Genomic DNA, 115,343 nt, shown 5'->3' on the forward strand with positions numbered 1-115,343 from the left:
ACACTTGGGACACGCGCAGCCGGAGTCACGGCTGCCGAAGAGCTTGTCGCACGAGATCAGTTCGGAGGTTATCTCACGTGTGTACGCCTCTATCTCCTTGCGGAAGGTGTCGTCGGACAGTTCCCCGCGCTCGATACGCGCCAGCTCCTTTTCCCATTCGCCCGTCATGGCAACATCGGCGATGCGCATCGTCTTGACGACGGAATTGAGGGCAAGTCCTTTTTCGGTGGGAACAAGCGACTTCTTGCAGCGTTCCATGTAACCGCGCTTGAAAAGCGTTTCGATGATGGAGGCGCGTGTGGCGGGAGTACCGATGCCACAGTCCTTCATCGCCTGCCGCAGTGCGTCGTCCTCAATTTCCTTGCCCGCCGTTTCCATTGCCGAGAGCAGGGTGGCTTCGGTATGCAGCGGCTTGGGTTTGGTCTTTCCTTCGGTAATGGACGAGCCTTTCGGTGTCAGCGTGTCGCCTTCCTGCCAGCCGGGGATGGTAATTTCCTCTTTTTCCTCGCCATAGACGGCACGCCATCCGGTTTGCTTCACGACGCTGCCTTTTACGGTAAACTCCACTCCGGCACATTCCGCCGTGACAGTGGTCACATCCTTGACGCATTTCTCAGAGAATGCCTCGACCATGCGCCCGGCAATCATCTGATAGATGGTATTGTCCTCTTTGGAGAGGAAGAGCGGTTTCTCACCCGTGACGAGCAGGGCATGGTGGTCTGTCACCTTGCCGTCGTCCACGCTGCGGCGTGTCGGGGCGGCTTTTGCCCGCACCTTGTCTTTCCATTCGGGCTGTGTGCCGATGAAAGCGAGCAGTTTGGGAATTTCGGCAAACACGTCTTCGGGGATGTAGCGGCTTCCCGTTCTCGGATAGGTTATCAACTTCTTTTCGTAGAGTTTCTGCGCGATTTCAAGCGTCTGTTCCGCCGTGAAGCCGTGCTTGGCGTTGGCTTCTTTCTGGAGCGTGGTCAGGTCGTAGAGCAAGGGAGTTTCCTCCGTCTTCTCCTTGCGCTCGGCTTTCGTGACAGTGGCGCAACCTGCCGCCTTTACCTTATTATATAGTTCCATCGCCGGTTCTTTCTCTTTCCATTTCTCGGAGGATGAGAATTTCACGACTTCGCCGTCGCAACCGTCCGTTGCGATATGGAGCTGCCAGAATGCTTCGGACGTAAAGCGGCGGTTCTCCCAGTAGCGTTCACATACCATAGCCAACGTTGGTGTCTGCACCCGCCCCACGGAATACGTGCCGTGTCCGGCGGCGATGGATAACGCCTGTGTGCCGTTGATGCCCACGAGCCAGTCGGATTCGCTCCGCGCTTTGGCGGCGAGGTAGAGGTTGTCGTATTTGCTGCCGTCTTCGAGTTTCCGCAGTCCCTCGCGGATAGCTTTGTCGGTGAGAGAGCTGATCCACAGGCGCACGAAAGGAGTGGTGCAACCCGTATAGTGGTAGAGGTAGCGGAAGATAAGCTCTCCCTCGCGTCCGGCATCGGTCGCCACGATGATATGTTCGCTTGTGTCGAACAGTCTTTTGATGACTTTTATCTGCGACACCACGCCGCTGTCGGGCTTGTAACCTTTCTCCGTCCTGACCTGACGGGGGACGAGCGTGAATGTGTCGGGAATAATCGGGAGGTTGTCACGGACAAATCCGCGCACGCCGTAGCCGTCGGGCATGGCAAGCTGAACGAGGTGTCCGAATGCCCATGTCACGGCATAACCGCCTCCCTCGAAATATCCTTCCTCTCTCTTTGTCGCGCCCACGATGCGGGCGATTTCACGTGCCACGGAGGGCTTTTCTGCAATGATTGTCTTCATGTCTTCTTCTTTTTTGTTGATACTTTGGATTTTATTTTGGATTCAGTGGCGGACACGGGATTACATTTTCATGCCCTTGCCCGTTTTCTTCTGCGGCTTCTCCTGCTGCTGTTGCTGGCGGGCGTCCTTCGGGTTGGTCTGACCTTTCTGCAACGGCTCTCTCAGATTCTTTGTAGCCTCGTTGGNATTGCCGAGAGCAGGGTGGCTTCGGTATGCAGCGGCTTGGGTTTGGTCTTTCCTTCGGTAATGGACGAGCCTTTCGGTGTCAGCGTGTCGCCTTCCTGCCAGCCGGGGATGGTAATTTCCTCTTTTTCCTCGCCATAGACGGCACGCCATCCGGTTTGCTTCACGACGCTGCCTTTTACGGTAAACTCCACTCCGGCACATTCCGCCGTGACAGTGGTCACATCCTTGACGCATTTCTCAGAGAATGCCTCGACCATGCGCCCGGCAATCATCTGATAGATGGTATTGTCCTCTTTGGAGAGGAAGAGCGGTTTCTCACCCGTGACGAGCAGGGCATGGTGGTCTGTCACCTTGCCGTCGTCCACGCTGCGGCGTGTCGGGGCGGCTTTTGCCCGCACCTTGTCTTTCCATTCGGGCTGTGTGCCGATGAAAGCGAGCAGTTTGGGAATTTCGGCAAACACGTCTTCGGGGATGTAGCGGCTTCCCGTTCTCGGATAGGTTATCAACTTCTTTTCGTAGAGTTTCTGCGCGATTTCAAGCGTCTGTTCCGCCGTGAAGCCGTGCTTGGCGTTGGCTTCTTTCTGGAGCGTGGTCAGGTCGTAGAGCAAGGGAGTTTCCTCCGTCTTCTCCTTGCGCTCGGCTTTCGTGACAGTGGCGCAACCTGCCGCCTTTACCTTATTATATAGTTCCATCGCCGGTTCTTTCTCTTTCCATTTCTCGGAGGATGAGAATTTCACGACTTCGCCGTCGCAACCGTCCGTTGCGATATGGAGCTGCCAGAATGCTTCGGACGTAAAGCGGCGGTTCTCCCAGTAGCGTTCACATACCATAGCCAACGTTGGTGTCTGCACCCGCCCCACGGAATACGTGCCGTGTCCGGCGGCGATGGATAACGCCTGTGTGCCGTTGATGCCCACGAGCCAGTCGGATTCGCTCCGCGCTTTGGCGGCGAGGTAGAGGTTGTCGTATTTGCTGCCGTCTTCGAGTTTCCGCAGTCCCTCGCGGATAGCTTTGTCGGTGAGAGAGCTGATCCACAGGCGCACGAAAGGAGTGGTGCAACCCGTATAGTGGTAGAGGTAGCGGAAGATAAGCTCTCCCTCGCGTCCGGCATCGGTCGCCACGATGATATGTTCGCTTGTGTCGAACAGTCTTTTGATGACTTTTATCTGCGACACCACGCCGCTGTCGGGCTTGTAACCTTTCTCCGTCCTGACCTGACGGGGGACGAGCGTGAATGTGTCGGGAATAATCGGGAGGTTGTCACGGACAAATCCGCGCACGCCGTAGCCGTCGGGCATGGCAAGCTGAACGAGGTGTCCGAATGCCCATGTCACGGCATAACCGCCTCCCTCGAAATATCCTTCCTCTCTCTTTGTCGCGCCCACGATGCGGGCGATTTCACGTGCCACGGAGGGCTTTTCTGCAATGATTGTCTTCATGTCTTCTTCTTTTTTGTTGATACTTTGGATTTTATTTTGGATTCAGTGGCGGACACGGGATTACATTTTCATGCCCTTGCCCGTTTTCTTCTGCGGCTTCTCCTGCTGCTGTTGCTGGCGGGCGTCCTTCGGGTTGGTCTGACCTTTCTGCAACGGCTCTCTCAGATTCTTTGTAGCCTCGTTGGTCTTGCCATCGTTGTTCACCGCCACCTGCGTGCGGCTCTCGTTGGACGGAGCAACCTGCTGTGCATTGTCAGGGTTCGTGTCGTAGCGGTACGGGCGTCCCTTCTCCGGGTTGAACTTGATATACATCGTGGCATGGAAGCCCTGCTTGTCGGTCACGTTCTCCAGCTTCACGGCTTTACCCGCCACATAGTCGGCTTTCTGCTGGTCGGTGAAGCTCACGCCGCTCCATTTGCTGATGGGGCGGATGCTGCCGTCCTCGTTCGTCCACGTGTTGCGGCGTTGCTCCTTCTTGGTCTGTGCGGCATTTTCCCCGCCCTGCGCCTGACTTTTCGATGTGTCGCCTTTGGTTTCCTGTGTCTGTGCGGTACGGGGCGACTTGCCGGTTCCCGGCACGAACTCCACGCCGCGCTGCTCCACGTTCACTTGCAGGGTGGTGACGAACTTTCTGCCGTCGTTGCGCTCGATGAGCTTGTCGCGTACGGGCAGTCCGGCGCGGAGCATGTCCCGCTCCTGCGTGGTGATTTCCGTCTTGCCGATGCGCTCCGGGATGCGCACCCTGCTTGCCGGAATGTCCGTGATTTCATTCGTCTTGCGGTCGATGCTGATGTAGGAGGGGATGATCTCGCCCGTTTCCCTGTCCACAATGTCCACGACCCTACCGAGATTGCCCGTTTCGCGGAGGTTCTTCCGGTCATTGTCGGAGAATTTGTGTTCCTTGTACTCATCCAGCTTCTGCTCCTTGCGGATGAAGTGCGGCACGAGGCTGATGTTTCCCTCACCGTCCTTCTTGAAGGAGAGGCGGGCGTCCAGCTCGAATGATTCGCCGCCGAAGGTCGGTTTGACCTTTACCAAGTCGGACTTGCCATAGTTGAGCATCTTCGTAAGGTCGCCGGACTTTTCAAGGTTGTCCCGCTTTACGCCCCATCTGTCCTCCAGCTCCTGCCAGTTGATTTTACTCTCGTCGATGGGCTGGTAGCCACGTTTGCCCTGCATCTGTTCGGATTTGTCCTGTTGCTGTTCTTTCCGTTGTTCCATGTTCTCCTGTTTTTGAGGTTCTTGTTTCTCTGTCTGTTGTGCTGCCATCTCTTCCTGCACCTTCTTCTCATAGTCGGAGGTGTCCACCTTGTGAGGGGCGAGCAGCTCCTTGTTCGCTTCGGGGTCTTTCAGCAGTTGCTTCATCACCTCTAAGAGATTTTCAGCTTGGTCTGCCGCAATGCGGTAGAAACCGAAGCGGCTGGGTTCCTTGCACTGCCGGAAGAAGTTCTTGAAGAAGTTGTCCAGCACGTCGCCATGTCGGTCGAATTGCAGGAAACTCTGCGCGTTCTCCGCTTTTGCGGGGGTGCGCTTGGGTGTGCCGTCCGCGTTCAGCCCGGCTACCACGCTGATCTCGCCTGTCTTCTCGTCACGGACTACCAGCACGTCCTTTTCGTCTTTTTTCTTTGCCATCTGAAAAATGTTTTAATGGGTTATTTATGAAAGAAATTATGGATACGAGCCTTGTAGAAGGCTATATCTTCCTTTTTGAAGTCCTTGATATGGTTGGAAAGGAATGTCAGCACGTCCTCCTCGCTGTAATAGGTCTTCTTGCCCAGCGTCTTGTAGGGCAATGCGCCTACGCTGCGGTAGCGTTGGAGGGTGCGTTTGCTTATCTGGAGCAACATGCACAAATCCTGATTGTCGAAAAGGCGGATGCTTTCCGTGATAGTGGGCTGTTTCCCCTCAGCCTTCATCGCCAGCAGCAGTTCGTCCTGACGGTCGAGCCGTTCCATCAGCTTCTGCATCCAGCCCTCGAAGTTGTTTCGTGTGAGCAGTTCCATGACCTATGTCCTCCTTCCTTTTGGTTTGCCGCCCGTGCGCAGCGTGTGGTTGTGGAACAGGGTGTCTATTGTCCCTTCCTCGTTCCTTACTGTGTTGTCCTCCAATAGCCGCAGTATCTCGGAAAGGCGGTAGCGGCAGCTTCCGCGTACCACCACATACTCGATACGGTGGTCGGTGCGCATACGCTGCATGGTGCGCTTGCTCACGTTGAGCATCTTCGCCGCCTGTGCCGTGTCAAGCAGCTTGTCTTCGGTTTCCCGCTTCCGTTTCTTCTCGTCCCTTGCCTCGCGGATGTACCCTGCGATGTTCGCAATCTGCGCCATCATCTCCTTGTAGGCGGAACTTTCCATTGTTATCACTTTCATGTTCAGTCCTTTCTTTTTGTTTCTGCGACAAAATTCGGCAATAAACAAAAGGGGCTTTAACAACTCACTACGTGACTCACGTAAGATTTTTGCGGAAGATGGCTCCGTAACCCGGTCAAACGGCGCAACAGGCAGCCTTTCAGCGGAAAACGATACGTCTTGTATGCCGTTTCGTTACCTTTGCGGCAAACTCTAAATGACATGAATATGGAAATAGTATCTATCGAGAAAAAGACTTTCGAGATGATGGTGGCGGCATTCGGCGCACTCTCGGAGAAGGTCGCCGCCCTGAGGCGCAAAAGCGACACGGGGCGCATGGAAAGATGGCTCACGGGCGAGGAGGTCTGCGGGCAGTTGAGAATAAGCCCGCGCACGTTGCAGACGCTGCGTGACAGGCGGCTTATCGGCTACTCGCAGATAAACCGCAGGTTCTATTACAAGCCAGAGGAGGTGAAGCGGCTGATACCGCTTGTCGGCACGCTCTATCCGCACGGCAGATGATTTGATTTATTCACCCACTGAATCCGAAGTTATGATGAACGAGAACAACGATGTTTTTACGATGGAAGACGAGCCGATAGCCTCTGTGGTGCAGGATATGCGCAAAGGCTCGAAATGGCTGTCCGCATTTCTGGAAAGCTACCGTCCTCCGCTGGACGGGGAACGTTACCTGACGGACGGCGAGGTGTCGGAACTGCTCCGTGTGAGCCGGCGCACCTTGCAGGAATACCGCAACAACCGCGTGTTGCCCTTCATACTTTTGGGAGGGAAGGTGCTTTACCCGGAAACGGGGCTGCGCGGGGTACTGGAAGCGAACTACCGCAAGCCGCTGGAGTGAGGCGGTTTCATGAAAAAGTAAACGGGTGACACCTTTTGTGGTGCTACCCGTTTACTTGTCTTATGGGGTATGTGCAATCAGCAATACCCGGCTTTTCCGTTCTGTATGAACATCACGTATGTCTGCCGTTTCTCTTGTGAGAGTGCCTTTCCCACCAGCCATGTGCGGAACAGGTGGGTGTTGTAGGTATTCACCCTGAAAGCGACCGGGATGATGATTTCAAGGGCGTACACGTCCGCGTGCAGCCCGTTTTCAAGCTGCATGTAGCGGCACACCTCGTAGTCGTTCAGCACGTCCGACTTGCGGACGGCTCTGATGGCGGCGTTCACTGCCGGGACGGTCGTATGGAACAATCCGGCTATTTCGGTGGCGGTCATCCACACGTCGTTACCGGTTACGCTGACTGCCTTGTCCTCGATGATGATTGTGTCACGTTTCATGGCTTTTCTTTTTAGATGGTGCAACCTGCAAATTCCTCGACGCCGTTCAATCTTGCGGCAAGGTTCTCCATGTCCTGATTGAGCTTCTCTTTGGTTATCTTTGCGTAAATCTGCGTCGTCTTTATGCTCTTGTGTCCGAGCATGGAGCTGACCGTTTCGATGGGAACACCGTTGGAGAGGAATATCGTCGTGGCTGCCGTGTGGCGGCTCTGATGGAATATACACGGCAAAGCAAGCAACAGCGAACAGGTATAGATTAAACGTAAACCGTTAGGAATAAGCGATATTTCGGTATTTTGCGAAGTTGAAAAAATGCAAACGACAACGGAATATTGAGGTTGTTCAGTTACCAAACCGTTAGCCGGGCAGTTACCGAAACGGGAACAGGTAACGGAAAGCGATGAAAAGAAATCCCCACCGTTTTGTTTGCGTTAATACACAGTGTTTTGCGCATCAAGGGACGCTTATATGGCAAGTAAATTTGCACTTAAAAATATAAGCGTATGAAAGTAGAAAAATTCAAGGTGCTGCTCTACCTCAAAAAGAGCGGACTGGACAAGTCGGGCAAGGCTCCCATCATGGGACGCATTACCGTCAACCGCACGATGGCGCAGTTCGGATGCAAGCTGTCATGCCCTCCCGAACTGTGGAATCCCTGTGAAAGCCGTCTGAATGGCAAGAGCAAGGAGGCGGTGGAAACCAACACCAAGATTGAGAAACTGTTGTTGGCGGTAAACAACGCCTTTGACAACCTTGTGAGCCGTAAAATGGATTTCGATGCCACCGATGTGAAGAATCATTTTCAAGGAAGTATGGAAACGCAGATGACACTCATGCGAATGACTGATGTTGTCTGTGACGACCTCAAAGCCCGTATTGGTATTGACCGTGCGAAAACTTCTTACTCGACTTATCATTATATGCGTCTGACACTTGGTGAGTTCATTGGGCATCAGTACAAGGTCAAGGATTTAGCATTTGGGCAGCTTACGGAACAGTTCATCCATGACTATCAGGTTTTCGCTATGGAGAATAAGGGTTATGCAATAGATACTGTCCGACATCACCTTGCCATACTGAAAAAAATATGCCGTCTGGCTTATAAGGAAGGCTATGCAGACAAAATCCATTTCCAGCATTTCACCCTGCCCAAGCAGTCGGATAAAACCCCACGGGCATTGAGCCGTGAATCGTTCGAGAAAATCCGTGATGTGGAAATTGAACCGCATCGTAAATCTCACATACTGGCAAGGGATATGTTTCTCTTCGGGTGTTATACCGGGGTCTCGTATGCGGATGTGATATCCATTACCGATGAGAACTTGTACACGGACGATAACGGAGCGTTGTGGCTGAAATACCGCAGGAAGAAGAACGAACATCGGGCAAGCGTGAAGTTGCTTCCCGAAGCGATTGCACTGATTGAAAAGTATCACAGTGAGGACAGGGACACATTGTTCCCTTTACTACGCTGGCCTAATCTTAGAAGACACATGAAGGCGTTGGCGGCATTGGCTGGCATCAAGGATGATTTGTGCTATCATCAGGCGAGGCATAGTTTCGCCTCGCTGATAACGCTCGAAGCGGGTGTGCCGATTGAGACCATCAGCCGGATGCTGGGACATTCCGACATTTCCACCACTCAAGTATATGCCCGTGTCAGTCCGAAAAAACTCTTCGAGGATATGGACAAGTTCATAGAGGCGACACAAGATTTCAAACTAACCCTATAAATCCAACAACAATATGCGAAGCACATTTTCATTATTGCCATATATTAACCGCAGCAAGGTGAGGGCTGACGGTACGACCGCCGTACTCTGCCGTATAACCATTGACGGCAAGCAGACCGCCATAAGCACAGGTATCTATTGCCGCCCCGAAGACTGGAACGGCAGGAAGAATGAGATAAAGACCGTCAGGGAGAACAACCGCTTACGGGAATACCTGCGTCTGACTGAGGAAGCCTATACCGAGATACTTAAATCGCAAGGAGTGGTCAGTGCGGAAATGTTGAAGAACCATATTTCCCTGAATAATATCCATCCGACTACCTTATTGCAAATGGGTGAATGGGAACGGGAGCGGTTGAAGAAACATTCCGAGGAAATAGATTCCACTTCTTCCTACCGTCACTCCATGTATTATCAGAAATACCTGACGGACTTTATAGCGTCAATCGGGAAAAAGGAAATTCCTCTTGAAGAAGTGACGGAGGATTTTGGCAAGTCCTATAAAGCTTTCCTGAAGAAGTGCAAGAATTTCAGCTCTTCCCAAACCAACAAATGTATGTGCTGGCTTAATCGTTTATTGTATTTGGCAGTCGATAAGGAGATTATCCGTGTGAACCCCTGCGAGGACTTGGAGTATGAACCGAAGCCGGAGGCAAGGCACAGGTACATCAGCCGCGATGAGTTCAAAAAGATACTTTCCACCCCGATGTATGACAAGCGTATGGAACTGGCAAGACGGGCTTTCATCTTCTCGACCCTGACGGGACTGGCGTATGTGGACATCAAACTTCTTCATCCCCATCATATCGGGACGAATGCGGAGGGCAGACGGTATATCCGCATCAACCGCAAGAAGACAAAGGTGGAGGCTTTCATACCCTTACATCCCATAGCGGAACAGATATTGTCGTTGTACAACACAACCGATGATGAGAAGCCCGTGTTTCCTCTCCCAAGCCGTGATTCACTTTGGTTTGACATCCACGAGATGGGTGTTGCCATAGGCAAGGAGGAAAATCTGAGCTATCACCAAAGTCGGCACAGCTTCGGAACTTTCCTGATTTCAGCGGATATACCGATTGAGAGCATCGCCAAGATGATGGGACATTCCAACATCAGAACTACTCAGGGGTATGCACGGATAACCGATGATAAAATCTCCAAAGACATGGACAAACTGATGGAGCGAAGAAAGAAAATATCGGCTGGCGAAAAGAAAGAAAACAGTATATAATCATCATAAAATAAAGGGATTATGAGCAGAGAAATAATAACAATCAGTAAAATGGGAGCGGTCACCGTACCGACAGCCCCAGTGTGGATGACCCAGTTCGAGATAGCCGACCTGTTCGGGGTGTTCTCTTGCAATATCCGCAAGATGATACAGGCAATTTACAAGAACAAAGAGTTGAACGAAACTGATACGATGAAGTATATCAAGCAAACTGACGGCATCAGTTATGATGTGTATAATTTTGAAATGATTATAGCCATCGCTTTCAGAATATGTAGCAAAGAGACCCTTTTGTTCAGGCGGTTCGTAATAAATGAAATCTGCACCACCAAGAAAGGAATCCCGGTTACATTGTTTGTTTCCTATGGTAAGAATGGCAACCTATGGTATAGTCGAGGTTCTTCCCGTCAGCCACCTGTTCCCGATGCACGGATGCAAAGGTAGCGTGTGGCTCTGACAGCATTGGCAAGGTCGGGCGGCATAGCCGTTTCGGGCAGAATCTTCCTCAACGGGGTTGAGCGTATTCAGCCCGAAAACCTTGCCCCTGCCAACCACACGCATTTTGGGCATCCGGCAACGGAAACAAGCGACTGACGGGAAATCAGAAGAAAGAGAAGGAACGGCTTACAGACGAAGCTAAACATTGATGCTTCATCCGTAAGCCGTTCCTTTTTTATTGTACCATTGCTGTCGCAAACATAGGGCAGACGGCAAACTGCGCTCTTTCAAGAAAATCAGATAGCCGTCTGTCGGTAGGCGGTACGGTAGCTGTCAGTCAGCATCCTTTCGATGTCGGACTCTCGGTAGAGGATTTTGCCGCCCAACTGAATGTAGGCTATCCGCCCTTCGTTGCGGTAATCCTGAAGTGTTCGGCGGCTCACTTTCAACCGTGCCGACACCTCCTTGTCCGTGAAGAAACGCTCCCCGTTCAGTGTCGGGCGGTAGCTGGCAGTCAGATGCTCTACGTTGTCCAGCAGACGGTCAAGACTGCCCATGAAGTGGATTATCCACTCGTTGTCTTTGTTAATCAGTTCGTTCATATTACTCTGGATTTAGTGGAATTATTGTCATTACTCTATTCGGTTATCAGATTGTCCTGCCTTTGAACTTTGCTTCCTTCCGTCTGTCCTCCACGATGGAGACGATACGTTGCACATCTTCGGGACGGTAATAGGTCTTGTGGTTGATTTGGCTGTATGCCAAAGTCCCATTGTCCCGAAGCGTCTGCAAGGTTCGTGGGCTGATATTGAGCATCCGGCATACGTCCTGATTATCCATCCACTCGCTCATTTTCTTTTCGCCGTGCCGATGGCAGATGGCATCCATACGGCAGACGAAGCGGTCGAACTTGGCGACCAGCTCCTCAAAGGTCTTTCTTTCGATTGATACGATTTCCATATTGTCTTTTTTTAGTTGTTACTGTTTCTTATGCCGCAAAGGAATGTATAATCCGTTACTTGACAATGGGTTTCCCGGAAGTGGTAGCATGTTGCGCTGATACGGTAGTCATTGTCCGTGATACCGACTTTTCCTTTGGCGGCTATCATTCCTTCTCCCGCAAAGAAATACATAATCCGGCATCCGGCAATGGATTCAATTTGGTCTGGCAGCAAGTGGCACAGGGTGGTAGAGGTTGGCACAGGCATGGTTCACCGATTGCCCAATCCGCCCAGTCCTTAGCCCTTAATTCCTATATTTAATAAGGACACCACAGCCCAAATAAGAGCTTAATTCAAAATCACCCGTAACTAAACCTTTTTCCCTTTCGGTTATATACATCCGGCAAAACGGTGAAGTCTGCACCGTTATTTCTATCACCATAAAGCAAAACCATACAAAATTGCCTAAGAGAACCCAAGTGCTTGACAGACTGCACTGAAGCATCTTACTTTGCTCCCGATAATCGGTCGAGGTGCTTACCAAGACCACAGTTAATAACTTAATCAATTTGTTTTTTACAATGAAGAGAGAACCAAGCATTACAGAGCAGCAGGCTCGTGAAATCGTGGAAAAGATGGGACGCAGGGAATCCTACACTCCCAAGTCGATGAATGACATCTACAGGCGTATCGGCCTGGAGCCGGATGAGCCGGAACAGCCCGGCAAGACCGTCACGGAAGAAACGGAGACCGCTATGGCGGATGAACCGTCAAGTGAGGCGGTCGGGGAAACAGCAATGCCGCAGAAGCGTGTCAGCAGCAAGCAGCGCAGGCTGTCGCTGGAGGAGTACCGCGCCACCTATCTCCAAGTCCCCAAGATTATCAACCGCAAGCCCGTGTTTGTCAGCGAGACGGTGCGTGACGAACTGGACAGGGTTGTCCGCTTCCTCGGAGGAAAGGGTATGAGCGCATCGGGGCTGATTGAAAACCTCGTCCGCCTGCACCTCGACACCTATCGGAACGACATCGAGCAGTGGCGCAAGCTCTGACGGGATTACAGAAAGTCGGTTAGGCTGGTGAATACACTTCATCGGCTTAACCGATACCCAAGATGAGTGATTACACTCGGAAAACAATCCGACAAGCGGAGGATTGTTATGTCTTCAAAGACATAGCAAGATATATTTTCAGTTACCCGAATAATTCTAAGTAACTGAAAACACCTTCACCGCCGTGGGCAGAATTATCCTCCGCAGTCGGATAATTTCGGGGTTCATTAATCAAAGATTAAACAATGGACAAGCCATAAAATTGAAAAAATAAGAAGTATGAAAAAGAAGAGCAAGTACGGGAGAAATCCCAAGTTGAACCCGAAGACGCACTGCGTGATGGTGCGCTTCGATGATGTGGAATGGAACAGATTCCTGACGATGTACGAGGAATCTAACGTGTACGCGAAAGCCGTCTTTCTCAAGGCGCACTTCTTCGGACAGAAGTTCAAGGTGCTGAAAGTGGACAAGACGCTGGTGGACTACTACACCAAGCTGTCGGATTTCCATGCCCAGTTCCGTGGCATAGGCACGAACTACAATCAGGTCGTCAAGGAGCTGCGCATCCACTTCTCGGAGAAGAAGGCGATGGCGTTGCTCTACAAGCTGGAGGAGTGCACCATCGACCTTGTGAAGCTGAGCCGGGAGATAATGGAGCTTTCAAGAGAAATGGAGGCTAAGTGGCAACAAAGACGGGATGATTCTATGGTATAGCTGGATGTCCCTTTGGTTCGCAGTTCGGCAAGTGAACGAAGTCCGACGGGTAACTTCATTGCCGACCATGTCATTGTCGGACATCTGTTAAGAATAAGAACTAACTGAAAGGGATGAAAATATAGTAGAATCAAGTATCTGGCTTTCTAACTGATAAATAGAAATCTAGATACTTGATTTACAAACTAAATATATTTGATACTCTTTTTGCAAGAATAGTCTACCTGTCAATCCATTCTTTAAGCCTCTGCGCCTTTTCCTTGCTCACTTGTATTTCCGTCTTCGGATAACCTTTCAAACGGACAATCAACTTTCCTCCAAAATAATTACCGAGGAACAAAACGTGCTCTACATTGATGATATATTGGCGGTTTGCCCGGAAGAAATAGTCCGGGTTCAGTTGGTGTTCAAGTTCATCCATTGACACATTGACCACTTCGGAAGTGCCATTGTTGAGACGAAGATGTACAATCTTGTTTTCTGTTTCGATATGGTTGATGTCCGAAACTCGCACGGTCTTATATCCGTCACGATAAGGAAGCAGGAAACGCTCCCTATAACGGAACTTGCTCTTCTGTAAGGCGTCAAAAAGCTGTTGCAAGTTTTCGTCGGTATAATTCTTTCCGGCTTTGACTGCCTTGTCAATGGCCGCTTCAAGTTCATCCGGATCCAGCGGTTTCAGAAGATAGTCAAAACTGTTGAACTTGAATGCCTGTACTGCATATTCATCGTATGCGGTGGTAAATATGATGGGAACGGTTGCCTGGGCATGTTTAAGAGCCTCGAAACTCAAACCGTCAGTTAGCCGGATATCAGCAAGGATGAGGTCTGTGGTTTTGCCAGATTGAAAGAATTCGACTGTTTCTTTGATGCTGGCAAGCGGACCTTCAACAATAAATGTTCTGTCAATATCGTTCAGCAGCCTTATGAGGCGTTTGGCATTGCGCTGTTCGTCTTCAAGAATCAGTATTTTCATAAGGGTTGATGTTTTTTATGATGGGCAGACTTACCGAATAGAAGTTTTCGGCATTCTCTATCTTGACCTTTTTATCACAAAGTAAAGCATATCGTTCTATGATATTTTTAAGTCCTAAACCGGTTGATTCGATTGGGGACATCAAAGGTCGTTTCAGGTTGCAGACGGTTATGTAATCATCGGACAACTTTATGTTGATAACCAACGGATGTTCAGATGAAAAGCTGTTGTGTTTTATTGCGTTTTCTACAAGAAGCTGCAATACAGCCGGAGGAAGAAAACCTTTGCATTGTCTGACGCCCGGACTTACTTTTGCAATGACCCCTTCGTTGTGGCGTACTTTCATCAAATACAAGTATGAATCAAGAAACTTGATTTCGTCGGCAACGGGTATCAGATTGCGGTCCAGATTGGTGATGATGTATCGGTACACTTTCGATAGGTTACTCAGGAATTTTCCGGCAAGCTCGGTATCTTCCTCAATCAGTTCCAGCAGGTTGTTGAAGTTGTTGAACATGAAGTGCGGGTTGATTTGCAGTTTCAGCGAGTTGAGTTGCGACTGCAAGGCGATCTTTTTTTCCTTCATCAGCGCCATTTCGAGTGCTTGTTTCTCGTCGCGCGCCTTGATGTAAGACTGAAGGTAGAAGGAGTTGGCATAGACGCTTGACAGGAAGGTAGATATCATGGCAAAGGTGTATGCGCCTTTCATGTTGAGGAGTTCGTCGAGAAGCCCGTTGTCGGTTTCGTCCCATAGGAAATTGAACAAGGTTATCATACCGAACGCAACGATATTGTTCAGTGCCATTAGGCAGGATGCATAGACCATTCCCCACACGTAGGATGTCCTGAACGGCAATACCCTGAAGACCAGAAAACAGAATCCTAAGGATATGTAGGTAAAAAGCATACACAGCAGAAAATCGACCATGTAATCAGCGATTGTCATTCCCGGCAATTGGTCGATGGTCTTGTCATCGAGTATAAACCACATGACAAGGTAGAATACATAGGAGACGGCAGATAGCAACAGGCCGTTCTTCCAACTCATTATTTTCATTTTCACTTGGGTCATATCGGGTGCAAAGTTACTCTTGATTCGGCAAAGATAAGGCTTTACTCCTTTGGTTGATAGGATAAACAGGCTGAAACGGATAAAATTACTATCGAAACGATAATAACTATTGGTGAAATACACATTGTATTTGTTAAAACCGATCTGCACTTGAAAGATTATCCTTTTTTCGGTCTTAACTGTCAGTTTGGATAGTTCGGACTTTAATTTATCCGCTTCGATACTCTTTGAATTGCAAGAACTTTTATAGGGGTATAATTTTGCATCTCAAAAAAAAGTGTATGAAAATTGAAACAGAACGTCTTGTAATCAGAGACTTTCAAAAGAGAGACGTTGTTGGACTTTTGGAATATCTTTCAAATCCTCGTGTGAATTGCTTTGCCGCCGACCGCCTTTGTTCTGAAGAGGCGGCATTCGTATATATGCAGTATTCCCAAAAAGATATGCAACGCTATGCAGTGAGTTTGAAAAAGGAGGACTTTATAATCGGTGATGTTTTCGTTTTGCGTGAAAATGAAGATACTTACAATGTGGGCTGGCATTTCAACAAACGTTTTGAGGGCAAAGGATTAGCTCGTGAAGCGGTTATCGGATTGTTGGATTATCTTTTTCGGGAGGCGGGTGCACGGCGTATCTATGGATTTGTGGAAGATGACAATATTCGCTCCAAACGCTTATGCGAACGCCTTGGTATGCGCCGCGAAGGATGCTTCAAGGAATTTGTGACATTTATAAACAATCCTAACGGCACCCCGAAATATGAAGATACCCGTGTTTATTCCATTCTAAAAAAAGAATGGAATTCAATCAGTGCTAAATCAATTACGAATAATTAAGAACAAGAAAAGAATATGAACAAGCGATTCATTATCATTAATTTCGCCGCATTTGCCGTCATGCTGTTTCTGTCGACTGGATGCAAGCAGGACGGTAAGCAGGATGCGGTACCGAGTTATCGGGTCATAACAGTATCGTCCATGCCGGTGGAAATATCCGAATCTTATTCCGCCACTATCCGCGGGCGACAAGATGTGGATATCATGCCGCAAATATCCGGCCGCATCACGCGTCTATGCGTGAAGGAGGGCACACGGGTGACGACAGGGCAAGTACTGGCAGTGATAGACCAAACACCCTATCTGGCAGCCTTACGCACAGCTTTGGCTAATGTCAGCGCAGCACGGGCAAAAGCGGAAACGGCACGAATCGAACTGCAAGGTAAGCAAGCCTTGTTTGATGAGAAGGTAATATCCGAATACGACCTTTCTCTTGCCCGAAACCAACTAGCTGTGGCACTTGCCGAACTCCAACAGGCCGAGGCGCAGGAAGCGGATGCACGAAACAACCTCTCTTATACTGAAATCAAAAGTCCGAGTAACGGCGTGGTAGGCACATTGCCCTACCGCATCGGTGCGCTTGTCAGTCCCAACATGGAGCAGCCTTTCACGGTCGTGTCCGACAATGCGGAGATGTATGCCTACTTCTCCGTGTCGGAAAACATGCTGCGACACCTATCCACTCGCTACGGCTCGATTGACAGCCTGATAGCCAAGATGCCGGAAGTGAGCCTGCAACTCAACGACGGTAGTCTGTACAAAGCGAAGGGACGCATCGAGACCGTAAGCGGTGTGGTGGACCCTGCGACCGGAGCGGTGCAGATCAAAGCCCTGTTCCCCAATCCCGAACGCGAACTGCTGAGCGGCAGCATCGGCAACATCGTCCTTCGGAACCCCCAAACGGATGCCATCACCATTCCCATGACCGCCACCGTGGAACTGCAAGACAAAATCATCGCCTACCGACTGAAAAACGGACGGGCGGAAGCTGCCTATCTCACGGTGGACCGCCTGAACGATGGCAACCGGTTTATCGTAAAAGAAGGTCTCTCGGTCGGCGACACCCTCATCGCCGAAGGCGTGGGACTGGTGAGAGAAGGCATGAGCATAACCCCTAAAGACGAAACGAAATGAAGCTACGATTTTTTATAGACCGCCCGGTGTTCTCGGGCGTTATCTCGGTGGTGATTGTGCTGTTGGGCGTCATCGCCATGTTCTCCCTGCCGGTGGAGCAATATCCCGACATCGCCCCGCCCACCATCAATGTATGGGCATCCTATCCCGGAGCCAACGCCGAAACCGTGCAGAAAGCCGTGATAGTGCCGCTGGAAGAAGCCATCAACGGCGTGGAAGACATGACCTATATGACCTCCACGGCATCGAACACGGGAGACGCCTCCATCAACATCTACTTCAAGCAAGGAGCCAATGCCGACATGGCAGCCGTGAACGTGCAGAACCGTGTGAACGCCGCATTGAGCCAGCTTCCGGCAGAAGCCACCAAGACCGGTGTCACCACCGAAAAGCAGCAGAATGCCGAGCTGCTGACCTTTGCCCTCTACTCGCCCGATGACCGCTTCGACCAGACGTTTCTGAACAACTACATGAAAATCAATGTCGAACCGCGACTGAAGCGCATCAGCGGCGTGGGAAAGGCGCAACTGTTCGGCTCCAATTACAGCATGCGCCTCTGGCTGAAGCCCGACCGTATGGCGCAATACGGGCTCATACCCGACGACATATCCGCCGTACTCGCGCGGCAGAACATCGAAGCCGCCACCGGCTCCTTCGGTGCCAATCACCCCACGGCCAACGAATACACAATGAAGTACCGCGGACGCTTGTCCGGTGCCGATGAGTTTGGCGAACTGGTAGTCAAGTCCTTGCCGGGTGGCAACGTGCTTCGGCTGAAAGAGGTTGCCGATGTGGAGCTGGGCGATGAATACTACAACTACTCCTCCCAAGTGAACGGCCATCCGGCAGCCATGATGATGATAAACCAGAAGGCAGGGTCCAATGCGTCGAGCACCATCAACGAGATTCACGAAGTGCTCCACGAACTGGACCGTGACCTGCCCGAAGGAGCGGAATTCGTAGTGCTTACCGACACCAACAAGTTTCTGTATGCCTCCATCCGCTCGGTCATCCGCACCTTGCTGGAGGCGATACTGCTGGTTATCGTAGTGGTATATGTATTCTTGCAGGACATCAAGTCAACGCTTATTCCTGCCATATCCATCTTCGTTTCCATCATCGGCACGTTCGCCGTGATGTCCATGATAGGCTTTTCCATCAACCTGCTCACCCTGTTTGCGCTTGTGCTTGCCATCGGCACCGTGGTCGACGATGCCATCGTGGTGGTGGAAGCGGTGCAGGCGAAGTTTGATGAGGGCTACCAGTCGGCGGTGCTTGCGGCCGATGATGCCATGAAAGACGTTTCATCGGCCATTCTGACCTCTACCATCATCTTTATGGCAGTGTTCTTTCCCGTTGCCATGATGGGCGGCACTTCGGGAGCCTTCTATGCGCAGTTCGGCATCACGATGGCGGTTGCCGTGGGCATCTCGGCCATCAATGCCTTCACCCTCTCACCGGCACTTTGCGCCCTGTTGCTGAAGCCCTATATCGACGAGCACGGCAATACAAAGGACAACTTTGCAGCCCGTTTCCGAAAGGCGTTCAATGCCGTTTTCTACCGTCTGAGCCGACGCTATGTGCGTGGAGTGATGTTCATCCTCCACCGCCGGTGGCTGATGTGGAGCTCTATAGCAGTGTCCTTTGTATTGCTGGTGCTGCTGGTCAACGCCACCAAGACGGGCCTTATCCCCGAAGAAGACACCGGAACGGTCATGGTGAGCATGAATACGAAGCCCGGCACGTCAATGGCGCAGACCGTCAAGGTGATGGAGCGCATCAACAGCCGCCTCGACAGTATCGGCGAGATAGAATACAACGGTGCGGTTGCCGGCTTCTCTTTCAGCGGTTCCGGTCCGTCGCAGGCCATGTATTTCGTGACACTCAAAGACTGGGAACAGCGTGAGGGAGAGGGGCAGTCGGTCAACGACGTCATCGGAAAAATCTATGCCGCCACCTCCGACATCCCTGATGCCACGGTGTTTGCCATGTCGCCCCCAATGATAGCCGGATATGGCATGGGGAACGGCTTTGAGCTCTACTTGCAGGACAAGGCAGGCGGAGACATTACCGCTTTCAAGAAAGAGGCGGACAAGTTTGTCGAGGCCTTGTCGCAGCGGCCCGAAATAGGCGAAGTCTATTCCTCCTTTGCCACAGACTATCCGCAATACTGGGTGGATATCGACGCCGCCAAATGCGAGCAGTCGGGAGTGTCGCCCGCAGAGGTGCTTTCCACCCTGTCGGGCTATTATACCGGACAATATGTTTCCGACTTCAATCGCTTCTCCAAGCTCTACCACGTCACCATGCAGGCTCCGGCGGAATACCGTGTGAATGCAGAGTCCATTCATCATATCTATGTACGCACCTCTGATGGCGGCATGGCACCGTTGAGCCGGTTCGTGCGTCTGACCAAGACCAACGGTCCGTCAGACCTCACCCGCTTCAACCTGTTCAATGCCATCTCCATCAATGGGTCTCCGGCCCGGGGTTACAGTTCGGGGCAGGTGCTCGAAGCCATCAGTGAGACGGCACGCAAGGTTCTCCCGGCAAATTACACCTACGAGTTTGGCGGCATCTCGCGCGAGGAGAGCAAGACAACCAACAATGCCACGCTGATATTCCTGCTCTGTATGGTCCTGGTCTATATGATTCTGTGTGCCTTGTACGAAAGCGTGTTTATTCCCTTTGCGGTTCTGCTGGCAGTGCCTTGCGGGTTGATGGGCAGTTTCCTGTTCGCATGGCTCTTCGGTCTGGAGAACAACATCTACATGCAGACCGGTCTGATTATGATTATCGGCCTGCTTGCCAAGACCGCCATCCTGCTTACCGAATATGCAGGCAAGCGGCGGTCGGAAGGCATGACACTGGCACAAGCGGCATACAGTGCGGCAAAAGTCCGTCTGCGCCCCATCCTGATGACCGTGTTGTCTATGGTGTTCGGCCTTATCCCGCTGATGCTGGCTCACGGAGTGGGTGCCAACGGTAGCCGTTCGCTTGCCACAGGTGTAATCGGCGGAATGATTGTAGGTACATTGGCTCTGTTGTTCCTCGTGCCTTCATTGTTCATCGTCTTCCAATATATCCAAGAACGTATTAAGCATAATTAAATGAAAAAGACAGCAATATATATCATATTGTCAGGATGGATGCTTACCGGCTGTGGCACGTACAGCCGGTATCATCGCCCCGACCTCTCGATGGAGAATCTGTATAGCACCCTTCCGGCAGACGCCGATACCACCACTCTGGCCTCCCTGTCGTGGCGGGAAATGTTTACCGACCCTAAACTTCAGTCCTTGATTGAAACAGGACTTGACCGAAACACAGACCTCAATGTGGCACGGCTACGGGTGGAAGCGGCAGCCTCCGCCTTGCTGACAGCTAAACTCTCCTATCTACCCTCACTCGGACTGAATGCCGAAGGTAATGCCGGCAAGCACGATGGAGCAACGGCAAAGACATATAATGCAGGAGCGACAGCAAGCTGGGAACTGGACATCTTCGGCAACCTCACAGCTGCAAAACGTGGTGCCGCTGCCGCCTTGCAAGGAAGCCGTGATTACCGGCAAGCCGTACAGACTCAGCTTGTCGCCACTATTGCCGACAGTTACTATACCCTTGCCATGCTCGACGCGCAAATGGCAATAAGCCACCGCACCCTTGAAAACTGGCAGACTACCGTGCGCACTCTCGAAGCATTGAAAAAAGCCGGACAGTCAAACGAAGCCGGTGTATTGCAGGCAAAAGCGAACGTGATGCAGCTCGAATCGTCCCTATTATCCATCCGCAAGAGCATCTCCGAAACAGAAAACGCCTTGTTTGCAATACTTGCCATGCCGTCACACTCAATAGCACGAAGTAATCTGGTCGAAGCAGCTTTCCCCGATACCGTCTCTATCGGAGTCCCCTTGCAGTTACTTTCCAACCGTCCCGATGTGCGTCAGGCAGAAATGGAACTGGCGCAGGCGTTCTACACAACCAATGCGGCACGTGCCGCATTCTACCCCCATATCACCCTTTCGGGAACACTTGGATGGACCAATAACGGTGGCGGTATAATCACCAATCCCGGACAATGGTTGCTCAATGCCATCGGTTCCCTGACACAGCCCTTGTTCAATCGAGGCGCAAACATCGCCAACCTGAAGACTGCCCAAATCCGCCAGGAAGAAGCGAAGTTACTGTTCCAACACTCTTTGTTGAACGCAGGCAAAGAGGTAAACGATGCTTTGACCGCATGGCAGACTGCGAAATCGCAACTTGAAATCAATGCTCGGCAGGTGGAAACATTATGCGATGCCGTGCGGAAAACAGAATCACTGATGCGTCATTCCAATATTACCTATCTGGAAGTATTGACCGCCCAGCAATCTCTCCTTGAAGCGGAAGTGCAACAGCTGCAAACTCGTTTTGAACGCATACAAAGTGTAATCAAACTTTATCACGCGTTGGGAGGAGGACGATTTTAATTCGTAAGAGAATAGATGGAATTTGTACGTAAGGCAATAGCATTAAGTCACACTTTCATAATTCTAATAGTAGTAGCCATTGCATTTACTTGTCATAATGAATGGCAGGAAGTGGAAGCATTGGAGGTTGGCAACCGGCATATAGATGAATTCAGGAAGGTATTCATATCCAACTGATAGAGTTTTCGCTATTAGGAGAAACTGCATTGGATTGGGACGAAACGGATTTGGAGAATTACCATGCCCAACGCATTGCATTGGACAGCACATTGTGCCTGTTCAATGAAACTCATGTAATTGGACGTATTGACAGTGTGCGCAGTCTTTTGGAAGATAAGGAACGGCAGATGTTTCAGATTGTTCGGTTAATAGACGAACAACAATCCATCAACAAGAAGATTGCCAGTCAAGTACCTCTCATTGTTCAGACAAGTATGCAGGAACAGCCCAAGAAACCGAAACGAAAAGGGTTCTTGGGCATATTCGGCAAAAAAGAGGAAACGAAGCCGCCGACAACAACAACTACGCTTCGTTCACCCAATAGAAGCATGGTCAGTGAACAGAAAGAGCAAAGCCGTCGATTGTCGGAACAAGCCGACAGTCTTGCCGCCCGCAATGCAGATCTTAACAGGCAGTTGAAGGGGCTAATCTGTCAAATAGAAAATAAGGTACAAGCCGACCTGCAAGGGCGGGAAGACGAAATAGTTGCCATGCGTGGAAAGTCATTTATGCAGGTAGGCGGTTTAATGGGATTCGTCCTTCTGCTGTTGTTAATTTCCTACATCATCATACACCGTGATGCAAAGAGTATCAAACAATACAAGCGCAAGACAACGGATTTGATAGGGCAACTGGAACAATCCGTACAACGGAACGAGGCACTGATAGCATCAAGGAAGAAAGCGGTACATACCATCACCCACGAACTGCGCACACCACTAACGGCAATAACAGGTTATACTGAGCTGTTACAGAAAGAGTGCAGCAAGGAGAACAATGTGAATTTTCTTCAAAGCATACAACAATCTTCCGACCGTATGCGGGATATGCTTAACACCCTGCTGGACTTCTTCCGCTTGGACAACGGCAAGGAGCAGCCCAAACTGTTGCCCTGCCGCATCTCCACAATCACGCATACCCTTGAAACGGAGTTCATGCCCGTCGCCATGAACAAGGGGCTTTCCTTGACCGTAAAGAACGGAAACGATGCGGTTGTACTGACCGACAAGGAGCGAATCATCCAAATTGGAAACAATCTGCTGTCAAATGCCATCAAGTTCACGGAGAAAGGCGGTGTGTCGCTGACTATCGATTATACCAACGGAGTGCTGACACTGATTTTCGAGGATACAGGCACAGGCATGACAGAAGATGAACAGCAACGTGTATTTGGGGCATTTGAACGCCTCTCAAACGCCGCCGCAAAAGACGGTTTCGGACTTGGACTTGCCATCGTGCATAACATAGTGGCGATGCTTGACGGCAAAATCCATTTGGAAAGCGAGAAAGGGAAAGGAAGTCGTTTCACAGTGGAAATACCCATGCAGAAAGCCGAAGAAATACCGGAAAAAGAGATACAGACTTATATCCACCGGGAGGAGAGAAACCTCAATGTTGTCGCCATCGACAATGATGAGGTGCTGCTCCTGATGTTGAAAGAGATGTATGCACAGGAGGGAATACATTGCGACACTTGCACCGATGCGGCGGAACTGATGGAAATGATACGCCGAAAAGAATACAACTTGTTGCTGACGGACTTGAATATGCCCGGCATAAACGGCTTCGAGCTGCTGGAACTGCTCCGATCGTCCAATGTTGGCAATTCACAGACAATCCCCGTGGTCGTGGCAACCGCTTCGGGCAGTTGCGATGCGGAGGAACTTTTGGAACGAGGCTTTGCCGGATGCCTGTTCAAACCATTCTCCATATCGGAACTGCTGGAAATTTCCGACAAGTGCGCCATTAAAGCGACACAGGACGGTAAACCGGATTTTTCCGCCTTGTTGTCCTACGGCAATGAAGTTGTCATGCTGGAAAAACTGATAACGGAAACCGAGAAAGAAATGCAGGCGGTACGGGATGCGGCAATGCGAAACGATCTGCAAGAACTTGATGCCTTGACACACCACTTACGCAGTTCGTGGGAGATACTCCGTGCCGACCAGCCGCTGAAGGTGCTTTATGGTGTGCTTCATGGAAAGGATAAGTCCGATAACGAGGCGTTAAGTAATTCCGTGACCACCGTGTTGGATAAAGGAGCGGAGATTATACAGTTGGCAAAGGAGGAAAGGAGAAAATACGAAAATGGATAAGACAAGAATAATCGTGGTGGAGGATAACATCGTGTATTGCGAATATGTCTGCAATCTGCTGGCACGGGAGGGATACAGTACCGTGAAGGCTTACCACCTGTCAACAGCGAAGAAACATCTGCAACAGGCAACGGATGATGATATAGTAGTTTCTGACCTGCGCCTAAACGATGGCAACGGAATAGACCTGCTGCGCTGGATGCGCAAGGAGGGAAAGATGCAGCCGTTCATCATAATGACCGACTACGCCGAAGTGCATACGGCAGTCGAAAGCATGAAACTCGGTTCGATAGACTATATTCCGAAGAAACTGATAGAGGACAAACTCGTCCCCCTTATCCGCTCCATACAGAAAGAGCGTCAGTCGAGACACAGCCGGATGCCCGTTTTCGCCCGTGAAGGTTCCGCCTTTCAGAAAATCATGCACAGGATAAAGTTGGTAGCCGTCACCGACATGAGCGTGATGATATTCGGAGAGAACGGCACAGGCAAGGAGCATATCGCCCACCATCTGCACGACAAGAGCAAACGGGCTGGCAAGCCCTTCGTGGCGGTGGACTGCGGTTCGCTATCCAGAGAACTTGCGCCGTCGGCTTTCTTCGGACACGTCAAAGGCGCGTTCACGGGTGCGGACAGCACCAAGAAAGGATATTTCCATGAGGCGGAAGGAGGCACGCTGTTTCTTGACGAGGTGGGCAACCTTGCGTTGGAGACCCAGCAGATGTTGCTCCGTGCCATACAGGAGAGGCGGTATCGCCCGGTCGGTGACAAATCGGACAAGAGTTTCAACGTCCGCATCATCGCCGCCACCAACGAGGATCTGGAGGCGGCAGTGAGCGAAAAGCGTTTCCGGCAGGATTTACTCTACCGTCTGCAAGACTTCGTGATAACCGTGCCGCCCTTGCGTGACTGTCAGGAGGACATCATGCCGTTGGCGGAGTTCTTCCGCGAGATAGCCAACAAGGAACTGGAGTGCAATGTGAGCGGTTTCAGTTCCGAAGCCCGTAAAGCGTTGCTGACCCACGCATGGCCGGGCAACGTGCGGGAGCTTCGGCAGAAAATCATGGGAGCCGTGTTGCAGGCTCAGGAAGGTGTGGTCACGAAAGAGCATCTTGAACTTGCCGTGACGAAACCGACCTCACCTGTCAGCTTCGCCCTGCGCAATGATGCGGAGGATAAGGAGCGGATAATGCGTGCGTTAAAGCAGACAAACGGCAACCGGAGTGCCGCCGCCGAACTGTTGGGAATAAGCAGAGCTACACTATACAGTAAACTTGAAGAGTATGGACTTAAATATAAATTCAAGCAATCATAACTGATAATCAGACACTGTTTCACTGAGTGTGCCTGAGCAAAAGCTCTAAAAGAAACAGTATCTTATTCGGTTAATGAAAGAGAAAGTCTGATTCTGATTATATATCGACCAAGAACCCAAAGAATACTTTCGGCATTTAAGCTCCTTTATTGTGGTCACCGGAAGTTTAGTCATAAATATACCGTTTTATCATATTTTCAAAATTTCTTTTAAACTCTTGTACTTCGATAGGAATCGAACGTAAAAAGGGATTAAAAACCTTATTACCATTTCGTCCCCAATATTCCAACTGACCATTAAACCATTTTTTTGCATCTTGACGCCCCAACTCACCTCCTGCATTTATTTGTTCCATAGTATAGTCTCGGAAACATAATTGTTTGGTATATCCATTTGCTATATTGCCCCATAATGGATCTGCATCAGAGAGATTATACAAATAGGATGCCAGCAGTCTTTCAGGAGAGTTGTTCCCTGGCAATATTAAAATGTTATCTGCATTTTTTATTTTCTTAAGATACGCCCTATTCATCCTAACATCTCCATCCAATATGATGATAGAATATGGGTGTTTAAATGCAGGTATGTTTTTATTTACAAGTTCAGTTAAGGTTGAACACGGCAGAGTTACATCTACAAAATCTAATATAGATGCTTTAGTCTTTAAAATAGCTTTAACGAATAATATATTTTCATTATCCTCTGTATATACAGTAATTTTGTTTTTCTTACGTTTTTTTCCTTCTGCAACAACATTCAAATCCAATTTAATACCTTTAAAATCTACATTTTGTTTGATTGTTATCTTGTCATCGACTTTCTTTAGATAAAGAATCTTTACCTACTTAGCTGTTTCTTCTTGTTTACTTACTTCTTGAACTAAATCGTCCATAACCTTAAGAAGAGACATTGAATGAGTAGTAAATAAAATTTGCAAATTAAGTTTAGACGCATATTTGCGCAAAATCTTTAATAGCTCAACTTGAGACGCTGGATACATTGTAGCATCCATCTCATCAATGGCAAGAATTCCACCTTTATATTGTTGGGGATATTTGTCATGCAATCTTTTAAAAGAAAATAATGCCAAGATAATTTTGCCCAGATTATCTTGTCCCATAGAGTTTTGATTCCAATCGTATAATTCAGTGGATACGCCTATAGATTGCTTATTTTTTGAGGTTATTGTTGTTGCAGAAGAAATGGGAGTTTGTACTATTAGAATTTTATTGTGTAATTGTTTAAACTCACTTAGTTCCTCTGGAGTTAATAATGTGTCATCAGTTATAATCTTGGCCTCCTCTGCCATAGGAACTAACCGCTTTAAACTTAAAAAGATTGTGGGAAAGGAGATATATCCATCCCCTTCTTGCCTTGCTCCTTTCTTCCAAAATCGCACATTAGGGTCTCCAGTACGTTTGATGCTTTCGACAGTAAAGTCATCTACTCCTATATCAAAAGAAATGGTCCATTCATGACCTTTAGGTCTATCAAAAATGGGCGATAATCTAAACTTATCTTTGAATGCAGAAATATAGCTACCACCACACAAAGGTTTTTCCGCTCTCATTGGATCCTCAGGCTTAAGAGTGAAGGTTTGTGTTACAATACCCAGTAATGTTGACTTTTGAGTTCCGTTTTGTCCTGCAATTGCTGTTAATTGAGAGCCTACTTCAAAGTCTTCATTTTGGAAGCCTCGAAACCTTTCGATATGAATGTGAGTTATTTTCACTTTGTTGAATGATTAAATAATTTGTGTTTGGGAATAACTATATCGTCACAAAATATCATTATTTCTTCACCTTTTCCTGAGTTACTCGCACTATAATTCAATTCAAAACATTGTTGCCTATATTTTGAATATAGGTTGGTTATGAATGGCACATTATCATAAGAGACAATCCACTTACAATTTACTATTGCACCTATAGCATTTGCGATGTTTTGATGGTCTGTGTCATTATAGTAGTTCAGATAAAGCCCTTTTCCTTTTATATAGTATGGCGGGTCTAAATATAATAGAGTATTGTAAGGTAATTCATCTTTTAATCGTTGCACTAAAGTAACAGCATCGTCATTTGTTAGATGAATTCTCTCCGCGTAGTCTGCTATACGTTGAATCCTTTTTATCAAATCTTCTTTGTTAAACCTCGCATCAATCTTGTAATTTCCAGTTTGGTCGTATCCACCTATGATTCCAGCTTTTAAAATTCCTGAACGATTTGTTCTATTTAGGAAGAAAGTGGAAAACCCTAAATTTAATAAATCAACATTTCTATTTTCTTTATTCTGCTGAAACTCTTTTTGCTTAAACCATGTTTCGACATTTATGGGAGTATCCTTAATTAATTGGCAAAGAGCATCCGTGTTATTAAGAACACTATACCAAAAGGCATAAATAGATATGTCTTTATCGTTTATATATATATCACTAACATATTCATTAAAGAGCAAGGATAAAGCAACAGAACCACCTCCTACATATGGCTCAACATAAGTACCATCAAGCAATGCATTTTCTTTGATTAAACACTGTACGAAATCAGCGACTTTTGCCTTTCCACCGGGATATCTTAAAGGTGATAAAAACTCCATAATGTCATTCTTTATTTATAGATTCCCATAATTGGATAAAAAAACTTTCTATGTTGTCCCATCCTATAATCAAATTGTCTGCTTTAGGATAGAAAAACTCATTATGAACATATGCATTCAAGGATTCAATGGATAGGACTGAATTTTTATCATTTATTTCAGACCTTATACCTTTAGATAAATCATTACTCATTGTTCCTAATTGGGTCATATGATTTAATACTTTACAAACTTTCCCGTTCAAATCCTCTTTGGAAGAACACGCAGTTATAGCATTGTTTTTTACCAAATCATATCTTTCCAAATAAGCATCAACTGACAATTCTAAAAACACTCTCAGCAGTACAGAAGATGCATTAGGACATGTTTTAACTTGGATATGTTTTAACTCCTCAAAAATTTTATTGATTTTGGGGTTGTTGATATGCAAAATCAAAGTCTTGGGCACTAAGCCAGCTCTGTTTCTAGCTTTCTGATTATTAGCCTTTTTTATTTCTCTGCGTTCACTATTTATTAATACCTGCCCTTTATTGTCTACAATATCTTGAACACTCCATTGTTCAGACGCTTCATTAGATAGGTCTGGCTTTTGGTTCGTGTCAAAATTGTCAATATATTGCTTCCTTTTTTCTCTATTATAGATTTCTGAAACTTTGAATTCTGGATTAAGAATATCCGTAACAACTTTTATAAGCCCCTTGACGACTTCTGACACTTCAACCTTTGAAACTAAAGTTCCATTGTTAATTCCCAAACCAAGGTGTTCTCTAACATAAGGGTCTGACATCAAACGTTGCAGGTTGGTAATATTTAGTTTGGATAACGAATCCTTAATCGTATCAGAAACATTATCTTGTGATTTCAATAAAGTGATAATTTGCAATGGAATCGATGATTTTCCTTCTGTCTTCTCCTCGAATCTTTGCTTTTGTTGAGCATTCCAAGTAACTGTACCGATACCATTCAGCTCTCCCGAGTGTTTACGTTTTATCCAAATATCAGCTTCCGTTGGGTTTTCAAAAACAGCGCAAGCAATATTCTTCAATTCAGAAATAGCATTAGGATTTTCTTTTTGCAATTTCTGAAATTTTTTCCTTAAAGAAATGTACTTGTCATCAATTAATGTTGGATTGTTTAATAATTTTAATGATGTTATTCTCCTATTACCTTCGAGTACTATATATTTGTTGTTATCTTCGTTAGGCGTTACAATGATTAAATCGACTGGACTAAGACCATTAGTTACAATATCGTCTACAAGAGAATATAATTTATCCCCTTGGTCCTCTACCATCTTGTCTATCGCTTCCTTTTGTGAAGACAGAGGCTCAAATCTATAATTTTCAGTATTGACAAATAGTGATGTCAATTTTATTGTTTTTACAACCATGGTAACACTCATACTTATTAAAGTACAAAATTACTCATTTTTAGTGAAGTTAGCAGTAATTGAGCAATAAAAATATATGGAATTCACTTTTTGTAGGCTAAAACCTATTATAATCCAATTATAATGCCTATCTTTGTAATGCTAAAAGGCGTTCTTTTGAATTACTGCAAAACGAAGTGGAATACAGATTTTCGCTGGTTTCTAAATCGTTACCTGTCAAACTGGGATATTTTGTAAGCTATTGATTTTTAAGAAAAAAGAAAATACACTATGGCTTGCCACATGCCACGTGATATGCTTGGTGATGCCGCAACGCTTGGCGACGGCACGGATACCGGCAAGGCACGTGTTATAATGCGGAACGGGAAATATCCTGCCGTCCCCGCACAGTCCCCGGTATTTGCCGATTATGCGGTTGGCGATGTCGAGCAGGCGGATGTTGGACACCACGCCCGTTTTCTGGCGGTTGATGTTTATCCACTCGTGTTCGTCGAAGTAGGTGCGGATATTCTCTTCCGTAAGGTTGCGCATATCCGCGAACGACAGCCCCGTGAAGGCGCAGAACAGGTAGAGGTCGCGGTACAATTCCTGTTTGGCGTTTTTCAGTTTCCCCTCCATCAGCAGGCGGATCTCATCTTTGGTCAGGAAACTGCGTGTTGTTTCCTCCTTCTTGATTTCATACTCGCGGAACGGGTCGCGCGTCAGCCACTCGTTGTTGATGGCGATGAATACCATCGTCCGTAACGGGCAGACGTACAGCCACACGGTATTGGTGCAGCAGTGCTTGTCCGTGCGCAGGAACATCTCGAAGTCGGAGATGAAAGCCGGGGTAAGCTCTTTTAGGGCGATGTCCTTCACATGGTAGCGGATGTCGAGGAACTCTTGCATGTGCTTGTAAACGGTGCGGTACTTCAGCAGCGTGCCTTTGGCTTTCATGCCTGCCTCCACCTGCTTCTCGTAGTCCTCGTTGTGCTGGCGGAACACCTGCATCAGCGTGTGGTAGCGGTGTTCCAGTCCGAGAAAGGCGTTCTTCACCTTCTCCGCCGTGACGAAGTTGTCACGCTCCATGATTTCCTGATAATGCCTGTTGATGCGTACCCGCATCTTGTCAAGCATACGGTTCGTTTCGAGTGCCGCCGTGCTTCTGCCCGTGACACGTCCACCTTTGGTGTCCCACAGTTTCGGATCGACAGTCAGTTTGCAGCTGAACTGTGTCTGGCTGCCGTCCACCGTGATGCGTCCCATGACGGGAACTGTCCCGTCCTTTTTCACTACCTGACGCTTGAGGTAGTAGATTACTGAAAATGTACTCTTCATTGTCCTTAATTTTTGGGTTTCAAAATTAGTTGGTGAAGAGTCCGGTGTTGGTACGCAAAACGGGGAGGAACGGCGCAATCTTTTTCCGTAACCTGATTTTTCGCATGAGTTATGGATAACTCACTATTCCTTAGAGCCTTGTTTCGCTATTCGTACCCGTTTGTCGCATTTTCGGGCATGGTTACGAACAAGTAACGTAGCGGCGTCAGGATTTGGCTTCGGCAGGGATTGTAATGGCTTCACGGATTATCGCCACTTCAACCAAAACCCTTGTAACTCAATTCTATCACTATATCTTTCCGCATTTCACTTTTTTGTAGTAACTTTGCGCTGCAAAGGTAATGTTTATTTTTATATAAGAATCTTGACAGCTAAGGAACATTCTCAGGTGTTCCATTTTATTTCATCCCGGTGGAACAAAAGTTTCATGCCGGTGAAACAAAAGTTCCAAGCCGATGGAACAAGTGTTTCATGCTGGTGGAACAAATGTTTCAAGCTGATGGAACAAGTGTTTCATGCCGGTGGAACAAACACAATAACTTTCCCTGGTGAAAAAATTATAACTTAGGTAGTTTTAAAACAAAGCGGATTAATGAAACAAATACTTTTCCGTATTTGTCTTGCTTGCTTTCCCCTACACCGCGTATCTCGCTGAATTCTTCCATGGTGACCGGTTTCTTTTTAACCATATCATCCAAAGTGTCATCGGAAAAAATAATGTAAGCCGGTATTTGTTCTCTTTCCGAAATCTGTTTACGTAGCTGGTTGAGGGCGTCAAGCAAGGTTTCTTCGATAGAATCGGCGCTGATAGGACGGATAGGACGGGCCTTAAACGGACGTCTTTTCACAATAGTTAAATCGTCCGGTTTCTTATAAAGAGCCAGCTGGGCAGTCATATCTCCATACAATACTTTAGAGCCCATCGGGGTAACTTTTAGAATGTTCCCTCTTGTGTAATCTACTTCCAGATAGCCAAGCTGAATCATTTGATAAAGGTATTCTTTCCATTCCTTATAACTGAGGTCTTTCCCTGCCCCGTATGTTTTCAATTGATCATACCCTTTTTCTGTGACTTCTGTCCGGTCGGAACCTCGTAATATATTAATCGTCATTTTCATATTGATGTGTTCTTCCGCCCGTACAATCGCGCTTAATGCTTTTTGCACTAAAACACTTCCGTCAAAACGTTCCGGTGGGTTCTTACACACGTCGCAATTGCCGCAATCATGATCTGTTTCTTCACCGAAATAACTTAATAAAACACGGCGGCGGCAGACGTCGGCCCCGCAATAACGTATCATACGATGTAGTTTCTCCATGTTCACTTCCTTCTGTCCGCTCTCCTCGGCGAAGCGACGCAATATAATCTGGTCTACCAACGAGTAGAAAAGAAGCGTATCGCTTTTCATGCCATCTCGTCCGGCACGTCCTATTTCCTGATAATAGTTTTCGATGCTGGCAGGCATATTATAATGTATAACCCACCGGACATTGCTTTTGTCAATTCCCATACCGAAGGCCAACGTGGCACAAACTACGTCTACGCGATCATTGATGAAATCATCCTGCGCTTTTTCCCTTTGGGAAGAAGGAAGACCTGCATGGTAGGCCGTAGCCTTTATATTGTAAGTGGCCAGTTCTTTAACAAGTTGGACGGTGTCGTTCCGTTTCATGCAATATATAATTCCACATTGTTTTTTATGGTCATAAATGAAATGAATGATGGTGGCTAACTTATCTTTTTTGCTCAAGTCACGTTTTATCGTAAGTGATAGATTGGGGCGGTCGAAGGAAGAAGTAAATATTTGAGGATTACGTAATTTTAATTGCTGAACAATGTCCGTCCGTGTTATTTTGTCGGCAGTTGCCGTAAGGGCTACTATCGGTACATTGGGAAAACGTTCCTTTAGTATCGACAGTTGGGTATATTCCGGTCTGAAATCGTGCCCCCAATGAGAGATACAATGTGCTTCGTCTATGGCGATTAATGAAATATCCAAACGAGGCAACAACCAGTCTATTTCGCTCTTTAGTTTTTCCGGTGAAATATAAAGTAGCTTAACTTTGCCCTGCATACAGAATTGTTTGACATGTTGCCTCTCGTCTTCCTGCATCATACTGTTAAGGGCAACGGCAGGAATACCATTGGCAATAAGCGCGCCTACCTGGTCTTTCATCAATGCAATAAGAGGCGAGATGACAATGGCCGTGCCCGGCAGGTATATGGCCGGGAGTTGGTAGCAAATAGATTTTCCTCCTCCTGTTGGCATGAGTACTAAGGAATCCTCTTTGTTTAATATGCGTTGTATAACTTCAGCCTGTAAAGGACGAAAAGATGTATATCCGAAAAACTTTTTCAGTAGTTGCAGTAATTCATTCATAAGAGACGAAGACGATTGTTCTTGTTTGAATTGGCAAAGATAGGACTTTTATCGAACCTTTTATTTTTATACCGACGAACATTTAGTAGTAAACAGGTAATCAAAAAACCAAAATATTTAGGTAAGTTTGCATCAGATAATTTTATAGATACTGTTAAGGGCCTGTGTTTGTTGTAAGAGAAGATATAATTATTTCCATTAATAGAGGAGATGCCAAAGCGTTTGAACAGCTATACTCAACTTATTATGTATATCTGTGTGCTGTGGCAACTAAGTATGTCTATCGAACAGATGCTGCCCAGGAGATCGTAAATGATGTATTCTTAAATGTTTGGAATAATCATGAAACCTTAACTCATCCGGTGAATGCTTATCTGATTCGTTCTGTGCAAAACCGTTGTTTAAACTATCTTCGCCAACAACGTATACAGGAAGTTCCTTTATCAGAAGTACAAGAAAGTTTATTGAATATCCGGGAATCACAGGTAGAGATAGAATCCCAACCCTTAGCAAAATTGGAAAATAAAGAATTTGAAGAAAAAATCTATGTTGCGGTAAATAAACTTCCTCCTAAATGCCGGGATATATTTACTCAGTATCTTTATTATGATAAATCTTATGATGAAATAGCCAAAGCAAATAATATTACTACCAGTACAGTGCGCGTGCAGATTAAGATAGGCTTGTCGAAACTAAAAGAACTCTTAGAAGATATTTACCCTTTATTTCTCCTCGTGTTTAATTTTATACAAAAATAAATGTATTTCCTTTAAACGGATACTGCAATTCTGGTGTATTATATATGAACCGGAATAAAAAAGAGGTTGCAGAGTGATATGAAAAAGGAAAATGAATATATAGAAGATATTCTATTCGGATATTTTACCGGAGATTTGTCGGAGGCTCAGGAGAAGGAATTATTGCAATGGCTGGAAGCTGATGAATCTAACAAGGAAATTCTTTCTAAGATGGCGGATTGGTGGGCTATGGCACATGTTCCCCTTTTTGTGTCTGATATGAAACCGGATTTTGAAAAACACTTTGGGAACTTAAAGAAAACTTCCTCCCTTACTGTTTATCGCCAAAAAATAAATCTATTGGGTAAAATTGTAGCTTCGGTATTGTTATTGATTGCCGTTGGGTCATTATCTTATTTTATCGGAAAGTATGATGTAAACAACAATAACAAGATTGCTTATTTTGAAACGGTTGTTCCAATGGGCTCTTGCTCAAAAGTGATATTGCCGGACCAGTCGGTAGTTTGGCTTAATGCCGGCTCTTCATTGAAATATAGTGGGGCTTTTAATAAAGCGAATCGCGAAATCTTTTTGAATGGCGAGGCTTATTTTGAAGTAAAACGAGATTCATTGAAGCCGTTTGTCGTAAAATCAGAAGTGTTGGATATTCAGGTTTTAGGGACTTGTTTTAATGTAAAAGCATATCAAAATGAACCGGTAACGGATGTTGCATTAGTTTCGGGAAAAGTGAATATCCATTTAAATAGGAAATTTTCAACGTCCGGAGAAGTGGTTCTTTCTCCAAATCGCATGCTGAGTTTTAATAAAAAAACGAACCGGGCAAAGGTAATGGAAATAAAAGGCGAAGATGCTTATACCTGGAAAGATGGTATCCTGAAATTTACAGAACAGCCCTTCGATAGAATAGCAAGAGATTTGGAACGTAAATACGATGTGTCTATCCATATAAATAGCGAATCTTTGAAAAAGGAGGTATTCTCCGGTAGTTTTTCTTCGGACTATAGTTTGAGTGAAATACTGAATGAAGTGGATATGGATAAGAAATATACATGGAAACGTAATGGTCACGAAATTATGATATATGACAAATAGTATTATTAACTAATCTAAACACCCGTATGACAGTATAGTAATTATGGAGAAACTAAATTTTCCACAAGGAAGTATTTAACTTATTGACAGAAAACAGAAATTATTTACAAATCTAACTTTTCATGGAAATGAACTATTTTAAAAAAACCGGTAGGCTAGTGGTGGCTGCTTGTCTTTTAGCAGGAACTCCATTTGTATCTGGAACAGTTTCCGCTTCTGAGTTGCAAACTCAGTACATGTCTGTTCAGGCGGAGAGCACAACATTGAAGGAACTTTTTGATTTAATCGAAGCAAAGTTCAATTATTCTTTTTTAATCAGGAATAATGACATTGATTTGAATGAACGTATCACATTGGATATGTCGAATCGTTCTGTGGAAGAAATCTTGAGAAACGCCCTGAAAAATCAGCATGCTGATTTTGTAGTAAACGATAACCGGATTATCGTTTACAAAGCCTTGTCTAAACAAGAAAAGGATGCTCAGACTTCTTTGGAAAAACAAATTGCCCAGCAAACTCAAAAAGTAGTAGGAACTGTTGTTGATGCAGTTACAGGCGAACCTGTTATTGGAGCAAACATTGTCGTTAAAGGTACTTCAACAGGAACAAGTACGGATTTTGACGGACAGTTTACATTAGATGTTCCGGCAGGCGCTACTTTGGTTATTTCTTATATCGGATATGTTGACCATGAAGTTAAAGCTACCAATGGCAACATGACAATCCGTATTAAGGAAGATACTCAAAATTTGGAAGAAGTCGTAGTAGTAGGTTATGGTGTACAGAAAAAGGAAAGTCTGACAGGCGCTATGCAGGTGGTTGGTAGTGAAAAGCTGACAGATGCAACAACTCCTTCCGTAGAAAACCTTTTGTCTGGAAAAGCTCCCGGTGTATATGTAACAGCCGGTGGTGGTCAACCTGGTGCTGCCGGTAAGGTAGTAATTCGTGGTAAATCAACTGTCAACGGTAGTACAGACCCTCTTTGGATTATTGATGGTGTTATTGTAGGTAGCAGTGCCGGAAGTTTGAATCCTGCTGATATTGAATCTATGTCAATTTTGAAGGATGCCGCTTCTACAGCAATATATGGTTCTCAGGGTGCTAATGGCGTAATTATCGTTACTACGAAAAAAGGTAAAACTGGTAAAGCGTCTATCAGTGTTTCTGCTAAAATGGGTATCAGCCAGTTGAATAAAGGGAACTTCGAGATGATGACCCGCGACGAATTATATGGCTATTACAAATCATTCGCTAACCAGGAGGTTATACCTGATGATGTTTGGAATAAAATTAATAAAGGAAATAATTATAACTGGTGGGATGAAGGAACTAAAACCGGTTTTGCTCAGGATTATAATATTTCTATTTCCGGTGGTTCGGATAAGATAAAGACCTATACATCCATTGGTATTTACGATGAAAACGGAGCTGTTAAGGATTATGACTATACTCGTTATAATTTCCGTTTTAATGTAGACTATCAGGCTACCGATTGGTTAACCATTAAGCCGAAAGTATGGGCTACACGCAGTGATATCATGGATACACAAGCACCTTTAAATGCTTTGTATGAAAATATGCCGTGGGACTCTCCGTATGATGATAACGGTGATTTGATCCAGACTTTAAGACCTAATTCATGGGTGAGTTCAGACCATGACAACTATTTGTTCGATTCGCAGTGGAATTACAAGAAGACGACGAAATATGAATTTATGGGTAACTTTGATTTTGATATCAAGTTTACCGACTGGTTGACTTTTTCTTCTGTAAATAACTATAAATATGGAAATATAGCTTTAAAGGACTATTCGGATCCGCGTTCATCAACCGGTCAGTCCGATGAAGGTAAATTAGAAGACAAGACTACTACTACTTATCGTATATATAGCAACCAGTTGCTTCGTTTTAACAAAGTGTTTGACAAGCATTCTATCAATGCTATTTTAGCTTATGAATGGAATACTTTTACCGAAAAGATAACAGACCAGATAGCAAGCGGTTTTGCTCCGGGTTTTTCTGTTGCCGATGCTGCGATTGTACCGAAGAAGGCGAAAGGTAGCCAAGAAGAGTGGGCTGTTCAGTCTTACCTGTTTAACGCTAACTATGCGTATGATAATCGTTATTTGTTATCTTTCTCTTTCCGTCGTGACGGTGCTTCCAATTTCGGAACGGATGCGAAATATGGTAACTTCTTCTCTATTAGTGGTGGTTGGAATATCCATCAGGAAGAATTTTTCCATGCAGATTGGGTGCAGCAGTTAAAGTTGCGTGCCAGTTATGGTTCTGTAGGTAACCGTCCTACGGAGTTATATCCTCAGTATGCTTTATATAGCATGGGTACCGGTTATAATGGACTTCCGGGCGCAATTATTTCACAGGTAGAGAATAAAGATTTGACATGGGAGAAAACATATACGGCAGGTGTTGGTATTGATGCTATTTTATTTGATCGTGTAACGATTAATTTAGACTATTATAACAAGAAAACAACAGATTTGCTTTATCCGGTTCCTCTGCCGGGCGTAACAGGCGTAATAAGCGTGTTCCGTAATGTGGGTTCTGTAAAGAATAACGGTTTGGAAGCAAGTGTGGCTGTTGATATTTTAAAAGGAGGTGACTGGAATTGGAATGTGGCGGCTAATATCGGATTGAACCGTAATAAGGTAACAGACCTTTATGGTGATAAGGCTGAAATTGTGGTATCTAATGCAAAAGCAGGAATTATTGGCCCTATTGATAAAGTATTGAAACAGGGAGAAGATGTTGATACCTGGTATGGTACGGAATGGGCCGGCGTTGATCCTGAAACAGGTTCTCCGCTTTGGTACACAACCAATGAGGCTGGCGAACGCGTAACAACTTCCGATTATAGCGATGCCTCCAAACATCAGGTAATCGTTGGTAAACAAACTCCTAATTTCTATGGCGGTTTCTCTACCGATTTATCATGGAAGAATTTTGATCTATCCGCTGTATTCGGATATTCGGTAGGTGGTAAAATCTTTAATTATGACCGTACGGTTTATGACTCAGATGGTGCTTATACTTCATATAATCAACAAAAACTGTTGAGCGATTGGAACCGTTGGGAGAAACCGGGTGATATTGCTACACATCCAAAGGCTGAATACGGTAACAAATCACAGTCATGTAAAACGTCTTCACGTTATTTGGAAAGCGCAAGTTACTTGCGTCTGCGTAACTTGACAATCGGTTATAATGTGCCGTTAAAGTTGAACTTTGTTTCTAACTGCCGTGTGTTTGCTTCTGGCGAAAACTTATTTGTGATTTCCGGATTCTCCGGGATAGACCCTGAATTACCGGCAAATACTGATGCAGGAAAAGCCGGTGTGGCTTCTTCTCCATATCCTCAAACTCGTAAGTTCATGTTTGGATTGAATGTTACATTTTAATTAAAGGAAAGACAAATGAAAAAATTAGCAATATTGGCACTTGCTGCCGCCACATTAATGACAGGGTGCGATTTAGACCGTTTCCCTTATGACAAATATTCAAAAGATAAAATCGACGGTGATAAGGAAGCCGCATTCGATATTTTATTGAACGGATGCTATGCGAAATTGAAAAGCGCTTCGGATGTATTCCATCGTACGGGAGAATATCCCGGTGATAATATCAGTAAAGATAAACCCACCACTAACCCGTTTGGTACCTATATTACTTACCAGCATACGGTAAATAACTCGCAGCTTTCGTCTACGTGGAATAATGCATATAACATTATTTCGCAGACCAGCGATTTGATGAAGATGGCCAATGAAGGAGAATCTTCCGAGATTGACCAAAAGTTGGGTGAAGCATATTATATGAGAGGTTTGATGTATTTCTACCTTTGCCGTGTATTCGGCCGGCCGTATTATCAAGAACCGGAAAAGAATTTAGGAGTACCTATCGTAAATGGTATGCCGGACGATATTGCAAACTTGAATTTACCGGATCGTTCTACTGTAAAAGAAACATATGAACAGGCTCTTTCAGATTTGAAGAAAGCGGAAGCATTGATGTCCGGAGATAATTTCAGGTCTGCGGCTTATGTTTCCAAATATGCTGCGCAAGCTATGTTGGCTAAAGTTTATATGTACATGAGCGGTACTTTCGAGAATCCGAATACGGAATATGCTAAGGCTTCTTTGGAATATGCAACTAAAGTAATTGACAGTAATAGATTTCACTTGCTGAGCCGTTCTAATTTTATGAGAAACAATGAAATGGCTCCGGATGATGCTTCACAAACCGAAACGATTTTTGCCGTGAAGTTTATGGATGCGGATATCACGAATTATGCTCAACAGATAGGTAGTATGTATTCTACGATTGATGAAGTTGGTTGGGGCGAAATTTATGCCAGTGCAAAATATCTGGATATTTTGTATGAAACAGGTCGCGGTAATGATGCCCGTGAAGGATTTATTCATCCTGACTATACATTGGATGATAAAGGAGGCAAGACTCGTTGTTTCCGTTTTGTTGCCAATGTTTATAAAGACGGACAGATTACCGGATATACCTATAAACAATGTGAGGTGAAAGCCGGTAGCGACGGAAAATTAGTTGCTGCGATTTTGGATAAAAAAGAATATCCGTTGACTTTGATGAATGAAGCAAGCCGTAAATATTCTATTAATTATGAAGGTGCTACTTATCATGGATATGATGATTACTTCATGAATACAAGTCAGGGACATCCTAAGTTCTTCAATTATAAATGCTCTCTGCAAGAAGGTTATACTCAGTTATACTCTCCGATTATTTCCCGTTTGGCAGAAGTTTATCTGATTCGTTCTGAAGCGAATGCCAAGTTGGGTAAATATTCGGACGCATTGAAGGATTTGAATACGGTACGTGAACGTTCTATTGTTGGAGGAGGCTACCAATCATTAGATGCTTCCAATGCTCATCAGTTGATTATGAAAGAACGCCAGTTGGAATTGGCATTCGAAGCCGACCGTGGTTTTGATGTCTATCGTGTTGGTGAAACTATGACCCGCCATTATCCGGGTTATCATGACGGGACACAGGAATTCCCGGCAACAAGTTTGTTGGTTGTTCAGTATATTCCTCAAACTGAAATTAATGCATATCCTGGAACATTAACACAAAATCCATAATAAATGAATTCCTATTCATCTATTTTAAGTATACTGGCAGGGGTGACCCTGCCGGTTTCTTTGATAGCCCAAACTCAATCTAAGCAACCTAATATCGTTATCATTGTTGCCGATGATCTGGGATATGGCGATTTAAGTTGTTACGGCGCCCACCGGATAAAAACTCCCGGAATGGACCGTGTAGCGAATGAAGGTATACGTTTTACCCAAGGTTATTGTACGGCGGCAACTTCTACACCAAGCCGTTATTCTCTTTTAACAGGATTGTATCCATGGACGAATAGAGATGCAAAGATTTTGCCGGGCAATGCTGCCATGATCATTAATACGCAACAGGTAACGTTGCCTAAAGTAATGAAACAGGCTGGTTATGTGACAGGTTCGGTTGGAAAATGGCATTTGGGGCTGGGTGATGGTGCGGTAGACTGGAATAAAACAGTTTATCCGGGAGCCAAAGAGATAGGGTATGATTATTCCTTTATCCAAGCCGCGACGAACGACCGGGTTCCATGTATCTTTATAGAAAATGGAAAGGGTGTGAACCTTGATCCGAATGATCCGCTTTATGTAAGTTATAAGGAAAATTTCCCGGGTGAACCTACCGGTAAAGACAATCCTGAATTGTTGCGTATGCATCCCAGTGTGGGGCATGCCGGATCTATAGTGAATGGTGTACCTCGTATCGGTTTCCAAAAAGGTGGTAAAGCTGCCCAGTGGAAAGATGAGGATATGGCCGAATTGTTTTTGGAGAAGGCCAAAGGCTTTATGAGAGATAATAAAGATAAGCCGTTTTTCCTGTATTATGGTTTGCATCAACCGCATGTTCCCCGCGTTCCTAACGCGAAGTTTGCCGGCAAATCGGGTATGGGGCCTCGTGGTGATGTAATACTGGAAGCTGATTGGTGTGTGACGGAGTTCCTGAACGAAATGGATAAACTGGGATTGACGGAAAATACGCTGGTTATCTTTACAAGCGATAACGGTCCAGTGCTTGACGATGGTTATCAGGATCAGGCTGTAGAGTTGGTAGGAGATCATAAAATGGCCGGTCCTCTTCGTGGAGGCAAGACCAGTTTGTATGACGGTGGAACATGTATCCCGTTTATGCTGCGTTGGCCGGCAGTTGTGAAGCCCGGTGTATCTGATGCTTTGATCTGTCAGATGGATTTACTTGCTTCATTGGCTGCTCTGACGGGACAGACTTATTCTGATAAGGTAGATAGCCAGAACACATTACCTGTATTTTTGGGACAGAGCAATAATGGCCGCAAAGAGTTGGTAACGGAAGGCTATTTTAATTATGCCCTGCATGATGGCGATTGGGTGATGATTCCTCCTTATCCTGCTTATCAGAAGGACCCGGAAGGAGAGGGTTTTAGTGGTCAGGCTAATTGTTATCAGCTATATAATGTAAAAGAAGATCCGGGACAGCAAGTCAATTTGGCAGAAAAGGATCCCAGACGTCTTCGTCAGATGATGATGCTCTTTGAAAAACTAAAGAGAGAAACCGGAAAGATAACAAACTTCTGATTGTATGATGACGGGTTTTAGTTTTGATTACTGAATATAAAAACTTAAATTTGTCAACTTAAAAAATAACTAACTAAAAGATTCGAACATGGAAAACACTCGTCGTTCATTCTTAAAACAAATGTCGGTAGCCGGCTTAGGCGCTGCCGGTATGGCAATGGCTGGTAAAGCATCAGCAGCAACGGTAATGTCGCCGGAGACAAAAGATAAAAAGAAACCGGCAGGTAAAGATGACGGTAAACTTCGTTTCGGCTTTATCGGAACAGGTTCAAGATGTCATGAACATATCAATAATGTATTGGCTATTCCGGGTAACAAAATTGTTGCCATCTGTGATATCCAGCAAGGACCAATCGAGGCAACATTGAAACATATCGCTAAATTTAATGTTCCGGCTCCGAAAGTGTATACCGGAAGTGAACGTGAATTTGAGAAAATGTTGAATAATGAAGAATTCGACTGTGTAATTATTGCCAGCCCGTGGGAATGGCACGTACCAATGTCTGTTGCCGCCATGAAAGCGGGCGTTCCTTATGTAGGTGTTGAAGTTTCCGCTGCCAATACTTTGGAAGAATGCTGGGATTTGGTAAATGTTTCCGAAGCTACAGGCAGTCATTTGAACATCATGGAAAATGTTTGTTATCGTCGCGACTGTATGGCAGCGCTGAGAATGGTTCGCGAAGGATTGTTCGGTGAATTGCTGCATGCCACCTGCGGTTATGAACATGATTTGCGTGAAGTAAAGTTCAATGACGGTAAACATTATACTTACCAACCGGGTAGTGGTGATCTTCGTATGGGACCGACTGCTTTTTCAGAAGCACAATGGCGTACGAATCACTCTGTTCATCGTAATGGCGATATATATCCTACACACGGTATCGGACCGGTTGCTAATTGTTTAAACATAAATCGCGGTAACCGCTTCCTTTCTTTGTCGGCTATGGCTACACAGTCCCGGGGATTACATAAATATATTGTAGATAATGGTGGCGAGAATCACCCGTTGGCAAAAGTACGGTTCAACTTAGGCGATATTGTTACATCAATGATCAAATGTGCTAACGGACAGACTGTCATTGTTACTCACGATACCAATTCTCCCCGTCCATATTCACTGGGTTTCCGCATTCAGGGAACAGAAGGATTGTGGATGAATGATGGCGACCACGTATATGTTCAGGGTAAATCCAAACCTCACCGTTGGGACGACTCGGAAGAATGGTTTAAACAATATGACCATAACTTGTGGGCCAAACATTCCGCCGAAGCTGCCGAAGCCGGACATGGCGGTATGGACTATATTATGATGTACGATTTAATAAATGCTATTCGCAATAAGAAACCTACGCCGATGGATTGTTACGATGCTGCTGCATGGAGCGCTATTTCCGGCTTGTCGGAAATGTCTATTGCTCGTGGCGGAGCATTAGTTGACTTCCCGGACTTCACACGCGGACAGTGGATTCACCGTGAACCCGCATTTGCATTATAAAGACATATAAATTCCTAAAAAGAAAGGTCTGTCTCGACTTATTTGTCGGACAGACCTTTTTATTTATCAATGATTTTCTTCCTTTCATTAGGTCTTGACCCGTAACCTCTAACTAAGGTGTGGTAAGGAGGTTTAATGTTTACCGGTCTATTTGATGGTCAGATCGATGCTTTTCAGGTCCTGATCGGCGGACGAACTTCCGTATAGTATCTGATAGTTACCCGGACGGACTTCCATCGTTTGGGTTTGATCGTTGAACGACGCGAACGTCTCCGGTTCCAACCGGATATCGATTTGTTTTGTTTCACCGGCTTTTATGTTTACGCGTTTGAAGGCCTTTAGCGTCTTTATAGGGCCTTCCGGATCGTTCGGGTTTTTAATGTAGACTTGCGCTACCTCGTCTCCGTCCATCTTTCCGGTGTTCGTGATGTGGAAAGAAAGAGTAACGGGCTGGTCAATTCCTATCTTCTGATTCGATAACCGTGCGTTCCGGTATTCAAAAGAAGTATAGCTCAATCCGTAGCCAAACGGATAAAGAGGCTTTTGCGTCATATACCGGTAGGTACGTCCCTGCATGTGGTAATCTTGAAAATCGGGCAGTTGGGAAACGGAGGTGTAGAAGGTGACAGGCAGACGCCCCGCCGGGTTATAATCGCCAAACAGAACGTCGGCAACGGCTGTTCCTGCCTCTTGTCCGCCATACCACGCGTTTACAATGGCATCAATGTTTTCGTTTTCCCAGTTCAAGGCTAACGCGCTGCCTGTGCATACTACGTAGACAACCGGTTTTTGTGTTGCTTTCAGTGCTTTTATCATTTCTTTCTGGATAGCGGGGAGTTCCAGGTCTGTGCGGTCTCCTTTGTGGAAGCCAGCTTCGTCAACAGGCATTTCTTCTCCTTCCAGACGGGGGGATATGCCTCCTGCGTATATAATAATATCGGCTTCTTTCACTCTGTCGGCTGTTACCCGGCAATCTACAAGTACGGAATCTGAACCGGCTACGCTTTTTATGTATTTACCGGTGTGATTGCATCCTAATTCATAGATTATTTCAGCTTCGGGCATTTTGTTGCGGATACCGTCAAGTATGGTAACAGTGCGGGTTGGGAATCCGTTATAATTGGCCCATAGCATGGTTGAGTCGGCAGCATTAGGACCTACAACGGCTATCTTCTTTATCTTTTTGCTTAATGGCAGCAGGTCGTTTTTGTTCTTTAGCAGTACAATGCTTTTACGAGCCATATCCAGAGCCTGTGCAATATGCTGGGGTGATTCTACCACACTGTACGGAATTTTTGCGTAAGGGACGCGTTCGTCGGGATCGAACATTCCCAGTTCAAAACGGCCTTTTAGAAGACGGCGGAGAGATACGTCCAGGTCTTTTTCCATTATTTTCCCGTCTTTCAACGCCTGAATAAGTGACTGGTAGCTGTCGCCACATTCCAAATCCGTTCCGCTACGAACTGCATCGCTGGATGCGCTTTCGGCATCGGGGTGTGTTTCGTGTCGCGGGGTGTTCGGGTCTTTTTCCCAGAAGTCATTGATAGCGCCGCAGTCCGACAGGATAATGTTTTGATACCCCCAATCGTTGCGGAGGATGTCTATTAATAGCTTGTCGCTGTTGCAGCAAGGCTTTCCTTCAAAACGATTGTATGCGCACATCACTTCCTGCACATTCGCTTCTTCCACCAAAGCCTTGAATGCGGGAAGATAGGTAAGGTACAGGTCTCTGGGTGTTGCCACAGCGTTGAATTCATGCCTGCTCCATTCCGGTCCGCTATGAACGGCGTAATGTTTGGCGCATGCATGTGTTTTAAAATAGTCGGGATTGTTTCCCTGCAGGCCTTTTACTACTGCCACTCCCATGCGGGCAGTTAGGTAAGGGTCTTCCCCGTAGGTTTCCATTCCGCGTCCCCAACGAGGATCACGGAATATGTTAATGTTCGGAGTCCAGAAAGTTAATCCTTTGTAACGGTCGTATTCTTTGTTTTTCTGGTATTGGTGATACTTGGCACGGGCTTCATCGCTCACCATGTCGAAAGTAGTATATACGGCATTTTCGTCGAATGTTGCCGCCAGAGCGATGGCTTGTGGAAATACGGTGGCTCGTCCTGCGCGGGCTACACCGTGAAGGGCTTCGTTCCACCAATCGTAAGGAGGAATACCCAGACGTTCTATAGCAGGAGTCTGATTCATCATTTGTCCCACTTTTTCTTCCGGTGTAAGCCGGCCCAGCAGGTCGTCTATTCGTTCGTCGATGGGAAGGTCCGGATTCAGGAAGGGATATGTGTACTGTTGTTTGTTGCAGGAGGTAATAAAAAGCAGTATGATACTTGCGATTACTACTGATTTCATTTTCATATTATTAAATTTAAGTTTTATCTCTCTGATCTTATGATTGTCTGTAAACAGATTGTTGTCAGGTACTTGGTAAATGGTCTAATTGGTACAAAACTATACTTTTTGAGGTATTTATTCAAACTTAAATACTTAAATATGGTTACATCGACCGTTATTCTTTTAAATATTCTATTTTTGTACGATTGAATGATTAATTCTAAACAGCAATGAAAAAGTATCTATTCTTATTATTTGCAGGAATTGCCGGTTTGATTTCTTGTGGTGATGACGATAAACCATCTCTTCCGGAATTGAATAAGCTAACCAAAGTAACTTGTTATAAAAACAATAGCCTGTCACCGGAGTTTGTGCTGGATATAACTTATACAAGCGAAGGACAGATTGCGTATATGACGGAAAACAATACGGAGAAAAAACAATTCCTGTATGCTGGCAATACTATTTTGGTAGCAGGTTTAAGTGCGGAAGATGTTACTTCTACGGAATATACATTGAGCAATAAAACGATTGTCAGGAAAAAGGTATCCGATAAAAACTCGTATAAGGGAAACGAAATATATGTGCGTGATGACTACAAGTATGGTTACCGGAACGGAAATCTGGTACAAACATCATGGACTGCTCTAATCCCGAAATCCGATGGAAAGTATGAAACCAAACAATATAACGAGGCCGAATTATATACTTGGGAAAACGGCAATGCCGTTCGTTTTACGGAATATACCCGTGAGATGGTTTATGAATACGGCACAGGCAATATCCGTCCGCTAAACTTCCCCTTCCGTGTAATAGCTTCTTTCACTCCTACGGGAATGGAGCAATTTACTCCGCTTAACCTGCAGTACGGAACTCTGAATAAAAACCTTCCTTCGAGGGCTTACTGGTATAATGTACCTGATACAAGTGTGAAGCAGGCAGAATATACCTATAGCTTTTCTATGATAGGAGATTATATTACGGGTATGACGATCATGGAACAAATTTATTCCGTAGACGGCAAAGCAGGTGAAACCAATACTTATAGTTACACCTTTGAATATGCTGTTTGATACCGTTCGGCGTAAACAGCCGACTCGTTCCCGGTTATTTCAATAAGTCGGGGCGAAGGCGGGCTGTACGTTCCTGAGCCTGTTGTAAACGCCATTCATCAATTTTACGTTGATGTCCGGATAATAAAACATCAGGAACTTTCCATCCATTATAATCGGCCGGACGAGTATAAACGGGAGGAGCCAGCAAGTCGTCCTGAAAGGAGTCGGAGAGGGCGCTTTGTTCGTCTCCTATAGCTCCGGGAATCAAGCGGACTACGGCATCGGTAATGATGGCGGCTGCCAATTCGCCTCCGGTGAGTACATAATCGCCTACCGAAATTTCTTTGGTAATGAGGTGTTCGCGAATGCGGTAATCAATGCCTTTATAATGCCCGCAAAGGATTATCAGATTATTCAGTAATGACATGTTATTAGCCATCGGCTGATTAAATGTTTCGCCATCCGGTGAAGTATAAATAACCTCATCGTATTCGCGTTCGTTTTTCAAAGTGGAGATCGCGCGATCTATCGGCTCTATCTGCATCACCATACCCGCTTCACCACCGAAAGGATAATCATCCACCCGACGCCATTTGTTTGTAGTGTAATCGCGAAGGTTGTGCAAATGAATTTCGGCCAAGCCTTTATCCTGTGCTCTTTTTACGATGGAACAATTAATCATTCCTTCAATCATCTCAGGAAGTACGGTAAGTATATCTATGCGCATAGGTATCTGTTTGTTTATGGTACAAAAATACGGCATTATTTTATAGTTATCAACATTCAGTTGATTCATAATATCTTTTTACTAATTTTGTACCATAAGTGAAACAGTATAAAGATCAATGTTTTTTTTAAGAAGGAATTGAATATTAAATTATGAAAAAAACACAGCGCATAGGGCTTTTTGCAATATTACCGATCTTTGTGATAGTTCTTCTTGCAATGATTATAGAATACCTTAATGTTGATAAAGGGACAATAATCTTCGTTGATGAGGATGAAAGCAAAGATACGGAACTGATTTCTCAATCCGATGAATTGAATTTGCAGAATTCTAACGAATATAAAAGCTGGAAGAGTACGCTGGATACTACTTTCAGAAGCTTGTATAATGGTAACCAGGCGGAAGACCTTTTGGCTCTGCGTCCTAACATGGTTATTTTATGGGCCGGTACCGCTTTCTCCAAAAGCTACTTCTCCCCGAGAGGACATATGTATGCTATTGATGATGTTCACCGTAGTTTGCGGACAGGAGCTCCCCGAAAGACGAATAAAGGTTCGCAACCTGCTTCCTGCTGGGCCTGTAAGAGTATTGATGTTCCTCGATTGGTAGAGAGTGTTGGCTGGTCGGGTTTCTACGGAAAGAAATGGTATGATTGGGGAGCGGAAGTGGTGAATCCTATAGGCTGTGCCGATTGTCATGATCCTGAAAGTATGGATTTGCAAATTCCACGCCAGTTTCTGACGGATGCTTTAAAGCGGATAAACAATCCGGTTGAGAATGCTTCTGATCAGAATATGCGTTCGCTGGTCTGTGCCCAATGCCACTCCGAATATTATCTGAGGGAAGAAAGTCAAGAGATTGTTTTACCGTGGGATTCGGGATATACAGTTGAAGCGATTGAAAACTATTACGACAAGATCGGCTTTACGGATTATGTTCATAAGTTAAGCAGAGCGCCGATGCTGAAAGCCCAGCATCCGGATTATGAATTAGCTCAGATGGGAATACATGCCCGTAGAGGGATTTCTTGCGGAGAATGCCATATGCCTTATGTGGAAGAAGAAGAGATGAACGGATATAATAATCATCATATACAAAGTCCTTTGGCCATGATTGAAAAAACATGTCAGGCTTGTCACCGTGAAAGTGCGGATGTTCTTCGTCAGGATGTATATAGTCAGCAGAATAAGGTGATGGAAACCCGGGATCATTTGGAAAAAGAATTGACGAAGGCGCATATAGAAGCTAAATTCGCATGGGATCAGGGAGCAACGGAAAAGCAAATGGAACCTGTTCTTAAACTTCTTCGTCAAGCCCAATGGCGTTGGGACTTTGGAGTGGCTTCGCATGGCGCTGCGTTTCATGCGTCTCAAGAAGTGCAACGTATATTGGGTGATGGTCTTTATAAAACGATGCAAGCTCGTATGGCGATAAAAGAGGCATTGAATAAATATGGTTATAACAAAGATGTCCCTATGCCGGATATATCGACAAAGGAGAAAGCACAAAAATATATAGGACTGGACATACCGGCCGAAACTGTTTCCAAAGAAGAGTTTTTGAAAACAGTTGTAACGGAATGGATTGAAGAAGCTAAAGCGAATAAACGTTTTATTGAGGAGTAGAGTAAGGTAATGAAATAGTAAATTTACTTCCTTTTCCTTCTTCTGAATCCAAAAGGATTGTTCCTTTAAATGTTTTTATAATGCTTAGGCTGATAGCTAACCCCAGACCGGTTCCTTTTGCAAACTCATCCAATTTATGGAATCGCTCAAACACTTGGTCTATTTTGTCTTTGGGTATTCCTTTCCCTGTATCTTCTACTGAAAGTAAGACGCGCCGGTTATCACTGTCGTATTCGTATTTGATCTTGATATAACCTTTTTCTGTAAATTTGGTGGCATTATTGATGAAATTTGTAATGACCTGGGTTAATCTGAAGCGGTCTGTATAAATAACGACCGGAGTTTCGGGAACCTCTTTTAGTAATTCTACATTTTGAGGCATAAGCAGCCGGTGTGTATTATAAATATCTTCAATCAGCTGGTTCAAGTCGCAGTCCGCATAAGTAAAAGATATTTGCCCTGATTCAATACGCGACAAATCTAAAATGTCATTAATGAGTTTAAGAAGCAAATCGTTGTTTGTGTTTATCAGGTTGATAAACTCATTCTTTTCTTCTTGCTCTAGCTCCATACCCGAACTTAGTAATTGGGAAAATCCTACAATTGCGTTAAGAGGCGTACGTATTTCGTGGCTCATATTGGCAAGGAACGCAGATTTCATCTTGTCGGATTCTTCCGCTTTTTTCAACGCATTGGTCAGATCGATTTCCGTTTCTTTGATTTGCTGGATATTAAGACAAAGACCGTTTACCTCAATAGAATGATCGTTGGTTGATGTTGGTTTTCTGTTTGTGTTTTGTGTATATCGAAATTCCCACCATTGATAGCCTTTGTTATTGAAATCGTATCTTCTTCTGGTAATTTGCCGCGTAGGAAAACCGTGGTCTAATTTATATCTGTTCAGCTTGAAATTCGCTTGTTCATCCGGATGGATGGCATTGCAGAAACGCTCTGCCGTAATTGGTTCTTCCGGCATATCAAGATAATGATAAAACTCTTTATCGAAATTGAATATACCATCTTTATAGCTGAACGTAAATATATTCCCGCTTTCCAATGCAAAAGAAAGGAACTCTTTTTCCCGTTTAAGATTTTCCTGCGCTTCTTTTTTACGAAGGCTTTCTCTCTTATACAGTAAACGTTGGTAAATAATGATTATCGTTGATATAATTCCTAATATAACAGCAGCACATATAATAAATGATTTGTGTTGCACGAAAAAAGGAATATTCAGTATTTCACTATCTACAGGTAATTTGTTGGAACTTATGCTCCATTGATCGAGAATTTTATAATCAAAAACGTATTTCTTGTTTGTTTCTGTTATTTGTGGAAAGCTGTTAACCGGTGCTCCGTTCAGTATGTCGGCAATACGGTTGACAGCCTGGATTGTCAGTTCTTTTTGTGGCGTAACATATCCTCCGACTACTCCATTGTTGTAACCGATCATCTCGTAGATGACGGAAAAACCCGGGAAAGAACTGAAACGTCCCAAAGAAAGTGTCAGATAGTCTCTTTTGATAGCTATATAGGCCTTATTATAATAGTTTTCTCCCAATCCTTTAATCAGTGACCGGGTAGATTTCCCGTTTACCGTACTTATATACATCGCGTCGGGCATGATTTTTTTTCCGTTAGGGAGTGAGGTACCCCGTTTACCGGAGATCCTTATTCTTTCAGTAGAAAAAAGATTGTTTGCTTTACAGATGTCTTTTATTTGTTGGTTCATATCCGTTAGTCTTACTTGATCCGCGTATGGATCATCGGTAACCCGTACAATGATACATTTCCCGATAAGTTGCTCTATCAGTTCTATGTTTGTTTTATAATCGGGTTTGTCACGAAACCCCGTTATGTTAGGTCGCCTTTGGATAAATGATTCATTCGGATAATTTGCCCCGGTAAAAACAATTGGCGTTGTTTTAATAGATGGATGATCGCAAGTAAATAAGGAGTTTAAGGCCTGATCGTCACAAGCCAGAATTATATCCGGTTTCCATGAGGATAATGTGTTTAATTTGTCATATATGATCAACTTTTGTCTTTTCTCGGTCTTATTTGTGCAATCCAGATAAAGGGAATGAACTTCCGCCTGTATGTTTCTTTTTTGTAGTTGATCGGCGAATACCTTTTTAAACTCTTTGTATGCAGGAAAACCTGCTTCGTAAGACTGGATAATTAGTATATGTTTTTGTGGTGCGGTACGATTACATGAACTGTACAGGATGCAAAGTAAAGAAATTGAGAATATGTATAGTGCCGATAATGTTTTATTTAACATGCAACCGTAATTGTATAAATGTTTTATATTTAAATACGCTTCAAAATTAGATTGAATTTTTATATTGAACAAAGATTTTGGAAATGAAATATTACGATAGTCGTTGATATATAAGTTTTTTTTGATGTCATAAGAATAAAGTAGGCATACACGTTGAATAATTATTCTATTATTTGTACTTTTGCAAGTCAAATTAATAGGCCTTTATAATTGATACGGTCTGTTTCTTACTGAATAAATTTTATAGCAATGAATATATCTTACAACTGGCTGAAAGAGTATCTTGATTTCGATTTACAGCCCGAGGAAGTTGCGGCAGCATTAACATCTATAGGTTTGGAAACCGGTGGAGTGGAAGAAGTTCAAACGATTAAAGGTGGACTGGAAGGATTAGTTATCGGCGAAGTATTGACTTGCGAAGAACATCCTAATTCTGATCATTTACATATAACAACCGTAAATGTAGGTGGAGAAGCTCCTTTACAAATCGTATGCGGCGCTCCGAATGTAGCTGCCGGACAAAAGGTGGTGGTGGCCGTAAATGGAACCAAGCTGTACGATGGTGATGAATGCTTTACTATTAAGCGTTCAAAGATTCGCGGTGTAGAATCGAATGGTATGATTTGTGCAGAGGATGAAATTGGCATCGGGACAGATCATGCCGGTATCATAGTACTTCCTGCCGATGCTGTTGTAGGAACACCAGCTAAAGAATATTATAATGTAAAGAGCGACTATGTGCTGGAGGTGGATATTACGCCGAACAGGGTAGATGCTACTTCTCATTTTGGTGTTGCCCGCGATTTGGCTGCTTATTTAAAGCAGGCAGGTAAGCCGGCAGAACTGAAACGTCCTTCGGTAGACTCTTTTAAGATTGATGATGAAACACCGGCTATTGAAGTAATAGTTGAAAATACAGAAGCATGTCCTCGCTATTCCGGCGTAACTATTAAGGGCGTAACCGTTAAGGATAGCCCGGAATGGTTACAGAATCGCCTGAAAGTAATAGGCTTGCGTCCTATTAATAATGTGGTAGACGTAACTAATTTCATTTTGCATGAATTAGGACAACCTTTACACTCGTTCGATGCCGGCAAAGTAAAAGGCAATAAAGTAATTGTTAAGACACAACCGGAAGGTACGAAATTTGTCACTTTAGATGGTGTGGAACGTACGTTGACTGATAAAGACCTGATGATTTGCAACGCCGAAGAGGCTATGTGTATCGGTGGTGTATTTGGTGGTCTGGATTCCGGAGTTACGGAACAGACAACAGATGTGTTTTTGGAATCGGCCTGTTTCCATCCGACGTGGATTCGTAAAACAGCGCGTCGTTTCGGTTTGAATACGGATGCTTCTTTCCGTTTTGAACGTGGTTTGGACCCTAATAATACAATTTATGTATTGAAGCGTGCCGCTTTGCTGATTCAGGAATTGGCAGGAGGTAAGATTACAGGTGCTATTCAGGATGTGTATCCGGTAGCGGCAAAACCATATGTTGTAGAGATTACATATAATAAAATCAATACTCTGATAGGTAAGGAAATCCCGGCAGAAACCGTAAAAAGCATCCTTTCCAGTCTGGAAATGGATATTGTTTCGGAAACGGCAGAAGGCTTGACTTTGCATGTTCCGGTATATCGTATAGATGTACAGCGTGATGTGGATGTTATTGAAGATATTCTTCGTATATACGGATATAATAATGTGGAATTTAGCGATAGTGTTAAGTCTAACCTAAGCTACAAAACACCAACAGACCGTAGCTATCAGCTACAGAACCTGATCTCCGAACAACTTTGTGGCTGTGGTTTCAATGAGATTATGAATAACTCATTAACCCGTTCGGCTTATTATGATGAGTTTTCTACTTATCCGGTAGCTCATTGTGTAATGTTGATGAATCCATTGAGCGCCGATCTGAATTGTATGCGCCAGACGTTGTTGTTTGGCGGTCTTGAAAGCATCGAGTATAATACAAAACGTAAAAATGGCAATATCCGCTTTTTCGAGTTCGGTAATTGTTACGACTATAATATAGACAAGAAGAAAGAAGATGAAACGCTTGCCCAGTTCAGCGAAGATTATCGTCTGGGTCTGTGGGTATGCGGTAACCGGGTAGATAATAACTGGACGCATCCGAATGAAAAGTCTTCTGTTTATGAATTGAAAGCGTATGTGGAGAACATCCTGGTCCGTTTAGGCGTAGATATGAAGAAAGTTATATTCGGAAATTTGACGAATGACATTTATTCGGCAGGTCTGACTATTACGACAGCTTCCGGACGTCAATTGGGAACTATGGGTATTGTAAATAAAAAAGTCTGCAAATCTTTGGATATCGACTTTGACGTTTATTATGCAGAACTGTCATGGACCTTGCTTATGAAGGAAGTTAAGAAAAGCAAAGTCACATTCAGCGAGATTTCAAAATTCCCTGCTGTGAAACGAGACTTGGCTTTACTGATTGATAAAAATGTTCAGTTTGCGGATATTGAAAAGATTGCTTCGGAAAGTGAGCGTAAGCTATTGAAGGAAGTTTCATTGTTTGATGTTTATGAAGGCAAGAATCTTCCGGCAGGCAAGAAATCATATGCGGTTAGTTTCTATTTGCAGGATGAAAGCAAGACTTTGAATGATAAACAGATTGATGCTATCATGAAGAAAATCCAAACAAATATGGAGCAGAAACTTGGTGCACAGCTAAGATGAATTAAAGAATAGTTAGTTGCTGGTCGTTGGAAGTTAGTAGAAATACGATGTTATACTTCCGGTTACTACTGTTAATTATCAACTATAAACTACAAATAAATAACTAATATGGGAAGAGCGTTTGAGTTTCGTAAAGCAAGAAAGTTTAAGCGTTGGGGCAATATGGCCCGTGTGTTTACAAAGCTAGGTAAGGAGATTACAATTGCGGCAAAGGCTGGCGGACCGGATCCTGAAAACAATCCTCATTTACGTGCATTGATGCAGAATGCAAAGAAAGAGAATATGCCGAAGGAAAATGTGGAACGTGCAATCAAGCGTGCTGTAGAAAAAGACTTTTCCGGTTATAAAGAGATGAATTATGAAGGCTACGGCCCTCATGGAATTGCAATCTTTGTAGAAACGGCAACCGATAATACAACACGTACAGTTGCAAATGTGCGTAGTTATTTCAATAAACACGGAGGTTCACTGGGTACAAGCGGAAGTCTTGAGTTCTTGTTTGATCATAAGTGTGTATTCCATATTGTGATGAAAGACGGCGTTTCTTTAGAAGATCTGGAGTTGGAATTGATTGATTATGGAGTTGACGAATTGGATGCAGACGAAGAAAGTAATGAAATCGTTATTTACGGTGAATTTGCTCAAAACTCGGCTATCCAGAAATACCTGGAAGAAAACGGTTTTGAAATCACAAGCAGCGAATTTGTACGTATTCCGAATGATTTAAAAGAAGTTTCTGCAGAGCAACGTGAGGCAATCGATAAATTGATTGAGAAGTTGGAAGAAGATGATGACGTTCAAAACGTCTTCCACAATATGAAGGAAGATGAAAGCGATAGCGAAGAATAGTATTTTGTAGCTAAATGTAAAATGGAAGCAGTAATAGAAATTAAATTTTTATTACTGCTTGTTTTTTTGAATCTTTTTATATTATTTTGACAAACAAATAACTCGTAGAATACTACTAATATGGAAAAATTTAAACAAACTTTACTTTGGAGTTTCGTAGCATTTGCATGTGTTATAAGCAACTCTGCCTTGGCTCAGAAAGAACTGGGCTTATTTAACTCAGTAGCTGTAGGCGTTAGTGCCAGTACTGCCGGTATTGGTGTAGACGTTGCAACCCCTGTTACTCCTCACTTTGCTTTACGCGGAGGCGTATCTTTTATGCCGAAGATAAAGATTAATACAGATGTTGATGTAGAGATTGAAGAAGCTGCAGAGGCTGGAATTAACCCTAACACAACACTGGATTTGGAAGGAAGTATTGGCCGTGCCAGTGGAGAATTGTTGGTTAATTACTATCCCTTTAATAAAGGAACGTTCTTTGTTACAGCAGGTGCTTATTTTGGAGGTTCTAAACTGGTGAAGATAAAAGGACACAGCGATGAATTGGCTGAATATATTAGTCAGGCGGGAAGTGCCGGTATTGTTATAGGTGATTATACTATTCCTGTTGATAAAAACGGTGATGTGTCCGGCGGTCTTAAAGTTGCAGGATTCCGTCCTTATGTAGGATTAGGTTTTGGACGGGCTGTTCCTAAGAACAGAATAGGCTTTTCGTTTGAATTGGGAGTCCAGTTCCATGGAACTCCGAAAGTGTACACTGATTACGGATCTCTTGGTGATGCCTGGGAAGATGCGGATGATAGCTTTACAAAAATCATTGACCATTTAACGGTTTATCCGGTTATGAAATTCCGTCTATGCGGTCGTTTGCTTTAATGACAATAGTTTAAGCTTTTAATTTAACGATAAATAATACAGGGCTTTTCTCGTTCGCATGTTCGGGAAAAGCCTTATTTATTTCTTCTCCGGATTTACAAAAACAATAAGAACGATTATATAAATCCATTGCTTCTAATCTGGCAACTTGCCCTGTTTGATAGAAATTATCGTAAAAGCCGCCTTGTACTTGCCACGACCGGTTGGTCTGTATGTCGTAACAAAATGTATAACTTGAATCTTCATCCTTTTTGTTGTAATAGGAAGAAATCCAGAAACGACTGCCGAAACGTACCGGATATAATAAAATATCGTCTGAGCAAAGAGCTTGTTCTCCGTTCTCTTTCTGTTCTTTTAGAAATAATGTATCGCGCAATAATTTGCCGGGTTCGGAGGTTGGAGAATAGGCATAAACAACGCCAGTGTCTTCCGCAACACCAAGAACAGGTGCTTGGCATGATATGCCGTAATTAGTTCTTCCTAAATCGGCCTGTACTAATTTATGCGTTTCAAGTTTCTGAAAAGAAGAATCATATTCTATTACTTGCTTTTCCATATAAGAAACATGGTTGGCCGAATCTTCCTTCAAACATTCTTCTGTTGTCCAGATGTGATTTTTGTACATGGCAATAGAAGACATACGATGTTCCGGTAAATCGCTTTTCAGTTTTTTCTTTTCAATCAAACGTCCTTCATAAGAATAATAATGAATGTCGTCTATATTGCCTAAAACAATTAACTGTTGGCTTACGGGATTCACCACATAACCGGCTACCTTAATAACTTCCGGATCCGTAATGCGACAAATAAATTCTCCTTTGCGATTGAACCTGTATAGTGTCTCTTCGCTCAGTAGAAACAGGTTGTCACCTTCTTTACGGATATTCTTTGCGTCGTTAATAGTATATTGTTCCGTCGTTTTCAAAGGAATAGCAACAACCTCGTCGGCAATATCCGATAGAGAGCCGCTTGTAAGGTTTTCCAAATAATTGTTTTCGGTCATCAATTTGTATCCTTGTTGAATACAAACAAAGGCTGTAACGGCGAGTAATATTAAGAAGGTCCGCTTCATTCTGTGGATAATTTGATAACACTATTAATAACGGAAACCGGCTTGTTTTATTATTCCTGAAGGAACACCCATTTGTCATTTTCACTCATATCTTCTTTATATGAGAAACCTTCCCACGAAAAAGATTTTATTTCTTCGGGGTTGCTAATCCTGTTTTTGATGATGAAGCGGCTCATTTGTCCTCTGGCCATCTTTGCATATATGACAATCGTATTCGCTTTCCCGTTTTTCCACACTTTAAACTCCGGTGTTATAACGCGGGACGACTTCTCCACTTCTTTCCACTCGAAAGAAGGTTGTACATCCATGCTTGCCAGATTAATAAGCAATCCTCCTGCTTTTTGAATATCATTGATAAGAAGTTCGGTTTGCCTGGACCGCCAGTATGCGTACATATTTCCGTCTCCAAACTCCGGTAGTTTGACATCATATTCCATACGATAAGGTTTTATCAGGTCGAGAGGTCGCAACAGTCCGTAACATATAGATACAAAACGCATATGCTCTTGTGCGAATAAAAAATCTTCCTTGTTGAAATCTTTGGGATTTATATTCTTGAAAACTACGCCGGTATATGCTAAAATGGCTTGTAGAGGTTTGTTCTCTTCCGAATGGAACTCCTGAAAACGCATATAGCTTTCGGTTGCCAGCTTTGGACTGAGTTTTAATATACGGCTCAGTTCTTCTTTCGGGAACTGGGTCATCTGTAACGCTATTTCGTTTGCTTCCCGGATGAAATGAGGGTCTGATCCCTCCGGAGCTTTTATTTTGGACATTCCGGTCATCGTTTTAGCCGGCGATAAAAGGATAAGCATAATGATCTATTTTATTTGTTCCGTAGGTGAAGATATGGCAAATCCGTTTAACAAGCAACAACCATCGCTACTTTTATCTTAAAATACAGGAGAATCTAATTTTTTTGATCCGTATATTTATTCTTTTGACCTAGGGCAAAATCAATTTTGAGCCTGGTCAAAATCAATTACGACATAGGTCAAAATTAATTTCGAGCCAGGTCAAAAGAATAAAAATACGTGATCTTCATATTAAAAAGTCGGTAGGAAAATTATAAAAAGTAGTATGGTTTTCAAGTGTTAGATATATGTAATGAATTATGAGTCGTTGTAGCGTAGAAGTTTGGGGCGGATATTATAAGGTTCGAAAAATATAAATATGGTTTACTTGTTAGTATGTGTAAATGAAAATCACTAACTTTGCAGTTTTGAAAAGCAAAAATGCTAACAATAAGACAACTAAAATATTACTAACGTGGCAGATACAAAGTACATTTTCGTTACGGGCGGCGTAGTCTCTTCATTAGGGAAGGGGATTATTTCCGCATCATTGGGCAAACTGCTTCAGGCAAGAGGTTACAAGGTTACTATCCAGAAGTTTGACCCGTACATTAATATTGATCCGGGTACTCTGAACCCGTATGAACATGGGGAATGTTATGTAACCGTTGACGGACATGAAGCGGATTTGGATTTAGGTCATTATGAACGTTTTCTGAATGTTCCAACTACACGTGCGAATAATATTACAACCGGACGTATTTATCAGAGCGTAATTAATAAAGAACGTAAAGGTGATTATTTAGGTAAGACCGTACAGGTAGTGCCTCATATTACAGATGAAATAAAACGTAATGTGAAATTGTTGGGAACAAAATATAAGTTCGACTTTGTAATTACGGAAATTGGCGGAACGGTAGGCGATATAGAATCTCTTCCTTTTATTGAAAGCGTACGTCAGTTGAAGTGGGAGTTGGGTAAAAATTGTATCTGTGTTCATCTTACTTATGTACCTTATATAGCTGCTGCAAAAGAGTATAAAACAAAGCCTACGCAGCATTCCGTAAAGCAATTGCAGGAATTGGGTATCCAACCGGACGTCCTGGTTTTACGTACGGAACGCGAATTGAAAACAGATTTGTTACGTAAAGTCGCTTTGTTCTGCAATGTAGCCGAAAATGCAGTAATACAGTCTATCGACGTGCCTACTATTTATGAAGTGCCTTTAGTATTGCAACGTCAGAAGATGGATGAAATAATTCTGCAAAAAGTAGGTCTGGAAGTTGGCCCTACACCTGAACTAAAGCCGTGGAAAGAATTCCTGGCATTAAAGACATCTGCTACTGAAACTGTAAAAATTGGTCTGGTTGGTAAATACGTGGAATTACAAGATGCGTATAAATCTATCGATGAATCATTGTTGCAGGCTGCAATCTATAATCACCGTAAACTGGATTTGCATTTGTTTCATTCCGAGAAATTGAATGATATTAATGTGGTAGAGTTATTAAAGGATATGGATGGCCTTTTAATTGCTCCGGGCTTTGGGCAGCGGGGTATTGAAGGTAAGTTCTCCGCTATTAAGTATGCTCGCGAAAATAATATTCCATGTTTAGGTATTTGTTTGGGTATGCAATGTATGGTCATTGAATTTGCCCGTGACGTATTGGGTATGACGGATGCTAATTCGACGGAAATGGAGCCTAATACGACCCATAAAGTAATAGACTTGATGGAGGAACAGAAGAATGTGACGAATATGGGCGGTTCTATGCGTTTAGGAGCCTATGATTGTGTGTTGAAGAAAGGCTCGAAGGTATATGAAGCTTATGGCAAAGAGCATATACAGGAACGTCATCGTCATCGTTTTGAATTTAATAATGAATATAAGGCTCAGTTTGAAGCTGCCGGTATGAAGTGTACGGGTGAAAATCCGGACACGAATTTGGTGGAAGTTGTAGAAATTCCGGATTTGAAATGGTTTGTAGGTGTACAATATCATCCGGAATACAATAGTACCGTTGTTAGTCCGAATCCGCTTTTCCTTAGCTTTGTAAAAGCGGCTGTTGAAAATAAAAAAACTAAGGTTAAATAATAGATGGATAAAAATACAATAATAGGTTTCTTGCTTATAGGAGTTGTTTTATTTGCATTTAGTTGGTTGAATAAACCTACGCCGGAGCAGATTGAGGCGCAACGTCGTTACAATGATTCAATCGCGAGGATTGAATATGCTCAGCAGCAAGAATTGCAGAAACAAGAAAATAAGACGGCTGAAGCCGAAGAGGCATTGGATACTTTGCCGGATTCTGTGCGTGTAGCACGTTTGGAGAAAAGTTTCGGTGTGTTTGCCGAGGCTATGGTGGGTACGGATGGTTATACCGTGTTGGAAAATGAAGTGGTAGAACTTCGTTTTAGCAATAAAGGCGGGCGCGTTTGTTATGCCCGTTTGAAAGAGTATGATAATTACGAGTCGCAACCCCTTATTCTTTTTGACGAGAAAGATTCAAAGTTTAATTTTACATTAGTAACGGCAACCAATCGGGTAGTAAATACCGGCGATTTGTATTTCTCTCCTGTAAAAGGCAGTGATCCGAATACTGTAACCATGCGTCTAAATGCAGGTGAGGGCAGTTATCTGGATTTTACTTATACATTGAAGCCGGATGATTATATGTTGAGTTATTCTATCAAAGGTACAGGCCTGAATGGTATACTTGCTCCTGCAACCAATTCATTGGATCTGGTATGGGAACAGGATATTCGCCAACAGGAAAAAGGTCGTAAGTTTGAAGATCGTTACGTTGGATTGTTCTATAAATTTGTTACCGATAACGTAGAAAACCTAAGCGAGTCTAAAAGTGATAGTAAGCAGATACCTAACCGTTTGAGATGGATCGGATATAAAGATATGTTTTTCTCTACTGTTTTGATCTCTGATGCGGGACTGGAGGCTACGACTTTGGATTCAAAAGCTTTTCCGTCGGGTAATATCCTGAAACAGTTTAAGACGACTACCTCTGTTCCGTTTGATTTGCAAGGACAGGAATCTACCGACTTCCGGTTCTATTTCGGGCCGAATAAATTCGCTCTTTTGAAATCTTATGATCAAGGAGTGGAGGGAGTAGACCAGCAGTTGGATTTGGAAAAACTTGTACCGCTTGGCTGGGGTATTTTCCGTTGGGTGAATCAATATTTCGTCATTCCGTTATTTGACTTTCTAGGATCATTTATCCATAGTTACGGCTTGATTATATTCTTGTTGACGGTGATTGTGAAGATTATATTATTCCCGTTAACATATAAATCGTATATGTCTTCTGCAAAATTACGTGTATTGCGTCCGCAGGTGGAAGAAATTAATGCTAAGTATCCGGGACAAGATAAAGCTGTGGAACGTCAGAAAGCTACAATGGAACTATATAGCCGTGCAGGGGCAAGCCCGATGAGCGGTTGTTTGCCTATGCTTCTACAGATGCCGGTATTAATTGCCTTATTTATGTTTTTCCCTTCAGCAATTGAACTGCGTCACCAGAGTTTTCTTTGGGCACATGATTTATCTACCTATGATGCGATTTTTAGCTGGAATGCACATATTCCATTAATATCAACTTATTTTGGAAATCATATCAGTCTGTTCTGTTTGTTGATGACAATCACAAATATTATATATACAAAATATAATATGGAAATGACGAATACCGGACAACAACAAATGCCGGGTATGAAGATAATGATGTATATGATGCCGTTGATGTTCTTGTTTATATTTAACAATTACGCATCGGGTCTGACTTATTATTATTTTATTTCCACGTTGATAACGATTGTGCAGACACTGGCTTTCCGCTATATGATAAATGAGGATAAGCTGTTGGCTAAATTAGAGGCGAATAAGAAAAAGCCTGTTAAGAAGTCGGGCTTTATGAAGCGTCTGGAGGAAGCTCAGAAAGCCCAACAAGCACAGTTGGAAAAACAAAAACAGCAAAAGAAAAGATAAGTAAAATATTAAATATACAAAAGGAAAAGGAGAGGCTGTTTTTGGGGTTTCTCCTTTTCTTGGTTTTTTGTTTAGTTAATATTTTTAGATAAGATCAATGAACAATCGTGTTGTTTATATTGTATAATATATATAGCATCATTTATTTGCACTGAAAGAAAATAAAAGCTTCTGATGTGTTGGGCTAATAATAATGTCGGACCTTTATGGTAGATTTATCTCGTTAATAATGACAAAAAAGATAGTGTTATTTCGTTGGATAGTAGTAGTAGGACTTGCCATTGCGTGTTTCTCTTTTTTTCAATTCTTCTATCCGTTTCATTTGCTTCATAATGAGCAAATGTCTTTCGATCTGTCTGTATCATCTCTTTTGTCTTATTTCCATAAACCGGCTATGTTGGCGTGTTTGTTAGGTGATTTGGTAAGTTCAATACTTATATCCCCGGCGATTGCTTCTTTTGTGATGACTTTGATCTTTGTTTTTGAATGGGGAATTCTTATTAAGATACAGAAAAAATTCAATATAGGAGAGTGTGCTATTTTATATGCTCTTATCCCGATTGTGTTTGAATGGATACTATATAGTCCGTTAACAAATTCTATAGCATCTACCTTTTCTATTATTCTTACATTACTTTTGTTTTGGGTTTACACAAAAATTAAAGGTAGATGGAGTTCTTTTATTGCAGGTTTTGTAATGCTTCCTTTAATTTATTGGGCAGCTGGTGGGCGTTTGATTGCTTTTTCTTTGATGGTGCTTGTATATGAGGCGGAGCATGATAAAAGACGTTGGATATATTGGCTAGTACTTTTATTATCAAGTTATTTATTTCCGATTTTGGGAGTGGATTTATATGGTATTACACAGGAAGAAGCTTATATATATCCTTTTACAATGGTAAAAACAATGATTCCGGCGATGATTATTGTGTTTGGTCTGTTAGGATTGCAAATAACGGCTATCAAAAAGATTAAGTTGACTGTTAAATCAGCTTCTTTTATCATATTATTTTTGATACTAATGCTTGTTGCAAGCATAGTAGGGCAAAAAGAGTATATCCGGAAAAAGAAAACTCTTCCGGATATAACAAGTTTATATGAAACAGTGAATTACGGTTCTTTATTATTTAATGGAGGCGAGAAAGGCTAATGCCTTTTCCATATCTTCCGGAGTATCAATACCAATAGTTTCCTGCTCGGTTATACCTACTTTTATTTTATATCCGTTTTCTAGCCAGCGCAGCTGTTCCAGGCTTTCTGCTATTTCCAGGGAAGACTGTGGCAAAGATGTAATCTCTTTAAGTACATTTGCTAAATATGCGTATAAACCAATGTGTTTATAATATACGTGATTAGGTAGCCATTCTGTATATTTCTTGCCTCTCATATAAGGAATGATGGAACGGCTGAAATACATTGCTTCCATGTTTTTATTTAATACGACTTTCGGAGAATTAGCGTTAAATAAAGTGGTTTCAAAATCATCGTCCGGCCGAAATGGTTTTACCAGAGTTGCAATTTGTACATGTTTGTCGGAAAAACACGCCTTTAGTGTTTCTATTTGTTGTGGATGAATAAAAGGCTCGTCTCCTTGAATGTTTATAACAATATCATAACCGTCCCCTATTTTACGATAAGCTTCATAACAACGGTCTGTTCCGCTACGATGCTGATCGGACGTCATAACGACATTGCCTCCGAAACTTCTTACGGCAGACTCAATACGACTGTCATCAGTAGCGACATATACGGCATCCAGTACGTTTTGTACTTGTTCATATACTCGTTGTATCATGGGCTTACCATCCATATCCGCTAATGGTTTTCCCGGAAAACGGGTGGATGCGAAGCGTGCTGGTATAATTCCTAAGAATTTCATATTTATATGGTTTATTTTATCTGAAATGGATATTATAATTTTCTACCTTCACTTAAACGAAGAACCTTTTCACGTTCACCTACAATCCATACAATGTCTCCTTCTCTAAATATAGTATCGGGAGGAGGATTCTTGATGGAAGTATTGCCACGTTCTATCCCAATTACCAAACAAGCGGCATTGTCCCGTATTCCTGATTCTACGATAGAACGGCCTATTAATCGGGAGCCAGAAATAATGATAAATTGCTCTATGCTTATTTCTTCCTGTGTGTCATCTGCGAAATTTGCTGAATTTGACAGACGATAGCGCTCTTCTATATATTTATGGAAGTGTTCCAGATCGTCGTCACTTCCTACAACAATTAATTTATCATAAGGGTAAAGGCGTTCTTTACCTCCCGGTATATTGATACGTTTGTTCCCTCGTATAATCGTAACAATATTAACGTTGCATTTCTGACGGAAATTGAGTTCTATTAATGTTTTACCCATGCTGGGTGAGTTAGGACGGACTTCAAATTCGGCTAGATGTAGATCTCTTTCCAATAGATGGTTGGCAAATCGTTGGTTAATAGGGGCCCTTTTCTCTTCTTCAATTTCCCTGGCAACTAAATTACTGAAGAAATGGCGTTCCATTAATATAGATTGCCTTTTTAATTTTTTTGAAAAGATCGTCATCGCTATAACGATAGATGCTATAGAAAGCATAATGCCTAAAGTCAGATTTAGTAGCTTGACAACCGGTAACATAACTAATCCGATACAGAGCACTATACGTAGTACGATAAGGGACACTAACGGCCCTCTATTGTATTTATTGTCATTCCATAATTGCAGAAATTCTTCCGAATGATTTTTTTTCATCATAATAGCCCGGAGCATAGGAGATATTAAGGCTAATATAAGTATTAATGCTAATATGGCACCCCGAATACCCGATATCTCTTTCATTATGAATGGAGCTACAAATTCCAACCAGATAAAGATGAGAACAAGAGTGACAGCGGTATATGTTCCAACAATGCGCATTAAAGCTTTCAATAGCTTATTCCATGCGCTCTTTTGACGAATCGTATTAGAGCCGGAAGAGTAACGTTCTAAAAATCTTTTCCACGTGTCAGGTATGATTCTGTCAACTATTTTATAAGCGGGTTCGGAGAGTTTTATCATATAGGGAGTGAAAAAAGTAGTTATTACAGACACTGCAACAACAATAGGATAGAGAAAATGATCCGTTACTCTCAAGCTTAATCCTAAAGCAGCTATAATGAAGGCAAATTCACCAATCTGGGCTAAAGAAAAACCTGATTGAATGGCTATTTTTAGAGGTTGTCCGGATAATAATATGCCGAATGACGCAAAACTTATTTGTCCTATCATAACAACCAGCGTTAATATGAGAATTGGTATTTTATATTGCCATAACAGGTGAGGATCTATTAACATCCCTACTGAAACGAAAAATATGGCTCCGAATAAGTTTTTAACCGGTTTTATCAGATTCTCAATACGTTCTGCTTCTACAGTCTCTGCCAGTATAGATCCCATAACAAACGCTCCTAATGCAGCCGAAAAGCCAGCTTTGGTTGCGATTATTACCATGCCGAGACATAGTCCGATGCTTACGATTAGTAATGTTTCCTCGTTAAGGTAACTGCGAACTTTTTTCAAAAAAGAAGGAATAAGATAGATACCTACAACAAAACAAAATAAGAGAAAAATGCCAAGTTTGATCACGCTGCTTAACAGTTCAAATCCTTCTACATGCTTACTAATGGCTAGAGTGGAAAGTAAAACCATTAATAAAACAGCAAATAAATCTTCTACAATTAATACACCAAAGACAACGCCGGCAAAACGTTGATTGCGTAATCCCATATCATCGAAAGCTTTGAATATGATTGTCGTGGAAGACATAGACAACATTCCTCCTAAAAAAAGACTGTTCATATGCCCCCAGCCTAACAATAATCCGGAAATATATCCCAAAGTCATCATGCCGATTACGATTGTAATGGCTCCGGTGGTGGCAGTTCCGCCAACTTTCATTAATTTTTTTATACTGAAATCTAAGCCTAAAGCAAATAAAAGGAAAATAATACCAATATCTGCCCATATATGGATACTTTCTACATCTGATACGGTTGGAATTTGTGTAAAGGCGGGTCCTGCAAGAATTCCGGCAACAATATAGCCAAGAACAACCGGCTGTTTTAACCACTTGAATAACAGGGTTACCAGTCCGGCAGATATTAATATTACCGCTAAATCTGATATTAGCGAAGGTATCTGCGACATTGTTTCGTTGAATTTTCGATTGGCAAAGTTATGTATTTATTTTAATTTTGTCGTTCAAATACTTTGCCAAAATGAAGAAGAAGCATCCTATAGAAGTGTTGATTGAGCAAGGAGAACATCAGCAACTTGATTTTAAATTTGAGGTGAGTGATAGTAAGAAGATTGCACGAACTCTCAGTGCCTTTGCGAACACAGATGGTGGACGGTTGTTAATTGGGGTAAAGGATAATGGGGTTGTTTCCGGGATACGCAGCGAGGAGGAATATTATATGATAGAGGCTGCTTCGAAAATGTATACTCGTCCGGAAGTTCCTTTTGATGCAACAAAATGGGATATAAACGGAAAGGTTGTACTTGAAATATATATTGCGCCAAGTTGTAATAAACCTCATTGCGCACCGGATAAAGAAGATAAATATAAGGCATATATTCGTGTGGCGGATGAGAATATATTGGCTAACGAAGTTTTGATGCTTTCTTGGCAGAAGAAATATAAAACAGAAGGAACATTACTTAAAATTAGTAAGCCTGTTGAGACATTATTTTTTTGGTTGGGCAAGCATGACTATATAAGTATTAAACAGTTTTGCCGGATTGCCCATATTAATTATTATACGGCACGGAATATCTTGAGTGATTTAATAGCCATAGATGCCTTGGAATATGTTATTGTGAATAAACATATTCTTTATAAGAAGCAATTTGATGCTGAATTAATGCAATTAAAATAGTGAACATATTATTATGTTCTATTATTTTATGATTCTTTCTTTGCCGTTTCTACATATATCTGGGCATTTTCAAAACGTGTTACTATAACAGGGCTTCCTTTTTCAATGAATCCGTTTTCGGAAATGGCATCGTATAGTTCATTTTCTATTATTACTTTACCGGAAGGCCGAAGAACAGTTCCTGCTGTGCCTTCTTTCCCTATCAGGTTACTGAGAATGGGAGTGGAAACTGCTTTTTCGAGATTTGTATTTAATGCGACTTTGCGGAGCATCCCTCGACTCCCTATTTTACTGGATATCCAGAGTATAACGACAAAGCTGATCCCTAATCCCATTAATACAATTAAAGAAGCACGGCCAGCCTCTATGCCGGAGACTGTTTCAAAGTTGAAGTCATTATTGTTTAAAAGGCTCATTGTCAGTCCGCCTACAATAAAGAGAATACCACAGATGCCGGCAATGCCGAATCCGGGAATAACAAATATCTCCGCGGCAATAAGCAGCACGCCAAATACAAATAATAGTATTTCCCAATTTTGGGCAAGTCCATCTATATAAAGAGGTGCAAAATATAATATGGCGGCAATAAGAGATGCTGCTGATGGAAATCCTAAGCCCGGGGTTTGCATTTCAAAATAAATACCTCCGATAATAATGATTATAAGTAATGACTGTATCATTGGATTCATGAGAAATCCTTTTAGATTATCGAGAAAGGAGGGGGTATATGAAACTAATTTATAGTCTTTATATCCTAGATGTTTAGTAATAACTTCATCCGTTGATTCTGCGATACCATCACAATATCCCCATTTTACAGCATCTTCTGCAGTAAGAGTCAATACCTTTCCTGTATCTATTAGATGGGGAATGAAAACACGTTCGTCTACCATAGCTTCTGCTATTTGAGGGTCTCTTTTCCATTTGAAGACAGTGTCGTTTTTCTGTATAATAGTATCTTTTCCATGAGCTTCTGCTGTAGACCGTATCATAGACCGCATATATGATTGATACTTGTCCGGCATGGCTGCTCCTGTTTGATTTACAACAGTAGCAGCTCCTATATTAGCTCCTTTCCTCATGTATATTTTTTTACAAGCGATAGAGATAAGTGCTCCGGCTGATGCGGCATTGTTATCTATGAATACATATACGGGCAGTGGGCTGTAAAGAATAGCCGTCCTCATTGAATCTGCAGCATCAACCAGGCCTCCATAGGTGTTCATATGTATTAAAACGGCGTTTGCTCCTAGTTTTTGAGCTTCTGTTAATCCGTTACTAAGATATAATCTGGTCGTATTGTCTATCTCTTTTCTTATATCAATTTGATATATGATGGATTCTTGATTTGTCTCAGACTGTAAGATGTTTGCGGGAAGGAGCAATATGAATAATATAAGCGTTAATAGTCTTTTCATTTTTTTTATTTCTTCATGTTTTTACAGATAGTTACACTTTGTAATTGCTTACTTGTAAATATTGAATTTTAAACTTGGAATAAGTTGTAATTTCTGCTCATTTTCAGCTTGTTTTATGATTAAAATATTAAGTTACTATTTTAAATATTAATAATGCTCAAAGAGGTATTTATTTTTATTTTTTATTTATACATTTGTGCATCCATCAATAGTGATAGGGTAATAATTAATTAAAAAGTAATATCATATGAACGCGTTGCAATTTCAGAAAAAATTGTTGAGCATGCAAGAAAATATGATGAATTTTGCACTAATGCTCACTGCTAATAGAGATGATGCTCAAGATTTAATGCAGGACACAACGCTAAAGGTATTAGACAATCAAGAAAAGTTTGTTGATAATATCAATTTTAAGGGTTGGGTCTTAACCGTTATGCGGAATATTTTTATAAATAACTATCATAAGATTGTTAGAACTCAAACGGTCGTAGATCAAAGTGTCGATTTGTATAATTTAGATGTTATAAATGATTCAGGGTTTGATACTCCTGACGGGGCATACCAAATTCAGGAAATCTCAAAAGCAATTAATAGTCTCAATAATGAATTAAAGATTCCGTTCTCAATGTTTTTGAGTGGTTATAAATATAACGAAATAGCAGAAAAATTGAATGTTCCATTGGGAACCGTGAAAAGTCGTATATTCTTTGCTCGCCAAGAATTACAGAAAAATTTAAAAGATTTTAGAAATGAATAAATAATTACTATATATAATTCAAGCCGTCTTACTTATCGTGAGGCGGCTTTTTTATTATGAAATAATTGATATTTCAATGCACGTTAGTTAATAAATCATTACTTTTGATGCAAAATTGAATTTAATATGAGAAGTTTTGCAAGTGATAATAATTCAGGCGTGCATCCCTATATCATGGATGCTATAGTGAAGGCAAATGACGGTCATGCCGTTGGTTATGGAGATGATCCTTGGACTGAGGCTGCTGTTTGTAAAATAAAGGAAATATTTGGGAAGGTCGCATCTCCTTTTTTTGTTTTTAATGGTACCGGAGCAAATTCCGTTGCTTTACAGGCTGTTACTCGTCCATATAATAGTATTTTATGCGCCGAAACTGCCCATATAAATGTAGATGAGTGTGGAGCTCCGGCTCGTATGACAGGATGTGCAGTGGTTACGATTCCTACAAAAAATGGTAAACTATCGCCCGAACTTATCTTGCCTCGATTACATAATTTTGGCGTCTGCCATCATTCTCAGCCAAAGGTTGTATATATATCACAAGTATCTGAGTTAGGAACAGTATATACAATAGAGGAAATTAAGGCTATTGCTGATTTGTTGCATTCATACAATATGTATTTGCACATGGATGGTGCTCGTTTGGCAAATGCCTGTGCTTATCTAAAATGTACAATGAAGCAAATTACAGTAGATGCAGGTGTTGATATTTTAAGTTTTGGAGGGACAAAAAACGGTATGATGATGGGAGAGGCTGTTATTTCCTTTCGACCTGAAATAACGGAAAATTTAATGTATTATCGAAAACAGTCGGCGCAATTAGCTTCTAAACTCCGTTATTTATCTGCACAATTTATTCCTTATCTGGAAAATAATCTGTGGTTGGAAAACGCCATGAAGGCGAATATTAGTGCAGCCAAGCTGGCTGATATATTAGGACAATACTCCCAAATTCAATTTACTCAGAAAGTAGAATCGAATCAACTCTTCTTTACGATTCCTGTAGAAGCATTGAAAAAATTACAAGAAAAATATTTCTTTTATATGTGGAATGATGAGATAAATGAGGTCCGATTAGTGACATCTTGGGATACGTCAGGAGAAGATATTGCCCGGTTCGAACAAGATTTAAAAGAGATACTGGATAGTGTGTCTTAGTGGCACTTATTGATTGAATAATTTTGTATATTTGTTTTCTAAACTTTAAACTAATACGAATGATGATATGAAAAGATGGATAGTATATATTACAACTTTGTTACTGTTGCCAATAACCGGAATTTGGGCTGGAAATAATCTGCAAGAAAGGAATACATTACGTATAATGAGTTATAATATACGCAATGCCAAAGGAATGGACGATATGACTAGTTATCAGCGTATAGCGGATGTAATAAATCAAATTCATCCGGATGTCGTTGCTGTTCAAGAAATAGATAGTGTAACTGGTAGAAGTGGAGGAAATGATGTTCTTCGTGAATTGGCTGAACGTACATTGATGTTTCGCACTTATGCCCCGGCTATTAACTATGATGGAGGTAGGTATGGTATAGGTGTCTTGAGTAAAGAAAAACCAATTAACTCCCGTTATTTACCTTTGCCGGGTAGGGAAGAAGCCCGTGTTTTATTGGCTGTTGAATTTGAAAAGTATATATTTTGCTGTACACATCTTTCATTAACGCCTGAAGATCAAATTCTATCATTGCCAATTATTCGACAATTGGCTAAAGAGGCAAATAAACCATTTTTTATTGCCGGAGATTGGAACGCAACGCCTACCTCTTCTTTGTTGGCTGATATTCAAAAGGATTTTACAATTATAACGAACCCGAAGCAGCTTACTTTTCCTGCAGATGTACCTGATTGTTGTTTAGATTACATAGCAATTTATAAAACGACAAATTTGCCGATTACGTGTTTATCAAGTCACGTCTGCAACGAACCTGTAGCATCAGATCATCGTCCGGTTGTGGCAGATATAGTCTTCAAAGCGGATAAAAAAGATATATTTTTATCGTCCCCTTACTTACAGAATCCGTTTGGAAATGGAATAACAGTTATGTGGCAGACTACAGTCCCGGCTTATAGTTGGGTAGAGTATGGTACGGATACCTTGAATTTACATAGTGCCCGTACATTGTTGGACGGACAAGTAATATGCAATGGCTTACATAATAAAGTACGTTTGGATAATTTGAAACCTGGACAAAAATATTATTATCGCATATGTTCTCAAGAAATAATGCTTTATCAAGCTTATAAGAAAATATTTGGAGAAACGGCGATATCCCCATTTTACTCTTTTACATTGCCGACAACTCAGACTGAAGATTTTACAGCAATAATTTTTAATGACTTGCATAAAGAGATTGCGACATTAGATGGCCTTTACGGACAAATTAAAAATATACCGTATGATTTTGTGATCTTTAATGGAGATTGTGTTGCCGAGTCACATACAGAAGAAGAAGCATTGTCATTCCTTTCTTATACATGTCGCAAAGTGAGAGCCAGTGAAGTCCCAACATTCTTTTTGCGAGGAAATCATGAAATACGTGATGCTTTTTCTATTGGACTACGTGATTTGTTTGATTATGTAGGAGACAAAACTTATGGCGCTTTTAATTGGGGAGATACTCGTTTTGTCATGCTGGATTGTGGAGAAGACAAACCGGATACTACATGGGTATACTATGGTTTAAATGATTTTACCGGATTGCGCCAGGAACAAGTGGGCTTTCTTGCCGATGAATTAAGTTGTAAATCATTTAAAAAATCTACTAAAAGAGTTTTGATTGGACATGTTCCTGTATATGGAAACACAGATAAATATCAGCCATGTACTGAGATATGGGGAGGGCTACTGGCGAAAGCTCCTTTTGATATTAATATAAGTGCACATACTCATCAATATGCGTATCATCCGAAAGGCTCGCTTGGAAATAATTTCCCTGTGGTAATAGGGGGAGGGTGTATGCCTGAAGAGGCAACTGTAATGGTATTACAGAAAAAAGGAAAAGAAATGAATTTGCGCGTAATGAATATAAAGGGAGAAGAAATCCTTAATTTAAAATTATAATAAGGTACGTAACTAAATAATTTGGACGATTGTAAGATTATAATTCGATAAATTATGAAACATTGTATTAAATCTATACTATTAGGATGGGTGTTATTATGTTCGTCTGTTTATGCTAAACAGATAACAACAGATGGTTTACAACGTAGTACACCTGAACAGGAAGGTGTGCCTTCCTCAGCAATATTGAATTATGTAAATGCTGTAGAGCAGCAGAATCTAGGAATACATAGTTTTATGTTACTCCGTCATGGGAAAGTTATTGCAGAAGGATGGTGGAATCCATATGAACCGGAGCTGCGGCATATTGCTCATTCTGTGAGTAAAACATTTACTTCTACAGCTGTAGGATTTGCGGTTAACGAAAAGTTGTTAACGGTAGAAGATAAGGTGATGTGCTTTTTCCCGGAATATTTACCGGATACAATTACTCCTTATTTGGAGCAATTAGCAATAAAGAACTTATTGACAATGGCAGATGGGCAAGAACCTGCTCCGGCATATACAATGGCAGATGGTAATTGGGTAAAATCATATTTATCCACTCCTATTGTTAATAAACCGGGAGAAAAGTTTATCTATAGTTCATATGCGACTTATATGGTTTCTGCTATTTTGCAAAGTGTGACGGGGCAAACTGTGCTTGATTATTTACAACCACGATTGTTTGAACCTTTAGGAATAAGAAATATTCTTTGGGAGCAAAATCTGGAAGGTGTCAGCTGTGGAGGGTGGGGGCTTCGACTTAAAACAGCGGATTTAGCAAAGTTGGGACAATTGTATCTCCAAAAAGGGAAATGGAATGGTAAACAACTTTTGCCGGTTTCCTGGATTAAAGAAGCTACGGCTGTACATATTCATCAACAACCGGATCTGTCTGAAGAAGAATGTGCAAAAAATGACTGGGCTTTAGGCTATGGTTATTATATATGGAGATGCCGGAATAATGCCTTTCGTGCGGATGGTGCTGCAGGACAGTATATTATTGTCATGCCGGATCAGGATATGGTAATGGCGATTACGTCAGAGTCTCCGGATATGAGGGCTGAATTAAGTCTTGTTTGGGATCATATTCTTCCGGCCGTTAAAAATAAGAAACTGCCGAATGATAAAGAGGCATATGAAGCATTAAAGTCTAAGCTGCCAACGTTAAGTTTACCAAAGCCGTTTGAAACTCTTGGCTCTTTGCAGGGGAAAACTATGGTCAGGCATTATTCTGTAGAGCCTAATGAACAAGGTATTAAGCAACTGTCTGTTAAAGTTTCAGCTAATGAATGCCAGTTGATTTTAGTAACTAATGGCGCTACTCATTCATTTACATGTGGTAATGGGCGTTGGATACGAGGTGAAACAGAAAGAAATAGTCCTTATTTTGATTCTAAGCGTCGTAATCCTGTAGGCTTGTCTCCATTTAGTGTTGCGGGATATTATGGCTGGAAAAATGAGAATACATTACAACTTCGACTCCTTTATCTGGAAGATAATACATCGGAAACATTCACTATTTCGGATGATGATGGAAAGGTGGTGGTGACGTTATGTACAAATTCTGATAATAAAGGAATTCAATTAAGAGGATATCGAAATGAATAGAAGTGTATTTGGACAATCGTAAAATAGAAAAGCCGATATACAACTAATGTATGTCGGCTTTATATTTATTCTTTAAAAGTTGCGGAGGCAAGACTCGAACTTACGACCTTTGGGTTATGAGCCCAACGAGCTACCACTGCTCCACTCCGCGATATAGTTGCATATCTATTGCTGATTGCGTGTGCAAAGGTAGCTATTATTCTTAAAGATGCAAATTTATCGTAAGTTTTTTTTATTCTACTTGGTAGATACAATCTTTTTTAAGTACTTTGCGCACAGTTTTAATCAAAATGTGCAATACGATGCCGATGACAGTTTCTAAAACACGTGACATGTTGGTAGATGTGGCCAGACAATTGTTTGCTCGCATGGGGGTGGATAACACTACGATGAACGATATTGCACAGGCATCAAAGAAAGGAAGACGTACATTATATACGTATTTCAAGAGCAAAAATGAAATTTATCTGGCTGTGGTCGAATCTGAGTTGGATCAATTGCATAAGATGCTTTTGGATGTGGCCGGAAAGGATTTGCCTGCAGATGAAAAACTGATGACTTTTATTTATACTCGTCTGGATGCAATAAAGGCTCTGGTGTTTCGTAATGGGACATTACGGGCTAATTTCTTTCGGGATATATGGCGTGTCGAGAAAGTTCGTAAAGGATTTGATATTCGGGAGATAGAGATTATCAAGGGAATATTGGACGCGGGAGTAAAGGAAGGGATTTTCCGGATGCCTGATACTGATATTACGGCTTTAGTACTGCATCATGCTTTAAAAGGTTTGGAAGTGCCTTATATACGAGGTATTATGGGAGATAATATCAGTCAGCGGATTAAACGGAGAGATAATGTGATGAACTTAATATTCAATGGAATCAAGATAAAGTAAAACCAGAGATGTTTATTAATACAACAGGGTTTTATGTGCCCGAAGAGCGGGTACATAACCAACATTTTTTGGAGTTGAATGGATTAACAAGTGAGTGGATTGAACAGCGTACTGGTATTAAAACACGATCAAAGGCTAAATCCGAAGAGAACATTAATACAATGGGATTGGAAGCTATCAAGAATGCGCTTCCTAACTTACCGTATGATATTACGGACGTAGATCTGATAATTGCGGCTTCATATTCGCCATACGATACAGTAGCGACAGCTGCGCATATAGCCCAGCGTGAGTTTAATATTGTAAATGCGAAAGCACTATATCTATCTTCCGCCTGTTCTTCGTTTGTGAATGCACTCGAAGTAGTGGAAGGTTATTTTGCTATGGGCAAAGCAACAAAAGCTCTTATTATCTCAGCAGATAAAAACTCCGCATATTATAATGAAACAGATCCTAAAGCCGGTCATTTATGGGGAGATGCCGCTGCCGCCTTTTTCATATCGAAAGAACGTGTGACGGAGCATGATGCCCGGATTGTGGAAGTATATACACAAGGTTTGGGGCACTTGGGAAAAGGTCCGGATGGTGTACAATTGCGCCCTCGTGATGGTGGTATCATGATGCCGGAAGGACGCGACGTATTCATACAAGCCTGTACCTATATGCCTAAGAATGCGCTCTATCTGTTGGAAAAGAACGGATATGCGTTGGACGATCTTACCTATTTCATCGGTCATCAGGCCAATATGCGTATTATGTCGAATATAGCGAAGCAGCTGAACTTACCCGAAGAAAAGTTCCTGCACAACATAGAAGAGCTGGGCAATACCGGTTCCGTAAGCTCCGCTTTGGTGTATGCCCAAAACGCAGATAGCTTTAAGAAGGGAGATGTTGTTTGCATCACCGTATTTGGCGGCGGATATTCGGCCGGAGCATGCTTAATAGAATGTTAATTGATTAAATATAGAATCGTATGAAATTATTAGAAGGAAAAGTAGCTGTAGTAACCGGTGCCGCTCGCGGTATAGGTAAAGCAATCGCTTTGAAGTTTGCTGCCGAAGGCGCAAACATCGCATTCACAGACTTGACAATCGATGAAAATGGTCTGGCTACACAGAAGGAAATAGAAGCTTTCGGAGTGAAGGCTAAAGGATATGCTTCAAATGCAGCCAACTTTGAAGAAACACATACCGTTATTGCCGAAATCCAGAAAGACTTCGGCCGTATCGATATCCTGGTAAACAACGCAGGTATCACAAAAGACGGTTTGATGATGCGTATGAGCGAAGGACAATGGGATGCCGTATTGAACGTAAACCTGAAATCCGCCTTCAACTTCATCCACGCATGTACTCCCATCATGATGAAACAACGTACAGGCAGTATCATCAACATGGCCTCTGTAGTAGGCGTACACGGTAATGCCGGACAGTCAAACTACTCTGCATCCAAAGCCGGCATGATAGGCTTGGCCAAATCGGTTGCCCAGGAACTGGGTTCACGCGGTATCCGTGCCAACGCCATTGCTCCGGGATTCATTATGACCGATATGACAGCCGCTTTGTCCGACGAAGTAAGAGAAGAATGGTGCAAGAAGATACCTTTGCGTCGTGGCGGTACACCCGAAGACGTGGCTAACATTGCCGCATTCCTGGCCTCCGATATGTCATCATACGTATCCGGACAGGTTATTCAGGTAGACGGTGGCATGAACATGTAACTCTGCATGGAAGTCCTCTACGAAGACAATCACATCATCGCTGTAAGTAAAACTTGCAGCGAGATTGTGCAAGGAGACAAAACCGGCGATACTCCTCTTTCGGAGCTGCTCAAAGCATGGCTGAAAGAGAAGTATTGTAAACCCGGCAATGTCTTTGTAGGTGTAACCCACCGGCTGGACCGTCCGGTAAGCGGCGTTGTACTGTTTGCCAAGACAAGCAAAGCCCTCTCGCGGCTGAACGACATGTTCCGCACCGGTGAAGTAAAGAAGACCTACTGGGCAATCGTGAAGAACTGCCCGCCTGCCGACGAAGGCGAACTGGTGCATTGGCTCGTGCGCAACGAAAAGCAGAATAAGAGCTACGCCTACGACGCCGAACGCCCGGACGCCAAGAAAGCCATCCTGCACTACAAACTGATAGCCCATTCCGACAACTACTGCTTGCTGGAAATAGACCTTAAGACCGGCCGCCACCATCAGATACGCTGCCAGCTGGCAAAGATAGGATGCCCCATCAAAGGCGATCTGAAATACGGTTTCGACCGCTCCAACAAAGACGGAGGAATCAGCCTTCACGCCCGCAGCGCCCAGTTCATCCATCCGGTATCCAAAGAAAACATCAAGATAGAAGCCCCCGTGCCCGACGACAACCTCTGGAAGGCGCTTACCGGAGCTTTGTAGCAGAGAGAGAGGCCATGCAGCCTCTTTTTTTATGCCCTTACGTTGCCATCCATCCCCCGTTCATTCCCCCTTGCCGTAAAAGGGAGGAGGGGCATGGCCATCGCAGCTTCCCCTCCTCGCAAACACAAAACAATCAACAAAAAACTACTGTCTGAATAAGGCTATCGGATAAATAGTAGTTCCCTGTATTTAGGCAGAGTCCACATCTGGTCGTCTACAACCAGTTCCAGCTTGTCGATATGGTAGCGGATGGACTCCAGCATCGGGACAATAGTGTCATGGTATGCTATGGCTTTTTCGCGTTCACTCTCTATCTTGTTGGCCACCTTGCGGGCATTCACCATCTCGTCCACCTTCTCTTTGATGAAGATGGTACGGTTGGCAATGTCTTCAATGATCTCCACGTTCTTCGACGAAAGCAGCGCCGCCTTATCGGCCGGGAACAGGTCTTTCATCTTGTAAACGTTGTCTATCAGCGACGACTGGTAGCGGGTAGCCATCGGGATGATATGGTTCATCGCCAGGTCGCCTAGCACACGGGCCTCAATCTGTATCTTCTTGGTGTAGGTTTCCCACTTCACCTCGTTGCGGGCTTCCAGCTCCTTGCGGGTCATCACGCCGGTGGACTCAAACATCGCCACGCTGCTCTCCGTCAGGTAAGCGTCGAAGATGACCGGCACGCTCGTCTCGCAATCCAACCCGCGGCGGGCGGCTTCGGCCTTCCACTCGTCGCTGTAGCCGTTGCCGTCGAAGTGTACGGCTTTACTGTCCTTGATGTCTTTGCGGAGCACTTCCACGATGGCGGCATACGTCTCCTTGCCCTCTGCTATCCGGGCGTCTACCTCGGCTTTGAACTGCTTTAGCTGTTCGGCCACGGCGGCGTTGAGCACCAGCATGGCGGAGGCGCAGTTGGCTTGCGAACCTACGGCACGGAACTCAAAGCGGTTGCCGGTGAAGGCAAACGGCGAGGTGCGGTTGCGGTCCGTATTGTCTATCAGCAGCTCCGGTATGCGGGCTATATCCAGCTTCATGCCCTGCTTGCCGGCCAGGTTGAAGTCTTCCGCGTCGCTGTTCTCCAGATGATCCAGTACGGTAGAGAGCTGCGAGCCCAGGAAGCAGGAGATGATGGCAGGCGGCGCCTCGTTAGCTCCCAAACGGTGGGCGTTGGTGGCGGATGAGATGCTGGCCTTGAGCAACGCGTTGTGTTTGTAGACGGCTTTCAGCACGTTCACCACGAAGGTGATGAAGCGCAGGTTGTCTTCCGGCGTCTTGCCCGGCGCCATCAGCAGCGTGCCCGTGTCCGTGCCCAGCGACCAGTTGTTGTGCTTGCCCGACCCGTTCACGCCCTTGAAGGGCTTTTCGTGCAGCAGTACGCGGAAGCCGTGCTTGCGGCTTATCTTGCGCATCAGCGCCATCAGCAGCAGGTTGTGGTCGTTCGCCAGGTTGCACTCTTCAAAGATAGGGGCCAGCTCAAACTGGTTGGGGGCCACCTCGTTGTGGCGCGTCTTCACCGGGATACCCAGCTTGAGCGCCTCCACCTCCAAGTCTTTCATGAACTCCATCACGCGGGTAGGAATAGCGCCGAAGTAGTGGTCTTCAAGCTGCTGGTTCTTGCTGCTCTCGTGGCCCATCAGGGTACGTCCCGTAAGCAGCAGGTCCGGACGGGCGGCGTACAGGCCTTCGTCCACCAGGAAGTATTCCTGTTCCCAGCCCAGGTACGAGTACACCTTCTTTACATCCTTGTTGAAGTAATGGCATACGTCTACGGCGGCCTTGTTCACGGCCTCGAGGGAGCGGAGCAGGGGCGCTTTGTAGTCCAGCGATTCGCCCGTGTAGGCTATAAAGATGGTGGGGATGCACAGCGTGTCGCCCACGATGAAGGCTGGCGACGAGGGGTCCCAGGCCGAGTACCCGCGGGCTTCAAACGTGTTGCGGATACCTCCGTTGGGAAAACTGGACGCGTCCGGCTCTTGCTGTATGAGCAGCTTGCCCGAGAATTCCTCCATCACGCCCCCCTTGCCGTCGTGTTCTACAAAGGCGTCGTGCTTTTCGGCCGTGCCCTCTGTCAGCGGGTGAAACCAGTGGGTGTAGTGGGTAGCGCCCATCTCCATGGCCCATTTCTTCATTCCGGCGGCTACGGCATCGGCCGTCTCACGGTCCAGCGGGGCGCTGTTGTCGATGCAGTCCACCAGCTTCTCGTAGGCTTTTTCGGGAAGATACTTAAACATCTTCTCGCGATTGAAGACTAACGAACCGAAGTATTCCGACGGCCGTTCGGCTGCTGCCGGAATCTCGTCCGCTCTCTTCTCGAAAGCGGACTCTACTACTCTGAATCTTAACTTTGACATAATACCTGTTTGTTGTTGTGGTTATAGTGAATTAATTATTTGTTTACTGTCCATTCCTTTTCGCAGCCTCGTATGGTCTGTCTCGCACCGTGCTGTCCGGAGCATGCCCACCGTACTGTTCGGAGCGTGCCACTCGTACGGTGTAGATGAATCCCGTTACCTATCGGGAAATAATCCCGCTACTTACCGGGAACTTATCCCGTTACCTACCGGGAAACAATCCCGCTAGCTACCGGGATGGAGTTACTGCGGGCGGTGCGGTTGCTGCCACACGTACTGTTCGCCGTGTGCCCACCGTACTGTTCGCAGCATGCCACCCGTACGGTGTTGTTCAATCCCCCTAGCTAGGGGGAAACTATCCCCTTACTTAGGGTGAACAAATCCCCTTAGCTAGGGGGAAATCTTCCCCTTACCTAAGGGGAAGCAGTTACTACGTACGGTGCGGACGTTGCCACTCGTGTTATCCGTTCGCTGCCATCCGTACGATGCGGCCGCTGCGCATAGCGTTGTCCGTAGAGTGAGGTAAAAGGTGTATAGAGACGTTCCGCCTTCTTTCGTCAAGGCTTGGCGGCGGTATAACATTCTAAAAAATCAATAACAGGAGGGGTATCTCTATACGGTCCTTTTACACAGGTCTTGTTTACACAACAGTGCGTTACGGCAGCCACTTCCTGAGCCGTTCGATGGCTTCCAGCGTGTCGTCGCGGTCGCCAAAGGCGGTGAGGCGCAGGTAGCCTTCGCCGCTTGGCCCGAAGCCTACGCCGGGTGTGCCTACGATGCTTACTTCGTAGAGCAGCTTGTCGAAGAACTTCCACGAGCTGAGGCCGTCCGGCGTCTTGAGCCAGAGGTAGGGGGCGTTCTCGCCTCCGTACACTTTCAGTCCGCATGCCCGTAGTCCTTCTTCCATGATGCGGGCATTGGTCATGTAGTAATCTATCGTTTCTTTTACCTGCCTTTTGCCTTCGGGTGTGTAGATGGCTTCCGCGCCGCGCTGGGTGATGTAGCTGGTGCCGTTGAACTTGGTGCTCTGGCGGCGGTTCCATAGCTTGTTGAGCGATACGGCTTCGCCGCTCAGGGTGAAGGCGTTTAGCTCTTTGGGCACTACGGTGTATCCGCAGCGCACGCCGGTGAAGCCGGCTGTCTTCGAGAAGCTGCGGAACTCGATGGCTACCTTCTTGGCTCCCTTTATCTCGTAGATGGAGTGGGGGATGTCGGGGTCTTGTATGTAGGCTTCGTAGGCGGAGTCGTACATGATGATGGCATCGTTGGCCAGGGCGTAGTTCACCCACTTCTTGAGCTCTTCGCGTGAGAGGGTTGTGCCCGTGGGGTTGTTGGGGTAGCAGAGGTAGATGATGTCTACCCGCCGGTCGGGCAGGCTGGGGATGAAGTTGTTTTCTTCCGTGCAGGGGATGTAAACCACATCGCTCCACTTGCCGTCTTCCAGCACTCCGGTTCGTCCGCTCATCACGTTGGAGTCGATGTAGACGGGATAGACGGGGTCTGTTACGCCGATGCTATTGTCGTGGCGCAGCATGTCGCCGATGTTCCCGGTGTCGCTTTTAGCTCCGTCGCTGACGAATACTTCGCCGGGCTCCAGATAGACGCCCCGGCTGGCATAGTCGTTCTTTATGATGGCATCAATCAGGAAAAGATAGCCTTGCTCCGGGCCATACCCGTGGAAGGTGTCTTTGTGTGCCAGCTCTTCCACCGCCTTGTGCATCGCTTCTATAGCGGCGGGGGGGAGTGGCTGCGTGACGTCGCCTATTCCCATGCGGATAATCTTCTCTTTGGGATGGGTAACCTTGAAGCTGTTTACCTTCTTTGCGATGTCGGAGAAGAGGTAACTGCTTTGTAACTTGAGGAAATGTTCATTAACTAGTGCCATACTTTGTCTGTTTCAAGTTGTTGTTGTTTGTGTCTATATCGTGTGTCATGCCTCTATTGTTCCTTCGAATACGTTTACGGCCTCTCCGGTCATGTAAACGTGGTTGCTCTCCTGATCCCACCGGATGGAGAGCGGTCCGCCGTCCATCGTCACTTTAACCAGCCTTCCGCTTTTGCCGTTCACAATGGCGGCTACGGCGGTTGCGCAAGCTCCTGTTCCGCAGGCTTGGGTAATGCCCGATCCTCTTTCCCATACCCTCATCCTTATCTCCCGGTCGTTTATTACTTGGGCGAACTCAACGTTTGTGCGTCCGGGAAACAGGGGATGGTGTTCCAGCAGAGGGCCTATTTTAGAGATGTCGGTCTGTGTCAGGTCTTCTACGAACAGCACCAGGTGGGGGTTGCCCATCGAGATGACCGTTCCGGTGTAATGCTTGCCTCCGGCTTCCAGCTCCAGGGCTATCTCGCCAACGGAGGGCATTCCCATATCTACGGTTACTTCGGTTACTTTCCGGCGTTTTACGGTGAGTTGCAGTTCTTTAATGCCGGAGAGGGTCTCTAGCGTGACTACCTTTTTCTGCGTCAGTCCCTTTTCGTATACGTATTTGCCGATGCATCGGGAGGCGTTTCCACACATCAGGGCTTCCGAGCCGTCGGCGTTGTAGATGTGCATGCTAAAGTCTGCACTGTCTGAAGAGCCTATCAGCACCAGCCCGTCCGACCCTATTCCTGTGTGAGGCGCGCTCCATCTTACAGCCAGTTCTTCCGGGTTGCTTATCGGATAGATCATGGTGTTGACATAGATGTAGTCGTTTCCGGCTCCGTGCATCTTTGTGAATTTGATCTTTTGTGTCATTTTGCTGTCTGAATCTGTAGTTGTAATCTTTTTGTCTTATTACTATGCAAATATATGACGTTTTGTAATATAATTGCATTAATATGTGTCCAAATGTTTATTAAAATGCTTTATGTTATGATTTGTATCCATAATCTCTCCCTTTGCTTATAATCCGTAATCAAAAGCAATTGTTCAGATACTATTTGTAAGCAATACGTCCTTTGTGTGAACTAATAAGTTGTATTTAAGTGGTAAAAAGGTTACCCGGGAAGGTGTTATTGCGGTTGGTTGGTGTTAAAAGGAAAGCAAAAGGGATAAAAGCCTGACAAAAAGGAAATGGAATAAAGAGACTTAATATAATAAAAAAAGAGTCATCCGGATAGAACCGGACGACTCCTTTTTATTGGTAAGCTGTGTAGAAACCTGATGTTCTACTTATTTAGCTTTGAATTTAACTGACTTGCTTACACCGCCTTTTGTAATGGTAACAATATAAACGTTACCTTTTGCCAGGCTAGGAATTGAGATGTATTCGTTTGTACCGGCGATTGTACCTTCTGCTATTCTGCCACCATTGAGACTTACGATATAGTAAGTTGCTTTGTCGGCGTTTTCTACATAGATACCACCTTCCTGGGTGTAAACTTTAACTTCTTCCAATACCGGAGCTGCTTCATTGCTGGTGATAACTCCAAGGGCGTTAGATCTGATATAGGCTGTTGCCATAGGAGCATCCATTCCGGTAGGAGTAACGTCTATCGTAATCTTTTCGCTGGTTGTTGGAACAGTTGCTTTTATTGCCATGGATTCAACTAAACTGCCTTCGTTGTTTTGCTTTACTGCAATATTAACAGCTACATTTCTTTCTTGCAGGCTTACGGCTTCGATGGCTGTTTTAACGTTGATGGCCATTACTTTAACTTCTCTTTCTGTTGAACCTTCGTAGTAAACAGAGTCTATTGTTATATCAAAGTCCTGATTCATGTCTGCTTTCAAGCTACCGATAATGCCTGTAACCAAAGAATTCATTATGTTGCCGAATGTTGTGCTTAATGAAGCAGGCATGGTGATAACTTGGGCAGAAGTCTTAGTCCATACCAAATCGTCATTATTAATAACGCCGTCACTGTTAGTATCTGCTGCCGGGCTGACTTCGTTAGTTGTTGTCAGCAACATATTTGCACCTGCTACAGAAACTTCAGGAGTTAATTTACGGTATCCGTTCACTTTGCTGTCTGTACCATAAGAAGTCAAAACGATAGATTCAACCGGCATACCTGTAGTTGATTGCAAGTCGGCATATACAGTTGCATCACCCATAGGGATAGAAGCGTTAGGAGCTTGTAATGGTTTGCCAAACAAACTGGCCTTGATAGTTCCTGCAGTCATTAACTGTGTCATATCAAGAGTGACCAGGAAGTTAGGTACTTGTGCCAGGCTGGCAACCATTCCGCGTAGAGCATCTTCCATAACAACGGAGTAGTTCAATATGCCTTTGCTGTCTTTGGTTTCTTCAATAGACAGTAAATCTCCGTCTTTTAACGGGAAGTTTTCCACCATGCCGCCTATACTTGCCAATGTGGGGCTTAAGGCTAAACTAGCCTTGAATGTGTTGTAAGGCAGAATAACGCCTTGGCTGCCTGATGTAAATGATACGGTTAGCAGGTCGCCCAATACGTCGACAGACGCAACAATCTTGTGAGGTATTTTCACGCTGACAGGACGTGCTCCCATTGCGAATGTGAAATCTTTGGCCTCACTGAATGTCAGTTTTATCTTTTTCAATAACGGGCTTATGGTAGGAGGTATGCCTGCTATTTGGATAGAACTTAAATCCAAGTTCATGCTATCCGGAACAACATTGATAGTTGTAGGAGTTGCAGCACGTGTTATCGCGTTCTGAGGGAAAAACAAAGGAGAAGTTACTATACTTTCAATACTGGGATTGGCTAATCCCAGGAAGTCTACTCCTGATATTGCTTTTACCTGATCAAATATAGCAGGAACTACCTCTTTCACGATAGCTGCTTTTTCTGCATTGGTCAATTGAGGTTGGTTCTGTGCCGAACCTGCGAATGTTGCTGTAAACAACATTACTAACGCACTAATAGATGTAAAGATTCTTTTCATATACATTTGATTTAATTATTAATAAACCATCGCAAAGGTATCATATTATATAGAACGTTCAACGTTTTTTCCGAATAATTATTGGTATCTATTATTATAAATGTTCCCGATGATTTTGCAAAATCATCGGGAACGTTTTATAAAATCATCGGGATGATTTGGTTTTATTAGTATGCAGCTTCGTGCACCCCTTTCACTGCCCGTCCGCTGGGGTCATTCATGTTTTTGAAGGAATCGTCCCAAGCTAAGGCTTCGGCAGTGGAACAGGCTACACTGGGTACGCTGGGTACACTGCGTGCCGCACTTTCACTTGGGAAGTGTTCTTCAAAGATACTGCGGTAGTAATACTCCTCCTTGTTTTGCGGAGGGTTTATTGGAAACCGTTCTGCAGCATGAGCCATTTCTTCGTCGGATACAGCCTCACTCGTTATTCTCTTTAATGTGTCGATCCAATTATAGCCAACACCGTCGGAGAACTGTTCTTTCTGTCTCCAGGCTATTTCGTGGGGCAGCATGTTGGAGAATGCTTCGCGCAGTATCTTCTTCTCTATCATTGTGCCGGGACACATTTTGGCTGCGGGATTGAGGTTCATGGCAACATCCAGAAACTCTTTATCCAGGAAGGGGACACGTCCTTCCACGCCCCATGCGCTCAGGCTCTTGTTTGCGCGTAGACAGTCGTACAAATAGAGTTTGCTCAGCTTGCGTACCGTTTCTTCGTGAAAGATTTTGGCATCGGGCGCTTTATGGAAGTAGAGGTAACCTCCGAATACTTCGTCCGCACCTTCGCCGCTAAGCACCATCTTTATCCCCATGCTCCGGATTACGCGTGCCAGCAGATACATTGGGGTAGAAGCCCGCACTGTTGTTACGTCATAGGTTTCAATATAGTAAATAACATCGCGTACGGCATCCAGACCTTCCTGCACCGTGTAATTTATTTCGTGATGGACAGTACCGATATAATCAGCCACTTTTCGGGCTGCTGCCAGATCAGGAGCTCCTTTGAGACCAACGGCGAAGGAGTGTAGTTGTGGCCACCACGCATCTGCCTTACCGTCGGTCTCGATGCGCTTGGCTGCGTATTTTTTGGCAATGGCGGAGGTGATGGATGAATCCAGCCCCCCCGATAAAAGTACTCCGTAGGGCACATCGCTCATTAGCTGGCGATGCACGGCGGCTTCAAGGGCGTCGTGAAGCTGTTGTGTACTGGCGGGATTGTCTTTCACGTTGTCGTACAGCAACCAGTCGCGGACGTACCACTTGGTCAGTGCCCGGTCTTTGCTATAGAAGTAATGGCCGGGCAGGAACTGCTCGTAATGGGTGGCGTACCCTTCCAATCCTTTCAGCTCGGACGATACCATCAGATGCCCTTCATCGTTGTAGCCTATATATAAAGGTATAACGCCTATCGGGTCGCGGGCTATAAGATAGGTGTCTTGCGCTTCGTCGTAGAGGGCAAAGGCGAAGATGCCGTTTAGGTCTTCAAGGAAGTTGATACCCTTCTTCTTGTAGAGGGCAAGGATTACTTCACAGTCCGAGCCGGTCTGGAAATCGTAATCATCCTTTAGCTGCTCCCGCAATTCGCGGTGGTTGTATATCTCGCCGTTTACACAGAGAATCACCTGTCCGTCCGGACTGATTAATGGCTGCCCGCCCGAAGCCGGGTCGACAATGGACAGGCGTTCATGGGCCAGTATCGCTGTCTTGCCCTGATAAACACCACTCCAATCCGGTCCGCGATGACGGATTCGTTTACTCATCTGCAGCGCTTGCTTGCGGTAGGCGGAAGTATCGCCGTGTATGTTGAATATAGCTGTTATACCACACATAATAGTCGTTGTTGTTTAGTTGTTATTTACTTGTCAAGTATCTATCTATCGCCCGGGCTACGTTACGTCCGGATGCCATAGCCCGTACCACCAGGCTGGCCCCGCTCACGGCATCGCCGCAGGCAAAGACTTTATCCGTCACCATCTGGCTGTCATTATCTACGGAGATGTTCTTGCGTTCGTTCACCGGTATGGACAGTTCCTTCACCAGCCCTTCCTGTTCGGGGTGTACGAATCCCATGGCGAGGAATACCAGGTCGGCTTCGATAATCTCCTTCTTGCCGGTCTTCTTCATCTCCGGACGGCTGCCGTCGGTAGGAGAGGTCCATTCCACTTCTTCCACCTCCACGCCGGTAAGTATGTTTTTATCGCCTATGAAGCGGCATGAAGACAGATTCCACCTGCGTGTGCAGCCTTCTTCGTGGCTGCTGCTGGTCTTCAATACCTGGGGATACATGGGCCAGGGAGTCTGCGGATTATGTTCTACAGGCGGCTTGGGCATGATTTCTATCTGTGTGACGCTTGCCGCGCCGTGGCGGTTGGCTGTACCTACGCAATCGCTTCCGGTATCGCCTCCTCCAATGATGAGCACTTTCTTCCCTTTGCAGTTGATGATGCTTTTGGGAGGGATCGTTATTCCTTCCAGCAGGCGGTTTTGCTGGGCGAGGAGTTCCAGTGCGAAGTGTACGCCTTTCAGGTTGCGTCCTTCTATCGGCAGGTCGCGCGGCACTTCCGCCCCGATGGCTATGCAGACGGCGTCGTAGGCGTTCAGTACGTCTTTTGCCAGTATCTCTTTGCCCACCATCGTGTTTACTTTAAACTGAATGCCTTCGTCCGTCATCAGCCGGATGCGGCGGTCTATGATGTTCTTTCCCAGCTTAAAGTTGGGGATGCCGAAGCGCAGCAAGCCTCCCGGCAGTTCGTCTTTCTCGAAGACGGTCACTTCATATCCCCGGCGGTTCAGCTGATTGGCTGCGGTGAGCCCTGCCGGGCCGCTGCCTATTACGGCTACGCGCTTGCCGTTGCGCTGGGGTTGCACGGGGGTGATGTATCCTTCGCGGAAGGCTATTTCAACGATGGCGGCTTCGTTCTCGCGGATGGTGACGGGCTCGTCGCAGCTTAGCTTGAGCACGCAGCTTTTCTCGCAGAGGGCGGGACAGATGCGTCCGGTAAACTCCGGAAAGTCGCAGGTTTGTTCCAGCAGCCGGTAGGCTTCTTTCCACCGTCCTTTGTAAAGCTGGTCTTGCCATTCGGGTTGCTTGTTTCCCAGCGGACAGGCCCAGTGGCAGAAGGGCACGCCGCAGTCCATGCAGCGCGACGCCTGTGTGCGCCGTTCGTTGCTGTTCAATGTTTGTTCTACTTCGCTGAAGTCGTCTATACGTTCGTGTACGGGTCTGTAGCCCGCTTCCTGCCTATGTATTGTTAAGAATGCTTTTGGATTTCCCATTTGTTATACTCTCGTTTTAATGATGTTTTATTTGTTTGCCAGTTCCAATCCCTGCTATGGAGAAGCCCCAATCTCCGCTATGGAGAAGCCTCGATCTCCGCTATGGAGAAACCCCGATCTCCGCAGCGACCTGTTATTAGGTGACGGGGCTGCTTCTTGCGCGGGTTCTTTCCTTATTAGTAATCTCGTTGCATTTCAGCTATTTTACGCTGTAGTTTCATCATTTGTTCTTCCTGCAGCACCTTTTTGTACTCTATCGGGATGATGCAGATGAACTCTTCGGCGTATTTGCTCCAGTTGTCCAGCATCGTTCCGGCCAGATGGCTGCCGGTGTAATGGTAATGCTTGCGGATCAGTTCATGCAGCTCTTTGTTGGCATTGCTGTTCTCGATAAGCGATAGTTCCACCATTTCCATGTTGCAATAGTAATCGAAGTCGCCCTCTTTGTTCCATACATAGGCCACGCCGCCACTCATGCCGGCCGCAAAGTTGCGTCCGGTACGGCCAAGTACCACCACGCGTCCGCCGGTCATGTATTCGCAACAGTGGTCGCCCACGCCTTCCACAACGGCAATGGCGCCCGAGTTACGTACGCAGAAGCGTTCTCCCACACATCCGTTGATGTAGACTTCGCCGCTGGTAGCTCCGTACAGCAAGGTGTTGCCGGCGATGGTGTTACGTTCCGCCATAAAGGTGGAACGTACCGGAGGCATCACGCTGATGCGTCCGCCGCTAAGGCCTTTGCCCAGATAGTCGTTGGCTTCTCCTTCCAGGCGGAAGTGTACGCCGTGTGCCAGAAACGCTCCGAAGCTTTGCCCTGCCGAGCCTTTGAACTTGATGTTCAGTGTATTGTCCGGCAGCCCCGCATTGCCGTAGAGCTTGGCAATCTGGCCGGACAGCATGGCGCCTACCGAACGGTCGGTGTTGGCTATGGTGTAATCCAGCGATACTTCGCGCTGGTGTTTGATAGCGGGCATAGCGTGCTTGATGATGTCTACGTCCTTTACACTGTCTGTGTTGTGTATCTGCTTTGTTATCTGGCGGATGGCATTCTGTTTGCCCTCTTCCATGAAATGGATCAGCTTGTCGAAGTTCAGCAAGTCGTGCTTCTCGATCTTATCCGAAGGCTTGCGTACCAGCAAGTCTGTCCGCCCGATGATCTCATCCAGGCTCTTTACGCCTAGTTCTGCCAGGTATTCGCGTACCTCTTCGGCCAGGAAGGTGAAGAAGTTCACCAGGTATTCGCTACGTCCGTGGAAGCGTTTGCGCAGTTCCTCGTCTTGCGTGGCCACGCCAACGGGACAAGTGTTCATGTGGCATTTACGCATCATGACGCATCCCAGAACGATAAGGGCGGAGGTGGCGAATCCAAACTCTTCGGCGCCCAGCATGGCCATCAGGATGATGTCGCGCCCTGTCTTGAGCTGTCCGTCGGTTTGCAGGCGAACCTGTCCGCGCAGGTTGTTGAGCACCAGTGTTTGCTGCGTCTCCGACAATCCCAGCTCCGGCGATATGCCTGCGTAGCGGATAGAGCTTACCGGCGATGCGCCCGTACCGCCTTCCGCTCCGGAGATGATGATGCGGTCTGCCTTTGCTTTTACCACACCGGCGGCAATAGTCCCCACGCCGCTTTCGGCCACCAGCTTGACGCTGATTTCGGCATGCGGGTTGACGTTCTTAAGGTCGAAGATCAACTGTGCAAGGTCTTCGATGGAATAGATGTCGTGGTGGGGAGGAGGCGAAATAAGCGAGATACCCGGAATAGAGTGGCGGGTCTTTGCTATGATGTCGTTTACTTTATAACCCGGCAATTGTCCTCCTTCGCCGGGCTTTGCGCCTTGTGCTATTTTGATCTGTATCTCGTCTGCATTAACCAGATACTCGGTAGTAACCCCGAATCGTCCGGATGCTATTTGCTTGATGGCGGAGCGGAGCGATGTGCCGTCTTCACGCGGGGCGAAGCGTTCCGGATCTTCCCCGCCTTCGCCCGTATTGCTCCGTCCGTGTATCTTGTTCATGGCGATGGCCATGGTTTCATGTGCTTCACGGCTGATCGAGCCGAAGCTCATCGCACCGGTAACGAAACGCTTCATGATGTTTGCGGCCGGTTCTACCTGTTCCAGCGGAATGGACTTCTGCTTCTTGAACGTAAGGAAGTCACGCAGGAAGATAGGGGTTTCTTTCTCGTCGATAAGATGGCTGTACTCTTTGAACTTCTTATAGCTGCCCAAACGGGTGGCAAGTTGCAGGGTGGAGATTGTTTCCGGATTCCACGCATGCTTTTCGCCGTCTTTGCGGAATGAATAGATTCCTTTGTAAGGCAGCAGACTGTCCGGAGTTACTCCGAAAGCCTCTTTGTGCATGGCTGCGGCATCGTTGGCTATTTCGTCCAGGCGAATGCCTTCTATATTACTGGTAGTCCCTCCGAAGTATGTGTTTGCGAGCTCGCTGCTGAGGCCTATCGCCTCAAATAGCTTAGCCCCGCGATAACTGCGGATGGTACTGATCCCCATCTTGCTGATGACTTTAAAGAGTCCCTTGCATATAGCCTTGATATAGTTCTTACGGGCTGTTTCGTAGTTGAGCTGGATGATTTGTTTGTTTACCATGTCCTTGATGATGGCAAACACCATGTAAGGGTTGATCGCACTGGCTCCATAACCCAGCAGGAGGGCGGCGTGCATAACTTCGCGCATGTCTCCGGTTTCTACTACAAGAGCTGTCTGTACACGTTTCTGTACCGAAATCAGGTAGTGGTGTACGGTGCTGACGGCAAGCAGGGATGGGATAGGAGCGTATTGCGCGTCTACGTTCTTATCGCTTAATATGATGTAGTTCACACCGTCGGCAACGGATTGCTCCGCCTGCTTGCAAAGTGTTTCCAGGGCAGACTGTAGTCCCTCGCGTCCTTTTGCAACCTCGAACAGCATGGGCAGTTTGACAGATTTGAATCCTTTGTAGCGGATATTACATAGAATGTCCAGTTGTGTATTGGTCAGGATCGGATGGTTTAGCTTAACCATTTTACAGTGTCCTTCGTTCGGGCAGAGTATCTTATTGCCTACAGCCCCGATGTATTCTTCCAGGCTCATAACCAGCTCTTCGCGGATGGGGTCGATAGGCGGGTTCGTAACCTGTGCGAATTGTTGTCTGAAATAGTTATACAGCAATTGCGGACGGGTTGACAATGCGGCCAGTGGAGTATCGTTACCCATTGATCCGATAGGTTCTGCTCCCCCTGTCGACATAGGAGTGAGGATGCGCTCTATGTCTTCGCGGCTATACCCGAAGGTGCGCAGGCGCTGGTCGAAGTGGTCTACGGTGTGAGGTACTTTCCTTCCAGACTTCAACTCATCCAGTTCTACCCGGTTGTTGGCAAGCCATGTGCGGTAAGGCTGGGCTTCTGCCAGTTCCTTTTTCAGTTCACCGTCATAGTAAACTTCTCCCTTTTCAGTGTCTACAAGAAGTATCTTTCCCGGTTGCAGACGGCCTTTTTCCTTAATCTCGTTTGGCTCGAAATCCATTACGCCCACTTCCGAGGCTACTACCATCATATCGTGTTTTGTGATAAGGTAGCGTGCCGGTCTTAATCCGTTACGGTCCAGCATACCTCCGGCATAGCGTCCGTCACTGAATAGAAGTGCTGCCGGACCATCCCATGGTTCCATCAGGATGGAGTGGTATTCGTAGAATGCCTTTAAGTCTTCGGAGATAGGGTTCTTCTCGTTAAAGCTTTCCGGCACTAACATAGCCATAGCATGAGGAAGGCTCATTCCCGAAGCTACAAAGAACTCCAGTACGTTATCAAGGGAAGCACTGTCGCTCATGCCCGGTTGAATAATAGGGCGTATTTCTTCAATATTAGGAATGTTGGGTGAAGAGAGAACACTTTCCCGTGCTTCCATCCATCCCCGGTTTCCGCGGATAGTATTGATTTCTCCGTTGTGTGCAAGCAAACGGAAAGGCTGTGCCAGACTCCATGTAGGGAAGGTATTGGTGCTGAAACGTGAATGTACCAATGCCAGTCCACTGGTGAAATAGTGGTTGGTAAGATCCGGGAAGTAGTGGCGCAACTGCATCGACTCCAACATACCTTTATATATAATATTACGGGTGGATAGAGATACGATGTAGAAGTCCTTTTTCCCCTGCAAGCTTGTTGAAGCTATCTTTTTCTCAATACGTTTGCGTATGATGTATAATTTTAGCTCCATAGTTTGCTGGTCGTTACATCCGGTAACGAATACTTGCTTAATGTCCGGTTCTGTTTCCTGAGCCGACTTTCCTAAAATCTCCGTATTAACAGGCACTTTGCGAAGGTGCATTAATGTTAGTCCTTCCTTTTCTATTTCTTCTATTATAATGCTAAGAATGGTGGATTGTTCCTTTTCATCTTTAGGAAGAAACAAAAGTCCTGTTCCGTATTTGCCTTTTTCGGGTACGGGAATACCTTGAAGTAAGATAAATTCGTGAGGAATCTGAAGCATAATACCTGCACCGTCTCCGGTTTTATTGTCTGCTCCTTCTGCCCCGCGGTGCCGCATATTCTCTAAAATAGTTAGAGCCGATTCAACAAGTTCGTGTGATTTCTCTCCATGAATGTTAACTAACATTCCAACTCCACATGCGTCGTGTTCATTAGCGGGGGTGTATAAACCCTTTTCTTTTTTGCTAAAATGATTTCTACTTTTCATCATTTGTTGACCTTATGTTTGTGTAATACCTGTTATTGTTGTCAAATTGTTTGGCAAATATACATATTACATTTCAAAATGTAATATAAAAAGGATTGCTAGTTGACAATATTTTTAGAGGAGAAGGAAGCTTGGTTTCTATTTGTTAGTTATTGTGTGTGTTTGTGTGATAAATTGTAATCAGAATAGTGCTTTTGTGTTTTAATATGAAATTAACAGGCTTTTGCTTCTAATTTAATCAAAATGATGTTCGTTTTGGTTTTATTATGTCTTTTTGTCGTTTGTTGCTGTTGTTGTCATTTCTATTAAAAAAAGCATCGGATGATGAATTTTAGTTATTCATCACCCGATGCTTTCATATAAACAGATTTGTTATGGGATTCTATCGTTTAAACCTGCAATGCCAGAATAAAACGACAGCCTTTGTTGTATTCTGCGTCAATAGTAAGATTACCGTTCATTTTGCTGGCAATTAAAGAGCAAATCGGTAAACCAAGTCCATCTCCTTCTGCCAAATCTTTAATCTCTTTAAATGGTTTGAATATATTGTCTTTTTGTTCATCAGGAATACCCGGACCATTATCAGAAATAATGAACTGACATAAATGAGCGCCTTTTTTCTTGAATTCAAGTCTGATTTTACCGGAAGAGGTGTATAATGCAGCATTCTTTAATAGATGTACCAGTATTCTTTCCAGTTGTTCGGCATTGGTTTTTATTTCCAATTGAGGAGCATCCACTGCGGTTTCGACCTCGGGTTTAATTTCATCTTTTACTTTGTCCATTACTTCATTACAGAATTTTCCAACGTTAAAAGGTTGTTTCTCATAAGTCTCTAATAAAGAAGTTTCAAGGGTGGACAATTCTTGTATATTTTTACTGAACAGTTTCAATGCGTCTATTCGCTTCTCAATGGATTTTGCCGGTTCCGGGGCAAAGGGTTTTACTTCTTCAACAGACCTGGAAAGATTTTCCAGAGTCGGTTCCATTTGTGCTGATATATTCTGTATGAATTTAGTTTGCTGTTCATTATGTTCATTCGTAGTCTTGATGATTTTCTTTAACTTCCTGTTGCGAATGATGAAACGTAATAAGATCAATATTACTAAAACCAATGCGATAATTACGACTATGGCGAAAGTAAACAGACCTATTATCATGTATTGTTTACCGGCAAGCGTTTTATCTTTTTCTTGTATGGTTTGTAAGCTGCTATCGTATTTTTGCTGCAATGCGCCTAGTTTGTCTTCGGCAGTAAGTGCTTTTACTGAATCGGTCCATACGATGTATTTTTCATAAGTGCGTTCCATTAGAGGAGCATTATTTGCTTTACGGGCTATAGCTATCAGGTTTTTGTAACACTCGTTTACTTTATCGTATTCTTTATTTTCTTTATATTGAGTAGTTAGCTTTTGGAAATAACTATCTCCTTTTTCATTTTGTCCGAACGTGTAGTAAAAATTAGCCTGAGTATATAGTAGCTCTTCCGAAAGCTTATCATTACTGGCTTGTTTTGCTAAATTATCCAGTTCATCGAGTTGAACTTGTGCTTGTGCCAGATTTTTAAGTTGTATATACATTTGCAGTCGCTCTTTGGTTACGGAAAAACGCTGGTCATATAATATTTTCTGGGCTTTTTGCTCTTCGTTAAGGAGATATTGGGTCATCTGTCGGCATAGCTCAAATGCCTCTTTATAATAGTTTTCGCGATAGTAGAGAGAACTTGCTTTGGTACCGCATTCGGTAGCTTGCACATATTCTCCTTTCTCAGCGAAAGCTCTGTATGCTTGGATAAAAAGATAACGGGCTTTTGTGTATTCTTTTGTTTCAAGACTACTTTGTGCCTGTTTCATCAACTCGTCTGCTCTGTTTTGTGCTTGAAGGACAGTACAAAAGCAAACTGCAACCATGAGGATATAATACCTGATTTTCATAATGCAAAATTAAATTTGAAACAAATATATATATTTATTCAAAATTAGTATAGGACTTTTCTATAAAAAGTTTGATGCTAAAATAGGATATTGACGTTATATGCTTTGATTATTATATTGAAACGAAAAAACATCCGAGACTGTACTCTTTTCTGTGTCTTATCATGCATAAAAAGATTACCGGGATTAATTTGCTCTATTTGTATCTATTCTTGATTTTAGCCGATACAATGAACATCCTATCTCTTTGTTTGATTGTGTTTCTATAATTTATAACAATTGCGGCCTTCTTTCTTATGATCTGTATGAAATATGCATTCTTAGACTTTATGATTAATAGGTATGTCTAAATAGTGTTGGATTATAAAATATTTTAACTAAATGCTGGATAAAATCATTATTTCTATTAATGTGTCAAATATTTTGCAACGATATGAACATTATGTTATATAATGTGAGTATCTTTGCGGCGGAAATAAACAATACACATACAGATGGAAGTATTAAAGCATGAGTGTGGTGTAGCAATGGTCCGACTACTGAAACCTTTAGAATATTATCATCAGAAATACGGTAGTTGGATGTATGGGCTCAACAAACTCTATTTGCTTATGGAGAAGCAACATAATCGTGGACAAGAGGGAGCCGGATTAGCATGTGTTAAATTAGAAGCGAATGCCGGCGAGGAATATATGTTCAGGGAACGAGCCGTTGGAACCGGAGCCATCACCGAGATATTCGCTGCCGTTCATGAACATTACAAAGATATTCCACCCGGCAAACTCAATGATCCCTTTTATGCCAAAGCCAACCTTCCTTTCGCCGGAGAACTTTATATGGGACATCTCCGCTACAGTACCACCGGCAAGTCCGGTATTTCTTATATCCATCCTTTCCTGCGCCGAAATAACTGGCGTGCTAAAAATCTCGCTCTTTGCGGCAATTTCAATCTAACAAATGTAGATGATGTTTTTAAGGAGATAACGGCTATCGGTCAGCATCCCCGTAAATATTCCGATACTTATATCATGCTGGAACAGATGGGACACCGTCTGGACCGTGAAGTAGAACGCCTCTACTGCAAGTGTGAAACGGAAGGGCTCAAAGGCATGGATATTACCCACGCCATAGAAGAACAGATCGACCTGTCGAACGTATTGAAGCGCTGTGCCCCTGCTTGGGATGGCGGTTATGTTATATGTGGTCTGACAGGCAGTGGAGAATCTTTTAGCGTCCGCGATCCGTGGGGCATTCGTCCGGCATTCTACTATGTGGACGACGAGATTGTAGTGCTTGCCTCCGAACGTCCGGTGATCCAAACCGTAATGAACGTACATGTTCCGGACATTAAGGAGCTGAACAGGGGAGAAGCCCTTTTTATCAATAAACGGGGCGAAGTACGTACTTCTCAAATAATAGAACCGAAAGAAAACAAAGCCTGCTCCTTCGAGCGCATCTACTTTTCCCGTGGTAGCGACGTGGATATATATAAAGAACGGAAGCGTTTGGGAGAGAATCTAGTTCCGGCTATCCTTAAAGCTGTAGACCATGATCTGAACCATACCGTCTTCTCCTTTATCCCCAATACGGCAGAAGTAGCCTACTTCGGAATGCAGGAGGGATTGAATGAGCATCTGAACAAGATCAAGAAGGAATGGATCTCAGACCGCAGCCACCTTCTTCAAGAGGAAGAGCTTGAACGAATCCTTTCCATGCGCATTCGTTGTGAGAAGGTGGCCATCAAAGACATAAAGCTTCGTACCTTCATCGCCGAAGGCAACAGCCGCAACGACCTGGCGGCACACGTTTACGACATTACCTACGGAAGCATAGTGCCTTTCGTAGACAACCTGGTGGTGATAGACGATAGTATCGTGCGGGGTACGACCCTGAAACAAAGCATCATCAGCATACTGGACCGTTTGCATCCGAAGAAGATCGTGATTGTATCTTCTTCTCCGCAGGTACGTTACCCGGACTATTACGGCATAGATATGTCCAGGATGAGTGAGTTTATCGCGTTCAAGGCGGCGGTAGCCCTGCTGAAAGAGCGTGGCATGGAGCATGTCATCACGGAGGCTTACCGCAAGGCGAAAGAACAACAGCAGGCCGGGGGAAACAACATTGTGAACTATGTGAAGGATATTTACGCCCCGTTTACGGATGAAGAGATCTCCGCCAAGATGGTGGAATTGCTTACAACGGATAAGATACGAGCTAAGGTAGAGATCGTTTACCAGACCTTGGAAGGCCTGCATGCATCCTGCCCCCATCATCCGGGCGACTGGTACTTCAGTGGCGACTATCCCACTCCGGGTGGCGCACGGCTGGTAAACCAGGCTTTCATCCATTACGTGGAACAGGAATTTAGTAGAGAGTAGATGGTAGTTAGTAGAAGAAAAAGAATACCGCTTGTCGCCTACTAACTACCAACTACTAACTACCAACTACAAAAAAACAATATACATCATGACAAAAGCAACATTGATCTTAGACGACGGCAGCATTTTCGAGGGGACTTCTTTCGGTGCGGAGAAGGATGTGGCCGGCGAAGTAGTGTTCAACACCGCCATGACCGGATACCCCGAGAGCCTTACCGACCCTTCGTATGCCGGACAGTTGATGGCCCTTACCTATCCTCTGGTGGGAAACTACGGCGTACCCCCTTTCTCGATAGAGAAGAACGGCATACCCGGCTTTATGGAAAGCGCAAAGATACATGCCGACGCTATCATTGTGAGCGATTATAGCGAAGATTTCAGCCATTGGAACGCCGTGGAGAGCCTGGGCGACTGGTTGAAGCGCGAAGGCGTGCCCGGCATCACCGGGATAGACACCCGCGCCCTCACCAAGAAGCTGCGCGAGCATGGCGTGATGATGGGCAAGCTCATCATTGGCGAAGTGGAAGAAGGCAAACAGCCTGCAGCCGGCAATTATGAAGAGATTAACTACGTAGACCGTGTGTCGTGCAAAGAAGTGCTTACCTATGGTGAAAGCCAGGGCGAAGCCAAAAAGCGCGTTGTGCTGGTAGACTGCGGCGTAAAGGCCAACATCATCCGTTGCCTGCTGAAACGTAACGTAACGGTCATCCGCGTGCCCTGGAACTACGATTTCAACGGGATGGACTACGACGGCCTGTTCATCTCCAACGGTCCTGGCGACCCCGACACCTGCGATGCCGCCGTGCAGAACATCCGCAAGGCGCTGCAGGGCGACAAGCCTATCTGCGGCATCTGCATGGGCAACCAGCTGCTGGCCAAGGCCGGGGGAGCTACGATATACAAGCTAAAGTACGGACATCGCAGCCACAACCAGCCCGTCCGCATGGTAGGTACAGAGAAATGCTTCGTCACCTCCCAGAACCACGGTTACGCCGTAGACAACGATACGCTGGGAGACGACTGGGAGCCCCTCTTTATTAATATGAACGATGGCACGAACGAAGGCATCCGCCACAAGACGAAGCCCTTCTTCTCCGCCCAGTTCCACCCCGAAGCATGCAGCGGACCTACGGATACGGAGTTTATTTTCGACCGCTTCGTGGCCTTGCTTTAAGGACGTTAATTCCAGAGTGTCTGGAGTTATGCCTACAGAGTGTCTGGAGTTATGCTTGCAGAGTGTCTGGAGTTATAACTCCAAAGAGTTTGGACAAATAGTAAAACAGAAAAAGATAAATATACAATGAGAGAAGACATCAAGAAAGTCCTGATACTGGGCTCCGGCGCGCTCAAGATAGGCGAAGCCGGTGAGTTTGACTACTCAGGCAGTCAGGCCCTTAAAGCCATTAAGGAAGAGGGCATACACACGGTGCTTATCAATCCCAACATTGCTACGGTGCAGACTTCGGAGGGAGTTGCGGACACGGTTTACTTCCTGCCCGTTACTCCCTTCTTTGTTGAAAAGGTGATAGAGAAGGAACGCCCCGAAGGAATCCTGCTGGCCTTTGGCGGGCAGACGGCGCTGAACTGCGGCGTGGCGCTCTATCAGAGTGGTGTGCTCGAGAAGTACAATGTGCGTGTGCTGGGTACTCCTGTTCAGGCCATTATGGACACCGAAGACCGTGAGCTGTTTGTCCGCAAGCTGGATGAGATAGACGTAAAGACCATCAAGAGCGAAGCGGTGGAGAACCTGGCCGACGCCCGCCGGGCTGCCCGCGAACTGGGTTACCCCGTCATCATCCGTGCCGCCTATGCGCTGGGAGGGCTGGGCTCGGGCTTCTGCGACAACGAGGAAGAGCTGGACGTGCTGGTAGAAAAGGCCTTCTCCTTCTCGCCCCAAGTATTGGTGGAAAAGAGCCTGAAAGGCTGGAAAGAGGTGGAATACGAGGTGGTGCGCGACCGCTTCGACAACTGTATCACCGTCTGTAACATGGAGAACTTCGATCCCCTGGGCATCCATACCGGCGAGAGCATCGTTATAGCCCCTTCGCAAACCCTGAGCAATACCGACTACCATAAGCTCCGCGAACTGGCTATACGCATCATCCGCCATATCGGCATAGTGGGAGAGTGCAACGTGCAGTACGCCTACGATCCCGAATCGGAAGACTACCGGGTGATCGAAGTGAATGCCCGCCTCTCACGTTCCTCGGCACTGGCGTCTAAGGCTACCGGCTACCCGCTTGCCTTTGTGGCAGCCAAGCTGGGGCTGGGCTACGGGCTGTTCGACTTGAAGAACTCCGTAACCAAGACTACGAGCGCCTTCTTTGAGCCGGCGCTGGACTACGTAGTGTGCAAGATACCGCGTTGGGACTTGGGCAAGTTCCACGGCGTAGCCCGCGAGTTGGGCAGTAGCATGAAGTCTGTTGGTGAGGTGATGGCCATAGGCCGCACCTTTGAGGAGGCTATCCAGAAGGGGCTCCGCATGATAGGGCAGGGCATGCACGGCTTCGTGGAGAACAAAGAGCTGGTGATACCCGACATAGACAAGGCGCTGCACGAGCCTACCGACTCGCGTATCTTTGTTATATCCAAAGCCTTCCGCTCCGGCTATACCGTAGACCAGATACATGACCTGACGAAGATAGACAAATGGTTTCTTCGGAAACTGTACGGTATTATACAAACCGCAAACGCTCTGGAGAGCCAGGATACCCTGAGGGAGATTCCCGACGACCTGTTCCGTCATGCCAAGCGGCAGGGCTTCTCCGATTACCAGATAGCACGGGCCGTGTTTAAGGAGGACATGGAAGACGGCGAGAAGGCCATCCTACAGGTGCGTCAGGAACGTAAATACCGCGGCATCCTTCCGGTAGTGAAGCAGATCGACACGCTGGCTGCCGAGTATCCGGCGCAGACCAATTACCTCTACCTTACCTACAGCGGGACGGAGAATGACGTGGACTATGTGGGCGACCATCGCTCTATCGTAGTGCTGGGTTCGGGCGCTTACCGTATCGGCAGCTCGGTGGAGTTCGACTGGTGCGGGGTGCAGGCTTTGAACACGATCCGCAAGGAGGGCTGGCGCAGCGTGATGATAAACTACAACCCGGAGACTGTGTCGACGGACTACGATATGTGCGACCGCCTTTACTTCGACGAGCTGACCTTCGAGCGTGTGATGGATATCCTGGAGCTTGAGAATCCGCACGGGGTGATAGTCTCCACCGGTGGACAGATACCGAACAACCTGGCTATGCGTATGGACGAACAGCACGTCAACATACTGGGTACTTCTGCCAAGAGCATCGACAATGCCGAAGACCGCGAGAAGTTCTCCGCCATGCTGGACCGCATCGGTGTAGACCAGCCACGGTGGAAGGAGCTTTCTACGATGGAAGACATCAATAGCTTTGTGGATGAGGTAGGCTTCCCGGTACTGGTTCGTCCCAGCTACGTGTTGAGCGGGGCGGCGATGAACGTTTGCTCCAATCAGGAAGAACTGGAACGCTTCCTGCAACTGGCGGCCAACGTTAGTAAGAAGCATCCCGTAGTGGTGAGCCAGTTCATCGAGCATGCCAAGGAGGTGGAGATGGATGCCGTGGCCGACAAGGGCGAGATTGTGATGTATGCCATCAGCGAGCATATCGAGTTTGCCGGCGTGCATTCCGGTGACGCTACGATACAGTTCCCGGCGCAGAAGCTCTACGTGGAGACGGTTCGCCGCATCAAGCGTATCAGCAAGCAGATAGCAAAGGAGTTGAACATATCCGGCCCTTTCAATATCCAGTATCTGGCGAAGGGCAACGAGATAAAGGTGATAGAGTGTAACCTCCGTGCCAGCCGCAGCTTCCCGTTTGTGAGCAAGGTGCTCAAGATAAACTTTATCGAACTGGCTACGCGTATCATGCTGGGATTGCCTGTCGAGAAGCCTTCCAAGAATGAGTTCGACCTCGATTATGTAGGTATTAAGGCCTCGCAGTTCTCCTTCAACCGGTTGCAGAAGGCCGACCCAGTACTGGGTGTAGATATGGCTTCCACCGGCGAAGTGGGTTGCATAGGAGACGATCTGTCGGAAGCTGTTTTGAAGAGTATGCTATCGGTAGGCCTGCGCATCCCCGAGAAGAACGTATTGCTCTCTACGGGTACTCCGAAGCAGAAGGTGGCTATGCTGGACGCGGTCCGGATGCTGGCGGCAAAGGGCTACAATATTTTCGCTACCGGAGGAACACACCGCTTCCTGGAGGAAAACGGTATTGCCAGCACACAGGTTTACTGGCCTAGCGAGAAAGACAAAGAACCACAGGCGTTGGCTATGCTTCACGCGAAAAAGATAGACATGGTGGTGAATATCCCCCGCGACCTTTCGGCCGGAGAGTTAAATAACGGTTACAAGATACGCCGTGCTGCTATCGACCTGAACATCCCGCTTATTACCAATGCACGTCTGGCAAGCGCCTTTATCGAGGCATTCTGTACGCTGAGCATCGACGATATACAAATCAAGAGCTGGCAGGAGTATAAATAAAAACAAGGGAGGGCAACGAGTATTTCTGTTGCCCTGTTCCTTGAATTGAATAGATAAATTGCTACTTTTGCCCCAGTAATAAAAGACCTTGTATGGAGCCACTAAGAGACATTGCAGAGAAAATCATAGAGTTGTCATATCCGCCTCAGCCCATCAGCGACGAAGCTGTGGATAAGTTTGCATCTATATTGATTCGTACCAATCTGAAAAAGAATACCATGTTCCTGCGGGAAGGAGAGGTTTGCACACAGATTGGTTATGTGGAGAAGGGGATGATCCGTCAGTTCTACTATAAGAATAATAAGGACCTGACCGAACATTTCGCCTGCGAGCATAGCATCTTTATCTGCATAGAGAGTTTCTTGCGCCAGCGTCCGGCACGCCTGATGGTGGAGGCTTTGGAAAATACGGTACTATATGGCATACCTCACGATCCGTTGTTGGAGATGGCTGCCGAAGATTATGAAATAGAGATGATCTATCGTGGCCTGCTGGAAGACTCGCTGATCTTGTCGCAGCGTAAGACGGATTCGTTCCGTTTTGAGACTGCCAACGAACGCTATAACCGGCTGCTAAAGGAGCATCCCGAGATCATACGGCGCGCACCCTTGTCTCACATAGCGTCTTATTTGCTTATGACGCCCGAAACGCTTAGCCGGGTTCGTGCCAGCTTGCAGTAGCCCATCGAACAATGGTCGGTTCTTTTTTTATAGCAGGCCCATGAAACCTGTCTTACATACAGTTTTCCAGAATGGCTCTTGCCATCTTTCCGTCTACATTCTGCTTTTCGCCAAAGGCAACACCACGCTCGTTAAAGCGGTGTTCGATCTCAAGAATAGTAGAGTTGCCTATATTAACTTCCGACAGGCGTGTTTGTAATCCGAGGCTGCGGAAGAATTGTTCAGTCTTCTCTATTGTTTTGTCTATTCGTTCATCGGCCGAACCGTAGTTGATACCCCAGATACGTTCGCCATATTGCAGGATCTTATCTTTTTTCTGTTGGCGAAGGGTACGGAGAGTTCCGGGGAAGACAATTGCCAGCGTAGCGCCGTGTGTCATACCGTGTAAGGCAGTTAGCTCATGTCCGATCATGTGGGTAGCCCAGTCTTGCGAAACTCCCATCGAAATGAAACCGTTCAGCCCCATAGTTGCCGAGAGCATAAAGTCTGCCATCAGATCATAATTCTTCTGGCTTTCTCTGATTTGGGGAGCTATTTCTATGAGAGTACTCAATATGCCTTCCGCCCAGCGATCCATCAGACGGGATTGTCCGATGGTGGTCATGTATTGTTCCATCACATGTACGAAAGTATCTGCTATCCCGCAAGCCACCTGAAAAGGCGGCAAGGTGAATGTCGTCTCCGGATCAAGGATGGAGAATACCGGATAGTTGCTGTGGAAAGGGTACTTCTCTTGTGTCTCCTTACAGGAAATCACTGCTCCGTTATTCATTTCGGAACCGGTGGCCGGCAGGGTAAGTACGGTTCCTAAAGGGGTACAGTTGTAGTAAGATCCTTTCTTCACCAGATTCCACGCGTCGTCGCTATAGTTTAATCCTGCGGAGATTAGTTTGGTTCCGTCTATAACGGATCCTCCTCCAACAGCCAACAGGAAGTCAACTTGTTTTTCCTTGCCTAGATAGATGGCTTTGCGGAGTGTCTCGATGGTCGGATTAGGCTCGATACCCCAAAACTCAACGAAGTCGCGGTCTTTGAGGGCTCTGACCACCTGGTCGTACACACCGTTTTTCTTTACGCTACCCCCTCCGAAGGTTACCATAATGCGGTGGACGGCAGGGATAGCAGTTGCCAGCTGTTCAATTGTGCCTTTACCGAAGATCAGGCGGGTCGGATTGTGGAATGTGAAGTTATTCATCTTCTTTGATTTTAATTTGTGAATAGAACATCACAAAGACAACTATTGTTTTAGAGCGTCTAGTAACTTGGTGACGGCCATCTCCGCTGAAGCCTCGCTTTTTAGTAGCTGTACGAACTTGCTGCCGATAATGGCGCCGGACGAGTTGGCTCTGGCGGCTTCATACGTTGCCTTGTTGCTGATGCCAAAGCCTACAAGACGCGGATTCTTTAGATTCATGCCGTTGATGCGGCGGAAATAAGCCTGCTTCTGCTCGTTGAAGTCTTTTTGCGCTCCGGTGACGGCAGCACTTGATACCATATAGATGAATCCACTGGTATGCGCGTCGATAAGACGGATGCGTTCTTCGGAGGTTTCGGGAGTGATGAGCATGATAATTTTTAGGTCGTAACGGTCGGCTGTGGATTTATAGTCGACCATGTAGTCGGCGTAGGGCAGGTCAGGAATAATCATTCCGTCTATACCGGTTTCTGCACAGCTTTTACAGAAGTTTTCAAAGCCGTATTGCATAATCGGGTTGAGGTAACCCATTAATATAACAGGTATATTCACGTCTTTACGGATGTCTTTAAGTTGCTGGAAAAGCAGACGGAGGCTCATCCCGTTTCGTAATGCTTGAGTGGCAGCTTCCTGAATAACCGGACCGTCGGCCATAGGGTCGGAGAAGGGGATGCCCACTTCTACCATGTCGATGCCTTTTGCCTCTAACGCTTTCAAAATCGTTGAGGTATCATTCAGATTCGGATAGCCGGCGGTGAAATAAACGGAGAGGATTCCGTTCCTCTTTGTGTCGAATAAATTTGTAATGCGGTTCATATTGCTGTTGTTTTAATTGTTTCTATAAAGTCTTTAAGTTTCTCTGTATCCTTTAGTCCCGGCTCTGATTCAAATCCACTGTTCAGGTCGATACCTGCGAACAGAGGATGTCGGAACTTACGGATTGCTGCTGAACTACCCGGATTGATACCTCCGCTCAATAAAAATGGAGTGTTTCCCGTATAGGTTGTGAGTATGTCCCAATCAAATTGCTGTCCACTTCCTCCGTAGCCGCTGCATTTGGTGTCGAAAAGGAAATAATCTACACGTCCTTCATACTCTTTTGTCTGTTCCAAATCTTCTGCAGAGTATATGGAGATCGCTTTGATGACGGCATAGCCGCGTTTTTGTAACGCATAACAATCATCCGGACTTTCGTTACCATGCAATTGCAGGTAATCTAAGCCGAAAGAGGTTGCTGTTTCCATTATCTGCTCATGAGAAGCATTTACAAAGACACCCACACGTTTAACGGAGTCTGTTTTTGCAATAGCTTGATCCCGGACGAAGCGAGGTGATTTGGGATAAAAGATGAACCCTATCCAGTCAATACCGAGCATTTCTACATCCCGGATGTTATCAGGTTCACGCATGCCACATACTTTTATGATCATGATAATCCTCCTATGAATTGGGCAAGTGTTTCACCCGGTTGTTCCGTCTTCATAAAGGTTTCGCCGATAAGGAAGCCCTGGAATCCGGCTTCACGTAAGCGGATGATGGTTGCCGGATCGGAGATACCCGACTCTGAAACCAATAAGAGTGATGAGCTTTCAGTCTTTGCCTTTGCCAGCATTCCACTTGCCAATCGGAATGAGTTTTCTATATCGGTATGGAAGCTCCCGAGATTGCGGTTATTCACTCCCAGCATGTCAATACAATCGTTCACGTGTTCCAGCTCGTTTTCGGTATGTATTTCAAGCAAGACTTCCAGTTGAAGACTATGCGCTGTTTCTGCCAGTTGTCTGCACTCTTCGACAGAGAGAGCGGCAGCAATCAAAAGGATTGCATCGGCCCCCATTACCCGTGCCTGATATAGTTGGTAAGGGTCGATGATGAAATCTTTGCGTAATAGGGGCAGGTTTACATGACGGCGTGCTTGTTGCAGGTCGCTCAGTGAACCGCCAAAAAACTTACTGTCTGTTAATATGGAACAGGCGGAAGCTCCGTTTTTCTCATATTCAGTGACGATATCCGATACCTTCGCATCAGGATGCAACCATCCTTTCGATGGGCTTTTACGTTTAAACTCGGCGATGATACCCGAAGGAGAAGCTGCCAGAGCTGCTCGCATGCTGTGAGGCGTGCGATCGAGGCGCTCGCTGCCCATAGCCAATAGGGATTGGAGTGGAATGGCTTGTTTCTGCTGTTCCACTTCTATACGTTTATTGGTGATAATGTCATGTAAGATATCTTTCATAATCTGTTTGTTTTACAAATACTATTCTTTGTTACTTTTCTCTTGAAAGAAAAGTAACCAAAAGTTCAAGGCTGCTGTCTGCTCGCTACTTCGTGCCTTTCATTCGCTGAACCGTCCGAACTCGCTTCGCTCAAACAGCGGACGCTTCGGGCGCTTACTCAAGGCACTACGCTTACGCTCACAGGCAGAGGCCGGATAGGAGAAAGCAAAGCTTTCTTTTATATCGACAAGCGGGATTTAACACACCCCTGCCCCCCTCTCTAGAGGGGAAAAGGGTACTCCCGACGTTACTCCCCCGAAAAAGAGGCAGTATCGGCCATCCCAAAAGAGAGCAACGCTCCCTCGAGAGCGGCCTCAGCGGACGGGCGTTAAACGGAGGTAAAAGACGCAGCGGTAAGAGCGGCGGCTGTTTGAGCGCAGTGAGTTCCGCCGATCCAGCGAAGTCTTTTACCGGAGTAGCCCGTACGGTGCAGCCTTGACCTTTTGACTACTTTTGGGTCAAGCCAAAAGTAATAGAGACGATCTCTAAAATCAGCTGTTCAGTGATACAAACTTGTTAAAGGTTTCCAACGCTTTTCCGCTGAAAAGCGCCTCTCTGGCTTCATCGAGACATTCTTCAATTTTCTTATCGGGACAAATTACCTGTATGGCAAAAGCCGAGTTGGCAATCACGCAGTTCTTTTGTGCTTCCGTTGCTGTATTGTTCAATACGGCATCAAAGATCTGTGCTGCATCGGCGGCGGTTTCGCCTCCGTCCAGATCGGCCTCCGTACAACGAGGGAAACCTAGCATCTCCGGCGTGTAGAGTTTTTCTTTTTCCGGCATAGCTACTTTAAATTCGTCGGTCAACGAAATTTCATCGTAGCCGTCGAGGCTGTGGACAACGGCAAACCGTGTTCCGCTTTCCTGATACGTATAATTGTAGAGACGCAGTAGCGGCAGATTATAAACGCCCAGCAATTGATACGTAGGAATTACCGGATTTACCAGTGGACCTAACATGTTGAAAAAACTACGTACACCAAGACTTTTACGTACGGGAGCAACAGCTTTCAATGCCGGATTGAACAGCGGCGCATGTAGGTAAGCAATGTGTGTTTCGCCAATGGAACGCCGGAGTTGTTCTATATCTTTCGTGAATTTTACACCGTGCTGTTCCATCACGTTACTGGCGCCACTCACTGATGTAGCCCCGTAGTTGCCGTGCTTCACTACGTTATAACCTGCTCCGGCCACAACAAAACATGAGGTAGTACTGATGTTGAACGTGTTTTTTCCATCACCCCCTGTACCTACTATGTCGATCGGCTTGTATTCGGAAAGGTCTACCGGAATACGCATTTCGAGTAATGCCTCGCGAAAACCGGTCAGTTCTTCTACGGAAATACTTCTCATCAGAAAAACTGTAATGAGACTGGCTATCTGCGAGTCGTTGTAACGGCCTGCGGCAATGTTCTGCAATATCCGGCGCGCTTCGTCACGTCCCAGATACTGATGCTCGAACAATCTGTATAATATATCTTTCATACGAATGATGTGTTTAATTTATTATTTTATAATGGATATGGTTACTCATGCTTTAATACCGTCAGCCTCCAACCAGTTGCTTATAATTTGCTTTCCTTTGGGTGTTAATACCGACTCCGGATGGAATTGTATACCACGTACATCGTATTCTTTATGCCGTAATGCCATGATTTGCCCTTCCTCCATGTCTTCGGCTGTTATCTCAAGGCAGTCGGGGAAGTTTTCTTTGGAAACAACCCATGAATGGTAACGTCCGGCACGGAAACCGGGTTCAAGCCCATTGAAAAGCGGATCTTTTTTTAGGATACGTATATCCGAACAAACACCGTGATGTACGTCTGTGAGATTGATGAGTTTTGCGCTAAAGGCTTCACCTATGGCTTGTTCACCCAGACAAACACCCAGGATGCTTTTGGTGGGAGCATATTGGCGGATAAGGGGAAGAAGGATTCCTGCTTCTTCGGGAATGCCGGGCCCGGGTGAAAGAAGTATTTTGTCGAAGCGATCTACTTCGTCGAGTGTTATTTTATCGTTGCGGTGCACTTCTACTTCTGCACCCAGTTCCTTCAATATATGCAGTAAATTGTAGGTGAAGGAGTCGTAATTATCGAATAATAATATTTTCATAATGGATAATTAGTTTATTAATGTTGTTGCCAGATCTATCGCCTTTTTTAACGCACCCAGTTTATTATTTACCTCTTGTAGTTCCCGCTCATCGTTGCTTTTTGCTACGATTCCGGCACCTGCCTGGTAATAAAGAACGTTGCCACGGCTTACGAAGGTACGGATGGTGATGGCCTGGTTCAGATCACCATCTAGTCCGATAAACCCTATACAGCCACCGTAAGCACCCCGATTGTGTTTCTCAATGTCGGTAATTAGCTGCATGGCACGTACTTTAGGTGCTCCGCTAAGTGTTCCGGCGGGGAAGGTGTCAATATAGGTCTTAACCGGGTTGCTATCGGAGTTTACCTCTCCGCTGACACGTGAAACGAGATGGATCACATGGCTGTAATATTGCACCTCTTTGTAGAAATCCACCTGTACATTGTGAGCATTGCGGCTCAGGTCATTGCGGGCAAGGTCTACAAGCATGACATGTTCGGCATTTTCTTTAGGATCGGCTAAAAGAGATTCTGTACGTTGCTTGTCTATCTCTACGTTACCTGTCCGGAATGCCGTTCCGGCAATAGGATCTATACTGGCATGTCCATCAGTTACTTTGCAATGTGTTTCCGGTGAAGATCCGAATATACGGAAGCCTCCGAAATCGAAGTAAAAAAGATATGGCGAAGGATTAATACTGCGTAAAGCACGGTATACTTTGAAGTCGTCACCTTTGAACGGTTGTTCAAAACGACGGCTTAATACGATTTGGAAAACGTCACCGCGAAGGCAGTGTTTTATACCTTTGCGAACCATCGCCTTATATTCTTCTCCTGTGATGGGAGAGGTTTCAGAACCTACGGTCTGGAAATTATAAGAAGCGTAGTTACGGTTTTCTATCAGAGTTTCTATTTCTTGCAGGTTACTGTTTTCACCCTTTTGGAGAAGTTCTACAAGAGTAAGTTCATTTTTGAAATGATTGAAGACGAGAATATACTTATATAATATGTATAGCATATCGGGAGCATCATTTTCTTCGTGATGAGCTTCCATAACAGGGATATTTTCGAAATAGCGTACAGCGTCGAAAGCTGTGTAGCCAAACAGACCGCAGACTTTTTTGTCAGCTCCTTCTACCGTAAAATGTTTCAGGAAGTCATTAGTAGCGTCTGCTACATTATATGATTCCGTAATTGGATTCACTTCACGGCTTCCGTCGGGAAAAACGACTGTGCATTCTCCGTTGTTAATACCTATATTTGCCAACGGACAGAGGGCAATGTAAGAAAGGCTGTTTTCGTTTCCGTGGAAATCCGAACTTTCCAATAGGGCGGATTCGGGATAGATATCACGCACCTTCAAGTAGATGCTGACGGGAGTATGAAGGTCGCCCATTACCTTTTTGCTTATAGTTTTGAATGTATATCTCATGGTCGTTATCTTTTATTGGTAATGTATGTATCCATATCTTTGTCGCCACGTCCCGAAACAGTCAGAACAACAATGTCTTCCGGTTTGAAATCCACTTTGGATAAAGTTCCTAGTGCATGTGCACTTTCAAGAGCCGGTATGATTCCCTCCAGTTTAGTGAGCTCGTAGGCTGCATCCAGAGCTTCATCATCGTCTACAGCCAGAATCTGTGCCCGGTGGGTAACGGAAAGGTTGGCATGGATCGGACCGATACCCGGATAATCCAGACCTGCAGAGATAGAGTAAGGTTCTTCAATCTGTCCGTCTTCACTTTGCATTACCAACGTACGGGCGCCGTGGATAATTCCCTTTTTGCCTAGTTGGATCGTAGCGGCGCTCATGCCGGAATAGATGCCTTTGCCACCGGCTTCGGCCAGAACTATTTTCACACGTTCTTCGTCGAGATAATGGTAGATTGTTCCGGCTGCATTGCTACCGCCACCTACGCAGGCAATCAGATAATCGGGATAGTCACGTCCTTCTTTTTCCTGTAATTGTTTTTTTATTTCTTCACTGATGACGGATTGTAGACGGGCTACCATATCCGGATATGGGTGTGGGCCCACTGTTGAACCGATAATGTAATATGTATCGGAGGGGTGGCAACACCAGTCGCGGATAGCTTCATTTGTTGCGTCTTTTAGCGTCATATTCCCGGAAGTCACAGGAATAACGGTAGCTCCCAGCATTTCCATTTTTTGCACATTGGCATGCTGGCGTTCTACGTCTGTCTTGCCCATATATACGATACATTCCATGTTCATCAGGGCACAGACAGTGGCAGTAGCAACACCGTGCTGACCTGCTCCTGTTTCTGCAATGATACGGGTTTTACCCATCCGGCGGGCCAGTAAGATTTGTCCAATGGTGTTGTTTATCTTGTGAGCGCCGGTGTGGTTCAGGTCTTCCCGTTTCAGATAAATTTTACATCCGTATTTTTCACTTAGCCGCTTTGCCAGATAGAGCGGAGAAGGGCGGCCAACATAATCGCGTAGCAGTTGATCATATTCCTGTTTGAAACTCTCGCTTTCTAATACTTCCAGATACGTTTTTTGCAAGTCTTCCACGCATTGGTGAAGAATTTCGGGAACGTATGCCCCGCCAAACTCACCATAGTACCCATTTTCGTTAACTTGATACGTTTTCATTTTTTTATTATTCTTGTTTTGTTTGTTTCCGGTAATGCTATAAAAAGAAAAGAGGCCTGTCGCAAGTGCAACAGACCTCTTTTTGTATTTTTCTTAATCTAGTATATACATATAAGTCTTCGTTCCTTACGACCTTTTGAGTTGTACGGAGCGCCACCACCAATATGTATTTACTATAAATGTTTTCATCTCTTTTTGTATTATTACGGCAGCAAATATATAGATTGTATAACAATCTGCAAATGTTTTCGCTGTTTTTTTTGAAAAATATTTTATTTGTTTCTGCTAAGGTATAAATAAACCATCTCGATGATTTTGGAAAAAGATCCCGATGATTTTTATAAATCATCGGGATCTTTTTAGAATAAGGCGATTTTTTAAGTAGAAAATTATTTCACTGCTTTTTCAATAGCAGCTTTTACTATTGGTTCCATAATTCTGTATCCTTGAGCTGTAGGATGTACCTCGTCTGATGCGTTTTCGGCAGAAAGACCTCCACGCTCGTCAACCATAGTAGAATAATAATCCAGATAGAAATCTCCTGTTTTGTCTGCGTAGTCTTTAATCATTTTGTTTAACTCTTTTACCAGTGGAGCCGGTTCTACACCCGGACGCCAAGGAAATTTATATGCCGGAAGCGTAGAACAAAGAATTACTTTGATATTATTTGCACGGGCAAGATCGGCCATAGAGGCAATATTCTCAAATGTATTCTTTAAAGGCACGGCATAATCATTGTAAGCAATATCATTAATGCCGGCAAGGATAACTACTACTTTAGGGTGGAGATCAATAACATCGGGACGGAACCGTACAAGCATTTGTGAAGTTACTTGTCCTCCGATACCTCTGTTTACATAGTTGTTTGAAGTGAAAAATGCTTGGTTGTTGTGCCACCATCCTTCCGTGATGGAGTTTCCCATAAATACAGCCACCGGTTTTTCTACGGTCTTGTTAGCTTCTGTGAATTTACCAAAATTGGCCCAATCTTTGTATTCCGGAGTTTGGGCGGAAAGAAAAGCGAAGCTCATAAAGCATAATGCTGTTACTAATAATTTTTTCATGATCGAATAGATATGTTAGTTATGATAGACAAAAGTATAAATAAATATCTGTTTTGTCTATAAAAGTTTTCCCTATCTTTGGCCCATATAATTATAAATTTTGAAAGACTTATGACACTAGTTATTATTGTTGCAATTCTCGTAATTGTTGTTCTCTGGGTAGTATCATTGTATAACTCTTTGGTGAAGTTGAGAAACAACCGGGAGAATGCTTTTGCTGATATTGATGTGCAGTTAAAACAACGTTATGATTTGATTCCGCAGTTGGTAGAAACCGTAAAAGGCTATGCCGCTCATGAAAAAGAGACATTGGAAAGAGTGATTAATGCCCGTAATGGAGCAATCAGCGCTAAGACTATTGATGAAAAGATTGCTGCAGATAATATGTTGACTTCCGCTCTTTCCGGTTTGAAGATTACGTTGGAAGCTTATCCTGATCTGAAAGCAAACCAGAATTTTTTACAGTTGCAGGAAGAAATTGCCGATCTGGAAAATAAATTGTCGTCAGTAAGACGTTACTTTAACTCGGCAACCAAAGAATTAAATAATGCAATCCAGACATTCCCTTCTAATATTATAGCCAATATGTTCGGTTTCCATAGAGAAACGATGTTTGATTTGGGAGAACAACGTGCTACATTGGAAGAAGCTCCTAAAATTCAGTTTTAATGACAATGCAGTACATTGGTATACAAACTCAGCAGAGTAGAAATAATTTCCGTTCATTGCTTTTGCTCTGCCTGTTTCCCTGTTTGGTGATAGGGCTGCTATATGCTTTCTGTTATTTATTGCATGTGTTGGCATATAATGATGATAATATGACTCAAGCCCAGTTGATGAACTATTCTACAGATATGTTCCTTCATCTGGCTCCTTATGTATTAGGAGGTGTGCTTATCTGGTTTATCATTGCCTATTTTGCCAATACAAGTATAATAAATTCGGCAACCGGTTCACATCCGTTGGAACGTAAAGAGAATAAGAGGGTCTATAATTTGGTAGAGAATCTCTGTATGGCTCAGGGTATGAAAATGCCGAAAATAAATATTATTGATGATGATTCGCTGAATGCTTTTGCCAGCGGTATTAATGAGCGTACATATACGGTAACGTTATCGCGAGGTATTATAGATAAATTAAATGATGAGGAATTAGAAGCCGTGATTGCTCATGAATTGTCTCATATACGGAATCATGATGTACGTTTACTTATTATATCAATTGTGTTTGTCGGTATTTTTGTCATGTTGGCACAGATTGCTATGCGCACGGCTTATTATTCTTCTTTTTCTTCTTCACGTAATCGGGATAGCAAAGGGAATGGCACTGCAATTATCATTGTTCTTGTCATGCTGATTGCTGCTGTTGGCTATTTCTTTTCAATATTGATGCGTTTTGCTATTTCCAGAAAGAGAGAATATCTGGCAGATGCAGGTTCTGCAGAGATGACTAAAAATCCTCAGGCTTTGGCCAGTGCATTGCGAAAGATATCTGTAGATCCGAATATAGAAGCTGTACAACGTGAGGATGTTGCACAACTTTTTATTGAACATCCCGGTAATCAGGCAAAAAGTGCATTGAGCGGTTTGAGTGGTCTTTTTGCTACTCATCCCCCTATTGAGAAGAGAATCCAGATTTTGGAACAATTTTAATTCTGTAAAATTGACAAAATGATAATTTTGTAACCGAATAATTGATTTGTGATAAAATAAAACGGTTGTATTAATATTTATAGGTTGTATTTTTGTGACAAAATGATATTGCTGTATCTTTGTATCGTTTGATGAAAGATAATATCATTTTGAAATATGAGTGTACATAAGAATAAAAATACTTCTATCCTGTTAATATATACGGGAGGGACAATAGGGATGATTAAAAATTCGGAAACGGGAGCGTTAGAGGCTTTCGACTTTCAACATTTACTGATGCATGTTCCGGATTTGAAAAATTTAGATTGTTCCATATCTTCCATCCAATTTGATCCACCGATGGACTCTTCTGCTATGGGGCCTGATTCGTGGCAGAAAATTGTGAAAGTGATAGCCGAGAATTATTCTTTATATGACGGTTTTGTTGTACTGCACGGGACAGATACAATGGCTTTTACGGCTTCTGCCCTTAGTTTTATGTTGGAAAATCTGAATAAACCGGTTATCCTGACAGGGTCGCAACTTCCTATTGGGATGTTGCGTACGGATGGAAAAGAAAATCTGGTTACAGCTATTGAGATTGCCGCTGCGAAGGAAAATGATATGCCTGTTGTTCCGGAGGTTTGCATATTTTTTGAAAATGATTTATTGCGTGGAAATCGTACCAGTAAAACAAATGCTGATAATTTTAACGCGTTTCATTCTTATAATTATCCGGTTTTGGCCCATGCCGGAATCTCTATTAATTACGATACGGTACAAATATATCATCCGGTTTCACGAAAACCTCTGAAACCTCATTATTTACTGGACAGGAATATTGCCATATTAAAACTATTTCCGGGCATTTCTCCGCAGGTAATAGAAAGTATTCTGAATATTCCCGGTTTAAAAGGTGTTGTAATGGAAACATTCGGCAGTGGTAATGCTCCTAGTGACGACTGGTTTCTGGCTATGTTGAAAGAAGCTGTAGATAGAGGACTTGTAATTGTAAATGTAACGCAATGCCGTGCCGGTAGCGTAGAAATGCATCGCTATGAAACGGGTTATAAATTATTGGAAGCTGGTGTGGTGAGTGGTTATGACAGTACGACGGAATGTGCTGTTACTAAACTTATGTTTCTTTTTGGACACGGACTAACGCCGAATGAAGTAAAAGAACATATGAATTGTTCTTTAATAGGTGAGGTAACCATACCGGAAAATATCTATCATTAAAATAAATATAAAGTTGCGGGATAAGCCCGCAACGGCAAACTACCTACTATTTAAGTTGAACATACAAAACTTGATTAGTAAATTTCTTTCGCTACTCTGTATACGCTGTTAGAAGCCATCATTGTATAAAAATGCAGGCTGGGTACACCGTGAGCAATCAGATCTTTACATTGTTGTATACACCATTCAACCCCGACTTCTTCTGCTTCTTTATCATTTTTACATTTACTAAGTTCTGTGGCAAAAGGTTCCGGTATTTCCGAACGAAATATTTTAGGCAATACGGTTAGTTGATTTTTGAATACGACAGGCTTGATTCCCGGAATAATAGGTACTGTAATGCCTTCTGCACGACAACGGTCTACAAACGCATAGTACTTTTTATTGTCGAAGAACATTTGTGTTACCAGGTAATCCGCTCCATTTTTAACCTTTTCTTTTAAATAAAAGATGTCGGAATCCATATTGGGTGCTTCTTCGTGTTTTTCAGGATAGCATGCCATACCATAGGAAAACGGTGTTTCATTAGCCTCAAAAGTAGAACCATCTATGGCAATACCGTTATTGAAATTGTTTACTTGCTGTTGTAGGTCGGTTGCATGTTCGTGATATTGACCTGTATTCGTGCTGGTATCCAATGTTTTTATGTCACCTCTTAACAGAAGCAAATCGTAAACACCTAAAAAGTTGAGGTCTATCAAAGCATATTCTGTTTCATCCTTCGTAAATCCTTTACATATAATATGAGGCACAGCAGTAATTCCATATTTGTTCTGGATAGCGGAAGCAATAGCGACAGAACCCGGACGCTTGCGAATATTTACCTTCTGAATATTTCCATCGGGTAAAGTTTTATATATGAACTCACTGTGATGGGATGTTATATTGATATACTTAGGATCAAATTCTCTGAGCTTATCGATTACATTATAAACTTTCTGAATGCTGTTTCCTTTAAGAGGAGGAAGTATTTCAAAGGAAAAAGCGGTGTTTTTGTTGTTTCTTATTAAATCGATTACTTTCATTTTGCTTTTTGTTTTTCTTTTCCGCAAAAGTAGCAATTTTTGTTTACTTGCCCAAAAACATCCAGTTACAACTAAGTTCTAAAAGAACATTTTCGTGATTGGATATTTCCTTTAAAAGTCAATCTTTTTTAAGAAATATAGAAATAGGATAGATTGTGAGTACTTTATGTTTTAAGTGCAAAATATGAATAAGTGTATAATTATACTATGGTTTTAAATTTAACTTAAATCATGGATAATGAATTATATGGCAATGTTAAAATTGAAATTACTCTCTGATTTTTTTAAGAAAAATAACAAAGCGAAATAAATATTTCATATATTTGTGGCGAATATGAAATGTACGAAGTTCTTTTAGTACTATGGTAAAAAACAAATAATGAACTTAACGCCAAATCTAACAGACTTCCTACTCTAACGTTACGTAGTTAATTAAAAAAGACTTGTGTTTTGCCAAAGCAATGTCTATTATTTATTTACATAAAACCATCAATTATGTTGAAAAACTCTAAACCTGTCAGCTTAATTCTATTAGCAGGTGCATTGTGTTTCTCCGGAAATGTTTATGCGGATCTTGCTCCTGTTAAGCAAGGTACCACTATTTCCCAACAATCAGGGAAAGTTACGGGTACAGTTGAAGATGATTTTGGTCCTGTTACCGGAGCATCTGTTGTTGTGAAAGGAACAACCAATGGAACAATTACCGATTTTGACGGTAATTTTACATTGGAAGATGTTAAGAAAGGAGATATTATCCAGATTTCCTTTATTGGCTATACTACTCTGGAGATACCGTATAACGGACAAGCTCTTGGCTCTATAAAATTAGCCGAAGACACTCAAAAACTGGATGAAGTTGTGGTTACCGCTTTAGGTATTAAACGTGAAAAGAAAGCTTTAGGTTATGCTACTCAGGAATTAAAAGGCGATGCTATTTTGGATGCACGTGAAAGTAATGTTACGAATGCTTTATCCGGTAAGGTTTCCGGTTTGCAGGTTGTTCGCTCCTCAGGTGGTCCGGGAAGCTCTTCTAAAATCGTACTTCGTGGTAATAGCTCTATTACCGGCACTAACCAACCATTGATTGTTGTTGATGGTGTCCCAATGGATAATTTCCA

86 protein-coding genes, 1 tRNA gene and 3 pseudogenes (2 of these 90 only partly in view) are annotated in these 115,343 nt (G+C 44.4%); 46 read left to right on the forward strand and 44 right to left on the reverse strand.

Annotated elements, in window-relative coordinates:
- From C1721_RS11495 to C1721_RS11515, 5 genes and pseudogenes are all read right to left on the reverse strand, one after another.
- Nucleotides 1–1,815 carry the 5' portion of a type IA DNA topoisomerase gene (locus C1721_RS11495; RefSeq protein WP_004291456.1) on the reverse strand. The gene continues 273 nt to the left of window position 1, outside the view, so the window shows 1,815 of its 2,088 coding nt (coding positions 1–1,815); the start codon lies at nt 1,813–1,815; its stop codon lies off the left edge, out of view.
- A gap of 179 nt (nt 1,816–1,994) precedes the next feature.
- Nucleotides 1,995–3,440 (reverse strand): annotated as a pseudogene (locus tag C1721_RS11500) (DNA topoisomerase); the annotation flags it as partial.
- Nucleotides 3,441–3,500: 60 nt separating this feature from the next.
- Entirely contained in the window at nt 3,501–5,072 is a 1,572-nt protein-coding gene (locus tag C1721_RS11505) for a DUF3945 domain-containing protein (RefSeq protein ID WP_004291455.1), read from the reverse strand.
- A 20-nt stretch (nt 5,073–5,092) separates the two neighbouring features.
- Complete coding sequence (locus C1721_RS11510) at nt 5,093–5,443, reverse strand: helix-turn-helix domain-containing protein (RefSeq protein ID WP_004291454.1); 351 nt, start codon at nt 5,441–5,443, stop codon at nt 5,093–5,095.
- A gap of 3 nt (nt 5,444–5,446) precedes the next feature.
- Complete coding sequence (locus C1721_RS11515) at nt 5,447–5,872, reverse strand: helix-turn-helix domain-containing protein (RefSeq protein WP_004291432.1); 426 nt, start codon at nt 5,870–5,872, stop codon at nt 5,447–5,449.
- 138 nt (nt 5,873–6,010) lie between these two features.
- Here C1721_RS11515 and C1721_RS11525 point away from each other — a divergent pair, with 138 nt between their 5' ends.
- Together C1721_RS11525 and C1721_RS11530 are read left to right on the forward strand one after the other, a co-directional pair.
- The gene (locus C1721_RS11525; protein ID WP_004291426.1) at nt 6,011–6,310 is read left to right on the forward strand and encodes a helix-turn-helix domain-containing protein; all 300 of its coding nucleotides are present in this window, start codon (nt 6,011–6,013) and stop codon (nt 6,308–6,310) included.
- A gap of 31 nt (nt 6,311–6,341) precedes the next feature.
- Nucleotides 6,342–6,647, forward strand: a complete 306-nt coding sequence (locus C1721_RS11530) for a helix-turn-helix domain-containing protein (RefSeq protein ID WP_004291424.1) — start codon at nt 6,342–6,344, stop codon at nt 6,645–6,647.
- A 77-nt stretch (nt 6,648–6,724) separates the two neighbouring features.
- On the opposite strand, the gene C1721_RS11535 is transcribed toward C1721_RS11530, so the two are convergent.
- Together C1721_RS11535 and C1721_RS16325 are read right to left on the reverse strand one after the other, a co-directional pair.
- Nucleotides 6,725–7,087, reverse strand: a complete 363-nt coding sequence (locus C1721_RS11535; RefSeq protein ID WP_004291423.1) for a hypothetical protein — start codon at nt 7,085–7,087, stop codon at nt 6,725–6,727.
- A gap of 11 nt (nt 7,088–7,098) precedes the next feature.
- Nucleotides 7,099–7,305: pseudogene (locus C1721_RS16325) on the reverse strand (tyrosine-type recombinase/integrase); the annotation flags it as partial.
- A gap of 285 nt (nt 7,306–7,590) precedes the next feature.
- Here C1721_RS16325 and C1721_RS11545 point away from each other — a divergent pair.
- Genes C1721_RS11545 through C1721_RS11555 form a run of 3 tightly spaced genes read left to right on the forward strand, consistent with a single transcriptional unit; the run spans nt 7,591 to nt 10,498 of the window.
- Complete coding sequence (locus C1721_RS11545) at nt 7,591–8,820, forward strand: site-specific integrase (protein ID WP_004313905.1); 1,230 nt, start codon at nt 7,591–7,593, stop codon at nt 8,818–8,820.
- Nucleotides 8,821–8,833: 13 nt separating this feature from the next.
- Nucleotides 8,834–10,054, forward strand: coding sequence for a site-specific integrase (locus tag C1721_RS11550; RefSeq protein ID WP_004313906.1), 1,221 nt, complete (start codon nt 8,834–8,836; stop codon nt 10,052–10,054).
- A 21-nt stretch (nt 10,055–10,075) separates the two neighbouring features.
- Entirely contained in the window at nt 10,076–10,498 is a 423-nt protein-coding gene (locus C1721_RS11555) for a virulence RhuM family protein (RefSeq protein WP_004313907.1), read from the forward strand.
- 290 nt (nt 10,499–10,788) lie between these two features.
- Here the strand turns inward: C1721_RS11555 and C1721_RS11565 are convergent, their stop codons facing one another.
- On the reverse strand, nt 10,789–11,094 hold the full coding sequence (locus C1721_RS11565) for a helix-turn-helix domain-containing protein (protein WP_005822096.1): 306 nt from the start codon (nt 11,092–11,094) through the stop codon (nt 10,789–10,791).
- Between the two features lie 46 nt (nt 11,095–11,140).
- Nucleotides 11,141–11,452 (reverse strand): helix-turn-helix domain-containing protein, encoded by a 312-nt coding sequence (locus C1721_RS11570; protein WP_004312622.1) that lies wholly within the window; start codon nt 11,450–11,452, stop codon nt 11,141–11,143.
- Between the two features lie 65 nt (nt 11,453–11,517).
- Between C1721_RS11570 and C1721_RS11575 the strand changes: the two genes are divergently transcribed.
- The 3 genes from C1721_RS11575 (at nt 11,518) to mobA (ending at nt 13,196) form a co-directional block, all read left to right on the forward strand.
- Nucleotides 11,518–11,754: a hypothetical protein gene (locus C1721_RS11575; protein ID WP_005822095.1), complete on the forward strand. Its 237-nt coding sequence runs from the start codon at nt 11,518–11,520 to the stop codon at nt 11,752–11,754.
- A gap of 260 nt (nt 11,755–12,014) precedes the next feature.
- Nucleotides 12,015–12,482: a DUF3408 domain-containing protein gene (locus C1721_RS11580; protein ID WP_004312623.1), complete on the forward strand. Its 468-nt coding sequence runs from the start codon at nt 12,015–12,017 to the stop codon at nt 12,480–12,482.
- A 279-nt stretch (nt 12,483–12,761) separates the two neighbouring features.
- A complete protein-coding gene (gene mobA, locus C1721_RS11590) occupies nt 12,762–13,196 on the forward strand; it encodes a conjugal transfer protein MobA (RefSeq protein WP_004312624.1) in 435 nt (144 codons plus the stop codon).
- A 220-nt stretch (nt 13,197–13,416) separates the two neighbouring features.
- On the opposite strand, the gene C1721_RS11595 is transcribed toward mobA, so the two are convergent.
- Nucleotides 13,417–14,172 carry a LytR/AlgR family response regulator transcription factor gene (locus C1721_RS11595; protein WP_004312625.1) on the reverse strand — a complete coding sequence of 252 codons (756 nt, stop codon included), beginning with the start codon at nt 14,170–14,172 and terminating at the stop codon, nt 13,417–13,419.
- Nucleotides 14,153–15,244, reverse strand: a complete 1,092-nt coding sequence (locus C1721_RS11600) for a sensor histidine kinase (RefSeq protein ID WP_199830433.1) — start codon at nt 15,242–15,244, stop codon at nt 14,153–14,155. Before C1721_RS11600 ends, C1721_RS11595 begins: the two co-directional genes overlap by 20 nt.
- A gap of 281 nt (nt 15,245–15,525) precedes the next feature.
- On the opposite strand from C1721_RS11600, the gene C1721_RS11605 reads away from it, so the two are divergent.
- From C1721_RS11605 to C1721_RS11630, 6 genes and pseudogenes are all read left to right on the forward strand, one after another.
- Nucleotides 15,526–16,080, forward strand: a complete 555-nt coding sequence (locus tag C1721_RS11605; protein WP_004312627.1) for a GNAT family N-acetyltransferase — start codon at nt 15,526–15,528, stop codon at nt 16,078–16,080.
- 15 nt (nt 16,081–16,095) lie between these two features.
- Nucleotides 16,096–17,214, forward strand: a complete 1,119-nt coding sequence (locus tag C1721_RS11610) for an efflux RND transporter periplasmic adaptor subunit (RefSeq protein WP_004312628.1) — start codon at nt 16,096–16,098, stop codon at nt 17,212–17,214.
- The gene (locus C1721_RS11615; RefSeq protein WP_005822092.1) at nt 17,211–20,324 is read left to right on the forward strand and encodes an efflux RND transporter permease subunit; all 3,114 of its coding nucleotides are present in this window, start codon (nt 17,211–17,213) and stop codon (nt 20,322–20,324) included. The genes C1721_RS11610 and C1721_RS11615 overlap by 4 nt, the downstream gene beginning before the upstream one ends.
- The gene (locus C1721_RS11620) at nt 20,325–21,686 is read left to right on the forward strand and encodes an efflux transporter outer membrane subunit (protein ID WP_004312631.1); all 1,362 of its coding nucleotides are present in this window, start codon (nt 20,325–20,327) and stop codon (nt 21,684–21,686) included.
- 15 nt (nt 21,687–21,701) lie between these two features.
- Nucleotides 21,702–24,001, forward strand: a pseudogene (locus C1721_RS11625) (ATP-binding protein).
- Complete coding sequence (locus C1721_RS11630; RefSeq protein ID WP_004312633.1) at nt 23,994–25,316, forward strand: sigma-54-dependent transcriptional regulator; 1,323 nt, start codon at nt 23,994–23,996, stop codon at nt 25,314–25,316. Before C1721_RS11625 ends, C1721_RS11630 begins: the two are co-directional and overlap by 8 nt.
- Nucleotides 25,317–25,482: 166 nt before the next feature.
- Here C1721_RS11630 and C1721_RS11635 read toward each other — a convergent pair whose 3' ends face one another.
- The 6 genes from C1721_RS11635 to recQ form a co-directional block, all read right to left on the reverse strand.
- On the reverse strand, nt 25,483–26,082 hold the full coding sequence (locus C1721_RS11635; RefSeq protein WP_008640975.1) for a hypothetical protein: 600 nt from the start codon (nt 26,080–26,082) through the stop codon (nt 25,483–25,485).
- A 75-nt stretch (nt 26,083–26,157) separates the two neighbouring features.
- Nucleotides 26,158–27,048, reverse strand: a complete 891-nt coding sequence (locus C1721_RS11640; protein ID WP_004312636.1) for an AAA family ATPase — start codon at nt 27,046–27,048, stop codon at nt 26,158–26,160.
- Nucleotides 27,045–27,911, reverse strand: coding sequence for a DNA adenine methylase (locus C1721_RS11645; protein ID WP_004312637.1), 867 nt, complete (start codon nt 27,909–27,911; stop codon nt 27,045–27,047). Before C1721_RS11645 ends, C1721_RS11640 begins: the two co-directional genes overlap by 4 nt.
- A 4-nt stretch (nt 27,912–27,915) precedes the next feature.
- Nucleotides 27,916–29,301 (reverse strand): hypothetical protein, encoded by a 1,386-nt coding sequence (locus tag C1721_RS11650; protein ID WP_004312638.1) that lies wholly within the window; start codon nt 29,299–29,301, stop codon nt 27,916–27,918.
- Between the two features lie 216 nt (nt 29,302–29,517).
- Complete coding sequence (locus tag C1721_RS11655; protein WP_477612319.1) at nt 29,518–30,618, reverse strand: site-specific integrase; 1,101 nt, start codon at nt 30,616–30,618, stop codon at nt 29,518–29,520.
- A 557-nt stretch (nt 30,619–31,175) separates the two neighbouring features.
- The gene (gene recQ / locus C1721_RS11665) at nt 31,176–32,999 is read right to left on the reverse strand and encodes a DNA helicase RecQ (RefSeq protein WP_102408430.1); all 1,824 of its coding nucleotides are present in this window, start codon (nt 32,997–32,999) and stop codon (nt 31,176–31,178) included.
- Between the two features lie 164 nt (nt 33,000–33,163).
- Here recQ and C1721_RS11670 point away from each other — a divergent pair, with 164 nt between their 5' ends.
- The 6 genes from C1721_RS11670 to C1721_RS11695 all read left to right on the forward strand — a co-directional run bounded on the left by C1721_RS11670 (nt 33,164) and on the right by C1721_RS11695 (nt 43,006).
- Nucleotides 33,164–33,757, forward strand: a complete 594-nt coding sequence (locus tag C1721_RS11670) for an RNA polymerase sigma-70 factor (protein ID WP_102408431.1) — start codon at nt 33,164–33,166, stop codon at nt 33,755–33,757.
- A 78-nt stretch (nt 33,758–33,835) separates the two neighbouring features.
- Nucleotides 33,836–34,849 carry a FecR family protein gene (locus C1721_RS11675; protein ID WP_102409428.1) on the forward strand — a complete coding sequence of 338 codons (1,014 nt, stop codon included), beginning with the start codon at nt 33,836–33,838 and terminating at the stop codon, nt 34,847–34,849.
- A gap of 122 nt (nt 34,850–34,971) precedes the next feature.
- Complete coding sequence (locus tag C1721_RS11680; RefSeq protein ID WP_102408432.1) at nt 34,972–38,265, forward strand: TonB-dependent receptor; 3,294 nt, start codon at nt 34,972–34,974, stop codon at nt 38,263–38,265.
- A gap of 15 nt (nt 38,266–38,280) precedes the next feature.
- A complete protein-coding gene (locus C1721_RS11685) occupies nt 38,281–39,981 on the forward strand; it encodes a RagB/SusD family nutrient uptake outer membrane protein (protein ID WP_102408433.1) in 1,701 nt (566 codons plus the stop codon).
- Between the two features lie 3 nt (nt 39,982–39,984).
- Nucleotides 39,985–41,511, forward strand: a complete 1,527-nt coding sequence (locus C1721_RS11690) for a sulfatase family protein (protein ID WP_102408434.1) — start codon at nt 39,985–39,987, stop codon at nt 41,509–41,511.
- 88 nt (nt 41,512–41,599) lie between these two features.
- Nucleotides 41,600–43,006 carry a Gfo/Idh/MocA family protein gene (locus C1721_RS11695; RefSeq protein ID WP_102408435.1) on the forward strand — a complete coding sequence of 469 codons (1,407 nt, stop codon included), beginning with the start codon at nt 41,600–41,602 and terminating at the stop codon, nt 43,004–43,006.
- A 147-nt stretch (nt 43,007–43,153) separates the two neighbouring features.
- On the opposite strand, the gene C1721_RS11700 is transcribed toward C1721_RS11695, so the two are convergent.
- Nucleotides 43,154–45,367, reverse strand: coding sequence for a glycoside hydrolase family 3 C-terminal domain-containing protein (locus tag C1721_RS11700; protein ID WP_102408436.1), 2,214 nt, complete (start codon nt 45,365–45,367; stop codon nt 43,154–43,156).
- A 206-nt stretch (nt 45,368–45,573) separates the two neighbouring features.
- On the opposite strand from C1721_RS11700, the gene C1721_RS11705 reads away from it, so the two are divergent.
- Complete coding sequence (locus C1721_RS11705) at nt 45,574–46,416, forward strand: DUF5032 domain-containing protein (protein ID WP_102408437.1); 843 nt, start codon at nt 45,574–45,576, stop codon at nt 46,414–46,416.
- A gap of 34 nt (nt 46,417–46,450) precedes the next feature.
- Here the strand turns inward: C1721_RS11705 and trmD are convergent, their stop codons facing one another.
- On the reverse strand, nt 46,451–47,125 hold the full coding sequence (gene trmD, locus C1721_RS11710; protein ID WP_102408438.1) for a tRNA (guanosine(37)-N1)-methyltransferase TrmD: 675 nt from the start codon (nt 47,123–47,125) through the stop codon (nt 46,451–46,453).
- A 152-nt stretch (nt 47,126–47,277) separates the two neighbouring features.
- Between trmD and nrfA the strand changes: the two genes are divergently transcribed.
- Nucleotides 47,278–48,750: an ammonia-forming cytochrome c nitrite reductase gene (gene nrfA, locus C1721_RS11715; RefSeq protein ID WP_102408439.1), complete on the forward strand. Its 1,473-nt coding sequence runs from the start codon at nt 47,278–47,280 to the stop codon at nt 48,748–48,750.
- Here nrfA and C1721_RS11720 read toward each other — a convergent pair.
- Nucleotides 48,737–51,031 (reverse strand): sensor histidine kinase, encoded by a 2,295-nt coding sequence (locus tag C1721_RS11720; protein WP_102408440.1) that lies wholly within the window; start codon nt 51,029–51,031, stop codon nt 48,737–48,739. The genes nrfA and C1721_RS11720 overlap by 14 nt on opposite strands.
- 249 nt (nt 51,032–51,280) lie before the next feature.
- On the opposite strand from C1721_RS11720, the gene pheT reads away from it, so the two are divergent.
- The 3 genes from pheT to C1721_RS11735 all read left to right on the forward strand — a co-directional run bounded on the left by pheT (nt 51,281) and on the right by C1721_RS11735 (nt 55,468).
- The gene (pheT, locus tag C1721_RS11725; RefSeq protein ID WP_102408441.1) at nt 51,281–53,743 is read left to right on the forward strand and encodes a phenylalanine--tRNA ligase subunit beta; all 2,463 of its coding nucleotides are present in this window, start codon (nt 51,281–51,283) and stop codon (nt 53,741–53,743) included.
- 108 nt (nt 53,744–53,851) lie between these two features.
- Nucleotides 53,852–54,592, forward strand: a complete 741-nt coding sequence (locus C1721_RS11730) for a YebC/PmpR family DNA-binding transcriptional regulator (RefSeq protein ID WP_102408442.1) — start codon at nt 53,852–53,854, stop codon at nt 54,590–54,592.
- A 120-nt stretch (nt 54,593–54,712) separates the two neighbouring features.
- Nucleotides 54,713–55,468, forward strand: coding sequence for a hypothetical protein (locus C1721_RS11735; protein WP_102408443.1), 756 nt, complete (start codon nt 54,713–54,715; stop codon nt 55,466–55,468).
- A gap of 10 nt (nt 55,469–55,478) precedes the next feature.
- Here the strand turns inward: C1721_RS11735 and C1721_RS11740 are convergent, their stop codons facing one another.
- Nucleotides 55,479–56,540, reverse strand: coding sequence for a 6-bladed beta-propeller (locus tag C1721_RS11740; RefSeq protein WP_102408444.1), 1,062 nt, complete (start codon nt 56,538–56,540; stop codon nt 55,479–55,481).
- Nucleotides 56,541–56,590: 50 nt separating this feature from the next.
- Nucleotides 56,591–57,355 (reverse strand): peroxide stress protein YaaA, encoded by a 765-nt coding sequence (yaaA, locus tag C1721_RS11745; protein ID WP_102408445.1) that lies wholly within the window; start codon nt 57,353–57,355, stop codon nt 56,591–56,593.
- Nucleotides 57,356–57,809: 454 nt separating this feature from the next.
- Here yaaA and C1721_RS11750 point away from each other — a divergent pair, with 454 nt between their 5' ends.
- The 3 genes from C1721_RS11750 (at nt 57,810) to C1721_RS11760 (ending at nt 62,484) form a co-directional block, all read left to right on the forward strand.
- Nucleotides 57,810–59,429 (forward strand): CTP synthase, encoded by a 1,620-nt coding sequence (locus C1721_RS11750; RefSeq protein ID WP_102408446.1) that lies wholly within the window; start codon nt 57,810–57,812, stop codon nt 59,427–59,429.
- 3 nt (nt 59,430–59,432) lie between these two features.
- Nucleotides 59,433–61,334 (forward strand): membrane protein insertase YidC, encoded by a 1,902-nt coding sequence (gene yidC, locus C1721_RS11755; RefSeq protein WP_102408447.1) that lies wholly within the window; start codon nt 59,433–59,435, stop codon nt 61,332–61,334.
- A 229-nt stretch (nt 61,335–61,563) separates the two neighbouring features.
- Complete coding sequence (locus tag C1721_RS11760; RefSeq protein ID WP_102408448.1) at nt 61,564–62,484, forward strand: DUF6057 family protein; 921 nt, start codon at nt 61,564–61,566, stop codon at nt 62,482–62,484.
- Here C1721_RS11760 and kdsB read toward each other — a convergent pair.
- Nucleotides 62,458–63,213, reverse strand: coding sequence for a 3-deoxy-manno-octulosonate cytidylyltransferase (kdsB, locus tag C1721_RS11765; RefSeq protein WP_102408449.1), 756 nt, complete (start codon nt 63,211–63,213; stop codon nt 62,458–62,460). The genes C1721_RS11760 and kdsB overlap by 27 nt on opposite strands.
- A 32-nt stretch (nt 63,214–63,245) precedes the next feature.
- Nucleotides 63,246–65,513 carry a monovalent cation:proton antiporter family protein gene (locus tag C1721_RS11770; protein WP_102408450.1) on the reverse strand — a complete coding sequence of 756 codons (2,268 nt, stop codon included), beginning with the start codon at nt 65,511–65,513 and terminating at the stop codon, nt 63,246–63,248.
- Nucleotides 65,514–65,584: 71 nt separating this feature from the next.
- Between C1721_RS11770 and C1721_RS11775 the strand changes: the two genes are divergently transcribed.
- Entirely contained in the window at nt 65,585–66,244 is a 660-nt protein-coding gene (locus C1721_RS11775; protein ID WP_102408451.1) for an AlbA family DNA-binding domain-containing protein, read from the forward strand.
- A gap of 26 nt (nt 66,245–66,270) precedes the next feature.
- On the opposite strand, the gene C1721_RS11780 is transcribed toward C1721_RS11775, so the two are convergent.
- Nucleotides 66,271–67,662, reverse strand: a complete 1,392-nt coding sequence (locus C1721_RS11780; protein WP_102408452.1) for an NfeD family protein — start codon at nt 67,660–67,662, stop codon at nt 66,271–66,273.
- A 247-nt stretch (nt 67,663–67,909) separates the two neighbouring features.
- Between C1721_RS11780 and C1721_RS11785 the strand changes: the two genes are divergently transcribed.
- From C1721_RS11785 to C1721_RS11800, 4 genes are all read left to right on the forward strand, one after another.
- On the forward strand, nt 67,910–68,419 hold the full coding sequence (locus C1721_RS11785) for an RNA polymerase sigma factor (protein WP_102408453.1): 510 nt from the start codon (nt 67,910–67,912) through the stop codon (nt 68,417–68,419).
- 126 nt (nt 68,420–68,545) lie between these two features.
- Complete coding sequence (locus C1721_RS11790; RefSeq protein WP_102408454.1) at nt 68,546–69,577, forward strand: threonine aldolase family protein; 1,032 nt, start codon at nt 68,546–68,548, stop codon at nt 69,575–69,577.
- Between the two features lie 67 nt (nt 69,578–69,644).
- Entirely contained in the window at nt 69,645–71,498 is a 1,854-nt protein-coding gene (locus C1721_RS11795) for an endonuclease/exonuclease/phosphatase family protein (protein ID WP_102408455.1), read from the forward strand.
- 54 nt (nt 71,499–71,552) lie between these two features.
- A complete protein-coding gene (locus C1721_RS11800; RefSeq protein WP_102408456.1) occupies nt 71,553–73,091 on the forward strand; it encodes a serine hydrolase domain-containing protein in 1,539 nt (512 codons plus the stop codon).
- Nucleotides 73,092–73,170: 79 nt separating this feature from the next.
- Here the strand turns inward: C1721_RS11800 and C1721_RS11805 are convergent.
- A tRNA-Met gene (locus C1721_RS11805) sits at nt 73,171–73,242 on the reverse strand.
- A gap of 151 nt (nt 73,243–73,393) precedes the next feature.
- Here C1721_RS11805 and C1721_RS11810 point away from each other — a divergent pair.
- The 4 genes from C1721_RS11810 to C1721_RS11825 are packed head-to-tail and all read left to right on the forward strand — an operon-like array spanning nt 73,394 to nt 76,388.
- Nucleotides 73,394–73,987, forward strand: coding sequence for a TetR/AcrR family transcriptional regulator (locus tag C1721_RS11810; protein WP_102408457.1), 594 nt, complete (start codon nt 73,394–73,396; stop codon nt 73,985–73,987).
- Between the two features lie 8 nt (nt 73,988–73,995).
- Nucleotides 73,996–74,940, forward strand: coding sequence for a 3-oxoacyl-ACP synthase III family protein (locus tag C1721_RS11815; RefSeq protein WP_102408458.1), 945 nt, complete (start codon nt 73,996–73,998; stop codon nt 74,938–74,940).
- 20 nt (nt 74,941–74,960) lie between these two features.
- Nucleotides 74,961–75,707 carry a 3-oxoacyl-[acyl-carrier-protein] reductase gene (gene fabG / locus C1721_RS11820; protein ID WP_102408459.1) on the forward strand — a complete coding sequence of 249 codons (747 nt, stop codon included), beginning with the start codon at nt 74,961–74,963 and terminating at the stop codon, nt 75,705–75,707.
- A gap of 6 nt (nt 75,708–75,713) precedes the next feature.
- Nucleotides 75,714–76,388: an RluA family pseudouridine synthase gene (locus C1721_RS11825; protein WP_102408460.1), complete on the forward strand. Its 675-nt coding sequence runs from the start codon at nt 75,714–75,716 to the stop codon at nt 76,386–76,388.
- Between the two features lie 161 nt (nt 76,389–76,549).
- Here the strand turns inward: C1721_RS11825 and C1721_RS11830 are convergent, their stop codons facing one another.
- Complete coding sequence (locus C1721_RS11830) at nt 76,550–78,736, reverse strand: glutamine synthetase III family protein (protein ID WP_102408461.1); 2,187 nt, start codon at nt 78,734–78,736, stop codon at nt 76,550–76,552.
- Here C1721_RS11830 and C1721_RS16195 point away from each other — a divergent pair.
- Complete coding sequence (locus C1721_RS16195; RefSeq protein ID WP_199830438.1) at nt 78,627–78,965, forward strand: hypothetical protein; 339 nt, start codon at nt 78,627–78,629, stop codon at nt 78,963–78,965. The genes C1721_RS11830 and C1721_RS16195 overlap by 110 nt on opposite strands.
- Nucleotides 78,966–79,391: 426 nt before the next feature.
- On the opposite strand, the gene C1721_RS11835 is transcribed toward C1721_RS16195, so the two are convergent.
- The 7 genes from C1721_RS11835 to C1721_RS11865 all read right to left on the reverse strand — a co-directional run bounded on the left by C1721_RS11835 (nt 79,392) and on the right by C1721_RS11865 (nt 93,495).
- On the reverse strand, nt 79,392–80,621 hold the full coding sequence (locus C1721_RS11835; protein WP_102408462.1) for an LL-diaminopimelate aminotransferase: 1,230 nt from the start codon (nt 80,619–80,621) through the stop codon (nt 79,392–79,394).
- 45 nt (nt 80,622–80,666) lie between these two features.
- Complete coding sequence (gene dapF / locus C1721_RS11840; RefSeq protein WP_102408463.1) at nt 80,667–81,476, reverse strand: diaminopimelate epimerase; 810 nt, start codon at nt 81,474–81,476, stop codon at nt 80,667–80,669.
- Nucleotides 81,477–81,893: 417 nt separating this feature from the next.
- On the reverse strand, nt 81,894–83,588 hold the full coding sequence (locus C1721_RS11845; RefSeq protein WP_159063577.1) for a hypothetical protein: 1,695 nt from the start codon (nt 83,586–83,588) through the stop codon (nt 81,894–81,896).
- A 167-nt stretch (nt 83,589–83,755) separates the two neighbouring features.
- A complete protein-coding gene (asnB, locus tag C1721_RS11850) occupies nt 83,756–85,420 on the reverse strand; it encodes an asparagine synthase B (RefSeq protein WP_102408465.1) in 1,665 nt (554 codons plus the stop codon).
- A gap of 22 nt (nt 85,421–85,442) precedes the next feature.
- Nucleotides 85,443–86,867 carry a glutamate synthase subunit beta gene (locus C1721_RS11855; protein ID WP_102408466.1) on the reverse strand — a complete coding sequence of 475 codons (1,425 nt, stop codon included), beginning with the start codon at nt 86,865–86,867 and terminating at the stop codon, nt 85,443–85,445.
- Nucleotides 86,868–87,043: 176 nt separating this feature from the next.
- Nucleotides 87,044–91,564: a glutamate synthase large subunit gene (gene gltB / locus C1721_RS11860; RefSeq protein ID WP_199830407.1), complete on the reverse strand. Its 4,521-nt coding sequence runs from the start codon at nt 91,562–91,564 to the stop codon at nt 87,044–87,046.
- A 386-nt stretch (nt 91,565–91,950) separates the two neighbouring features.
- Entirely contained in the window at nt 91,951–93,495 is a 1,545-nt protein-coding gene (locus C1721_RS11865) for a sensor histidine kinase (protein ID WP_102408467.1), read from the reverse strand.
- A gap of 494 nt (nt 93,496–93,989) precedes the next feature.
- Here C1721_RS11865 and C1721_RS11870 point away from each other — a divergent pair, with 494 nt between their 5' ends.
- From C1721_RS11870 to C1721_RS11885, 4 genes are all read left to right on the forward strand, one after another.
- Entirely contained in the window at nt 93,990–95,876 is a 1,887-nt protein-coding gene (locus C1721_RS11870) for an amidophosphoribosyltransferase (protein ID WP_102408468.1), read from the forward strand.
- Between the two features lie 88 nt (nt 95,877–95,964).
- Complete coding sequence (gene carA, locus C1721_RS11875) at nt 95,965–97,050, forward strand: glutamine-hydrolyzing carbamoyl-phosphate synthase small subunit (protein ID WP_102408469.1); 1,086 nt, start codon at nt 95,965–95,967, stop codon at nt 97,048–97,050.
- 126 nt (nt 97,051–97,176) lie between these two features.
- Complete coding sequence (carB, locus tag C1721_RS11880) at nt 97,177–100,401, forward strand: carbamoyl-phosphate synthase (glutamine-hydrolyzing) large subunit (RefSeq protein WP_102408470.1); 3,225 nt, start codon at nt 97,177–97,179, stop codon at nt 100,399–100,401.
- Between the two features lie 92 nt (nt 100,402–100,493).
- Nucleotides 100,494–101,081, forward strand: a complete 588-nt coding sequence (locus C1721_RS11885; protein ID WP_102408471.1) for a Crp/Fnr family transcriptional regulator — start codon at nt 100,494–100,496, stop codon at nt 101,079–101,081.
- Between the two features lie 52 nt (nt 101,082–101,133).
- Here C1721_RS11885 and C1721_RS11890 read toward each other — a convergent pair whose 3' ends face one another.
- From C1721_RS11890 to C1721_RS11935, 9 genes are all read right to left on the reverse strand, one after another.
- Complete coding sequence (locus tag C1721_RS11890) at nt 101,134–102,276, reverse strand: iron-containing alcohol dehydrogenase (protein ID WP_102408472.1); 1,143 nt, start codon at nt 102,274–102,276, stop codon at nt 101,134–101,136.
- A 42-nt stretch (nt 102,277–102,318) separates the two neighbouring features.
- The gene (gene trpA / locus C1721_RS11895; protein ID WP_102408473.1) at nt 102,319–103,092 is read right to left on the reverse strand and encodes a tryptophan synthase subunit alpha; all 774 of its coding nucleotides are present in this window, start codon (nt 103,090–103,092) and stop codon (nt 102,319–102,321) included.
- Nucleotides 103,089–103,706: a phosphoribosylanthranilate isomerase gene (locus tag C1721_RS11900; protein WP_102408474.1), complete on the reverse strand. Its 618-nt coding sequence runs from the start codon at nt 103,704–103,706 to the stop codon at nt 103,089–103,091. The genes trpA and C1721_RS11900 overlap by 4 nt, the downstream gene beginning before the upstream one ends.
- Complete coding sequence (trpC, locus tag C1721_RS11905; protein WP_102408475.1) at nt 103,703–104,512, reverse strand: indole-3-glycerol phosphate synthase TrpC; 810 nt, start codon at nt 104,510–104,512, stop codon at nt 103,703–103,705. The genes C1721_RS11900 and trpC overlap by 4 nt, the downstream gene beginning before the upstream one ends.
- 531 nt (nt 104,513–105,043) lie before the next feature.
- Nucleotides 105,044–106,039 carry an anthranilate phosphoribosyltransferase gene (gene trpD, locus C1721_RS11910; protein ID WP_102408476.1) on the reverse strand — a complete coding sequence of 332 codons (996 nt, stop codon included), beginning with the start codon at nt 106,037–106,039 and terminating at the stop codon, nt 105,044–105,046.
- A gap of 45 nt (nt 106,040–106,084) precedes the next feature.
- A complete protein-coding gene (locus tag C1721_RS11915) occupies nt 106,085–106,666 on the reverse strand; it encodes an anthranilate synthase component II (protein ID WP_102408477.1) in 582 nt (193 codons plus the stop codon).
- A 9-nt stretch (nt 106,667–106,675) separates the two neighbouring features.
- Nucleotides 106,676–108,079 carry an anthranilate synthase component I family protein gene (locus tag C1721_RS11920; RefSeq protein WP_102408478.1) on the reverse strand — a complete coding sequence of 468 codons (1,404 nt, stop codon included), beginning with the start codon at nt 108,077–108,079 and terminating at the stop codon, nt 106,676–106,678.
- A gap of 5 nt (nt 108,080–108,084) precedes the next feature.
- Nucleotides 108,085–109,266, reverse strand: a complete 1,182-nt coding sequence (trpB, locus tag C1721_RS11925; RefSeq protein ID WP_102408479.1) for a tryptophan synthase subunit beta — start codon at nt 109,264–109,266, stop codon at nt 108,085–108,087.
- A gap of 389 nt (nt 109,267–109,655) precedes the next feature.
- Nucleotides 109,656–110,330 carry an SGNH/GDSL hydrolase family protein gene (locus C1721_RS11935; protein ID WP_102408480.1) on the reverse strand — a complete coding sequence of 225 codons (675 nt, stop codon included), beginning with the start codon at nt 110,328–110,330 and terminating at the stop codon, nt 109,656–109,658.
- 111 nt (nt 110,331–110,441) lie between these two features.
- Here C1721_RS11935 and C1721_RS11940 point away from each other — a divergent pair, with 111 nt between their 5' ends.
- From C1721_RS11940 to C1721_RS11950, 3 genes are all read left to right on the forward strand, one after another.
- A complete protein-coding gene (locus tag C1721_RS11940) occupies nt 110,442–110,999 on the forward strand; it encodes a LemA family protein (RefSeq protein WP_102408481.1) in 558 nt (185 codons plus the stop codon).
- A gap of 5 nt (nt 111,000–111,004) precedes the next feature.
- Nucleotides 111,005–111,982, forward strand: a complete 978-nt coding sequence (locus C1721_RS11945) for a M48 family metallopeptidase (RefSeq protein WP_102409433.1) — start codon at nt 111,005–111,007, stop codon at nt 111,980–111,982.
- Nucleotides 111,983–112,138: 156 nt separating this feature from the next.
- Nucleotides 112,139–113,200 carry an asparaginase gene (locus C1721_RS11950; protein WP_102408482.1) on the forward strand — a complete coding sequence of 354 codons (1,062 nt, stop codon included), beginning with the start codon at nt 112,139–112,141 and terminating at the stop codon, nt 113,198–113,200.
- A 74-nt stretch (nt 113,201–113,274) separates the two neighbouring features.
- Here C1721_RS11950 and metF read toward each other — a convergent pair whose 3' ends face one another.
- Nucleotides 113,275–114,225: a methylenetetrahydrofolate reductase [NAD(P)H] gene (gene metF, locus C1721_RS11955; RefSeq protein ID WP_102408483.1), complete on the reverse strand. Its 951-nt coding sequence runs from the start codon at nt 114,223–114,225 to the stop codon at nt 113,275–113,277.
- Between the two features lie 495 nt (nt 114,226–114,720).
- Between metF and C1721_RS11960 the strand changes: the two genes are divergently transcribed.
- A protein-coding gene (locus C1721_RS11960) for a SusC/RagA family TonB-linked outer membrane protein (RefSeq protein WP_102408484.1) crosses the window boundary here: on the forward strand, nt 114,721–115,343 show its beginning. 2,554 nt of this gene lie beyond the right edge of the window; the window shows 623 of its 3,177 coding nt (coding positions 1–623); its start codon is at nt 114,721–114,723; its stop codon lies beyond the right edge, outside the window.

The organism is Parabacteroides bouchesdurhonensis (assembly GCF_900186615.1).
GTDB classification, from domain to species: domain Bacteria; phylum Bacteroidota; class Bacteroidia; order Bacteroidales; family Tannerellaceae; genus Parabacteroides; species Parabacteroides bouchesdurhonensis.

Excerpts from the sequence above, each read along its gene's own strand:
- C1721_RS11505 (WP_004291455.1), bottom strand. The coding sequence starts at position 5,072 with ATGGCAAAGAAAAAAGACGAAAAGGACGTGCTGGTAGTCCGTGACGAG.
- C1721_RS11510 (WP_004291454.1), bottom strand. The coding sequence starts at position 5,443 with ATGGAACTGCTCACACGAAACAACTTCGAGGGCTGGATGCAGAAGCTG.
- C1721_RS11525 (WP_004291426.1), top strand. The coding sequence starts at position 6,011 with ATGAATATGGAAATAGTATCTATCGAGAAAAAGACTTTCGAGATGATG.
- C1721_RS11530 (WP_004291424.1), top strand. The coding sequence starts at position 6,342 with ATGATGAACGAGAACAACGATGTTTTTACGATGGAAGACGAGCCGATA.
- C1721_RS11535 (WP_004291423.1), bottom strand. The coding sequence starts at position 7,087 with ATGAAACGTGACACAATCATCATCGAGGACAAGGCAGTCAGCGTAACC.
- C1721_RS11545 (WP_004313905.1), top strand. The coding sequence starts at position 7,591 with ATGAAAGTAGAAAAATTCAAGGTGCTGCTCTACCTCAAAAAGAGCGGA.
- C1721_RS11550 (WP_004313906.1), top strand. The coding sequence starts at position 8,834 with ATGCGAAGCACATTTTCATTATTGCCATATATTAACCGCAGCAAGGTG.
- C1721_RS11555 (WP_004313907.1), top strand. The coding sequence starts at position 10,076 with ATGAGCAGAGAAATAATAACAATCAGTAAAATGGGAGCGGTCACCGTA.
- C1721_RS11565 (WP_005822096.1), bottom strand. The coding sequence starts at position 11,094 with ATGAACGAACTGATTAACAAAGACAACGAGTGGATAATCCACTTCATG.
- C1721_RS11570 (WP_004312622.1), bottom strand. The coding sequence starts at position 11,452 with ATGGAAATCGTATCAATCGAAAGAAAGACCTTTGAGGAGCTGGTCGCC.
- C1721_RS11575 (WP_005822095.1), top strand. The coding sequence starts at position 11,518 with ATGGGTTTCCCGGAAGTGGTAGCATGTTGCGCTGATACGGTAGTCATT.
- C1721_RS11580 (WP_004312623.1), top strand. The coding sequence starts at position 12,015 with ATGAAGAGAGAACCAAGCATTACAGAGCAGCAGGCTCGTGAAATCGTG.
- mobA (WP_004312624.1), top strand. The coding sequence starts at position 12,762 with ATGAAAAAGAAGAGCAAGTACGGGAGAAATCCCAAGTTGAACCCGAAG.
- C1721_RS11595 (WP_004312625.1), bottom strand. The coding sequence starts at position 14,172 with ATGAAAATACTGATTCTTGAAGACGAACAGCGCAATGCCAAACGCCTC.
- C1721_RS11600 (WP_199830433.1), bottom strand. The coding sequence starts at position 15,244 with ATGACCCAAGTGAAAATGAAAATAATGAGTTGGAAGAACGGCCTGTTG.
- C1721_RS11605 (WP_004312627.1), top strand. The coding sequence starts at position 15,526 with ATGAAAATTGAAACAGAACGTCTTGTAATCAGAGACTTTCAAAAGAGA.
- C1721_RS11610 (WP_004312628.1), top strand. The coding sequence starts at position 16,096 with ATGAACAAGCGATTCATTATCATTAATTTCGCCGCATTTGCCGTCATG.
- C1721_RS11615 (WP_005822092.1), top strand. The coding sequence starts at position 17,211 with ATGAAGCTACGATTTTTTATAGACCGCCCGGTGTTCTCGGGCGTTATC.
- C1721_RS11620 (WP_004312631.1), top strand. The coding sequence starts at position 20,325 with ATGAAAAAGACAGCAATATATATCATATTGTCAGGATGGATGCTTACC.
- C1721_RS11630 (WP_004312633.1), top strand. The coding sequence starts at position 23,994 with ATGGATAAGACAAGAATAATCGTGGTGGAGGATAACATCGTGTATTGC.
- C1721_RS11645 (WP_004312637.1), bottom strand. The coding sequence starts at position 27,911 with ATGGAGTTTTTATCACCTTTAAGATATCCCGGTGGAAAGGCAAAAGTC.
- C1721_RS11650 (WP_004312638.1), bottom strand. The coding sequence starts at position 29,301 with ATGGTTGTAAAAACAATAAAATTGACATCACTATTTGTCAATACTGAA.
- C1721_RS11655 (WP_477612319.1), bottom strand. The coding sequence starts at position 30,618 with ATGAAGAGTACATTTTCAGTAATCTACTACCTCAAGCGTCAGGTAGTG.
- recQ (WP_102408430.1), bottom strand. The coding sequence starts at position 32,999 with ATGAATGAATTACTGCAACTACTGAAAAAGTTTTTCGGATATACATCT.
- C1721_RS11675 (WP_102409428.1), top strand. The coding sequence starts at position 33,836 with ATGAAAAAGGAAAATGAATATATAGAAGATATTCTATTCGGATATTTT.
- C1721_RS11680 (WP_102408432.1), top strand. The coding sequence starts at position 34,972 with ATGGAAATGAACTATTTTAAAAAAACCGGTAGGCTAGTGGTGGCTGCT.
- C1721_RS11685 (WP_102408433.1), top strand. The coding sequence starts at position 38,281 with ATGAAAAAATTAGCAATATTGGCACTTGCTGCCGCCACATTAATGACA.
- C1721_RS11690 (WP_102408434.1), top strand. The coding sequence starts at position 39,985 with ATGAATTCCTATTCATCTATTTTAAGTATACTGGCAGGGGTGACCCTG.
- C1721_RS11695 (WP_102408435.1), top strand. The coding sequence starts at position 41,600 with ATGGAAAACACTCGTCGTTCATTCTTAAAACAAATGTCGGTAGCCGGC.
- C1721_RS11700 (WP_102408436.1), bottom strand. The coding sequence starts at position 45,367 with ATGAAAATGAAATCAGTAGTAATCGCAAGTATCATACTGCTTTTTATT.
- C1721_RS11705 (WP_102408437.1), top strand. The coding sequence starts at position 45,574 with ATGAAAAAGTATCTATTCTTATTATTTGCAGGAATTGCCGGTTTGATT.
- trmD (WP_102408438.1), bottom strand. The coding sequence starts at position 47,125 with ATGCGCATAGATATACTTACCGTACTTCCTGAGATGATTGAAGGAATG.
- nrfA (WP_102408439.1), top strand. The coding sequence starts at position 47,278 with ATGAAAAAAACACAGCGCATAGGGCTTTTTGCAATATTACCGATCTTT.
- C1721_RS11720 (WP_102408440.1), bottom strand. The coding sequence starts at position 51,031 with ATGTTAAATAAAACATTATCGGCACTATACATATTCTCAATTTCTTTA.
- pheT (WP_102408441.1), top strand. The coding sequence starts at position 51,281 with ATGAATATATCTTACAACTGGCTGAAAGAGTATCTTGATTTCGATTTA.
- C1721_RS11730 (WP_102408442.1), top strand. The coding sequence starts at position 53,852 with ATGGGAAGAGCGTTTGAGTTTCGTAAAGCAAGAAAGTTTAAGCGTTGG.
- C1721_RS11735 (WP_102408443.1), top strand. The coding sequence starts at position 54,713 with ATGGAAAAATTTAAACAAACTTTACTTTGGAGTTTCGTAGCATTTGCA.
- C1721_RS11740 (WP_102408444.1), bottom strand. The coding sequence starts at position 56,540 with ATGAAGCGGACCTTCTTAATATTACTCGCCGTTACAGCCTTTGTTTGT.
- yaaA (WP_102408445.1), bottom strand. The coding sequence starts at position 57,355 with ATGCTTATCCTTTTATCGCCGGCTAAAACGATGACCGGAATGTCCAAA.
- yidC (WP_102408447.1), top strand. The coding sequence starts at position 59,433 with ATGGATAAAAATACAATAATAGGTTTCTTGCTTATAGGAGTTGTTTTA.
- C1721_RS11760 (WP_102408448.1), top strand. The coding sequence starts at position 61,564 with ATGACAAAAAAGATAGTGTTATTTCGTTGGATAGTAGTAGTAGGACTT.
- kdsB (WP_102408449.1), bottom strand. The coding sequence starts at position 63,213 with ATGAAATTCTTAGGAATTATACCAGCACGCTTCGCATCCACCCGTTTT.
- C1721_RS11770 (WP_102408450.1), bottom strand. The coding sequence starts at position 65,513 with ATGTCGCAGATACCTTCGCTAATATCAGATTTAGCGGTAATATTAATA.
- C1721_RS11775 (WP_102408451.1), top strand. The coding sequence starts at position 65,585 with ATGAAGAAGAAGCATCCTATAGAAGTGTTGATTGAGCAAGGAGAACAT.
- C1721_RS11780 (WP_102408452.1), bottom strand. The coding sequence starts at position 67,662 with ATGAAAAGACTATTAACGCTTATATTATTCATATTGCTCCTTCCCGCA.
- C1721_RS11785 (WP_102408453.1), top strand. The coding sequence starts at position 67,910 with ATGAACGCGTTGCAATTTCAGAAAAAATTGTTGAGCATGCAAGAAAAT.
- C1721_RS11790 (WP_102408454.1), top strand. The coding sequence starts at position 68,546 with ATGAGAAGTTTTGCAAGTGATAATAATTCAGGCGTGCATCCCTATATC.
- C1721_RS11795 (WP_102408455.1), top strand. The coding sequence starts at position 69,645 with ATGAAAAGATGGATAGTATATATTACAACTTTGTTACTGTTGCCAATA.
- C1721_RS11800 (WP_102408456.1), top strand. The coding sequence starts at position 71,553 with ATGAAACATTGTATTAAATCTATACTATTAGGATGGGTGTTATTATGT.
- C1721_RS11810 (WP_102408457.1), top strand. The coding sequence starts at position 73,394 with ATGCCGATGACAGTTTCTAAAACACGTGACATGTTGGTAGATGTGGCC.
- C1721_RS11815 (WP_102408458.1), top strand. The coding sequence starts at position 73,996 with ATGTTTATTAATACAACAGGGTTTTATGTGCCCGAAGAGCGGGTACAT.
- fabG (WP_102408459.1), top strand. The coding sequence starts at position 74,961 with ATGAAATTATTAGAAGGAAAAGTAGCTGTAGTAACCGGTGCCGCTCGC.
- C1721_RS11825 (WP_102408460.1), top strand. The coding sequence starts at position 75,714 with ATGGAAGTCCTCTACGAAGACAATCACATCATCGCTGTAAGTAAAACT.
- C1721_RS11830 (WP_102408461.1), bottom strand. The coding sequence starts at position 78,736 with ATGTCAAAGTTAAGATTCAGAGTAGTAGAGTCCGCTTTCGAGAAGAGA.
- C1721_RS11835 (WP_102408462.1), bottom strand. The coding sequence starts at position 80,621 with ATGGCACTAGTTAATGAACATTTCCTCAAGTTACAAAGCAGTTACCTC.
- dapF (WP_102408463.1), bottom strand. The coding sequence starts at position 81,476 with ATGACACAAAAGATCAAATTCACAAAGATGCACGGAGCCGGAAACGAC.
- C1721_RS11845 (WP_159063577.1), bottom strand. The coding sequence starts at position 83,588 with ATGAAAAGAATCTTTACATCTATTAGTGCGTTAGTAATGTTGTTTACA.
- asnB (WP_102408465.1), bottom strand. The coding sequence starts at position 85,420 with ATGTGTGGTATAACAGCTATATTCAACATACACGGCGATACTTCCGCC.
- C1721_RS11855 (WP_102408466.1), bottom strand. The coding sequence starts at position 86,867 with ATGGGAAATCCAAAAGCATTCTTAACAATACATAGGCAGGAAGCGGGC.
- gltB (WP_199830407.1), bottom strand. The coding sequence starts at position 91,564 with ATGATGAAAAGTAGAAATCATTTTAGCAAAAAAGAAAAGGGTTTATAC.
- C1721_RS11865 (WP_102408467.1), bottom strand. The coding sequence starts at position 93,495 with ATGAAAATCAGGTATTATATCCTCATGGTTGCAGTTTGCTTTTGTACT.
- C1721_RS11870 (WP_102408468.1), top strand. The coding sequence starts at position 93,990 with ATGGAAGTATTAAAGCATGAGTGTGGTGTAGCAATGGTCCGACTACTG.
- carA (WP_102408469.1), top strand. The coding sequence starts at position 95,965 with ATGACAAAAGCAACATTGATCTTAGACGACGGCAGCATTTTCGAGGGG.
- carB (WP_102408470.1), top strand. The coding sequence starts at position 97,177 with ATGAGAGAAGACATCAAGAAAGTCCTGATACTGGGCTCCGGCGCGCTC.
- C1721_RS11885 (WP_102408471.1), top strand. The coding sequence starts at position 100,494 with ATGGAGCCACTAAGAGACATTGCAGAGAAAATCATAGAGTTGTCATAT.
- C1721_RS11890 (WP_102408472.1), bottom strand. The coding sequence starts at position 102,276 with ATGAATAACTTCACATTCCACAATCCGACCCGCCTGATCTTCGGTAAA.
- trpA (WP_102408473.1), bottom strand. The coding sequence starts at position 103,092 with ATGAACCGCATTACAAATTTATTCGACACAAAGAGGAACGGAATCCTC.
- C1721_RS11900 (WP_102408474.1), bottom strand. The coding sequence starts at position 103,706 with ATGATCATAAAAGTATGTGGCATGCGTGAACCTGATAACATCCGGGAT.
- trpC (WP_102408475.1), bottom strand. The coding sequence starts at position 104,512 with ATGAAAGATATCTTACATGACATTATCACCAATAAACGTATAGAAGTG.
- trpD (WP_102408476.1), bottom strand. The coding sequence starts at position 106,039 with ATGAAAGATATATTATACAGATTGTTCGAGCATCAGTATCTGGGACGT.
- C1721_RS11915 (WP_102408477.1), bottom strand. The coding sequence starts at position 106,666 with ATGAAAATATTATTATTCGATAATTACGACTCCTTCACCTACAATTTA.
- C1721_RS11920 (WP_102408478.1), bottom strand. The coding sequence starts at position 108,079 with ATGAGATATACATTCAAAACTATAAGCAAAAAGGTAATGGGCGACCTT.
- trpB (WP_102408479.1), bottom strand. The coding sequence starts at position 109,266 with ATGAAAACGTATCAAGTTAACGAAAATGGGTACTATGGTGAGTTTGGC.
- C1721_RS11935 (WP_102408480.1), bottom strand. The coding sequence starts at position 110,330 with ATGAAAAAATTATTAGTAACAGCATTATGCTTTATGAGCTTCGCTTTT.
- C1721_RS11940 (WP_102408481.1), top strand. The coding sequence starts at position 110,442 with ATGACACTAGTTATTATTGTTGCAATTCTCGTAATTGTTGTTCTCTGG.
- C1721_RS11945 (WP_102409433.1), top strand. The coding sequence starts at position 111,005 with ATGCAGTACATTGGTATACAAACTCAGCAGAGTAGAAATAATTTCCGT.
- C1721_RS11950 (WP_102408482.1), top strand. The coding sequence starts at position 112,139 with ATGAGTGTACATAAGAATAAAAATACTTCTATCCTGTTAATATATACG.
- metF (WP_102408483.1), bottom strand. The coding sequence starts at position 114,225 with ATGAAAGTAATCGATTTAATAAGAAACAACAAAAACACCGCTTTTTCC.